The 115,343-nt window shown below is 69.2% G+C and carries 86 protein-coding genes and 1 pseudogene (1 of these 87 running past the window's edge); 59 read left to right on the forward strand and 28 right to left on the reverse strand.

The window, feature by feature from the left end; all coding sequences use genetic code 11:
- The first annotated feature begins 367 nt into the window (after window positions 1–367).
- The 3 genes from AC6CH2_RS21045 (at window position 368) to AC6CH2_RS21055 (ending at window position 5,221) form a co-directional block, all read left to right on the forward strand.
- On the forward strand, window positions 368–2,011 hold the full coding sequence (locus AC6CH2_RS21045; protein WP_498270917.1) for a multicopper oxidase family protein: 1,644 nt from the start codon (window positions 368–370) through the stop codon (window positions 2,009–2,011).
- Window positions 2,012–2,064: 53 nt separating this feature from the next.
- Entirely contained in the window at window positions 2,065–2,844 is a 780-nt protein-coding gene (locus tag AC6CH2_RS21050) for an FKBP-type peptidyl-prolyl cis-trans isomerase (protein WP_498270918.1), read from the forward strand.
- A gap of 646 nt (window positions 2,845–3,490) precedes the next feature.
- Window positions 3,491–5,221 (forward strand): DNRLRE domain-containing protein, encoded by a 1,731-nt coding sequence (locus AC6CH2_RS21055; RefSeq protein WP_498271030.1) that lies wholly within the window; start codon window positions 3,491–3,493, stop codon window positions 5,219–5,221.
- Window positions 5,222–5,405: 184 nt separating this feature from the next.
- On the opposite strand, the gene AC6CH2_RS21060 is transcribed toward AC6CH2_RS21055, so the two are convergent.
- Window positions 5,406–5,861 (reverse strand): hypothetical protein, encoded by a 456-nt coding sequence (locus tag AC6CH2_RS21060; protein WP_498270919.1) that lies wholly within the window; start codon window positions 5,859–5,861, stop codon window positions 5,406–5,408.
- Between the two features lie 276 nt (window positions 5,862–6,137).
- The gene (locus AC6CH2_RS21065; RefSeq protein ID WP_498270920.1) at window positions 6,138–7,595 is read right to left on the reverse strand and encodes an alpha-L-fucosidase; all 1,458 of its coding nucleotides are present in this window, start codon (window positions 7,593–7,595) and stop codon (window positions 6,138–6,140) included.
- A gap of 287 nt (window positions 7,596–7,882) precedes the next feature.
- Between AC6CH2_RS21065 and AC6CH2_RS21070 the strand changes: the two genes are divergently transcribed.
- From AC6CH2_RS21070 to AC6CH2_RS21085, 4 genes are all read left to right on the forward strand, one after another.
- A complete protein-coding gene (locus tag AC6CH2_RS21070; protein ID WP_498270921.1) occupies window positions 7,883–9,346 on the forward strand; it encodes an alpha-L-fucosidase in 1,464 nt (487 codons plus the stop codon).
- A 304-nt stretch (window positions 9,347–9,650) separates the two neighbouring features.
- Window positions 9,651–10,637 (forward strand): TerC family protein, encoded by a 987-nt coding sequence (locus AC6CH2_RS21075; protein WP_498270922.1) that lies wholly within the window; start codon window positions 9,651–9,653, stop codon window positions 10,635–10,637.
- Window positions 10,638–10,723: 86 nt separating this feature from the next.
- Window positions 10,724–11,548, forward strand: a complete 825-nt coding sequence (locus AC6CH2_RS21080; protein ID WP_498270923.1) for a DNA alkylation repair protein — start codon at window positions 10,724–10,726, stop codon at window positions 11,546–11,548.
- Between the two features lie 198 nt (window positions 11,549–11,746).
- Window positions 11,747–14,383 carry a LysM peptidoglycan-binding domain-containing protein gene (locus tag AC6CH2_RS21085; protein ID WP_498270924.1) on the forward strand — a complete coding sequence of 879 codons (2,637 nt, stop codon included), beginning with the start codon at window positions 11,747–11,749 and terminating at the stop codon, window positions 14,381–14,383.
- 64 nt (window positions 14,384–14,447) lie between these two features.
- Here AC6CH2_RS21085 and AC6CH2_RS21090 read toward each other — a convergent pair whose 3' ends face one another.
- The gene (locus AC6CH2_RS21090; RefSeq protein ID WP_498270925.1) at window positions 14,448–15,506 is read right to left on the reverse strand and encodes an isoaspartyl peptidase/L-asparaginase family protein; all 1,059 of its coding nucleotides are present in this window, start codon (window positions 15,504–15,506) and stop codon (window positions 14,448–14,450) included.
- A 37-nt stretch (window positions 15,507–15,543) separates the two neighbouring features.
- On the reverse strand, window positions 15,544–16,608 hold the full coding sequence (locus AC6CH2_RS21095; RefSeq protein ID WP_498270926.1) for a cyanophycinase: 1,065 nt from the start codon (window positions 16,606–16,608) through the stop codon (window positions 15,544–15,546).
- Between the two features lie 151 nt (window positions 16,609–16,759).
- On the opposite strand from AC6CH2_RS21095, the gene AC6CH2_RS21100 reads away from it, so the two are divergent.
- From AC6CH2_RS21100 to AC6CH2_RS21110, 3 genes are all read left to right on the forward strand, one after another.
- The gene (locus AC6CH2_RS21100; protein WP_498270927.1) at window positions 16,760–17,344 is read left to right on the forward strand and encodes an RNA polymerase sigma factor; all 585 of its coding nucleotides are present in this window, start codon (window positions 16,760–16,762) and stop codon (window positions 17,342–17,344) included.
- On the forward strand, window positions 17,322–18,416 hold the full coding sequence (locus tag AC6CH2_RS21105) for a FecR family protein (RefSeq protein WP_498270928.1): 1,095 nt from the start codon (window positions 17,322–17,324) through the stop codon (window positions 18,414–18,416). The genes AC6CH2_RS21100 and AC6CH2_RS21105 overlap by 23 nt, the downstream gene beginning before the upstream one ends.
- A gap of 388 nt (window positions 18,417–18,804) precedes the next feature.
- A complete protein-coding gene (locus AC6CH2_RS21110) occupies window positions 18,805–21,597 on the forward strand; it encodes a TonB-dependent receptor (RefSeq protein WP_498271031.1) in 2,793 nt (930 codons plus the stop codon).
- A gap of 80 nt (window positions 21,598–21,677) precedes the next feature.
- Here AC6CH2_RS21110 and AC6CH2_RS21115 read toward each other — a convergent pair whose 3' ends face one another.
- Together AC6CH2_RS21115 and AC6CH2_RS21120 are read right to left on the reverse strand one after the other, a co-directional pair.
- A complete protein-coding gene (locus AC6CH2_RS21115; protein WP_498270929.1) occupies window positions 21,678–22,448 on the reverse strand; it encodes a trans-aconitate 2-methyltransferase in 771 nt (256 codons plus the stop codon).
- Between the two features lie 39 nt (window positions 22,449–22,487).
- Entirely contained in the window at window positions 22,488–22,757 is a 270-nt protein-coding gene (locus AC6CH2_RS21120) for a hypothetical protein (RefSeq protein WP_498270930.1), read from the reverse strand.
- Here AC6CH2_RS21120 and AC6CH2_RS21125 point away from each other — a divergent pair.
- Window positions 22,756–23,094, forward strand: coding sequence for a hypothetical protein (locus tag AC6CH2_RS21125; RefSeq protein WP_498270931.1), 339 nt, complete (start codon window positions 22,756–22,758; stop codon window positions 23,092–23,094). The genes AC6CH2_RS21120 and AC6CH2_RS21125 overlap by 2 nt on opposite strands.
- Window positions 23,095–23,341: 247 nt before the next feature.
- On the opposite strand, the gene AC6CH2_RS21130 is transcribed toward AC6CH2_RS21125, so the two are convergent.
- Window positions 23,342–23,704 (reverse strand): ArsR/SmtB family transcription factor, encoded by a 363-nt coding sequence (locus tag AC6CH2_RS21130; protein ID WP_498270932.1) that lies wholly within the window; start codon window positions 23,702–23,704, stop codon window positions 23,342–23,344.
- 45 nt (window positions 23,705–23,749) lie between these two features.
- Here AC6CH2_RS21130 and arsH point away from each other — a divergent pair, with 45 nt between their 5' ends.
- The 6 genes from arsH (at window position 23,750) to AC6CH2_RS21160 (ending at window position 30,988) form a co-directional block, all read left to right on the forward strand.
- Window positions 23,750–24,598 (forward strand): arsenical resistance protein ArsH, encoded by an 849-nt coding sequence (gene arsH, locus AC6CH2_RS21135; protein ID WP_498270933.1) that lies wholly within the window; start codon window positions 23,750–23,752, stop codon window positions 24,596–24,598.
- Between the two features lie 4 nt (window positions 24,599–24,602).
- Window positions 24,603–25,022 (forward strand): arsenate reductase (glutaredoxin), encoded by a 420-nt coding sequence (gene arsC / locus AC6CH2_RS21140; protein WP_498270934.1) that lies wholly within the window; start codon window positions 24,603–24,605, stop codon window positions 25,020–25,022.
- 57 nt (window positions 25,023–25,079) lie between these two features.
- A complete protein-coding gene (arsN2, locus tag AC6CH2_RS21145) occupies window positions 25,080–25,547 on the forward strand; it encodes an arsenic resistance N-acetyltransferase ArsN2 (RefSeq protein ID WP_498270935.1) in 468 nt (155 codons plus the stop codon).
- A 116-nt stretch (window positions 25,548–25,663) separates the two neighbouring features.
- Window positions 25,664–26,332, forward strand: a complete 669-nt coding sequence (locus tag AC6CH2_RS21150; protein ID WP_498270936.1) for an ECF-type sigma factor — start codon at window positions 25,664–25,666, stop codon at window positions 26,330–26,332.
- A gap of 58 nt (window positions 26,333–26,390) precedes the next feature.
- Complete coding sequence (locus AC6CH2_RS21155) at window positions 26,391–28,907, forward strand: serine/threonine-protein kinase (RefSeq protein WP_498270937.1); 2,517 nt, start codon at window positions 26,391–26,393, stop codon at window positions 28,905–28,907.
- 296 nt (window positions 28,908–29,203) lie between these two features.
- The gene (locus AC6CH2_RS21160; protein WP_498270938.1) at window positions 29,204–30,988 is read left to right on the forward strand and encodes a hypothetical protein; all 1,785 of its coding nucleotides are present in this window, start codon (window positions 29,204–29,206) and stop codon (window positions 30,986–30,988) included.
- Window positions 30,989–31,074: 86 nt separating this feature from the next.
- Here AC6CH2_RS21160 and AC6CH2_RS21165 read toward each other — a convergent pair whose 3' ends face one another.
- Together AC6CH2_RS21165 and AC6CH2_RS21170 are read right to left on the reverse strand one after the other, a co-directional pair.
- Entirely contained in the window at window positions 31,075–31,488 is a 414-nt protein-coding gene (locus tag AC6CH2_RS21165; RefSeq protein ID WP_498270939.1) for an MmcQ/YjbR family DNA-binding protein, read from the reverse strand.
- A 68-nt stretch (window positions 31,489–31,556) separates the two neighbouring features.
- A complete protein-coding gene (locus tag AC6CH2_RS21170) occupies window positions 31,557–32,375 on the reverse strand; it encodes a hypothetical protein (protein ID WP_498270940.1) in 819 nt (272 codons plus the stop codon).
- A gap of 322 nt (window positions 32,376–32,697) precedes the next feature.
- Here AC6CH2_RS21170 and AC6CH2_RS21175 point away from each other — a divergent pair, with 322 nt between their 5' ends.
- From AC6CH2_RS21175 to AC6CH2_RS21190, 4 genes are all read left to right on the forward strand, one after another.
- Window positions 32,698–33,753: a two-component system sensor histidine kinase NtrB gene (locus tag AC6CH2_RS21175; protein ID WP_498270941.1), complete on the forward strand. Its 1,056-nt coding sequence runs from the start codon at window positions 32,698–32,700 to the stop codon at window positions 33,751–33,753.
- Window positions 33,750–35,153, forward strand: a complete 1,404-nt coding sequence (gene ntrC, locus AC6CH2_RS21180) for a nitrogen regulation protein NR(I) (RefSeq protein ID WP_498270942.1) — start codon at window positions 33,750–33,752, stop codon at window positions 35,151–35,153. The genes AC6CH2_RS21175 and ntrC overlap by 4 nt, the downstream gene beginning before the upstream one ends.
- A 240-nt stretch (window positions 35,154–35,393) precedes the next feature.
- Entirely contained in the window at window positions 35,394–35,969 is a 576-nt protein-coding gene (locus AC6CH2_RS21185) for a superoxide dismutase family protein (protein ID WP_498270943.1), read from the forward strand.
- Between the two features lie 88 nt (window positions 35,970–36,057).
- Window positions 36,058–36,540 (forward strand): GNAT family N-acetyltransferase, encoded by a 483-nt coding sequence (locus tag AC6CH2_RS21190; RefSeq protein ID WP_498270944.1) that lies wholly within the window; start codon window positions 36,058–36,060, stop codon window positions 36,538–36,540.
- A gap of 250 nt (window positions 36,541–36,790) precedes the next feature.
- Here AC6CH2_RS21190 and AC6CH2_RS21195 read toward each other — a convergent pair whose 3' ends face one another.
- Complete coding sequence (locus AC6CH2_RS21195) at window positions 36,791–37,708, reverse strand: hypothetical protein (RefSeq protein WP_498270945.1); 918 nt, start codon at window positions 37,706–37,708, stop codon at window positions 36,791–36,793.
- 114 nt (window positions 37,709–37,822) lie between these two features.
- Between AC6CH2_RS21195 and AC6CH2_RS21200 the strand changes: the two genes are divergently transcribed.
- Both AC6CH2_RS21200 and AC6CH2_RS21205 read left to right on the forward strand, forming a co-directional pair.
- Window positions 37,823–39,100: an acetyl-CoA C-acetyltransferase gene (locus AC6CH2_RS21200; RefSeq protein ID WP_435396592.1), complete on the forward strand. Its 1,278-nt coding sequence runs from the start codon at window positions 37,823–37,825 to the stop codon at window positions 39,098–39,100.
- 205 nt (window positions 39,101–39,305) lie between these two features.
- On the forward strand, window positions 39,306–39,512 hold the full coding sequence (locus AC6CH2_RS21205; protein ID WP_498270946.1) for a hypothetical protein: 207 nt from the start codon (window positions 39,306–39,308) through the stop codon (window positions 39,510–39,512).
- Window positions 39,513–40,504: 992 nt separating this feature from the next.
- Here the strand turns inward: AC6CH2_RS21205 and AC6CH2_RS21210 are convergent.
- Complete coding sequence (locus AC6CH2_RS21210; RefSeq protein ID WP_498270947.1) at window positions 40,505–42,007, reverse strand: sulfatase family protein; 1,503 nt, start codon at window positions 42,005–42,007, stop codon at window positions 40,505–40,507.
- Window positions 42,008–42,311: 304 nt separating this feature from the next.
- Here AC6CH2_RS21210 and AC6CH2_RS21215 point away from each other — a divergent pair, with 304 nt between their 5' ends.
- Together AC6CH2_RS21215 and AC6CH2_RS21220 are read left to right on the forward strand one after the other, a co-directional pair.
- Complete coding sequence (locus AC6CH2_RS21215) at window positions 42,312–43,892, forward strand: CocE/NonD family hydrolase (RefSeq protein WP_498270948.1); 1,581 nt, start codon at window positions 42,312–42,314, stop codon at window positions 43,890–43,892.
- Between the two features lie 185 nt (window positions 43,893–44,077).
- Window positions 44,078–44,656 (forward strand): hypothetical protein, encoded by a 579-nt coding sequence (locus AC6CH2_RS21220; protein WP_498270949.1) that lies wholly within the window; start codon window positions 44,078–44,080, stop codon window positions 44,654–44,656.
- A gap of 95 nt (window positions 44,657–44,751) precedes the next feature.
- Here the strand turns inward: AC6CH2_RS21220 and AC6CH2_RS21225 are convergent, their stop codons facing one another.
- The 3 genes from AC6CH2_RS21225 to AC6CH2_RS21235 are packed head-to-tail and all read right to left on the reverse strand — an operon-like array spanning window position 44,752 to window position 47,934.
- Complete coding sequence (locus AC6CH2_RS21225; RefSeq protein WP_498270950.1) at window positions 44,752–46,017, reverse strand: heme biosynthesis HemY N-terminal domain-containing protein; 1,266 nt, start codon at window positions 46,015–46,017, stop codon at window positions 44,752–44,754.
- 57 nt (window positions 46,018–46,074) lie between these two features.
- Window positions 46,075–47,085: a uroporphyrinogen-III C-methyltransferase gene (locus AC6CH2_RS21230; protein ID WP_498270951.1), complete on the reverse strand. Its 1,011-nt coding sequence runs from the start codon at window positions 47,083–47,085 to the stop codon at window positions 46,075–46,077.
- Window positions 47,086–47,133: 48 nt separating this feature from the next.
- A complete protein-coding gene (locus tag AC6CH2_RS21235) occupies window positions 47,134–47,934 on the reverse strand; it encodes a uroporphyrinogen-III synthase (RefSeq protein WP_498270952.1) in 801 nt (266 codons plus the stop codon).
- Window positions 47,935–48,031: 97 nt separating this feature from the next.
- Here AC6CH2_RS21235 and AC6CH2_RS21240 point away from each other — a divergent pair, with 97 nt between their 5' ends.
- From AC6CH2_RS21240 to AC6CH2_RS21265, 6 genes are all read left to right on the forward strand, one after another.
- Window positions 48,032–48,490: a YiiD C-terminal domain-containing protein gene (locus AC6CH2_RS21240; RefSeq protein WP_435395200.1), complete on the forward strand. Its 459-nt coding sequence runs from the start codon at window positions 48,032–48,034 to the stop codon at window positions 48,488–48,490.
- 48 nt (window positions 48,491–48,538) lie between these two features.
- Window positions 48,539–48,988, forward strand: a complete 450-nt coding sequence (locus AC6CH2_RS21245) for a hypothetical protein (RefSeq protein WP_498270953.1) — start codon at window positions 48,539–48,541, stop codon at window positions 48,986–48,988.
- Between the two features lie 166 nt (window positions 48,989–49,154).
- A complete protein-coding gene (locus AC6CH2_RS21250) occupies window positions 49,155–49,592 on the forward strand; it encodes a rhodanese-like domain-containing protein (protein WP_498270954.1) in 438 nt (145 codons plus the stop codon).
- Between the two features lie 173 nt (window positions 49,593–49,765).
- Window positions 49,766–50,281 (forward strand): protein-export chaperone SecB, encoded by a 516-nt coding sequence (secB, locus tag AC6CH2_RS21255; protein ID WP_435395197.1) that lies wholly within the window; start codon window positions 49,766–49,768, stop codon window positions 50,279–50,281.
- 19 nt (window positions 50,282–50,300) lie between these two features.
- Window positions 50,301–51,347: an NAD(P)H-dependent glycerol-3-phosphate dehydrogenase gene (locus AC6CH2_RS21260; protein ID WP_498270955.1), complete on the forward strand. Its 1,047-nt coding sequence runs from the start codon at window positions 50,301–50,303 to the stop codon at window positions 51,345–51,347.
- Window positions 51,348–51,453: 106 nt separating this feature from the next.
- Complete coding sequence (locus AC6CH2_RS21265) at window positions 51,454–52,995, forward strand: hypothetical protein (protein WP_498270956.1); 1,542 nt, start codon at window positions 51,454–51,456, stop codon at window positions 52,993–52,995.
- 197 nt (window positions 52,996–53,192) lie between these two features.
- On the opposite strand, the gene AC6CH2_RS21270 is transcribed toward AC6CH2_RS21265, so the two are convergent.
- The gene (locus AC6CH2_RS21270) at window positions 53,193–53,810 is read right to left on the reverse strand and encodes a porin (RefSeq protein ID WP_498270957.1); all 618 of its coding nucleotides are present in this window, start codon (window positions 53,808–53,810) and stop codon (window positions 53,193–53,195) included.
- A gap of 366 nt (window positions 53,811–54,176) precedes the next feature.
- Between AC6CH2_RS21270 and AC6CH2_RS21275 the strand changes: the two genes are divergently transcribed.
- From AC6CH2_RS21275 to AC6CH2_RS21330, 12 genes are all read left to right on the forward strand, one after another.
- Window positions 54,177–54,935 (forward strand): 2OG-Fe(II) oxygenase, encoded by a 759-nt coding sequence (locus AC6CH2_RS21275; protein ID WP_498270958.1) that lies wholly within the window; start codon window positions 54,177–54,179, stop codon window positions 54,933–54,935.
- A 211-nt stretch (window positions 54,936–55,146) separates the two neighbouring features.
- Complete coding sequence (locus AC6CH2_RS21280; protein WP_498270959.1) at window positions 55,147–55,926, forward strand: peptidoglycan-binding domain-containing protein; 780 nt, start codon at window positions 55,147–55,149, stop codon at window positions 55,924–55,926.
- A gap of 216 nt (window positions 55,927–56,142) precedes the next feature.
- Window positions 56,143–58,386 carry a TonB-dependent receptor gene (locus tag AC6CH2_RS21285; protein ID WP_498270960.1) on the forward strand — a complete coding sequence of 748 codons (2,244 nt, stop codon included), beginning with the start codon at window positions 56,143–56,145 and terminating at the stop codon, window positions 58,384–58,386.
- Window positions 58,383–59,111, forward strand: coding sequence for an ABC transporter ATP-binding protein (locus tag AC6CH2_RS21290; protein ID WP_498270961.1), 729 nt, complete (start codon window positions 58,383–58,385; stop codon window positions 59,109–59,111). Before AC6CH2_RS21285 ends, AC6CH2_RS21290 begins: the two co-directional genes overlap by 4 nt.
- Entirely contained in the window at window positions 59,108–60,511 is a 1,404-nt protein-coding gene (locus AC6CH2_RS21295) for an ABC transporter permease subunit (RefSeq protein ID WP_498270962.1), read from the forward strand. Before AC6CH2_RS21290 ends, AC6CH2_RS21295 begins: the two co-directional genes overlap by 4 nt.
- A complete protein-coding gene (locus AC6CH2_RS21300) occupies window positions 60,508–62,004 on the forward strand; it encodes a DUF3526 domain-containing protein (protein WP_498270963.1) in 1,497 nt (498 codons plus the stop codon). The genes AC6CH2_RS21295 and AC6CH2_RS21300 overlap by 4 nt, the downstream gene beginning before the upstream one ends.
- Before the next feature lie 3 nt (window positions 62,005–62,007).
- Entirely contained in the window at window positions 62,008–63,945 is a 1,938-nt protein-coding gene (locus AC6CH2_RS21305; protein ID WP_498270964.1) for a TonB-dependent siderophore receptor, read from the forward strand.
- Window positions 63,946–63,997: 52 nt separating this feature from the next.
- Window positions 63,998–64,954 (forward strand): GHMP family kinase ATP-binding protein, encoded by a 957-nt coding sequence (locus AC6CH2_RS21310; RefSeq protein ID WP_498270965.1) that lies wholly within the window; start codon window positions 63,998–64,000, stop codon window positions 64,952–64,954.
- A complete protein-coding gene (locus tag AC6CH2_RS21315; protein WP_498270966.1) occupies window positions 64,954–66,021 on the forward strand; it encodes a pyridoxal-phosphate dependent enzyme in 1,068 nt (355 codons plus the stop codon). The genes AC6CH2_RS21310 and AC6CH2_RS21315 overlap by 1 nt, the downstream gene beginning before the upstream one ends.
- A gap of 24 nt (window positions 66,022–66,045) precedes the next feature.
- A complete protein-coding gene (locus AC6CH2_RS21320) occupies window positions 66,046–67,386 on the forward strand; it encodes an ATP-grasp domain-containing protein (protein ID WP_498270967.1) in 1,341 nt (446 codons plus the stop codon).
- A gap of 172 nt (window positions 67,387–67,558) precedes the next feature.
- Complete coding sequence (locus AC6CH2_RS21325; RefSeq protein ID WP_498270968.1) at window positions 67,559–68,443, forward strand: Rossmann-like domain-containing protein; 885 nt, start codon at window positions 67,559–67,561, stop codon at window positions 68,441–68,443.
- A 9-nt stretch (window positions 68,444–68,452) separates the two neighbouring features.
- Window positions 68,453–69,682 carry an MFS transporter gene (locus tag AC6CH2_RS21330; RefSeq protein ID WP_498270969.1) on the forward strand — a complete coding sequence of 410 codons (1,230 nt, stop codon included), beginning with the start codon at window positions 68,453–68,455 and terminating at the stop codon, window positions 69,680–69,682.
- Between the two features lie 136 nt (window positions 69,683–69,818).
- On the opposite strand, the gene trmL is transcribed toward AC6CH2_RS21330, so the two are convergent.
- Window positions 69,819–70,283, reverse strand: coding sequence for a tRNA (uridine(34)/cytosine(34)/5-carboxymethylaminomethyluridine(34)-2'-O)-methyltransferase TrmL (gene trmL, locus AC6CH2_RS21335; RefSeq protein ID WP_498270970.1), 465 nt, complete (start codon window positions 70,281–70,283; stop codon window positions 69,819–69,821).
- A gap of 152 nt (window positions 70,284–70,435) precedes the next feature.
- Here trmL and AC6CH2_RS21340 point away from each other — a divergent pair, with 152 nt between their 5' ends.
- From AC6CH2_RS21340 to AC6CH2_RS21385, 10 genes and pseudogenes are all read left to right on the forward strand, one after another.
- Entirely contained in the window at window positions 70,436–73,333 is a 2,898-nt protein-coding gene (locus AC6CH2_RS21340; RefSeq protein ID WP_498270971.1) for a M16 family metallopeptidase, read from the forward strand.
- Window positions 73,334–73,687: 354 nt separating this feature from the next.
- Window positions 73,688–74,011: pseudogene (locus tag AC6CH2_RS21345) on the forward strand (DUF4156 domain-containing protein); the annotation flags it as partial.
- A 251-nt stretch (window positions 74,012–74,262) separates the two neighbouring features.
- Window positions 74,263–75,285, forward strand: a complete 1,023-nt coding sequence (locus AC6CH2_RS21350) for a 3-oxoacyl-ACP synthase III (protein ID WP_435395179.1) — start codon at window positions 74,263–74,265, stop codon at window positions 75,283–75,285.
- Window positions 75,286–76,573: 1,288 nt separating this feature from the next.
- Window positions 76,574–76,819, forward strand: coding sequence for a hypothetical protein (locus tag AC6CH2_RS21355; RefSeq protein ID WP_498270972.1), 246 nt, complete (start codon window positions 76,574–76,576; stop codon window positions 76,817–76,819).
- Window positions 76,820–77,376: 557 nt separating this feature from the next.
- Window positions 77,377–78,000 (forward strand): biofilm formation regulator BacA, encoded by a 624-nt coding sequence (bacA, locus tag AC6CH2_RS21360; RefSeq protein WP_498270973.1) that lies wholly within the window; start codon window positions 77,377–77,379, stop codon window positions 77,998–78,000.
- Complete coding sequence (locus tag AC6CH2_RS21365; protein ID WP_498270974.1) at window positions 78,000–78,707, forward strand: PspA/IM30 family protein; 708 nt, start codon at window positions 78,000–78,002, stop codon at window positions 78,705–78,707. Before bacA ends, AC6CH2_RS21365 begins: the two co-directional genes overlap by 1 nt.
- Before the next feature lie 52 nt (window positions 78,708–78,759).
- Complete coding sequence (locus tag AC6CH2_RS21370) at window positions 78,760–79,455, forward strand: hypothetical protein (RefSeq protein ID WP_498270975.1); 696 nt, start codon at window positions 78,760–78,762, stop codon at window positions 79,453–79,455.
- Window positions 79,456–79,509: 54 nt separating this feature from the next.
- On the forward strand, window positions 79,510–81,561 hold the full coding sequence (locus AC6CH2_RS21375) for a flotillin family protein (RefSeq protein ID WP_498270976.1): 2,052 nt from the start codon (window positions 79,510–79,512) through the stop codon (window positions 81,559–81,561).
- A gap of 119 nt (window positions 81,562–81,680) precedes the next feature.
- Window positions 81,681–87,062 carry a DNA repair ATPase gene (locus AC6CH2_RS21380; protein ID WP_498270977.1) on the forward strand — a complete coding sequence of 1,794 codons (5,382 nt, stop codon included), beginning with the start codon at window positions 81,681–81,683 and terminating at the stop codon, window positions 87,060–87,062.
- 13 nt (window positions 87,063–87,075) lie between these two features.
- Window positions 87,076–87,780: a phospholipase D-like domain-containing protein gene (locus tag AC6CH2_RS21385; RefSeq protein WP_498270978.1), complete on the forward strand. Its 705-nt coding sequence runs from the start codon at window positions 87,076–87,078 to the stop codon at window positions 87,778–87,780.
- Between the two features lie 39 nt (window positions 87,781–87,819).
- Here AC6CH2_RS21385 and AC6CH2_RS21390 read toward each other — a convergent pair whose 3' ends face one another.
- The 9 genes from AC6CH2_RS21390 to AC6CH2_RS21430 all read right to left on the reverse strand — a co-directional run bounded on the left by AC6CH2_RS21390 (window position 87,820) and on the right by AC6CH2_RS21430 (window position 102,672).
- Window positions 87,820–89,031 (reverse strand): CaiB/BaiF CoA transferase family protein, encoded by a 1,212-nt coding sequence (locus tag AC6CH2_RS21390; protein WP_498270979.1) that lies wholly within the window; start codon window positions 89,029–89,031, stop codon window positions 87,820–87,822.
- Between the two features lie 141 nt (window positions 89,032–89,172).
- On the reverse strand, window positions 89,173–91,098 hold the full coding sequence (locus tag AC6CH2_RS21395; RefSeq protein ID WP_498270980.1) for a glycoside hydrolase family 127 protein: 1,926 nt from the start codon (window positions 91,096–91,098) through the stop codon (window positions 89,173–89,175).
- The gene (locus AC6CH2_RS21400; RefSeq protein ID WP_498270981.1) at window positions 91,095–93,293 is read right to left on the reverse strand and encodes an SUMF1/EgtB/PvdO family nonheme iron enzyme; all 2,199 of its coding nucleotides are present in this window, start codon (window positions 93,291–93,293) and stop codon (window positions 91,095–91,097) included. The genes AC6CH2_RS21395 and AC6CH2_RS21400 overlap by 4 nt, the downstream gene beginning before the upstream one ends.
- 10 nt (window positions 93,294–93,303) lie before the next feature.
- Window positions 93,304–94,266: a ribokinase gene (locus AC6CH2_RS21405; RefSeq protein WP_498270982.1), complete on the reverse strand. Its 963-nt coding sequence runs from the start codon at window positions 94,264–94,266 to the stop codon at window positions 93,304–93,306.
- Window positions 94,263–95,546, reverse strand: a complete 1,284-nt coding sequence (locus tag AC6CH2_RS21410; protein ID WP_498270983.1) for a serine hydrolase domain-containing protein — start codon at window positions 95,544–95,546, stop codon at window positions 94,263–94,265. The genes AC6CH2_RS21405 and AC6CH2_RS21410 overlap by 4 nt, the downstream gene beginning before the upstream one ends.
- A gap of 194 nt (window positions 95,547–95,740) precedes the next feature.
- Window positions 95,741–98,017 (reverse strand): TonB-dependent receptor, encoded by a 2,277-nt coding sequence (locus AC6CH2_RS21415; protein ID WP_498270984.1) that lies wholly within the window; start codon window positions 98,015–98,017, stop codon window positions 95,741–95,743.
- A gap of 273 nt (window positions 98,018–98,290) precedes the next feature.
- Window positions 98,291–99,169, reverse strand: a complete 879-nt coding sequence (locus AC6CH2_RS21420) for a LysR family transcriptional regulator (RefSeq protein ID WP_435397220.1) — start codon at window positions 99,167–99,169, stop codon at window positions 98,291–98,293.
- An 87-nt stretch (window positions 99,170–99,256) separates the two neighbouring features.
- Window positions 99,257–101,821 (reverse strand): sodium:solute symporter family protein, encoded by a 2,565-nt coding sequence (locus AC6CH2_RS21425; protein ID WP_498270985.1) that lies wholly within the window; start codon window positions 101,819–101,821, stop codon window positions 99,257–99,259.
- Complete coding sequence (locus tag AC6CH2_RS21430; protein ID WP_498270986.1) at window positions 101,818–102,672, reverse strand: HpcH/HpaI aldolase/citrate lyase family protein; 855 nt, start codon at window positions 102,670–102,672, stop codon at window positions 101,818–101,820. Before AC6CH2_RS21430 ends, AC6CH2_RS21425 begins: the two co-directional genes overlap by 4 nt.
- A 370-nt stretch (window positions 102,673–103,042) precedes the next feature.
- On the opposite strand from AC6CH2_RS21430, the gene AC6CH2_RS21435 reads away from it, so the two are divergent.
- The 5 genes from AC6CH2_RS21435 (at window position 103,043) to ubiB (ending at window position 109,385) form a co-directional block, all read left to right on the forward strand.
- The gene (locus tag AC6CH2_RS21435; RefSeq protein ID WP_498270987.1) at window positions 103,043–103,975 is read left to right on the forward strand and encodes an alpha/beta fold hydrolase; all 933 of its coding nucleotides are present in this window, start codon (window positions 103,043–103,045) and stop codon (window positions 103,973–103,975) included.
- Window positions 103,976–103,979: 4 nt separating this feature from the next.
- Entirely contained in the window at window positions 103,980–105,692 is a 1,713-nt protein-coding gene (gene oleC, locus AC6CH2_RS21440; RefSeq protein ID WP_498270988.1) for an olefin beta-lactone synthetase, read from the forward strand.
- Window positions 105,693–105,995: 303 nt separating this feature from the next.
- Window positions 105,996–107,012 carry a 2-alkyl-3-oxoalkanoate reductase gene (oleD, locus tag AC6CH2_RS21445; protein WP_498270989.1) on the forward strand — a complete coding sequence of 339 codons (1,017 nt, stop codon included), beginning with the start codon at window positions 105,996–105,998 and terminating at the stop codon, window positions 107,010–107,012.
- Window positions 107,013–107,046: 34 nt separating this feature from the next.
- Window positions 107,047–107,703 (forward strand): ubiquinone biosynthesis accessory factor UbiJ, encoded by a 657-nt coding sequence (locus tag AC6CH2_RS21450; RefSeq protein WP_498270990.1) that lies wholly within the window; start codon window positions 107,047–107,049, stop codon window positions 107,701–107,703.
- Window positions 107,700–109,385, forward strand: coding sequence for a ubiquinone biosynthesis regulatory protein kinase UbiB (ubiB, locus tag AC6CH2_RS21455; RefSeq protein ID WP_435395941.1), 1,686 nt, complete (start codon window positions 107,700–107,702; stop codon window positions 109,383–109,385). The genes AC6CH2_RS21450 and ubiB overlap by 4 nt, the downstream gene beginning before the upstream one ends.
- A 924-nt stretch (window positions 109,386–110,309) precedes the next feature.
- Here ubiB and AC6CH2_RS21460 read toward each other — a convergent pair.
- A complete protein-coding gene (locus tag AC6CH2_RS21460) occupies window positions 110,310–113,102 on the reverse strand; it encodes a M16 family metallopeptidase (protein WP_498270991.1) in 2,793 nt (930 codons plus the stop codon).
- A 119-nt stretch (window positions 113,103–113,221) separates the two neighbouring features.
- On the opposite strand from AC6CH2_RS21460, the gene AC6CH2_RS21465 reads away from it, so the two are divergent.
- Entirely contained in the window at window positions 113,222–113,983 is a 762-nt protein-coding gene (locus tag AC6CH2_RS21465) for a pseudouridine synthase (RefSeq protein WP_498270992.1), read from the forward strand.
- Window positions 113,984–114,059: 76 nt separating this feature from the next.
- On the opposite strand, the gene AC6CH2_RS21470 is transcribed toward AC6CH2_RS21465, so the two are convergent.
- Together AC6CH2_RS21470 and AC6CH2_RS21475 are read right to left on the reverse strand one after the other, a co-directional pair.
- Window positions 114,060–114,647 (reverse strand): DUF2059 domain-containing protein, encoded by a 588-nt coding sequence (locus AC6CH2_RS21470; RefSeq protein WP_498270993.1) that lies wholly within the window; start codon window positions 114,645–114,647, stop codon window positions 114,060–114,062.
- A gap of 103 nt (window positions 114,648–114,750) precedes the next feature.
- Window positions 114,751–115,343 carry the 3' portion of a hypothetical protein gene (locus AC6CH2_RS21475; RefSeq protein ID WP_498270994.1) on the reverse strand. 43 nt of this gene lie beyond the right edge of the window, so only the last 593 of its 636 coding nucleotides appear in the window; its start codon lies beyond the right edge, outside the window; it ends in the stop codon at window positions 114,751–114,753.

Below are 115,343 nucleotides of genomic sequence, written 5' to 3' on the forward strand. Positions count from 1 at the left end.
GAGACCGCGAACAGTCGCAGGGCAGGGGCGACGCGAGTCGCGACCGCGATGCCCTCAACCTTGCGGCGCTCCTGGCCGTGGCCCTGTAGGAGCGGCGTAAGCCGCGACCATGGAAGGGATCGACGCCGCATCGCCGTCGTCACTGATCGAGACCGCGAACAGACGCAGGGCAGGGGCGACGCAAGACGCGATCGGGCCGTGCCAGGTTGCGACGCATCCCACCGCAACCCCGCCAACCCTAGCCTCGATCCCCGCCGAGTGGTCACCGAATTGATCGCCGTCACAGAAGCGACGCGCGCCTGCAACATCTGCAACATGGGCTGTGGATGATGGCGGATCGCCTGACGCTTCCGGGGATGCCGCACCGATGACCGACCCGCAACGCCGCCGCTTTCTGGTCGGCCTGACCGTGGGCGGCGCTGCAACCGTGGCCGGCCCCCTGGCCCTGTGGCGCTGGACCGGCGGCCACGGTCACAGCCTCGGGTCGGGCCCGGCGCCGAAGTTGTCGGAGCTGGCGCCGGACGCGCGTTTCGTGCAGCCGCTGCGTCTGCCCGGAGCCGAGGGGCTGCTCGCCGAGGTCGATCTGAAGCAGCCGTTGCGTCTGTCGGCACGGACGCTCAGTGTGGGCTTGTTCCCGGGCGCGCCGACGTCGCTGTGGGCCTATACCGGTCGTGTCGGTGCGCACGACGTCGCCAATCCGTTGCTGCATGCGCGCCGCGGCGACACGGTCGAGGTCGAGCTCGACAACCGCCTCGCCGAGGCGACCACGATCCACTGGCACGGCCTCAGCATCGACGAGGCCAACGACGGCAGCGGCCTGCACCCGGTCGAGGCCGGCGCCAGCCGCAGCTACCGTTACCGCGTCGATAACCGCGCCGGCTTGTATTGGTATCACGCCCACCCGCACGGCCGCACCGGCGTGCAGTTGCAGCGCGGCCTCGCCGGCCTGCTATTGGTCGAGGACGCGGAAGAGCGCGCGCTGCGGCAACGCCTCGGCATGCGCTGGGGCGAGCGCGACCTGCCCTTGATGATCGCCGACAAACAGGTCGCCGACGACAACGCCATCGTCTACAAGGACGGCGCCGACGACTGGATCGGCAATCGCGTACTGGTCAACTGGACGCCCGAGCCCTATCTCGACGTGATTCCGACCTGGTATCGCTTCCGCCTCGCCAACGTCGCCAACGCGCGCATGTTGCGGGTCGCTTTCGTGCAAGGCGAGCGGGTGCTGCCGATGCAGCTGATCGGCACCGACGGCGGCCTGCTCGCCCAGGCCTGGCCGGTCGACGACGTGTTTCTCGCCCCGGCGCAGCGCATCGACGTGCTGGTCGATTTCGGCGCGCTTACCCCGGGTCAGCGGGTGATGCTGCGCAGCCTCGACTACGTGGCGATGGAGAACGAGGACGAGTCCGGCGCCTTCCTGCCCGACCCGATGGCCGATCATCCCGGCGCCACGCCGATGGGCGCCGCGCTGGACCTGATGGAACTGCGCCTGATCGAATGCGCCGACGAGCGCCGGCCGGCGGCGCGTTTGCCCGACCTCAGCGCCTTGTCGAAGATCGAGCCGCTGCCCGACACCGCCGGCTGGCCGGTGCGTGCGCTGCGCCTGCGCATGGACGAGGCGGGGCGCTGGTTCATCAACGACTGGAATTTTCACGACGACGGCCACGAGCCGGCGTTCTCGGTGCGCCGCGGCAGCCGCGAGGTCTGGGAAATCCGCAACAGCATGACCAGCATGCCGCACCCGATTCACCTGCACGGTTTCCAGTTCCGCGCGCTCTCGCGCAGCATCAGCCCACCCGACATCCGCGGCCGCCAGGTCGCCGCCGGCGGACTGACCGCGCAGGACCTCGGCTGGAACGACACCATCGTGGTCTGGCCCGGCGAAATCGTGCGCCTGGCCATCGATTTCGCCCAAGCGCTCAGCGGCAGCCAACGCTACATGCTTCATTGCCACAACCTCGAACACGAGGACATGGGCATGATGCTGACCTTCGCGGTGACCGACTGAAGCCGTCTTCCCGAACGATCTCCCTGCATCCGCCCTTGCGCCACGGAGCTACCATGCGTTGTCCGAACCCCCTGCATGCCGCGCTGCTGACCATCGCCGTCTCGACGCTGGCCGCTTGCACGCCGCACGCGCCGGAGGCGGCGAAGAGCGACGCCGCCGGCGAGAACGCCGCGGCCTTGAGCGCGGCCGACCTTGCCGACCAGAAGGCCCGCATCAGCTACATCGTCGGCCGCGACTTCGCCCGCAGCATCGAACCCATCCGCGGCGAGCTGGACCAGCGCATCGTGCTGCGCGCGATCCGCGACGCCCAGGCCGGCGCGCCGCTGTTGTTCGACGAGGCGCAGAGCAAGCAGATCCGCGAAGGCTTCAGCGAGCATCTGCGCAACAAGCGCGATGGCGAACTCAAGCAACTCGCGGTGCGCAACCTCGAAGCCGGGGAGGCCTTCCTGAAGAAGAACGCGAAGGTCGCCGGCGTGGTCAGCACCCCGTCGGGCTTGCAATACCAGATGCTGCGCGCGGGCAGGGGCCCGCACCCGAAAGCCACCGACACCGTCCGCGTGAACTACGTCGGCCGACTGCTCGACGGCAGCAAGTTCGAAAGCACCTACGACACCGACCACCCGGCCGAATTCGTGCTCGCCCAGGTCATGCCGGGCTGGACCGAAGCGGTGCAGCTGATGACCCCCGGCAGCCAATACCGATTCTGGATCCCCGCCAAGCTCGCTTATGGCGAGCAGGGCGTGCCCGGCCAGATCGAGCCCAATGCGACCTTGGCGTTCGAGATCGAGTTGCTGGAGATCGCGGGGCAGGGGACGCCGACGCAGGGCGAGTGATGGGGTCGTTGGGCCACGAGCAGCGCAAAAGCGGCAACGCCGGTGGTCTTCATCGAAGCCGCGTAGTTTCGCGAGGGTAGGAGAGACGCAAATCGCGACCGCGGCGTCTCCGGTTGCGGCTTTACCGGGCGCAGTGCGGTGGCCTGCTTGCGCACGGCCCGCATCCCTACGGCCGCACTACGGGTCTTGCGTTGGCGGGCAAGCAGAAGATCAAGATCCACGCAGCGCAATTGCGATCTGATCACTCTAGCAGCGGCGTAAGCCACGACCACGCAACCACGATTGCCTACGCCGCCGGCCGCAGGTTCGCGGTCGCGGCTTGCGCCGCTCCTACCTTGGCGTGTGGCGCGCCGCTTCGATCGGCTACATCGGCCTCGCTATTTCGGCGCGTCCCATTGTCGCGACTCACGTCGCTCCTACAGGGGGCACGCCCTTACAAAGAACCGACACAAAGCACATTGTTTGCGTGCCATCCGGCGACCGTCCGTCGGCGGGATGCCGATCTGTGACGACCGGCGCAGGCGCCGTCGCATCCGGCGCGGCATCCGTCGCAATCGTGTAGTCGTTTAGCCGCCACACTCCGCAACGTTCGTGTCCGCCCGGACCGCACCCGCCATCACCGTTTCGGAGACAGCCAGTGAACCCCATGCTCAAGGGCCTGCCCGCCCAGGGCGCGATCGCCTCGTTGTTGATCGCCGCCGTACTCGCGCCCGCATCGGCCAGCCAGCGCACGCTGCAGCTGTCCGAGGACGACACCATCAGCAAGCCGGTGCCGGCGCCCAAGGCGACGCCGCTGGCCAAGGCCGTCGCACTCGACCGCGTCTGCGAAGGCGGGGCCAAGTGGATGCGGCTGGGGTTCAAGCAACTCAAGCTCAGCGGTTACGACTCGCTGGTGTTGACCAGCAACGGCGGCGACCGCCAGGTGTACGAGGGCAAGCACTGGAACGAGCGCAGTTTCCACACCCGCGCGCTGCGCGGCGACTGCATCGACATCAAGCCGTATTTCAGTCAGCCCGACAGCGCCTTCCAGCTCGACCGCTACGAGTACAGTGCGACCGCGCTGGAACTGGCGAGCGTGGTGGTCGCCGGCGCCGGCGACATCTGCGACACCAGCGGCAGCGCCTGCCAGGGCACTTCCGACCTGATCGTCGCGATCAACCCGACCGCGGTGTTCACCGCCGGCGATAACGCCTACAACAGCGGCACCTTGAGCGAGTTCAACAATCGCTACGCACCGACCTGGGGTCGCTTCAAGGCGCTGACCAGCCCGTCGCCGGGCAACCACGAGTACTACACCAGCGGCGCCAGCGGCTACTTCGATTACTTCAACGGCGTCGGCAACGCCGACGGCCCGGCCGGCAATCGCAGCAAGGGCTATTACAGCTGGGACGTGGGCGACTGGCATTTCATCGCCTTGAACACCATGACCGGCGGCACCGTGTCCTCGACCCAGATCACCTGGCTCAAGAACGATCTCGCCGCCAACACCAAGCCCTGCACCGCGGCTTACTTCCATCACCCGCTGGTGAGCCGCGGCAGCTATAGCGGCTACAGCCAGGTCAAGCCGTTCTGGGATGCGCTTTATGCGGCGAAGGCCGACCTGGTGCTGGTCGGCCACGACCACAACTACCAGCGCTACGGCAAGATGAATCCGAGCCAGGCCGCGGCCAGCGACGGTATCCGCCAGGTGCTGATCGGTACCGGCGGCCGCGCGTTCTATGGCATCGACGGCAGCCATGCCTCGCTCGAGGCGAGCAACGACAACACCCACGGTGTGCTCAAGCTGACCCTGACCGCGACCGGCTACACCGGCGAGTTCGTGCCGCGCGCCGGCAGCAGCTACACCGACCACTTCAGCGGCACCTGCAACAAGGGCGGCAGCCCCTCGCAGTCGCTGACCCTCAACGCAGTGCGCGACGTCACCGTCAAGTCCGGCGGCACCCGGGTCAACTCGACCGTGCTGTACGCCGACGGCAGCGACGGCGGCCAGCAACTGCGCGGCCTGATGGGCTGGAACGTCAGCAGCGCGGCGGGGCTCAACCTGACCTCGGCGCAGGTGAAGTTACAGGTCAGCGACCGTTCGACCGGCGTCTACGATCTGTACCAGGTGACGACGAGCTGGACCGAGAGCAACGCGACCTACAGCGGCGCCAGTCTGGGCACCAAGCTCGGCTCGGTCACGCCGAGCGCGACCGGTGCGCAGTACGTCAGCCTCAACGCCGCCGGCCTGCAACTGGTGAAGAACTGGGCCGCGGGCACGGTCGCCAACAACGGCGTGATCCTGGTGCCGGCCTCCGGCGTCACCGACGGCGTCGACTGGTCCTCGCGCGAAGGCGCGAACGCGCCGCAGCTGCTGCTGAGCTACACCACGCCCTGACCGCGCCGCTGCGACGCTTACGGCGCGTGGCGCCGAGGCGATGCAGTCTCCAGCACCCGCAGCAAGTCTGCGGGTGCTGGATCCCAGGCGCTCACCGCATCGGTGCCGCTGCGGGCGGCGCTGAAGACGTCGCGTTGCGTTGAAGCGCGCATCGGTTGGAGGCGCGCATGGCAGATGAGCGCGATCAGCTCATCGCCTGCAGCTGCGTGCGCGATCCGACGCCGGCGCCGATCATGAGCTTGACCGATTCCTTGATCCGGTCCGCGCCGCCGAGCTTGACCGCGGCGATCAGGCGTTCGCCGATGGTCTTGCTTTCGTCGGTCGAATGCGCCTGCGCGCCGAGCACCGCGAACCCTTTCTCGGTCAGGCGATAGCGCAAGGCCATGTGGACGAAGGCCACGCCGTTCAAGGACTCTTTCACGCACGCGGTGCTGCGCAGATAACCCTCGTCGAGCAACCATTCGAAGGTGGCGCCGCACGCCAGCACCGCGGCCGCCATGTCTTCGCGATTGGCCGGGTCCAGGCCTGGGATATGCCGCGCCGATTCTTCGGCGTTGAAGCGGGCTACGACGGGATGCTGTTCGAGCGCGGCTGCACAGATGCGCGCAGTGGCAATGCTGAAAACTTCGATATTTTTCATGGATGACGCCCCCTGACGTCCTTGCTATTTACGAGGGGGCTGCGTCAACGGCGCGTGATGGAAAAAGCCGCTAACTATCGGAATATCAAGGTGTTTGTTTGATGTCCGTCTCGTTGGATCTGTGATGGCCGATGTGCGGGCGTCGATAGTCTGACCCACCGCGGCAGATGCGCGCCCGCAGCGACAGCCGCGCTGGCAAAGCGCGTCACCCGCGCCAGGCCAAGCGCACAAAACGGCACAACTCCGCCGCAGTCCGGGACGTGACGGGGCGGGGCTTTACGACTCCGCCGGCAGCAGCTCGATCACGGTGTCGGTCGCGTCGGGCAGCGGCTTGGGCAATTCGACGATCAGGTGCCGGCCTTCGCGACGCGTCGTCAGCGCGGCGCCGCCATCGAGCAGTCGCGCGCGCCGCGCACCGTCGATCTCCAGACGCAGACGGCCGTCGGCCGGGCGCTCGAACACATGCAGGTAGATGCGGTCGGGCTTCGCGGTGATGCGTCCCCAGGCGACGGCATCGAACGGGCTGGCCTGAGTGGCATAGACCGACTCGCCGTTGCGGCGCAGCCAGGCGCCGATCTGCTCGAGCCGGGTCGCGCTGGCCTGGGGCACGCTGCCGTCGGCCTGCGGCCCGATGTTGAGCAGGAAGTTGCCCCCCTTGCTGGCGGTGTCGACGAGGTTGCGGACCAACTCGCGAGTCGACTTCCATTGCTCGTCGAGCGCGCTATAGCCCCAGGTGCCGTTCATGGTCATGCAGGCTTCCCAGTCGACCCCGGGCATGCCCTGCGCCGGGATCGCCTGCTCGGGCGTGGTGAAGTCGCCGTGCGCACGATCGAACCAGCGCAGGCTGCCTTGCGGATCGTCGTAGCCGAGCGAGCGGTACAAACGATTGTTCATGACGATGCCGGGTTGCGCGGCGCGCACCATGGTCATCAACTCGCTCGCGCGCCAGGTTTCGCCTTCGGCGCCTGGATTGGAATAGTCCCACCACAGCACGTCGATCGGGCCGTAGTGCTCGACCAGCTCGCGCACCTGCGCCTGCAGGAAATCCTGATAGCCCTTGAGGTCGGCGCGCTGCGGGTAACCGGGGTCGTCCCGCTCGGTCGCCTTTTCCAGCGGATGCGGAAGCGGGTGTTCCAGGCGGGCGAAATCGCGGTAAGGGTAGGCCGGATGATGCCAATCGATCACCGAGTGATACAGGCCGACCTTGAGGCCTTCGGCGCGTGCGGCGTCGACGATTTCGCGGACCAGGTCGCGGCCGACCGCGTCCTGGGCGTCGAAGCGGCTGACCGCGCTGTCGTGCAGGGCGAAGCCTTCGTGGTGTTTGCTGGTGAACACCAGGTACTTCGCGCCGGCGTCCTTGGCCAACCTGGCCCACTCGCGGGCGAAGCCGGGCTTGGGCTTGAACAACGGCAGCATCTGCCGCGCGTACTCGTCGGTCGGCACGTGCGCATTGCGCTGGATCCATTCGGCCGAACCCTTGACCGGCTCGCCGTTCCAACGTCCGGCCGCGCCCGAGTACAGGCCCCAGTGCACGAACAGGCCGAAGCGCGCCTCGCGCCACCAGCGCATGCGCGCATCGAACGCGGCTTGGCTCTCGCTCGGCGCGGCGACCGCCGGCTTCGGCGCGTCGGCGGCCGGCGTCGTCGCCGTCGCGAGCCCGCAGCCCGACCACACGGTGGCGAGCAGCACGGCGTAAAAACGTGCTCGATGAAAGGGGCGAGGTGCGGACGACATGCTCTTGCTCCAGCGGTGGCGAATCGCAGGCATCGAAACAGACCGGTGCCGATGCGGTCAACCGCTGCGGCGCACGACCTATCTCTGGCATTCGCTTTTTCTAATGCGACGGAGTATCTCCAAAAAATTCCAATGCGAGTCCAGCCATGCATAAGCATCGCGAAGATTCGAATATGCAGGCGGATACATCGCCGCATGTCTGTGAGCCAGTCGCGACTGCGACTAGACTCGGATCATCGAAACCTGCCGCGGTCCGCATCGGTCGCGGGCGTATTGCGAGGAGCTACATGGATCGACGTCGTTTCCTGATCGCCGGCGGCGCCGGCGCGGTGGCCTTGAGCGCCGCACCCGCGGTTTCCGCACAGGGCGCCACATCGCAGGCCCCATCCGAGGCCTCCTCGCGGCCGCGGCCGACGCCGCAGCAGTTGGCCTGGCAACGCGAAGAGCTGGCGCTGTTCGTGCATTTCACCGTCAACACCTTCACCGACCGCGAATGGGGCGAGGGCGACGAAGACCCGCAGGCGTTCGCGCCGACCCGGCTCGATGCCGGGCAGTGGGCGCGCGCGGCCAAGGCCGGCGGTTTCCGCAGCCTGATCCTGACCGCCAAGCATCACGATGGATTCTGCCTGTGGCCGACCGCGACCACCGCGCACAGCGTGCGCAGCAGTCCGTGGCGCGACGGCCGCGGCGACCTGGTGCGCGAATTCGTCGACGTCTGCCGCGCCGAAGGCCTCGGCGTGGGGTTCTATCTGTCGCCGTGGGACCGGCACGAGCCGCGTTACGGCAGCGGAAAGGCCTACGACGATTTCTACATCGCGCAGCTGACCGAGCTGTCGAGCGGCTATGGCCCGGTGGTGGAAGTCTGGTTCGACGGCGCCAACGGCGAGGGCCCGAACGGCAAGCGCCAGGCTTACGACTGGCCGCGCATCCACCGCACCGTGCGCGAGCTGCAACCCGATGCGATCGTGTTCTCCGATGCCGGCCCCGACGTGCGCTGGATCGGCAACGAGCGCGGCGTGGCCGGCAGTACCTGCTGGTCTTCGGTCGATCCGGCGCGCGTGCCCCATGCCGGGTTCGACCGGCCCTGGGTCGGCGAAGCCCTGCAGCAGGGCGATCCTTACGGTTCGGTCTGGCGCCCCGGCGAAACCGACGTGTCGATCCGACCCGGCTGGTTCTGGCATGCGGCCGAAGACGCGAAGGTGCGCAGCCCGCAACAACTGATCGACCTGTATTGCAGCTCGGTCGGGCGCAACAGCAAGCTGCTGCTCAACGTGCCGCCGACCCGCGAAGGCCTTTTCCACGCGATCGATGCGGCCAATCTGGCCGCGTTCGGACAGCGCCGCCGGGCGATGTTCGCCGGCGGCAATCTGCTCGCGCCGGCCCGGGTGCGTGCGAGCGCCAGCGCCGACGGCCATGCGCCCGCGCGCGTGCTCGACGGCGAGGCCGAGTCGTATTGGTCGCCGGCCGCCGATGCGCGCAACGGCTGGATCGAGTTCGAACTCGATCGCGAGATCGAATTCGATCTGCTGTGCCTGCAGGAAGCGATCGCTCACGGCCAGCACATCGCCAATCACCGCGTCGAGTATTGGCACGATGGCGGTTGGCGGCCGTTCGCCTGGGGCACGACCATCGGCTACAAGCGCCTGGAGCGTTTCGACCCGGTGCGCGCCCGGCGCGTGCGCGTGAGCATCGAGTACGCCTACGACACGCCGCGGCTGGCCACCGTGGCGCTGTACCGCAGTCCGGGGTGATCGCCGAGGCGAATGCGGACGCTCCTGCCCAAGATCGCCGCAGAAGCTGAACTGAAATTCAGCCGCACCCGTGCTAAGGTGCGCCCCAGAAGGGGAGTAGCTCCCGCTGTCGTATCGTCATTACGGGCTGACCGCCCCGGTGCGACAGGCGTGTCGGCCATGGATCGAACGATCCGGCCGTACGCGGGCAAGACCTTCGCCGCCAGCGGCGAAGCTCCGTCCTCCCCGACTCCTTCGGATGAATGACGCCTCGCGGCTGCGGTCACGCAGTTCGCCGCCAGCTTTTCATCTCCGGGAGAACCACATGCAAACCATCGGAAGTCCGATGCTCTGGGGCGCGTTCGTCGCCTTCGTCGTCGTCGCTTTGCTCGTCGATCTGGTGCTGATGCGCCATGGCGGGCCGCACAAGGTGACCTTCAAGGAAGCGGCCTGGTGGAGCGTCGGCTGGATCGGCCTGGCCTTGCTGTTCAACGCCGGCCTGTGGTGGTGGGTGACCCAGCAGTCCGGCGCCGAGATCGGCAACCGCATCGGCCTGGAGTTCCTGACCGGCTACCTGGTCGAGAAATCGCTTGCGGTCGACAACATCTTCGTGTTCCTGATGCTGTTCTCCTATTTCGCCATGCCCGAGGAGCAGCGCCAGCGCGTGCTGGTGATCGGCGTGCTCGGCGCGATCGCCCTGCGCGCGATCCTGATCTTCGCCGGCGCCCTGTTGCTCGCCAAGTTCCACTGGATCCTGTATGTGTTCGGCGTGTTCCTGGTGGTGACCGGCATCAAGATGCTGCTCGCCGCCGGCAAGGCGCCCGACCTCGACCGCAACCCGTTGCTGAAGTGGATGCGCAGCCACCTGCGCCTGACCGACGGTTACCACGGCGCGGCGATCTCGATCCAGCGCGACGGCCAGCGCTGGTACACGCCGCTGTTCGTGGTGATCGTGCTGATCGGCGTCACCGACGTGATCTTCGCGGTCGACTCGATCCCGGCGATCTTCGCGATCACCGAAGACCCCTTCATCGTGTTGACCTCGAACGTGTTCGCGGTGCTCGGCCTGCGCGCGATGTTTTTCCTGCTGCAGGGCATGGCCGATCGCTTCCATCTGCTGCCCTACGGCCTGGCCCTGGTGCTGGTGTTCATCGGCGCCAAGATGCTGCTGATCGACGTGTACAAGGTGCCGATCCTGATCTCGCTGCTCGGCGTCGCCGCGATCATCGGCGGCGCGATCGCCCTCAGCCTGTTGCGTCCGGCGCCGGCCAAGCACGGCGCGGCCGGCTCGAGCGACTCGACCGAGGTCTGATGCGGCCGGCCCGGTCGCAGGATCGGGACATGGCGGACGGTGGCGCCGATGGGTACATTGGCGTCGCCGTTCCGCGAGGGTAAGACATGGCCCGCACCGCCGCCGCACAGGCCGCCCACCAGCCGTTCGCGCGCAAGCGGACGGCGCCGGTGTCGCCTGCACTGCCGCCGCCGCTCGAGCAACGCCTGGCCGACGCCCTGGCGCGACTGCGCGCCGCCTCCAGTGCGAGCCATCGCGAGGGCCTGGCGCGTTACGCGATCCCGACCGAGCGCGCCTTCGGCGTGCCGATGGCCTCGATCCAGGCCATCGCCAAGGACTTCGGCCGCGACCGCGAACTCGCTCAGGCGCTGTGGGACAGTGGCTGGTACGAAGCGCGCCTGCTCGCGTCCTACCTCGAGGACCCGGACGAAGTCAGCGCCGCGCAGATGGATCGCTGGGGTCGCGAGTTCGACAACTGGGCGGTGTGCGACACCGTCTGCTTCGCCTTGTTCGATCGCAGCCCGCATGCCTGGCGCAAGATCGAGCAATGGGCCGGGCGCCGCGACGAATATCTCAAGCGCGCGGCGTTCGCCCTGCTCGCCAGCAAGACCGTGCACGACAAGGCGGCGCCGGACGCGGCCTTCCTGCACGGCCTGGAACTGATCGAGGCCGCGGCCGGCGACGAGCGCAACTTCGTCAAGAAAGCGATCAACTGGGCGCTGCGTTCGATCGGCAAGCGCAATGCCGCGCTGCATGCCGCCGCGCTCGCGGTGGCCCAGCGTCTGGCCGCCTCCGCCGACGCTGCGCCGCGCTGGGTCGGCAAGGATGCGCTGCGCGAACTCGGCAGCGCCGCAGTCGTGGCGCGCATTGCGGCCAAGGCAGCCCGCGCGCCGGTGCGCAAGGCCGCGAAAGCGCCGCGCCAGCGCACCTGAGCCGACCGAGCGGCCGCGTTCGCCGATCCGCGCGGGCATCTCTTGCGCTGCGTTGCGAGGCCTTGCAGGCCCGGTGCCCGGCGCGCGTGCCGCAGCGGCCGAACACCCTCCTAGGGGCCGCCCTAGCGTTCGCCGGCGCAGCGGCGATGTTACGTTTTCCGCCAAACGACTTTCGCCCGAACCCGAGCGGCCCCCATCATGAGCTTCATCAATTTCCTCGATTCCGTTTCCCGCGCGGTGCAGCAACTGGCGACCCAGCCGGCCGCGCCGGTGCACGTGGTCCAGCGCCACGAGACCCTGCCCGAAATCGCCGCGCAGCACCGCGGCACGGTGCCGCAGGAGGTCTACGAACAAGGCATCAAGGACGCCAACCCGCAGGTGGTGAACTGGGAAGCGCTGTATCCGGACACGCAGCTGCAGTTGCCGCCCGCGCACGACGGCCAGGCCGATCCGGTGGTCTACGCCGCCGCGCCGGCCCAGGCCGACAAGCCGGCGCTGTCGCCGCAAGCGCAGCGCGTCGATACCGCGCTCAAGGCCGACAGCCAGCAGTCCACGCCGCAGACCCGGGCCGAGTTGAAGTCGGCGATCCAGGCCGAGATGCAGGCGCGTTTCCAGGTCGAGCTCGATGCGCGCCCGACCGGCGCGGTTTACGACACCAAGGCGATCGCGTCGTACGGCGACAGCATCGCCGCGCGCTACGCCGACGATCCGGCCGCGCAGGCGAGCATCAAGGCCACGGTCAAGGACATCAGCATCGACCACGAAGTCGACTTCGCGCTGATGGTGTCCGGCGGCGGCGACGCCAAGTCGACGATGTCGATCCTGAAGTCGCAGTGGGCCTCGATGTCGCCGGAAGCGCAGGCGCGCCTGGCGACCAGCCCGGAGCTGGGCCGGTTGCTCAACGACAAGGTCGAGCCTTATGTCTCGGCGCCGTACGCGGACTTCAACAGCGACGATCCGCGCGAGCAGCGCGTGCCGGCCGACGAGGCGGCCAAGCGCCTGGCCGAGCTGGTCGATGGCCTGCCGCCCGAGCTCGCCAATGCGGTGGTGACGCAGAACATCGATACGGTCATGCGCATCGTCCAGGTCAAGCCGATGTACGCCGGCGAGAAGTTCGGCGGCAGTTCCTACGCCGACATGGCGCGGGTAGTCGGCGCGCTCGGCGACGGCGAGGACGGCAAGCGCATGCGCGCCGACATCGCCACCATGTACCTGGCCAATCCCGAGGCGCTGCGCGGGCAGTGGGTGCCGTTCTCGGAAAACATCTCCAATGCGATCCGCGACGGCGCCAGCCCGGCGCTCGCGCTGGAGATGGCCCAGCAGCTCAAGAGCCAGGGCCTGAACGAGCAGGCTGGGGTGTTCCTGCGCGGCATCAGCCACGGCGCCGAGTTGCTGCAGGGCAAGATCGATGCCGACCTGAAGGAATACCAGTCGATGATGGGCGAGCTAGGCCGCCTGTTGAAGTATTCCGAAGGCCTGCCGCCGGAAGCGATCTCGCAGGCGGTCGACAAATACCTGGCCGACAAGGGCAAGACCGATCCGGGCTGGCTGGAGAAATTCCACGGCCTCGAAGACCGCCTGACCGCGAACGCGAACGTGCTCAAGGACACCCTGGGCGGCTTGAATGCCTTGCCCGAGAACCTCAAGGCGACGTACCCGGATCTCGGAAAGGAACTGCAGGACATCGCCAATAGCGATTCGGTGCTGCAGGCTTTCGGCCTGGCCGCCGCGCGCGACCGCGATTTCCTGATCGGCGCCGAAGCCGATTCGGCGACCAAGCTGTTCGACGTCACCAAGGTGTCGAAGGAAGGCGCCGAGTATCTCAAGCGCCTGGCCAACGACGGCATCCAGCAGGCGGCGCTGAAGGTCTTCTCCGATCTCGATTCGGCCGACCCGGCCAGCATCGCCAACGCCAAGACCCAGCTCGAATCGCTGAGCACGCGCTATGCCGGCCTGCTCGGCAAGGATTCGGAGCAATACCGCGAAGCGATCCGCGCGCTCGAAGGCCTGACCTCGGTGCCGGCCGGCGACACCGCGGCGATGGAGGCCCAGCTCAAGCAGTTCAACCAGGCGCTCGCCGGCATCGACGGCTTCAACGCCGACCAGCCGGCCGGTGTGACCTTCCGTTCGCTCGGAGTGGCCGCGGCCGGTCTGGCCTTCGCCAAGTCGAGCAGCGACCTGATCAGCGACCCGGGCTGGGCCAATGCGGTCGGCGCCTTCGCCGACGCCGCGGGCCTGACCAAGGACGTGCGCGATCTGATGCATCGCCCGGGCAGCATCCCGATCGACGCCGATTCGGCGCTGGTCGACAGCCACGCCCGCGCCGGCGTGCGCTTCGAGAACTGGAACCGCGCGCTGGGCCTGCTTTCGGCCACCGGCGACATCGCCAAGATGGCCGACGCCCTGCTGTCCGACCGCCCCTACAAGGAAGCCGAAGCGGCGCTGTACGGCTTGGGCGCGACCGGCACCGTGGTGATGACCCTGACCAGCGGACCGGTCGGCGCGATCGTCGGCGCGGTGATGATCGGCGTGTCGGTGTTCGGCCAGTCGGCCCTGGCCGACACTCGCGACAAGGACGCCAAGATCAAGGGCTCGCAGGAGTTCCTGCAGAACGCCGGCTTCGACGCCGACGCGGCGCGGATCATGGGCGACCTCGGCGAGGACGAACATTACCAGTCGATCCCGGTGGTGCCGCTGATGATGGAATACGGCAAGCGCGACGGCCTGGGCACCGGCAAGCCGATGACGCCGGAAGAGACCATCAAGGCGATCAACGACATGCCGCCGGATCAGCTGCAGGTCATGGTCAATCAATTGCGCATCGCTGCGCGCTGAGTCCGGCGGGCGGGCCGCGACGGCCGCCAAGGCCGTCGCGTTCGATCGAAACCGGGCGCCGCGATCAGGGCGTCTGCGCGGGTTCCGCCAGGGTTTCGTCCTGGTAGATCGCCACGTGCGGCACGCCGTCGGCGCCGATCCAGCCGCGGTACATGCCTTCGGTGTTGAAGGGCAGGGCGAAGCGGCCGTCCGCGCCGAGCGCGATCGCGCCGCCGTCGCCGCCGGCCTTCGGGATCGCCTCGTTGATCACCGCCTTGGCGGCCTCGCCGATGCTCTGCCCGGCGTACTGCACGCGCGCACAGATGTCGTAGGCGGCGACCGCGCGGATGTAGTACTCGCCCCAGCCGGTGCCGGACACTGCGCAGCGCGCGTTCGCATAGGTGCCGGCGCCGATGATCGGCGAATCGCCGACCCGGCCGTAGCGCTTGTTGGTCATGCCGCCGGTCGAGGTGCCCGCGGCGAGGCGGCCGTCGGCATCGAGCGCGACCGCGCCGACCGTGCCGAAATGCTTGGCGGTTTCCAGGTCGGCGTGGGCCTGGCCGGCGGCTTCTTCCTTGAGCGCCTTCTGCAATTGCTGCCAGCGCTTCTCGGTGCGGAAATACGACGGGTCGACCAGGGGCACGCCCTGTTCGCGGGCGAAAGCTTCGGCGCCGTCGCCGACCATCATCACGTGCTTGGACTCCTCCATCACCGTGCGCGCCAGCAGGATCGGGTTCTTGACCCGGTGCACCCCGGCGATCGCGCCGGCGCGCAGGCTGGCGCCGTCCATCACCGCCGAGTCGAGTTCGTTCCGGCCATCGTGATTGAATACCGCGCCGCGCCCGGCGTTGAACATCGGCGCGTCCTCGAGCACGGTGATCGCGGCGGTGACCGCGTCCAGCGCCGGCTTGCCGGCCTTCAACTGCGCATGGCCGGCGCGCAAGGCTTCCTCGAGCGCGGCGCGCGCGGCGCTTTCGTCGTCGGCGCTCATGCCGGCGCGCACCACGCCGGCGCCGCCGTGGATCACCAGCACCGGTTTGGCCGCCTTGGGCTTCGCCGCCGGCGGCGCGTCGGCGGCGTGCGCGAGCGACGCCGAGCCGAGCAACAGCCAGGCGAAACAGGTGTGACGCAAAGGGGTCTTCATGTTCGGCTCCGGGCGGCCACGACGAGGGCGGGAAGGATCACGGAGAGGCCGTCGGCGCTATGTTCGCATCGCGTCGGATCAGGCGCCCCGCCTCGACATCATAAAGCGCGGAGAAGGCCGGGCGCTCGACGCGGAAATCCGACAGATGCAGCACGCTGCCGGCGCCGATGCCGCGCACCGGCACCGCGCGCAGGCTCAAGGGCCGGCCCGCGGCATAGACCTCGGCCGCCGGCTGCGGGCCCACCACCCAGGCGTGGCCGCCGTTGCCGCTGAAGACCCGGCCGATGCCGTCGCCGTCGATGCACAGCGCGGTGTACTCGTCGACGCCGATGCCGACCAGATCGTCGCGGCCGCGCTCCTGCGCCAGCCGCGCCAGCATCGCGATCAGCCGGCCGAGCCGCTCACGCTTGCCGAAATGGCTGTCGGTGAGGACGCGTTCGAGATAGGGCAGGTGGAGGAAATCGTCGACAACGGTCAGCTGCGGTCCTGCGGGATCGTTCAAGGCGTCGGCCGAGGTCAGGCTGCCCCCGTCCATCGCGCCATAGGCATGCGCGCCGAGAATCGCCAGGCCGGCGCTGGTGCCGCCGATCGGCTTGCCGGCGCGCACGTGCGCGTCGAGCGCACGGTTGAGCGGCGTGCCCCGCCAATAGCGCACGTAGTTGGACTGATCGCCGCCGGCGAGGAAGATGCCGTCGGCCTGGCGCACGATCTCCAGCACCCGCGGGTCGCTGGCGGCGCGGCGATCCTCGAACACCAGGGTTTGCGCCGCGGTGATGCCGCCGATGTCGTTGAAGAACTCGTCCTGCGCCTCGATGCCGCCGGACGCGCGCAGGATCACGATCCGGCCGTGGCCGGCGCGTTCGATCAGCCAGCGGAACGCCGGATACGGCCAATCGCCGCCGCCGACCAGCATCGCGCCCGGTCGGGTCGGCGCCGGCCGCGGCGCGGCGAGGTCGCCGATCTGGTAGTAGCGATAACCGTCGCGGCGCGAGTCGTCGTCGGCGGCGGCGAGGGCGCCGGTGCCGGCAACGGCCAGGATCGCGCCGAGCAGGCCTCGGCACAGCGTTCGAGTCAGCACGGACCCGCGGGACCACAGACGCATCGTTCGACTCCGGCCGGGTATGAGGAGCCAAGACGAAGCAACACACGCTTTCCCCCATGCCGGGTCGTCGAATCGCGCCAGCGCACGCAATCCGCACACCGGCCGCCGCGACCGCTACGGAATGGCCGGCGGAATCGGCTAAGGTCGGCGCATGAACGCCGCCCTCGACGCCTGGTTCGCCCGCGAGATCCTCGTGCACGAGGAGGCGCTGGTGCATGTGCTGCGGCGTTACTGGCCGCACCGCGACGAACTGCACGACCTGCGCCAGGAGGTCTACGTCCGCGTCTACGAGGCCGCCGGCAAGGCTTTGCCGAGCCAGCCCAAGTCGTTCCTGTTCGCGACCGCGCGCCACCTGATGACCGACCGCCTGCGCCGCGGCAAGGTGGTGTCGATCGAGCCGGTGGGTGATTTCGAGGCCCTGAACGTCTTGATAGACGAGGTCAGTCCGGAGCGCCGGCTCGGCGCGCGGCAGATCCTCAAACGTCTCGCCGAAGCCTTCGACCGCCTGCCCGATCGCTGCCGCGAAGTGGTGTGGTTGCGCCGGGTCGACGAGTTGTCGCAGAAGGAAGTGGCCGAGCGCCTGGGCATCAGCGAGAAGACCGTGGAGAAGCAGATGGCCAAGGGGGTGCGCCTGATCGCCGAGTATTTCTACGGCGGCGAGCCCTCGCGCACCGAGCTGTCGCGCGCGCCGCGGGCCGACAAGGAGCCGGGACATGGCAAGCAGCAGACAGATTGAGCGCCACGCCGCGCAATGGCTGGTCCGGCGCGACCGCGACGACTGGTCGGCCGAGGACCAGGCCGGGCTCGACGTCTGGCTCGCGGCTTCGACCGCGCACCGGGTCGCGTTCCTGCGCCTGGATGCGGCCTGGGCGCAGAGCGGCCGGCTCAAGGCGCTCGGCGCCGGCGCCGTTTCCGACGGCGCGCCGGCGCGCGGGCAATGGCGCCATTCCAGCTTCGATCTGCTGGCTTCGCGCGCCGAGGCCACGGCAGAACCGTCGCCGCCCCAGGCCGCGACCGCACGAGAGGCCGACGCGCTGGTGTTCGCGCCGCGCCGCGCGACAGCGCGCGGCGGCCGCGGCTGGCGCTATGCCGCCGCGGCGATGGTCGCGCTGCTCGGCATCGCATCGTGGTGGGGCTGGCAGCGGTATGCGGTGGTCGAGCAAGCCTCGTACCGCACCGCGATGGGCGACCTCAGCGACGTGGCTCTGGCCGACGGTTCGCAGGCCACTTTGAGCAGCGACAGCCGCATCGAGGTGGCCTTGTCGCGCCTCGAGCGCCAGGTCGAACTGCAGCAGGGCGAGGTTTTTTTCGATGTGGCCAAGGATGCGCGGCGGCCGTTCGCGGTGGTGGCCGGCGGGCGCCGGGTGATCGCGGTCGGCACCCGCTTCTCGGTACGCCGCGAGGGCGGCGACCTGCGCGTCGTAGTCACCGAGGGCACGGTGCGGCTCGAATCCGAACCGGTCGGCGGCCGCCGCCAGCCGACCAGCGTATTGCCGGCCGGCAGCACCGCCTTCGCCAGCCGCAGCGGCGTGCTGGTGCGGATCGGTTCGGTTGAGGACGCCGAGCGCCAGGTCGATTGGCGTCGCGGCTATCTGGTGTTCCGCGACACGCCCTTGAGCGCGGCCGCGGTCGAGTTCAACCGCTATAACGCGCGCAAGATCGTGATCGGCGATGCCGCCGCGGGCGAGTTGCGGGTCGGCGGCAACTTCCGCTGGTCCAACACCGAAGTGTTCGTGCGCCTGCTCGAACAAGTCACGCCGGTCCGGGTCGAGCACCAGCCGGACCGGATCGTCCTGCACAGCCGCTAGCCGGCGCCGTACCGGCGCGCCGCGCGTGCGGGATTTGCCGGCTTCGTTCGTCCTGATATCCCGATGGGCGCCGCAAGGCGTCGATGGGGAGGGGAACCCGATGCCGCGAAGTGCGCGCGTGTGGTGGTTGAGTCTGGCCTGTACGGCCGCGTTGTGCGCGCAGGCGCAGGTCGCGGCGAAGCGGGAGGCGATCGACATTCCGGCTGGGGAGCTGGTGTCGGCGCTGGATGTGTTGGCGAGGCAGTCGGGAGTGCAGTTCGTCTATCGGGCCGATCGTTTGAAGGGGCTGCGCACGCGCGGTGTGCGGGGGGCGATGACCGCCGAGGCGGCGCTCGACCGTCTGCTGCTCGGCAGCGGCCACGTGGCGCGCCGCGATGCGTCGGGGGCGATGGTCATCGTCAAGGACCCGACGCCGCCGCCGAAGCCGCGCGACAAATCCTCGCTGGCGCCGATGGGGGGCGGCGCCGATATCGTCGAGGCCACGGCGGCGACCGAGCTGGCGGGTGTGCAGGTGACCGGCTCGCGTATCCCGCGCAGCCATATCGAGGGTCCGGCGCCGATCACGGTGATGACCGCGCAGGAGATCCAGGCCAACGGTTTCACCACCGTGCCCGACGTACTGCGGGCGATGACCCAGAACGGTGGCGAGACCCAGAGCCAGCAGTCGGCCAGCGCCGCCGACTTCTCGCCGGGCGCACAGCAGGTCGACCTGCGCGGGCTCGGCCCGAACCACACCCTGGTGCTGGTCAACGGCCGCCGCATCGCCGACTTCCCGATGCCGTTCAAGGGCCGCAGCAACTTCACCGACATCTCCAACATTCCGCTCGGCATGGTCGACCGGATCGAGATCCTGACCGGCAGCGCCTCGGCGATCTACGGTTCGGACGCGATCTCCGGCGTGGTCAACTTCATTCTCAAGAAGCACGCCGACGGCACCACCGTCGATGTCCGCCTCGGCGACAGCACCCGCGGCGGCAGCGAGTCGTTCAACCTCAGTGTCTCCAGCGGTTACAGCCGCGAGCGCTTCGACGCGGTCTACGGCTTCGAGTTGCAGGTGCAGAACCCGCTGTGGGCCTACGAGCGCTCGATCCAGGACTCGACCCGGGACGCGCCGACCGCGAGCACCCGCGCCGCGCGCCGCGCGTTCCTGCGCACCAATTGGTACGACGAATACCTCGACCCCGGCGCCGCCTGCGAGCCGCTGGCTTCGCTCAACGCAGGCACGACCTACCGCGCCTCGCGGCCGGGCTGGGGGCCGGACGGCGAAACCGGCCATTACTGCGGCAGCGACGCGTCGATCGGTTACGGCACCATGATCAACCAGCGCGAAGGCCTCAACGCCTATGCCTCGTTGAGCTATGCCTTCGGCGACCACAGCGAGTGGTTCGCCGATGTGCAGTTGGGCTATCACGAGCTGTCGATGTACCGCGACGTCACCGAATGGAGTTACCAGGCGCCCGACGGCAACGAGGCCGGTTACTTCCACAACCGCGCCACCGACCAGCTCGAGTACTGGCAGCGCCAGTTCTCGCCCGAGGAAATGGGCGGGCTGGACCGCGGCATGATCCGCAACCGCCAGCGAACTTTCAGCCTCGCCACCGGGTTCAAGGGCCGCTTCGGCGAGGCCTGGGACTGGGAAGCTGCGCTGAGCCATTCGCAATACCGATCGACGATCAGCTGGCCGCAGATCGTCGCCTCGCGCGCCAACGAGCTGTTTCTCGGCCCGCAGCTCGGGGTCGACGATGACGGTTTCGCGATCTTCGACGCCGACCCCGAGCGCCTGTACCGGCCATTGGGCCGGCAGGAGTACGAGGCGATCGGCGCGCGTTCGACTTATCGGCCGAAGTCGCGCACCGACGCGCTGTCGCTGACCGTGACCAACACCGAGCTGTTCGCCCTGCCGGCCGGCGCGGTCGGTTTCGCCGGCGCGCTCGAACTCGGCAACCAGAGCTACGACTTGCGCCCCGACCCGCTCGCGACCGGCTACCACTATTACAGCTGGCGCGATTCCGACGGCCACGGCAGCCGCGACCGCTGGGCGGCGGCGGGCGAATTGCGCTTGCCCTTGCACGATCGCCTGAACCTCAGCGTCGCCGGCCGTTACGACCAATACCGCTACGGCGGCCACGACATCGACAAATTCACCTACAGCGCCGGCCTGGAGTGGCGGCCATTCGACGCACTGCTGCTGCGCGGCTCCTACGGCACCGCGTTCCGCGCGCCCGACCTGCATTACGTGTTCGCCGGCGAAGGCAATCTGGAGGCGAGCGGCATCGACCATTACCGCTGCCGCAGCGAAGAGCCCGACAGCGACCTCAACGATTGCTCCTACGGCGACGAGAACGTGATCGTCACCCGCAGCGGCAACCGCAAGCTGGAGCCGGAAACCAGCGCCTCGTGGACCGCCGGCGTGGTCTGGTCGCCGCGCCCGAACCTGGATTTCTCGGTCGACTACTTCGACATCGACCTGAGCGACCAGGTCCAGGACCTGCGCATCGACGACGTGCTGCGCGACGAGGCCGGCTGCCGCCTCGGCAGCCGCGCCGACGGCAGCGCGGTCGATACGGGCTCGCCGACCTGCGCCGATGCGCTGACGCGGGTCCGGCGCTCCGGCGACGGCAAGCTGTACGGCGTCTACGTCAACCCGATCAACATCGCCCGCGAACGCACCAGCGGCGTCGATTTCAGCACTCATTACCGTCTCGACACCGGCCTGGGCGCCTTTCGCCTGGGCGGCAGCTACACCTGGGTGCGCGAACACGACAGCCAGCAATACGCCGGCGACCGCGTCGAAGACCAGTTCGCGGTCAACAGCGGCTTCGACATTCCGCGCACCAAGGCCAGCGCCAGCGTGAGCTGGGAGAAGGATCGCTGGGCGGCGACCGTGCACGGCGAACGCCTGGGCCGGTTGCCGAGCGGGGATTCCTACAACGAGGTCTACGAGCCCGGCGGCGAGGCCGGCGCCTGGATCGGCGCGACCTACCGCTACAACGCCTCGCTGCGCTACCGCTTCAGCGACCACGCCCAGGTGTCGCTGGCGGTGACCAACGTGTTCGACAAGCTGCCGCCGAAAGACCCGACCTACAGCAGCTACCCGTATTACGACGTGTCCTGGTTCGATGCCGTCGGCCGCCAGGTCTTTCTGCAATACACCCACAAATTTGGCGGCCGAGCTTTATAGGCCAACCCCGCGTCCCGCGGCAAGGATGGCCGCGGGGCGATTTTCCATCGGCCGACGCAGGCTGTTGCAGGCCGGCGAGATCAACGCTGCGCGGTGCGCGCGACCACGAAGATGCGGCGGAATTCGAACCAGGTGCTGCCGTCGCCGCGCGGCGGATAGGCGCGGTCGAGCCGCGGCGCGAGCTCGGCGCGAAAGCGCTGCCAGTCGGCGCCGTCGAGCGCGGCACGGATCGGCCGCAGTGCGGTGCCGCTGATCCATTCCAGCACCGCGTCCGGGCCGGACAGCCGTTGCACGTAGGTGGTCTCCCAGGCGTCGACCTCGCAGTCCTGCGCCGCCAACAGTTCGGCATAGGCGCACGGCGAGTCGACCGAGTCGCCTTCGCGCAGTCCCACCGCGCCCAGCAGCGGCGCCCACGCCGTGTTGGCCGCCAGCTCGCGCACCAGCCTATGCGAGGGCGCATCGAAATTGCCCGGCACCTGGATCGCGATCCATGCGCCGGCGGGCAGTTCGCGCGTCCAACGGCGCAACAGTTCGCGGTGCCCGGGCACCCATTGCAGGACCGCATTGGAGACCACCACGTCGGTGTCCGGTCGCGGCACCCAATCGCGCACATCGCGCAATTCGGCTGCGATGCCGGCCGCTTGCGCCGCCTGCACCATCTCCGGCGAGTTGTCGCTGGCTTCGAGTGCGGCCTCAGGCCAACGTGCGGCGAGCGCGCGGGTCAGATTGCCCGGGCCGCAGCCGAGGTCGGCCACGCGCCGCGGACGTTCGACGCGTACGCGTGCGATCAGATCGAAGAACGGCCGGCCGCGCAGATCGGCGAAGTCGAGGTACTTGTCGGGGTCCCACATGGCGAGCTCCGCGAACCGGGGCGGCGGGCTGTCTGTCGGCTATCCGTCGGCCGCTGTCATGGATGATCCGTTCGCGTGCAGCCGCGACGCTGCGATCGACAGGCGCGTTGCGGAGTCCAGCGTTGCAGTCACGCTCAGCATTTCATCGGCGGCGTTAACGCGATGTTGAAGCGTGTGGCCGATCACAATCGGAGCGTGCGCGACTAAGGTCTTCGGCAAGCCTATGAACGAACGGTCATAAACTTCGGCGCCGCATCGATTATCGTGCCGCGCACAGGGGGCTTCGACCTGACCGGAGCCTTGCACCATGACCAAGAAACCTTCCGTGGACGCTACGACACTGCCGTTGAGCTACTGGGCGTTGAACTATCGTCACGCGGCGTTTTACCGCGATGGCACCCGGTTCGAGGATTACGCACCGGCGATCTATCTCGGCATTACCGCGCAGATCGAGAATCCGGGCCTCGTCTTCGACGACGTGGTGCCCGAACTGGAAGCGCGCTATCAGCAGATCTGTTCCGGCTCGACGCTGTCGTGGCCGCAGGCCGCGTCCGCGGCGGAAGCAGCGTGGACGCGTGCCCGGATGATTTCCGGCGCGGCGCGCGCCGCGTTCGAATCCGAACTCGCCCGGCGTCGCGCCGCCTGAGGCGGATGCGCGCCCGCGGCCATCATCGGCCCGGGCGCGCAGGCGGTTCCGTGTTCACGCGCGCCTGCGGCTCAGGCGCGCGCTTCGCACCAGCCCACTCCCGGGTAGACCAGCTCGCTCGTGTCGCGGCCTGTCGCCCGGCACCGCCGTCATCGCGACGATCGCCGTGTGGTTCCGGCGGTTCGATCTGAGCGGTTCGATTTGAAGAGCCGCGTCAGCTGCCATCGGAAATGTCGCGGTCGCTAGTTCAGCCGAGCAGCGCCTGGGTCGGATTCGCACGCCCTCCCGCCCGCGCATCGCAGGCGGACGGCGCGCACTGCTGCGGCTCGCCGCCGCAGCAGTTGCGGGTGAGGAATTCGATCAGGCCGTTCATGGCGCCGAAGTCGGCGCGGTAACAAATGCAGCGGCCCTGCGGCTCGCCCCGGACCAGCCCGGCGGCGCTGAGCTCCTTGAGGTGGAACGACAGGGTCGCGCCCGGCAGCGCCAGGGCCTCGGCGATCTCGCCGGCCATGCGCCCGGCCGGCCCGGCCTCGACCAGCAGGCGGAAGATCGCCAGGCGGGTGGGCTGGCCAAGAGCGGCCAGAGCGCTGGTGGCTTGATTGATTTCCATAATTCCAGAATAGTAGAAGAATATCTCGACCTCAAGCTGCCCCCCATGACCCAACTGCCCAACCTCGTCAGCGCCGCCGTTGACCTGCCCGACCTCGGCAAACTCGCGCTCAGCGGGGCGACCCACCCGCCGCGGATCCTGATCCTGTACGGCTCGCTGCGGCCGCAATCTTTCAGCCGCAAGGCCGCGCTCGAGGCCGAGCGGATCCTGCGCCACTTCGGTGCCGAGACCCGGGTGTTCGATCCGCACGAACTGCCGATCCTAGACAGCGTCAGCGCCGACCACCCTAAGGTGCGGCAGCTGCGCGAGTGGTCGCTGTGGTCCGAGGGCCAGGTCTGGGTCAGTCCGGAGCGCCACGGCAGCCCGACCGCGGTGTTCAAGAACCAGATCGACTGGTTGCCGCTGGAAGAGGGCAGCGTGCGCCCGACCCAGGGCCGCACCCTCGCGGTCATGCAGGTCTGCGGCGGCTCGCAGTCGTTCAACGTCGTCAACGCGCTGCGCGTGCTCGGCCGCTGGATGCGCATGATCACCATCCCGAACCAGTCCTCGGTGCCGAAGGCCTGGCAGGAATTCGACGAGCACGGGCGCATGAAGCCCTCGCCGTACTACGACCGCATCGTCGACGTGATGGAAGAGCTGTTCAAGTTCACCTTGCTGGTGCGCGACCGCAGCGACTATCTCGGCAGCCGTTACAGCGAGCGCAAGGGCGACCTCGCCGCGCAAGCGCTGGCCTTGGCTTCCGGCGCGGCGACGCCGCCGGCAGCCGCCGCGGCCGAGCGCGCAGCGAACGATGCAGAGTCCGACAACGATACCGACACCTCCAACAACATCGCTGTCGATCTCTCCCCGCCGTCCGCGTGCTGCGGCAGCGCCTGCGCATCCAACGAGAGCTGAGCCCATGGACGTCACCATCTACCACAACCCTGCCTGCGGCACCTCGCGCAACACCCTGGCCCTGATCCGCCACGCCGGCATCGAGCCGACCGTGATCGAATACCTGCAGGACCCGCCTTCGCGCGCGGCCCTGGTCGAGCTGATCGCCGCCGCCGGCCTCGGTGTGCGCGAGGCCATGCGCCAGAACGTACCGCCTTATGTCGAGCGCGGCCTCGACGATACCACGCTGTCGGACGATGCCCTGATTGAAGCGATGCTGCGCGAGCCGATCCTGATCAACCGCCCCTTCGTGGTCAGCCCGCTGGGCGTGCGCCTGTGTCGCCCCTCCGAACTCGTGCTCGACCTGCTGCCGCCGATCACCCGGCCTTTCAGCAAGGAAGACGGCAAAGTCGTGATCGACGCCGAAGGACGCCGGGTGTCGTGAAGCCGGCCGGGCGATCGGCGAAGATACGCAGGCCCCTGCGCCTGCGAAGAGCCCACGATGACGACGATACGTAGCCTCGCCCCCGGCGAAACCGCCGCCGTGCGCGCCTTGCTGATCGCCGCCGGCCTGCCGGTCGACGACCTCGACAGCGCTGCGGTCGAGTTCCGCATCGCCGTCGACGGCGACGGGGCGATGCTCGGCGCGGTCGGCATCGAGGTCTTCGAGGAAGCCGGCCTGTTGCGCTCCCTGGCGGTCGTGCCGCAGGCGCGCCATCGCGGCATCGGTCACGCCCTGGCCGGCTCGCTGGAAACCGACGCGCGAGCGCGCGGCCTGCATCAACTGGTGTTGCTGACCCAGACCGCCGAAGCCTTCTTCGCCCGCCGGGGCTACGCCGTCATCGACCGCGCCGCCGCCCCGGCCAGCGTCCAGCGCAGCGCCGAATTCCGCTCGCTGTGCCCGGCATCGGCGGTGTGCATGCGTTTGCGGCTGGCGCCGGCAGCGCAAGCTCGATCATCAGACCCTTGAACATACACCGCCACACCGTCGCTGCTCGTTATTGCCAATGATCGATCCGCTCCGCGTCCTCATCCGGCCGCGGACTGCGTTAGTCGTAGGGGGCAGGACAGAGATGGACCTCGGCTATGGCGGGTTTGGAGTTGTTGGAGTCGCCGCGAATAGCGGTGGCGAACGGGGTCGCGGTCGACGCGGCCGGGTTGGCCCCGCCTAGCGATGAGGGGACGACGTTTGGCTCGCAACAGGGCGATATTACCGAGTTGCTGCAGCGTTGGGGCGCGGGCGATGCCAAGGCGCTCGATGCCTTGCTGCCCTTGGTCTATGCCGATCTGCGCGGCATCGCGCGGCGCGAGCTGTACGGCCATCGCGGGCACGACACTCTGCAGCCGACGGCGTTGGTCAACGATGTGTTCGTGCGTCTGCTCGGTAGCGATCGGCCGCAGTGCCTGGGCAGCCGCGCGCATCTGTTCAATACCGCGGCGCGAATCATGCGGCAGTTGTTGGTCGACCGCGCGCGGCGCGCGGCCTGCGACAAGCACGGCGGCGCCTGGCGGCGCGACGATTTCGCCTGCGCGCTCGACCTGCCGATTCCGGAGCGCACCTTGTTGCCGGAACTCGACGCGGCGCTGGACGAGTTGGCCCGGCTCGACGAACGCATGGCCCAGGTGGTCGAACTGCGCTATTTCACCGGGCTGAGCGTGGCCGAGGTCGCGCGCTTGCTCGAGGTGGAGGAGCGCACGGTCTATCGCGACTGGGCCGCGGCGCGCGCCTGGCTGCGCGATCGTTTGTCCGAGTGATGGCAGGTCGCGGCGGCGCTTCGCGTTGTCTTCTGCGCCCCCACGCCAGAGCTTCCGTATGACCTCCGACGACTCATCGCTCGATCGCCGCGCCCTGCAGCTGTTCCGCAGAATTCTCGACGCCGCTCCGGCGCAACGCGAGCGCTTGCTTGCGCAGGCCTGCGCAGGCGACGAGGCGCTGCTCGTGCGAGTCCGAGCGCTGCTGGCCCAGGTCGAGGAATCGCAAGCCGATTTCGATCCGACTGCGGCATCGCCGCAAGGCGAGGCGACCGGAGCGCAGATCGGTCCCTATCGGCTGATCGAACGGATCGGCCGCGGCGGCATGGGCGAGGTGTTCCGTGCCGAACGCTGCGATGGCGCGTTCGAGCGCGAGGTCGCGCTGAAACGCATCTGGAACAATTTCGTGCCCTTGACCGAGCGCTTCCTGCGCGAGCGCCAGGTGCTCGCTCGCTTGCAGCACGCCGGCATCGCCCAGCTGTACGACGGCGGGGTGACCGAGGCGGGCCAGCCCTGGTTAGCGATGGAGCTGGTACGCGGCGAGCCGATCACTCGCTGGTGCGCGGCGCGGTCGGCGACGATCGAGCAACGCGTCGCGCTAGTGCGACAGGTTTGCGCCGCGGTCGACTTCGCCCATCGCGCCCTGATCGTGCATCGCGATCTCAAGCCGGCCAACGTCCTGGTCGACGAGGCCGGCCAGGCCAAGCTGCTCGACTTCGGTATCGCCAAACTGCTCGACGAGGCCGACCCCGAGCAGGCCCAGACCCTGGCGATGACCCCGGCCTGGGCGGCGCCGGAACAGCGCGACGGGCGCCCGGTCACCACCGCGACCGACGTCTATCAGCTCGGCATGCTGCTGCGGGTGCTGTTGTGCGACGACTTGCCCGCGCCCGGGGCGTCGCCGATGCGGCTTGCCCAGGCCTTCGACGCGCTGCGCGGGCGCGATGCCGCGGCGGCGCAGGCGGTCGCAGGCGAGCGGGCGACCACGCCGGAGCGCCTGGCGGCGCGCCTGCGCGGCGACCTCGACTGCATCGTCGCCCAGGCCACCGCGCAGGCGCCGCAGCAGCGCTATCGCAGCGCGGCGGCCCTGGCCGAGGACCTGCAGCGTTGGTCGGAGCAGCGGCCGGTGCAGGCGCGCGGCGACGATCGGGCCTACCGCTGGCGGCGGGCGCTGCGCCGGCATTGGCCGGCTCTGGCCGCCACGGCGGCGATGCTGCTGCTCGCCAGCGGCATGGCCATCTATCATGTCGCCCGGCTCGGCGACGAGCTCGAGCGCACCCGCATCGCCCGCGACCAGGCCGCGGCCGCGCAAGCCAGGGCCGAGTCGCAGCGCGAGCAAGCGGCGGCGACCGCGGAATACTTCGTCGATCTGTTCAAGCAGGCCCGGCCGCGCGAGACCACCAGCGGCGAAGTCTCGGCGCGGGCGTTGATGGCGGGCAGCCTCGAAGAACTGATGGCCGACCGCAAGCGCGACCCGCTGGTGCGCGCATCGCTGTTGGCCGCGAACGCGCGCGCATCGAGTTACCTCGGTCGCGAGCCGGACGCCGAGCGCGCCGCGGCCGCGGCCATCGCGCTGTGGCAGGCGCATCCGGAAGCGGATCGCGAAACCCTGGTCAAGACCCGCTGGCGGCGCGTCGGCTACCTGCACCACCTGCAGCGCGACGCGGACGCCGAGCGCGAGTTGCGGACCGCCATCGCCGAAGCGGCGCGGATCGTGCCGCGCGATCCCGACCTGCGGACCAATCTCGAACTGGCGCGCGCCAACCTGGCCAGCGGCCGCGAGGACACCGGCGCGGCGCGCAGCGCTTACGCCGAAGTGCTGCGCCTGACCGCGCCTGCGCTGCGGCGCCCGCCGGCCTGCCGCGCGCATTACGGCGCGCTGGCCAACCTGGCGATGCTGGACATCGACGAGCACCGGCCGGTCGAAGCGGAGCGGCGTTTGCGCCGCGCCTTCGCGATGATCGGCCCCTGCGGCATCCGCGACCGCGCCGACGGGCTGATCCTGCGTCGCGTGATCGCGGTGGCGCTGATCGACCAGGCGCGGCTGGCGGAAGCGCGCAGCCTGATGAACGAGGTGCTGCGCGAATCGCGCGAGCATTTCGGCCCGACCGATTCGTTCCTGGCCCATGCCGTATTCGTGCAGGCTTTGCTTGAGGTGATCGAACGCCAGCCGCAGGCGGCGCAGCCGTTGTTCGCCGAGTTGTCCCGCATCGACGAGGCGACCCTGCCGCCGTCCAGCCCCAGGCGCCACGCCGGCGCCGGACTGCGTGCGCTCGCCCTGGTCGCCGACGCCGACCGCAGGCCAGCCGGCGACGAGGCGACGGCCGGAGCCCTGCACGAGGCGGTGCGCACCCTGCAAGCCATCGTCCGCCACGACACCGCTGCGACGCGGAAGTTTTCCGCGAACGAACGCGCCAGCCTGCGCTTCCATGCCCTTGCGCTGGCCTACGCGCAGTGCCGGCTCGACCCCTCGCCGCCGGCGCGTGCGAACTTCGCCGCGGCGCGAACCGCCGCCGGCGTCATGCGGCCCTGGCGCACCCGCCTCGGCGAGGAGTGGGATCGGCGCTGCGGCGGCTGATCGGGTCGCCCCGATCTCCCCTGACATCCGGCGGGCGTTCGCTTGCCTATCGCATCCGGCCGCTGCCCGGCCGCTGGCGGCCGGCCTGTCCCACTGGGGCGACGCGGCCAGACGCTGCCGAAGCCTCCGATCCGAGCGACCGCGCCGGCCATGTCAGGTTCCGCGGCCTCCTCTCGTACCCCTGTATGCCACCGACGTGGCATCCCTCGCTCAGGTATCGGGTCGTAACGGACTGCGACGACGCAACGGCAACGCATTCGCATCGAACACCGCTGCCTTCCATCAGGAGTTTTCTCATGCAGCTCACCTTTCATCGCAAACCGCGGCGGCGCCCGCCGCTGCTGTCGATCGCGCTCGGCGCGCTCTCGCTCGCCTTCGCCGCGAACGCGGCCCCGGCCACGGCTACGGCCGCGATCGACCCCGCGTCGGTCGTGCAAGGCCGCACCAACACGCTCGCTTCGTTCAGCCCGACCCTGTACTCGGACGGCCTGCAACGCCAGTACCTGGTCAAGAACGGCCGCGTCTACAAGCGCACCGAACCCAACTGGAACACCTGGGAAAACATCACCGCAGCCTTCAACACCGTCCAGGAGGGCATCGGCGAGATCACCGCGTTCGACGTCGAGCTGTACCGCGATGGCTTGCACCGGCAGTTCCTGACCCGAGGCGGCCATGTCTATCGGCGCATCCAGACCGGCATCGACCAGTGGGGCGCCTGGGAAAACATCGATGCGGCGTTCCCGGGTACGGGCAGCGAGCCGATCAGCTCGTTCTCGGTGGCGGTGTACGCCGATGGCCTGCAGCGCCAGTTCGTGGTGCGCGGCGGGCAGGTGTACCGCCGCACCCAGACCGCGAGCGGCGGCTGGCCGGCGTGGGAAGACATCACCTCGGTGTTCTCGGGCGCGGGCAGTTCCGAGTCGACCATCACCGCTTTTCACGTCGCACTCTACAGCGACGGCAAGCTGCGCCAGTTCCTGACCCGCGGCGACCAGGTCTATCGCCGCACCGAGCCGAACTGGAACACCTGGGAAGACATCTCGTTCCTGTTCGACGGGGTCGGCCGCTCCAGCGACCCGCGCGTCGACGAGCCCATCCACAAGCGGGTGATGGTGATCGAGTTCAATCCGACCATCCGCAGCATGAACAACCAGCGCCTGAGCCGGGCGAAAGGTTGGTACGACCCGCGAGTGCTGGAGCAGCAGTACATCCAGTTTCTCGAACAGGCCAGCAGCCAGGTGGTGCAGTACTCCATCGCCGAGCACGTGTTCGTCGATGCGTTTACGCCGCGCACGCAGAACCCGATCTATACCGAAGCTACCTATCTGAAGTGTCTCGCCGATCACCCCGACACCTGCCCGCTGCAGAACGACTTCGACTACGTCAGCGTGCTGCGCCAGTACGGCGTGTGCGAGAGGGCCAATGCCGGCGAAATCGACGAACTGTGGCTGTGGGGCGGGCCGTACTTCGGCTACTTCGAAGCCAATATGGCCGGGCCCGGCGCGTTTCCGACCAATGGCGATCCGATTCCGGCCGAACTCACCACCTGTCAGGTCAAGCTCAACATCATGGGCTTCAACTACGAGCGCGAGCCGGAACGGATGCTGGAGGACATGGGGCATCGCGTCGAAGGCACCATGAGGCACCGCTTCGGCCGTTGGGCGAACAGTCCGCCGGCGCCGCCGCCGGCGATGTTTCCGCCCGACGCCAACCTGTTCGAACGTTTCACCGCGCGCGGCTTCGATGCCACCACCGCGGCCTGCGGCAACATCCACGGCAGCCTCAACAGCCCTCGGTACGATCCGGCCAACCGCTGGGGCTATGACTTCACCAACGGCCATTACGAGTACAACACCTGCGACGACTGGGAGAACTATCCGAACCTGAGCCCCGGCGCGACCACGCTCAACAACTGCACCAAGTGGGGCGGGCCGCGCTGCACCTTCCCGGACGGTCGTCCGGCGGCCGATCGCGGCTGGCATCTGTACTGGCTCGGCAAGGTGCCGAACTTCGTCGGCCGCCATCTCAACGTGCAGAACAACTGGTGGTGGTACGTGATGGATTGGGACGTGGTGGCGCCGTAAGCACCGCATCCGGGCGCGACACTCCGGCGAACGGGCGGGGCGCAAGCTCCGCCCGTTCGCCGTTCGCCGTTCGCCGTTCGCGCCGCTCAATCCGCCGGCCGATCGACCAAGGCGACCAGCTTCTTCGGCGCCAGCACGCAATAGCTCTCGGTCAACAGGTCGGCGACCTCGTCCCAATCGGGGGCGCCGCCGAGGCTCATGCCGACGATGTTGGGAAACCACACCGGGCGGAAGAACGGTGGGCGCTTGAAGCGCGGCGCATCCGCACGCGGCAAGGGCAGGCGAAAGGTCAACAGCGTCGCCGGCCCTTGCGTGGCCGCGGCCTGTGCGTAGGCCGGCGGCCAGCCCGCGGCGACCGTCAGCACATGGGCGAAGTTCTTCTTGCCGATCATCCAGCGCGTGCCGACCCAGGCGCGCTCTTCATGAGCCTCGGGCAAGCCGAGGCAGATCGACGACAGTCGGGCGACGATCTCGGCGGCGACATCGGGGTGGTCGGCCATGGCTCGGTCTCGGCAGCGGGGCGAAGCGAATACTGCCAGCTCCGCCCCGAATGCGGCCACGGCCCCCTTCAGCCGTAAACGATCGCGACGATCCCGTTGGGGCTGGAGACCTGCTCCACCATCACCCCGGTGACGCCCCCTTCGTAGAACACCTCGCGCAGCGGTGCGTGATTGCGGTCGTCGAAACCGGAGGCAATGCCGCGGTCCTGGGCGTAGTACTGGCAGTACATGGGCGGCGGATCGTCTCTTTTGCGCTGCGCGGTCACGGCGATGTAGAAGCCTTCCAGCGATTGGTAACCGACGCCGCCGAACAAGGTGAAACCCACACAGTCGTAGTTCTTCTTGTCGACCGGGTTCATGATGGACTTGGGCGCCGGTATCGTGGCCGACAGCGGCAGGACGTTGGGAATGCCGTTCGGGCCGAAACGGAAATCGATGTTCTCCAGGTCGGTGGAAGCGGTGTTGAACAGCATGCCCTGGAGATGCAGTTTGATATCGAACAGTTCGATCAAATCCATCGCCAGTGCGTACAGGCTGATGCCGATACCGATCTCGGTCATCGCCGCGCCGGCGATGCCTTCGATCAGGTCGGTGATGAAATCGTTGCCGGGGCCGCCGGAATTGCCGGGGATGTCGGGCAGGGTGAATTCCCGGGTCGAGACGATGCCGGTCGCATTCTGGTAAGCCTTCAGCAGCGCCATCATGTCCACGTTCGGATGCAGGCCTTCCTTGAACGCCTCATGCGCTGCGGTCATGTTGGTCAGGAAGGTCGTCACCGCGCCGGGCGCGGTATGCGGATTCCTCAGGCCCGCGATGAGCGCCTTGAAGGCTGCGCTGTCCTTTCTGACCCAGGTGACGTGCGAGTACTGGCGATCCGGGTAGCTCATGGTCGTGTCCTTGCGGGCAATGGGACGAGGCGAAGCGCTCGGGCGCGTTGCGCGCGAGCGCGGCTGTGGCGGGAGTCGTGTCTGATTCTGGTTGCGGCGCGAGACGGGTGTTCTCGCCCTGGCTCGGCGTTACTCGCCCGGTAAACGTTCCTCGACGTTTCGGGAGCGGGCGGCCCGGCTTCGTGCGTGTTAACGGGGCGGGCCAGGGCCAGCGGCCATTCGCAGCGCCATGCCCTGGCCGGATGCACCGGAATGGGCCGGCGTTTCCAGGCCCGCTGCAGCCCTCGCCGACGCCGCCGGCGCTTTGCACTAGTATGGTGCAATGCCCTCCGATCCCCTGCCCGCGCCGGACCTCGGCCTCGACAGCCTGACCACGCCGATGGCCTGGAGCGACGCGGCCGGGGCGATCCTGGGCTGCAATCTCGCGTTTTCGCGCTGGTTCGGGATCGGCGCGCGGCGCCTGCTGGGCTGGACCCTGGCCGGGCTCGACGCCGGCGACGGGCGCCTGGCCCTGGCCCTGACCCGCCAGGGCGGCGACGAGGCGCCGCTGCGGATGCGGCGGATGCGCCTGCGTTATGCCAACGGCGAGGACCGCTTCGCCGACCTGTGGCTGAGCCGTCGCGACGACGGCGGCTGGCTGCTGGAGGCGCATCCGGTCGACGAATTTCCCGGCGACGACCCGGCCTTGCTGTTGCCGTCGGCGCTGTCGGCCTCGTTGAAGGGGCTGGCGCACGAGCTGCGCAATCCTCTGGCCGGGCTCAAGGGCGCTTCGCAGCTGCTGGCGCGCCGGGCCGAGGACGCCGAGTCGCGCGAGTTGATCGAGCTGATCGACAGCGAGGTCGAGCGCCTGACCGAACTGGTCGACCGCCTGTTGAACCCGTCGCCGCCGCGGCCGCATGCCTTGCTCAACATCCATGCCGTGCTCGAACGCGTGCTGCGCCTGGCCGAGGCCGATGCCGGCTGGGCGGTGCGGCTGGTGCGCGACTACGACCCCAGCCTGCCCGAATTCGCCGGCGACGCCGACCGGCTGATGCAGGCGGTGTGGAACCTGGTGCGCAACGCGATCGAGGCCAGGGCCACTCACGTCAACCTGCGCACGCGCATCGAGCGCGGCGTGCGCATCGCCGACACCGTGCATCCGATCGCGCTGCGCCTGGAGATCATCGACGACGGCCACGGCGTGCCGGACGAACTGGCCGAGCAGTTGTTCCTGCCGCTGGTGTCGGGCCGCGCCGAAGGCAGCGGCCTGGGCCTGGCCCTGGCCCAGCAGGTCTCGCGCGAGCATCGCGGCTCGCTGGCCTATCGCTCGCGGCCCGGCCACACCGTATTCACCCTGTTGCTGCCGATGCAGATCGAAGCCGAAGAGGACGCGACATGAGCGCTGCACGCATCTGGGTCGTCGACGACGACCGTTCGGTCCGTTTCGTGCTGTCGACGGCGCTGCGCCAGGCCGGCTACGACGTCGACGGGTTCGAAAACGCCGGCGATGCGCTCGAAGCCCTGGAGCAGCGCGGCGTGCCGGACCTGTTGTTCACCGACGTGCGCATGCCCGGCGACGGCGGCCTGGTGCTGCTGGAGAAACTCAAGGCGCGCGCCCCGTCGCTGCCGGTCGTGGTCATGAGCGCCTACACCGACGTCGCCAGCACCGCCGGCGCGTTTCGCGGCGGCGCCCAGGAATTCCTGTCCAAGCCCTTCGATCTCGACGATGCGGTGGCCCTGGCCGCGCGCACCCTGGCGGCGAGCGAACCGCAGGAGCAGGCGAGCGCGGTCGCCGACGGCGGCGCCGAGGACAGCCTGATCGGCGACACCCCGGCGATGCTGACCCTGTTCCGCGCGATCGGCCGCCTGGCCCAGGCGCCGTTGTCGGTGCTGATCACCGGCGAAACCGGCACCGGCAAGGAGCTCGTCGCGCGCGCGCTGCATCGCGAGTCGCCGCGCGCCTCGCGCCCGTTCGTCGCGCTCAACACCGCGGCGATTCCGGCCGAGCTGCTGGAAAGCGAATTGTTCGGCCACGAGGCCGGTGCCTTCACCGGCGCGCAGCGGCGCCATGTCGGACGTTTCGAGCAGGCGCACGGCGGCAGCCTGTTTCTCGACGAAATCGGCGACATGCCGCTGCCGTTGCAGACGCGCTTGCTGCGGGTGCTGGCCGAAGGCGAGTTTTTCCGGGTCGGCGGCCGCGAACTGATCCGCGTCGACGTACGGGTGATCGCCGCCACCCATCAGGACCTGGAAACCCTGGTCGCGCAGGGCCGGTTCCGCGCCGACCTGCTGCATCGCCTCGACGTGGTGCGACTGCGCTTGCCGCCGCTGCGCGAGCGCCGCGCCGACGTGCCGCAACTGGCCGAACGCTTCCTGGCCTCGGCTGCGCTGCGTTTCGCCGCCCCGGCCAAGCGGCTGTCCAAGCCGGCGCTCGAACGCTTGATGGCGCACGACTGGCCCGGCAACGTGCGCGAACTCGAGAACGTGTGCTGGCGCCTGGCGGCGCTGGCGCCGGGCGAGACCATCACCCGCCAGGACATGGACGACGTGCTCGGCGTCGCGATCCAGGCCGCGGCCAGCGCCTCCGAGTGGGAAGCGCAGCTGTCGAGCTGGGCGCGCGCGCAGCTCGCCGAGGGGCGCGCCAATCTGCACGCCGATGCACGCGAGCGCTTCGATCGCGCGCTGCTGGAAGCCGCGCTCGAACACACCGGCGGGCGCCGCACCGAAGCGGCGACGCGGCTCGGCCTGGGGCGCAATACCTTGACCCGCAAGCTGGGGCCCGGGCGGCGCGGGGGTTAGCGCATCCGCGGTTCGATCGCGGGTGCGACCGCAGTCGCCGCGGTATCGTCGCGAACATGCCGCGGTTGGCGGAATGCCGCCGGCGAACGCGCGAGGCCGGTATTCGTGCCCATAATCGCCGATGCCCGTTGCGATGCCGACGGTGCGGCGGCGCGTTTCACTCGCGCTGAACCTGCGCCGGGCTAGCGTCGAATCACCTTCTACCGTGCGCCTGTCCGGCGCCGACGACAGGAGTTCCGCATGAATCCGATCCTTCGCCTCTCCATCGCCGCGGCGGTGCTCGCGCTCGCCGCATGCGGCGGCCAGACCACGCGTCCGACCCCGCCGGCCCCGCCCGCCGGTCCCAAGCCGGTGTCGACGGCCCAGGCCGGCCAGGTCGTGCTCGCTTCGGCCTCCGGCAGCCTGGTCAGCGGCAAGCTGGCGCTGCGGCCGATGGGCGACGGCGTGCATTTCACCGGCGAGATCGGCGGCCTGACCCCGAACAGCTCGCATGCGATCCACGTGCACGAAAAAGGCGACTGCAGTGCGGCCGATGCCAGCAGTGCCGGCGGCCATTTCAACCCGGTCGGCCAGCCGCACGGGCAGGTCGGTCGCGGCCCGCACCATGCCGGCGACATGAACAACATCGTTGCCGACGCCGAAGGCGTGGCCAAGGTCGACGTGCACGCCAGCGGCGTGACGCTCGGCGGCAATGCGATGAACGATGTCGGCGGCCGCGCAGTGATCGTGCATGCCTCGGCCGACGACTACCGCAGCCAGCCGGCCGGCAATGCCGGTGCGCGCCTGGCCTGCGGAGTGATCAAGATCCTGCGCTGAGCCGGGTCCGGTAACGCGGTGCCGGCGGCGGCGCCCGGTGCGGGCGCTGTCGCCTTATCCTGTCCGCTCTCCATTCGCGAACTCCGCCATGACCCGCCTGCGCATCCGCGACGCCGTTCCGACCGACCGCGACCTGATCGCCGATTGGATGATCGCGATGGCCTGGGAAACCGAGCACAAGCGCCTCGACCCCGACACCGTGCGGGCCGGCGTCGCCGCCGGCCTGGCCGATGCGGCCAGGGCGCGTTACTTCGTCGCCATGCGCGAAGCCGATGTCGGCGGCCACGAGACCATCGCGGTGCCGGCCGGCACCGCGATGCTGACCCACGAATGGAGCGACTGGCGCAACGGCGACTGGTGGTGGATCCAGAGCGTGTACGTAGCCGAAGACCACCGCCGCCAGGGCGTCTACCACGCCTTGCACAGTCACGTCGCCGCGCTCGCGCAGGCGACCCCGGGCGTGGTCGGCCTGCGCCTGTACGTCGAACGCGCCAACGCGAATGCGAAGCAGACCTACGCCGCGATGGGCATGGCCGATGCGGGCTACGACATCTACGAGCAGCTCACCTGATGCGGCGACGGCGACGGCGACGGCGCCGGGCAGCGGCCGCGTAGCGGTTCTGCGATAACCGACGCTCGGAAAGTCGTGTTGATGGAGCGTCGACGGTGCGCTTACCGGTCGCGGCTTGCGCCGCTCCTGTCTGGGTGCTCGGCGATATCGGCAGCAAAGGCGTAGCGGCGCAAGCCGCGACCGCGTGCGGGCACGTGCGAACGACGCTGCATGGCCTCGATGCGTTATGCGGCGATGGCTCGCCGCCGGGTCAAAGCTGGCCGGCTTCGCTCTCGCCGTCGCAATGCACGAACGTCACCGGCACCGCGTGGGCGCCCAGCACGGCCGAGATCTGCCTCAGGCGGGCCTCGAAGTGCTGGTAGCGGCGATTGAGCTTGTCGCGGCATTCGTCGGTGTTGCACGGCGCTTCGGGCGCGTAGCGGGCATGCCAGGCGGCCGGCGAGAACAGCGCGATGCGGGCCTCGCCTTCGCTGTAGTGGATCAGCGGTTCGGGGCGCGCATCCAGCCATTCCTCGCCGTCGGGCTGCAGCAGGGCGGTTTCGAGCAGCGGCCACAGCGGGCCGAGGCCGGCGTGTTCGTACTGCATCGCCATCATCGCGGCGAGGTCGTGCACGGTCAGGTAGCGGGCGTGCTCGACCTGCAGGCCGAACGCGGCCTGGGCCGCCAGCGCGGTGCCGGCGCCGGCCATGCCGCGTTCGAGCAGGCTCGATTCGAGGATCTCGCCGACGCGGGCGACGACTTCGGCCTCGCCGCTGAGCACGAACGGCACCAGCCGCAACGGGCCGCCGGCGAAGTCGGGCGAGGGCGCCAGCGCGCCGGGCAGGCGTTCGTCGTGGGCGCCGAAGGCGATCACCCGGGCGGCCGAGGCGGCGGCGCGGTCGCGCGGCGCGTTGGCGGCCAGTTCGTCGAGCTCGCGGTGCAACGGCCAGCCCGGGCGCAGCAGCTCGACCGGGTCGTAATGCGCGCCGACGGTGATCAGGTCCAGGCCGCCGGCCTCGGCAGCGAAGCTGGCCAGGTCGCGCGCGATCTTCTCCGACAGCGCCCCGGCATCCTGGAGCGGCAAGGCGGTGCGGTCGACCGCGGCGTCGCCCTTGAGCTCCAGCGCGAGCGCGCCGAGGACATGCAGGGGCGCCGGGGGAGCGCTGGCGGGAGGGCTGGCTGAGGTCATGATCACCGAGGATACGCTGGCGTTTGGTAGAGCGCGTGTGCAGCGCTACACTGGGCGCCATTATGCCCGCTCCGCCGCGGCGGGTCGGTTCGAAACTCCCTGTGAGGTGTACCGATGCGTCAAAACCGTCCCGTCGCCGTGCTCGGTGGCGTGCGTATTCCGTTCTGTCGCCAGAACACCGCCTATGCGGACGTCGGCAACCTCGGCATGTCGGTGCGCACGCTCGGCGCGTTGGTCGAAAAGTTCGGCCTGCACGGGCAACAGCTCGGCGAAGTGGCGATGGGCGCGGTGATCAAGCACAGCAGCGACTGGAACCTAGGTCGCGAGGCGGCGCTGTCGTCGGGGCTGTCGCCGCTGACCCCCGGCATCACCCTGCAGCGCGCCTGCGGCACCTCGCTGGACTCGATCATCACCGTGGCCAACAAGATCGCCCTCGGCCAGATCGACGTGGGCATCGGCGGCGGTTCGGACACCACCTCGGACGTGCCGATCGTGTACGGCAAGAGCCTGCGCCGGCGCTTGCTGGAAGCGGCGCGCGCGCGCGGCACCAAGGAAAAGCTGGCCGCGTTCAAGGGCTTCAGCCTGCGCGAGCTCAAGCCCGAGTTCCCCGGCGTGGCCGAGCCGCGCACCGGCAAGAGCATGGGCGAGCACTGCGAGGACATGGCCAAGCAGTGGAACATCTCGCGCGATTCGCAGGACGAGTGGGCGCTGTCTTCGCACCAGAAGCTCGCCGCCGCCTACGAGCGCGGTTTCTTCGAAGACCTGGTGGTGAGCTTCCGCGGCGTCTCGCGCGACAACAACCTGCGCGCCGACAGCAGCCTGGAAAAGCTCGCGACCCTGAAGCCGGCGTTCGACAAGACCTCCGGCCGCGGCACCCTGACCGCGGCCAATTCCACGCCGCTGACCGACGGCGCGGCGGCCTGCCTGCTGGCTTCGGAAGAATGGGCCCAGGCGCATAACCACGAAGTGCTGTGCTATTTGCGCGATGCGCAGGTCGCCGCGGTCGATTTCGTCCACGGCGAGGGCCTGCTGATGGCGCCGACCGTGGCCGTGCCGGAGATGCTCAAGCGCAACGGCCTGACCCTGCAGGATTTCGACCTGTACGAGATCCACGAAGCCTTCGCCGCCCAGGTGCTGTGCACTCTGCGCGCCTGGGAGAGCGAGGACTACTGCAAGACCCGACTCGGCCTGGACGCGCCGATGGGCCGGATCGACCCGGCCAAGATCAACCCGAACGGTTCCTCCCTGGCGGCGGGCCATCCCTTCGCCGCGACCGGCGCGCGCGTGGTCGCCACCGCCGCCAAGGAGCTCAAGCAGCGCGGCGGCGGCCGTTGCCTGGTGTCGATCTGCACCGCCGGCGGCATGGGCGTGGTGGCGATTCTGGAGCGTTGATGGGTGGGGCGTTGCCTGCGCCCCTTACTCGTCTTTGCAGGTCGTCGGCGGTAGCTGGCGGAGGAGCTGTGATCCGCTTCACTGCTCACTGCTCACTGCTCACTGCTCACTGCTCACTGCTCACTGCTCACTGCTCACTGCTCACTGCCGTGCCGCTCTGCCGGTCAAATATAGACCCGTAGGGCGGCCCGCAGGGATGCGGGCCGTGCGCAAGCAGGCCATGGATGGCCTGTCTGGAGCATCCCTGCGTCGGCATCGCGCTTGCGGGCTCTTGATCCGAAACAGAAGGCACTTTTCTTTGGTTACTTTCTTTTGTTGCTTCAGACAAAAGAAAGTGACCCGCCGCTTTAGTGGCGGAAGCTTTGATCTTGATCTTGATCCCGATCCCGATCCCGATCCCGATCCCGATTGATTGGATGATCCGCCGCAAGATCGTTGCAGCGCGGTCGCGGCTTGCGCCGCTCCTACCCTGGCGACAGCGTGCCGCTTCGGCGGATGACGATGGCCTCGTCGCCTCTGCGCGTTCCGCGGTCGCGACTCACGTCGCTCCTACAGAGGTGAGTCCGTGCGACGCAGTGACGCGAACCGATCCCTTGTAGGAGCGGCGTAAGCCGCGACCACGGGACGGATAGAAACCGCATCGCCGTCGCCATCGATCGAGGCCACGCCCCGTCGCGAGGGTAGGAGCGACGCAAGTCGCGACCACGGGACGGATAGAATCGCATCGCCGTCGCCCTTGATCGAAGCCACGCCCCGTCGCGAGGGTAGGGTCGACGCAAGCCGCGACCACGGAACGGATAGAAACCGCATCGCCGTCGCCATTGATCGAAGCCACGCCCCGTCGCAGGGTAGGAGCGACGCAAGTCGCGACCGCGCCGTCTCCGGTTGCGGCGCTTCTTGCCGCAGGGCGGTGAAGCAAGATCAACAGCAAAGCTTCCGCCCCCTAAAGGGTGCGGGTAACTTTCTCGTCCAAAGCAACAAAAGAAAGTCACCGAAGAAAAGTGCTTCTTCCTGCTAGGACATCAGCCCGCACGATCGAAGCCGACGCAGGGATGCTCCAGACAGGCCATCCCTGGCCTGCCTGCGCACGGCCCGCCTCCCTGCGGGCCGTCCTACGGGTCTGCTTTTGACCGGCAAAGCGACAAATCAAAATCTCCGCAACCGCAACCGCAACCGCAACCGCAACCGCAACAACAACAGCAACAGCAACAGCAACAACAACGCATCGGCGCCGAACCTTCTGTGCGTCAGCGACTGCGGTGCAGTCGCCGCAACGCCCTTTCGATCGTTCCCGAACGCTTCCTTCTCCCGCTTGCGGGAGAAGGTGGCCCGAAGGGCCGGACGAGGGCGACATCCGATCGATCGCCCTCATCCCAACGGCGGAAGCGCGAGACGCTTCAGGCCTCAGGCCGGCGGCGCGCCGCGGCTGGTGCCGGGGAGGTATTGCGGCGGCCACACCGAGCTCGGCGGGGCGGTGCCCTTGGCCCGCATCTGCGCCTGCAGTTCGGCATCGAGTACGAGTTGCTGCATCGCGAAGGCCGGGTTGCCGGCGAGGTTCGTGTTCTGCTGCGGGTCGGCGACCAGGTCGTACATCTCCCAATCGCCGCCCTGGCTCGGGTCGGTCGCCGATCCGTACACCGCGTACGTCCACTGCGATGAGCGAATCGCGCGGATCAGGCTCGGGCCGTCGCCGGCGATGTCGTCGTAGGTGTAGTGCACGTAGTCCTGCACCGAGCTGCTGCTGCCGTCGAGCACCATGCTGAGGTCGGTGCCGACCAAGTCGGGGAATTGCCCGCTCACCCCGAGCAGGCTGGCCAGGGTCGGCAACAGGTCGACCGAACTCGCCAGGGCCTGGGTGGTCTGCGGTTGCGGCCAGGCGATCGGGTTGGAGAACAGCAGCGGTACATGAATGGCTTCGTCGTAGGCGTTGACGAATTTCTCGACCATGCCGTGCGAGAGGCCGAGTTCGCCGTGGTCGGCGAAGCGCACGATCAGGCTCTGCCGGATCAGTTCGCTGCCCATCGCGTCGAGCACCTGCTGGATCTGCGAATCGACGTACTCGACGAGATACGCATAGAAGTCGACGAAATCCTGCTGGCTGGCCTGGCCTTCGCTCATCTGGCTCCAGGTGAAGCTCGATTGCGCGCGCGGCTTGGTCGCCAGGTCTTCGCCGGCATTGGCCGGGATCGGCGCATCGCTGAGGCTGTAGACATTTTGGTCGTAGAAGGTCGCGGCCTCGTTCAAGTAGCCCAGGTGCGCGTCGTGCGGATTGACCAGCGACACCACCAGACAGAACGGCCCGGCCGGCGGTGCCTGCAGGAAGGCGCGGGCGTCGGCGACGTAGCGCTGGTCGTTCTGGTTCGGTTGCGCAGGCTGGCCGGGTGGTTGCAACGGCTGCAGGGGGATCAGGGTGCCGCCGCCGAGGTAGGTGGTGCCGAGGTTGAGGCCGGCGTCGTTCGGGTCCCAGCTCTGGAAGCCCCAGGGCTGCAGGTCGCTGCTCAGGGTGCCGGGTTCTTCGCCGCCGAGCAGGTGCCACTTGCCGATCCAGTAGCAGTCGTAGCCGGCGGCCTTGAGCACGGTGGCGAGGTTGGGCACGCCGTCGGGGAAGTACGGTGGCAGCGGCACGTCCGGCAGCGGCAGGGCCCGTCCGCCGGTGGTGGTGCAGCCGGTGCGCGCCGGGTACTGGCTGGTCAGGAAGGTCGCGCGGCTCGGCGAGCACATGCAGGCGCCGGTGAAAGCGTTGGCGAATTCGATGCCGTTGGCGGCGAGTTGGCGCATCGCCGGCATCTTCGCCGCGAGCGTGGGCTGATAGGCCGCCGGCCATTGCAGCAGGCTGCGTTCCTGGTCGGTGACGATCAGGATCAGATTGGGCTTGGTGCCGTTCGCAAACAGATCGCTCAGGGCCATGACGGTCGCTCCGTGAAGTCCAAGCTCAAACGGGCGATGCCGCGCGCTCAGGCCGGGACATGCGGCGGCGCGACGCCGAGCCGTGATCGCGGTCACGCATGACGGTGCGCGAGGCCGGGGGCGGCTCGATCGCCCTGCTGACGCCCGGTCGTTCGGACGTTCCGTGACCGGCGTCGCCCGGGTTCACGAAAGTCGGGTTGCGGGCGCTGAGCCCTCGTCCATGCGCGGTGGTACGGTCGTTGCGCAACAACCATACGCAAACGTATCCAATCGTGCCGATCAATCCTTGGGAGGGGATGAACTCATGCGCAGAATCTGGTCGTGGTTCGTGTCGTGTCTGGCTTTGTTCGTCGTCGCGCTGCCAGCGGCGGCGGGCGGCTTCACAGGCAGTTACCAGCGCATTCCGGGCTGGGATGGGGCCGAAATGGGCGCCTTCGTCATGGTGCCCAAGGACCAGGGACCGGGTCCGTTCCCGCTCATGGTGATGCCGGCCAGCTGGGCCGTGCCGAACCTGGAATACGTCGGCCGCGGCGGTATCCTCGCCAGCCAGGGCTATGTGGTGGTCAGCTACACCTCGCGCGGGTTCTGGGACTCGGCCGGGCAGATCGACATCGCCGGGCCGGGCACCGTCGAGGACGTCAGCTCGGTGATCGATTGGGCGCTCGCGCACACGCCGTCGAACCCGGCGCGGATCGGCGCCAGCGGCATTTCCTACGGCGCCGGCATCAGCCTGCTCGCGGCCGAGCGCGACCCGCGCATCAAGGCGGTCGCGGCGCTGAGCGGCTGGGCCGACCTGGAAGCCTCGCTGTACGCCAACCGCACCGTCAGCCAGCAGGGCGCAGCCTTGCTGGTGGTGGCCGGCAACCTCACCGGCCGGCCCGGCCCGGAGTTGGCCCAGGCCAGCGCACGCATGGCCTTCGGCGACTTCGACGGCGCCGTCGCCGGCCTGCTGCCGGTGATTCCGCAGCGCAGCCCGGTCACCGAGGCGGCGGCGCTGAACCGCAACGGCACCGCGGTGCTGCTCGCCAACGCCTTCAACGACAGCCTGTTCACCCCGGGCCAATACATCGACTTCTACAACGGCCTCAGCGGTCCGAAACAATTGCTGTTCACTCATGGCGACCACGCCACGGTCGAAGCGCCCGGCGCGCTCGGCCTGCCGAACGAGATCTACGACGCGGTCGGCCGTTGGTTCGACCATCACCTCAAGGGCGCGGCCAACGGCGTCGATCGCGAATCGCCGGTGCGGCTGAAGTCGCAGGACGGCGACTGGCGCGGCTATGCCGACTGGAACGCGGTGCAGCGCGGCGCGACCGTGTATGCATTGAGCCGGCCGACCGGGCTGCTGGCGCCGACCGGCGAGTTGTCGAGTTCGCCGAGCACCGGCTGGAACCATTCGATCCTGACCGGCTTGCCGACCGTCGCCGATTCCGGCGTGGCCATGATCAGCGGCTTCCTGCAGTCGTTGCAGGTCGCGCCGCAAGCCTCGATCCCGCTGGTGCTGCGAGCCGGCGCCGCGGTGTGGTCGTCGCCGACCTATTGGACCGGCAAGCAGCTCAGCGGCATGCCGCAGTTGCGCGTCACGGTCACGCCGACGCAGTCCGATGTCACCTTGTTCGCGTACCTGTACAGCGTCGACCTGCTCGGCAACGGTTCGCTGCTGAGCCATAAGCCGTACTCGCTGCGCGGGGCGACGCCGGGTGTGGCGAAGACGATCGACCTGCGCATGGAAGCCACCAGTTGGGACATCCCGGCCGGCCGCAAGCTGGTGCTGGTGGTCGACACCATGGACCCGCGCTACACCGCGGCGACGCGCATCGGCGGCTCGGTCGGCTTCAGTTCGCCGGCGTCGAACCCCTCGACCCTGACGGTGCCGTTGCGCTGAGGCTTCGCGCTCGCGCAGCCCGCGACAACGGCGCCCCGGGGCGCCGTCGTCGCATCGGCGCCGCGCTTGCGCTGCCTTCGCCGCCCGCTAGGATGAGCTCGAAGGAACGCGAGCAAGGCGCAGGCGCGCAATGGCGATCCGCGCCGTCGCGCCGTCGACGCACCAGGCGAGCGAAAGGGAAGGCGATGCCGAGCTTCAATCCGTACGAAGCGCCGAAGAGTGCGCTGATTCATCCGTTCCGGGACGCCGCCGGGCGCGCCGGTGAACAGGCCGGTCCGTGGCGAGACGGCAAGGACCTGGTGGCGCAGCGCCACGGCGAGCTGCCGGCGCGTTGCGTCAAATGCAATGCCGAGGCGAAAGCGCCGAAGCTGCAACAACGCTATTACTGGCATCACCGCGGCTGGCACCTGCTGATCCTGTTCAACCTGGTGATCTACGTGATCGTGCGGGTCGCGATCAGGAAGAGCGCGCGGCTCGACGTCGGGGTCTGCGCCGAACATGCGCGCAAGCGTCGGGTGGCGATGTGGGCGGTGGCCTTGCTGCTGTCGGCCAGCGTAGCGACCTTGCTGGTCGCGATGAACCAGCGGCTCGGCGGCGTGGCCTATTTGTCGAGCCTGGCCCTGCTGCTCGCGGCGATCGCGGTCGGCCTGTTCAAGGCCCGGTTGCTGTATCCCAAACGGATCGACGAGCGCTATGCGCGCTACGCCGGGTGCGGCGAAGAGTTCCTCGCCACCCTGCCGAGTTTCGGCGACAACGATCGCTGAGTGTCGGCGCCGGCCGGAGCGCATTCGGCCAGAAAAACGGCCGCTGCGAAGGCGGCCGTTTTCGTGGTGAACCATCGGCCCGCCGAGCTCGCGGCTCAACCGCGCAAACGCGGCATGCCGTGCTCGTCGCGTTCTTCGATCACCGCCTCGTCGAAAATTTTCTGCCGCAGGTCGCGGCCGGGCAGTTCGGTGGCGGCTTCGCCGCGCGCGGCGCGCAGGGCGTTGACGTAACTCAGGCGGGCGCGGTTCTCGTCGCCGGCCTGGGCGTAGCCATGGCCGAGTTCCTCCCAGGCCTCGCTGTTCGCGCCCTGGGCGAGCGCGCGATGCAGGTAGGCCTCGGCCTGCGGCCATTGGCCCTGAGCGCGGGCGATCCGGGCCAGGCTGACCAGCAGCCCGGGGCTGCCCGAGTGCGCCTGCAGCCAACGCTCGGCATGGGCGCGGCGCGCGTCGAGGCGGCCGATCGGCAGGCGGCCGTACAGCGCCGCCAGCGATTCGTCCCATCGCGTGTCGAGCGCCTGTTCGAGGCTCTTGGCGGCGGCTTCTTCCCAGCGCAGCGCAGCGGCGCGCTCGGCGTAGGCGGCGACCGCGGCGGGCTCGCTCTTCAGCGGCTTCGGCAGGGTTTCCCAGTGGTCGGCCAGCACGTTGGCGTCGGCGGCTTCGCGCAGCGCGGCCTCGGCCCAGGCCGCTTCCAACCGGGCGAGGCGTTCGGCCGGCCACACGCCGTGCTGGCGCAGCGCGCCGAGCAGGCCGTAGGCCTCGCCGGCGCGGCCGAGCGCGGCCAGGGCCTGCGCGCGCAAGGCCAGGCCGCGCGGCGGCAGTGGTTGCACGTTGGCGGCGTCGAGCGCGGCCAGCGCATCGGCGGCGCCGCCGTCGGCCAGGGTGGAGTCGGCCAGGGCGAGGTCGGCGACGGCGAGCGCACGCGCGACCGGGTAATCGGCGGCGAGCGCATCCAGGTGGCGGCCTGCGGCGGCGGCATCGCCGCGCGCGTGGGCCGAGCGCGCGGCGGCGACTTCGGCGATCGCCGCCACATCGCGGCTGCGCGCGGCCTGGGCGAGCGATTTCTCGGCGCGCGCCCAGTGGCCCTGGTGCAAAGCGTCCAGGCCGTCGATCAATCGCGCGCGCGCCTGCTTCTTGCGATGGCGGCGCATCGCCACGAACGGCAGGCTGATCACCTTCCACACCAGCCACAGCGCGAGCAGGCCGCCGATCAGGGTCAGCAAGGCCTTCGGCAGATTGGTGACGTAGTCGATGCCGCCGTAGGTGACCACGACTTGGCCGGGGTCCTGCACCAGCAGTTGGGCGACGAGCGCGCCGGCCAGGGCCAGGACGATCCAGAACAACAGATTGCGGAACAGATTCATGTGCGGCAGCTCCTTATCGCGCCAGCGTCCGGATCGGGTGTCGGCGGCCCGGCCGGTTCATTGGGCCGTGCGCAACTGGCGCAGCTGTTGCAGGGTCGTGCCCAGGGTCGGCACCGACAGCGAAAGCGGCAGCGCGGCCAGTTCGCGCAGTTGCGCGAGTTGGCGGTCCTGGGCCGGCGAGGGCGGCGACAGGCGCCGCACCCAGCTTTCGGCGCGCTTGAGCGCGGTGCGGTAGCCGTCGGCGTCGCGCCGTTCGGCCGCGGCGCGGGCCAGCGAGATTTCCAGTTGCAGGCCGGCCAGCGCGGCGGCGCGGTCGCTGGGGTGGGTGGCGACGGTGCGGTCGACCGGGCGGGTCTCGATCAGGGTGCCGAAGGCGCGGCGCCACCACGGCGCCAGCGCCGGCGCGGCCGTGCTGGGGCGCTCCGGCGGCAGGCTCAGGGTCTGCGCCAGCGCGTCGAGCTTGGCCATCGCCTGCACCCGCGGTTCGATGCCGAGCTCCTTGAGCGCGGCGGTTTCCTGCAGCAGGGTCTGGCGCAGGCTCAGGTAGGCGGGGTCGTCGACGCCGTCGAGGACGCCGCCGGCCAGCGCGTAGGCGCGGCGCGCGCCTTCCAGGTCGCCGGCGATCTGCAGGCGCTGCTGGCCGAGGGTCAGCAGCAATTCGGTCTCGTCCAGGCGCATGGCCTGGGCGCCGTGGCGGTCGGGGTCGGCGAGCTTGGAGACGCTGTCCTCGATCAGCGCCGCGCGCTGGCCGATGCCGTGCAACTCGTCGCGCAGAACCCGGTTGGTGGTGTCGGCCTGGGCGATGCGGCGGTTCTGCGCGTCCTGGTTGGTGCGGATCGTGTCCAGGCGCTCGCTCAGCGCTTCCAGGCGCTGGCCGGCGTCGGCCTCCGCGGCGCGGTCCCGGGCCTGCCGGTTCTGCCATTGCTGCCAGCCGTACCAGGCGCCGCCGCCGGCGATCAGCAGCACGATGAGCAGCCAGAGCCAGCCGCTGGAACCGCGGCGCGGCGTCGGCGAGGCGGAAGCGGGAGATGCGGGAGTCGTGGACACGGTATCGAGGGGGGCGTTCATGGCCCGGCCATGCTACCGGATCGGTGCATCAAGACTGCCTTGACGCGCTCAGGACGCCGGCGGCGGCCGCTCCGGGATCTCGCCGCCGGCGAGCGCGGCGCAGCCGGCCAGCAAGTCCTGCGCGCGCGGCCCGGCGGCCAGCTCGACCTCGCCGAAGCCGAGGCTGCGCGCGAGTTCGGCCAGGCGCGCGCTGGCCGCGCTGACGTGCGCCCGGCGCAGGCGCGCGACCGCTTCGTCGGGCAATTGGGCGAGTACGCGTTGCAGCGCTTCGCCGCTCGACAGCGGCAACCACAGCGGACCGTCGGCACCGAGCAGGCGCGCGATCTCGAATCGCGACAACGCGCCCGGCTCGCGCACGTAGATGTCGGCGCGCAGCACGCGCGCGCCGCGCGCTTGCAACGCCGGCGTAAGCACGCCGCGTCCGCCCGCCGCAGTCAGCAAACCGAACGCTTCGTCGTCGAAATGTTGCAGTTCCGCCAATGCGAGCAGGCCTTCGCTGTCCATGCGCTGCGGCCACCGCACCTCGTCGATGCCGAGCTCGCGTAAAGCCGCGGCGGTGCCCGCGCCGACCGCGTACCAGCGCTGGCCGGCGCGCGCCGTCAGCGACGGTTGCAGATCGCGCAACGCGCGCGCCGCGGCGGGGCTGGTGACGAGGACGTGCGGCGCCGCCAATGCTTCCGATAACGCACGCCGGGAGGCCGAATCGTTCTGCGTGCGTACCGACCATGGCGAAAGCTCGATCAATCCGCCGCCGTACTGTGCGGAGATACGACGAAGTTCTTCGTGATCGCCGCTCGGACGCAGTGAGATCACGTACCATCCCGGCGGTTGTCGCAGCTCGCGGCTCATGCGAACAGCTTCGCACAGCACCGCCGATCGCTGCACTCGCCGGTGGCCGCCGTCTCCGACGCGACACTCAATACTCCCCCGAACTGCAATGCCTTCGATGACTTCCGACGCCGCTCTGCAACGCCTTCATCAACACTACCAATCGATGCCGCCGGTCGCGGCCATGCAGGTCAACATCGCCGGTTACGACGGCTCGCGCCTGCGCCTGCACGCCCCGCTGTCGCAACACGTCAACGACAAGGGCTGCGCCTTTGGCGGCAGCCTGGCCTCGATGATGACCCTGGCTTCCTGGGGCGTGATGTCGCTCGGCATCGAGCAGGCCGGCCTCAAGGCCGAGGTGTTCGTCGCCGACAGCCAGACCCGCTACCTCGCGCCGCTGTTCGCCGACCTGGACGTGCACGCCGAGCTCGCCCCGGGAGCCGACTGGGACAGCTTCCTGACCACCCTGCGCGAGCGCCGCCGGGCCCGCACCTCGCTGATCGCGCGCGCGCTGCTGCCCGAAGGCGGGATCGCGACCGAGTTCACGGCGCGCTACGTGGCCATCGCTAAGCCCTGACGCGGACGGTAGGATGCACGCCGAACGTCCTTTCCGCCGGAGTCCGCGATGCGCCCGCTTTCGAACAGCTCGCTCCTGATGCGCTTGCTGCAGCTCGCCCTGGTGTTGTCGTGGGTGGCCGCGCTCAGCGGCTGCCAGACCACCGGCACCCAGAACAACAAGATCAGCGAGACCCAGTACGCCTACTCGGCGGCGATCCGCTGGGGCGACTTCGAGGGCGCGGTCAACCTGATCGAGCCCAAGCTGCGCAAGCAGCAGGCGCCGACGCCGATGCAACTGGAGCGCTACAAGCAGATTCAGGTCTCCTCCTACCGCGACGTCGGCACCGAAATGGATAAGGAAAAGGGCACCGCGGTGCGCCTGATCGACATCGGCGTGATCAACCGCCACACCCTGGCCGAGCGCACCGTGCGCTACACCGAGGCCTGGACCTGGGACCCGGAAGCCAAGACCTGGTGGCTGGTCAGCGGCCTGCCGGACTTCTGGGCCGGCCAGTAAGGGCGCGCCCGGCCGCCCGCTCCGGGCGACCCGTTCGGGCCTCGCTTTTGCGCCGCCGCGCGCGCTGGGCGACAATCGCCGCCCGTTCGGGCCTGCGCGAGTCCGATTTCGCCCGCCCGACTCTGTGAGCCCGAACCTGTGAGCCCGACCCTGTGAGCATGTCCCCGTGAGTCTTGAAGAACTGCTGGCGTTCGCCGGCCGCCACCTGTACCTGTCGCTGGGCTTCGCCGGCCTGACCGTGGCCATCGTCTACACCGAGATCGCGCGCCTGTTTCGCGGCTACAAGGCCCTGCGCCCGGCCGAACTGACTGCGCTGATCAACCGCGACAACGCCCTGGTAGTCGACCTGTCGGCCAGCACCGAGTTCGAGAAGGGCCACATCCCGGGCAGCCGTTCGGTCCAGCCGAGCCAGTTCGACCCGGAAAGCAAGCTGCTCGCCAACGCCAAGGCGCTGCCGGTGGTGGCGGTCTGCCGCACCGGCCAGGCCTCCGCCGACGCCGCCAAGCGCCTGAAGAAGGCCGGCTTCGAGCAGGTCTACTGGCTCGACGGCGGCATCCAGGCCTGGCAGCAGGCCGACCTGCCGCTGATCAAGGGCCGCGGCTGAGCCCTGCCGCGGCGGAGCGAACCTGTCGCGCCAGCGCCACGGGCGTGGCCTAGACTGCGCCCCATCCACCCTCGATAGCCGCTGTGCGTGATCCCGGTCCGGGGGTTTGGTCCCGGTCCGCGCGAGCGGGCATAATCGACCTCTTTTCTGAATTCCGCTGGGGAGTCACCCGAATGTCCGAAGAAAACGTCAACGGCGCCGTCGCGCCGGCCGAAGCCGCAACCGGCCCCGCGTTCACCGTCGAGAAGATCTACGTCAAGGACGTCTCCTTCGAGGTGCCCGGCGCTCCGGCCGTGTTCGCCGAAGCCGCGCAGCCGCAGCTGCAGCTGAACCTGTCGCAGAACGTGCAGCGCGTCGGCGAGAACGCCTTCGAAGTCGTGCTCGGCGTCACCCTGACCTGCAGCGCCAACGACAAGCCGATGTACCTGGCCGAAGTGAAGCAGGCCGGCGTGTTCGGCCTGATCGGCTTCGACGCGGCGACTCTCGACGCGATGCTCGGCACGCACTGCCCGAACGTGCTGTACCCGTACGCGCGCCAGCTGGTCAGCGACCTGATCCAGGCCGGCGGCTTCCCGCCGTTCTTCCTGCAGCCGATCAACTTCGACGCCCTGTACGCCGAAGGCGTGCGTCAGCGCGGCGCCCAGTCCGAAGGCGGCCTGGCCGACGCGGAAACCGCGGGCAACGCCTGAGCGCCGGCTCGCTTCGCGCATGAGTCAGGATCCGTCGCCGGCGGTTGCGCCGAAGCCACGCGTGGCGGTGCTCGGTGCCGGTTCCTGGGGCACCGCGCTCGCCGCACTGATCGCCCGGCACGGTCATCCGACCGTGCTGTGGGGCCGCGACGCCGAGGGCGCCGCGGCCATCGACACGCGGCATGAAAACCCGCGTTATCTGCCCGGCATCGCCTTGCCGGACTCGCTGCGCGCGACCACCGACCTGGCTCTCGCCCTGCGCGAGGCCGATCTGGTCCTGGTGGTGGTGCCCTCGCACGCCTTCGCCGAAACCCTGCGCCTGCTTGCGCCGCACCGTCCCGCTCGCGCCGGGGTGGCCTGGGCGACCAAGGGTTTCGAGCCCGGCAGCGGCCGTTTCCTGCACGAAGTCGCTACCGAAGTGCTCGGCGACGAGGTCCCGCTGGCGGTGGTGACCGGTCCTTCGTTCGCGAAGGAAGTCGCGCAAGGCCTGCCGACCGCATTGACCGTGCACTCCGACGACGCCGGCTTCGCCCAGAGCGTCGCCGACGCCCTGCACGGGCCGGCCTTCCGCGCCTACACCGGCGACGACATGCTCGGCGCGGAACTCGGCGGGGCGATGAAGAACGTGCTCGCGGTCGCCACCGGCGTCGCCGACGGCATGCAGCTCGGCCTCAACGCGCGCGCCGGCCTGATCACTCGCGGCCTCAACGAAATGCTGCGCCTCAACCAGGCCATCGGCGGCCAGCCCGAAACGCTGATGGGCCTGGCCGGCCTCGGCGACCTGGTGCTGACCTGCACCGGCGATCTGTCGCGCAACCGCCGCCTGGGCCTCGCCCTCGGCCGCGGCCAGTCGATCGAGGACGCGGTGCGCGAGATCGGCCAGGTGGTCGAATCGGTGCAGACCGCCGATGAGGTGATGCGCCAGGCCGAACGCCACGGCGTCGAACTGCCGATCTCCAGCGCGGTGCGCGCGGTGCTGCACGGCGAGATCACCCCGGCCGACGGTCTGCGCAAGCTGCTTTCGCGCGAACAGAAGCCCGAATACCCGACCGACCTGTTCGGTTGAGTCGCAACGCCTGCGCGGTCGCCGGCGTCGCCGCCTTCACTGTTGCATCCGCCGCGCCGAGCGCGCGGCGCCCCACTGCCTCGAACCCTCCGGGAAAGGAACTCCTATGCCTCGTATGCGGGCCGTCTGGCCGCTCGTGTTGTCCCTGTTGTCGCTCCCGGCCTTCGCCGCCGCGCCGCCTTGCGGCAGCTATGCGACCGACGATTCCAGCGATCGCCTGATCTTCGAGGGCAGCCGCGTCGAGCTGCGCGACCAGGACGGCTTCCTCTCGGATTTCTCGCCCTACGGCTACCGGGTCGAAGGCGACACCCTGTGGCTGCGCTCCGGCGACAGCAACCTGCTCAAGACCTACCGCATCGAGAGCGACGGCCGCCTGGTCCAGCAAGCCGATCGTTTCGACAGCGGCGGCGCGGTCTACAAGCAAGTCGCCAAGGGCCAGTGCCAGCCGGCGAGCACGCCGGTCGTGGCGGTCGCGCCGCTCGAAGGCAAGGAACGCGGCGACGACCAACGCGATTGCGCGCTCGGCGACGTCCAGTCCTGCGTCGCGGCGATCGAGTACGACCACCGCCTCGCACCGGCGCAACGCGCGGCGAAACTGGAACCGCATTGCCGCCGCGACCGCAGCGCCTACGCCTGCAAGCAATGGGTCAAGGCGCTGAGCGCCGGACAGGACGGCGACCCGGTCTACATGTTCCGCACCGAGCGCGTACCCGAGGCCGGCCTGGCCGTATTGCGCCTGTCCTGCCGCGAGATCGGCAACGGCGAGGCCTGCGCCGCCCTGGCCGATCAGCAATGGCTGGCCGGGCGCTATGCCGATGCGCGCGACAGCTTCGCCTTCGCCTGCGACGGCAAGCGGTCCAAGGACGCCTGCAAGCGCGTGCGGGAGTTGAACGGACTGGCCCTGAGCAACGACCCGCCGCGCCAGTCGCCGCGCCAGCCCTGCGGCAGCTACGCCTCCGCCGACAGCGAATCGAGCCTGTTCGGCCTGTTCCGGTTCGGCGACGGCCAGGGTGCGAGCGTCTCGGAAGAAGGCGAGTTCGATCTGCGTTATCGCCTGCGCGGAGACGAAGTGCTGGTGCGCCACGACAAGGGCGACGATTTCGTGCTGCGCTGGCTCGACGCCGACACTCTGGTCGGCATGGACGACTGGACCCGCTACAAGTCCTACCGGCGCAGCGAGCCGGCGCAGTGCGAGGCCATCGCGATGCCGGTGGCCGGCAAGCCGCTCAGGGAAACCCCGTACCGGGTCGACCACTGCGCCTTGACCGATCCCGGCGGCGCCGCAGCTTGTTGCGCGAAGGGCTCGATGTCGGCCTGCATGAGCGAAGGCCATATGGCCGCGCTCGCCAACGACTGGGCCAAGGCCGCGCGGTCCTACGACAAGGTCTGCGCGATGCACGTGCGCGAAGGCTGCGGCAACCTCGTCGCCGCTTACCACGATACCGGCGACGACACGCTGCTCGCCGGCATCCGCAAGGTCTGCGCCGACACGCCCGATTCGGTGGCCTGCGAAGAACTGCAACTGGCCAGCCCGCAGCAGGTCGAACAAAAACGCCTGGAGCGCGAGATGGCCCGGGAACTGCAAAAGATGCTGCAGGAAGGCGAGAAGGACGACGAGGCGCCGCCGGCGCCCGAGGGCGAGCGCTGAGTACGGGTCCGGTGCGTTGCGATCGGCAGCGAACGGGCTTCGCGGCAGGCGGGCGCTGACGCGTCGCGGCAGCGATGCGGCCGCTGACGGCGCGGCAAAAAAAGAGCCCGGCCTTTCGGCCGGGCTCGATCGCGACGTTTCGGGGGAGAGAGAGACGGATCGCGGTGTTGCGGAATACTTATCGGTAGCGCTTTCTATCAGAAGCTGAAGCGCGGGCCGATGAAGAATTCCTTCTCGCCGCCGTCGATGAACTTGGCGTCGGCGGTGATGCCCCAGTTCTGGTTGAACTTCACCAGGGTGCCGATACGGCCGTAGAACTTGCCGTCGTAGTGCTTGTCGTAGTCCTGGTAGCCGGCGAAGGCATAGCCTTCCCAGTTCGGCGCCAGGGTGCCGTTGACGCCGGCTTCGACGCTGCCGCCCTTGAGCTTGTACTCGCCGAACGAATCGAAGTCGGCCTTGTTGTTCTCGTAGGCGATGCGGGTCACCAGGTCGACGCGCTTGCTCAGCTCGTGGTTGTAGCCCACGCCCAGGCGCCAATGATCGACATCGTGGCCGGGAATGCGGACGTTGCCGAACACCGCATCGTTCCAGTTGTACGAATCGGTCTTCTGTTGGTTGTAGCTGCCGAACACATGGAAGTTCGGGTGGAACGCATACGAACCGCCGATGGCCCAGCCGTCGGCGTCGGAGAACCTGTTCTCGCCGTCGGTCTTGGCATAACCGGCTTCGGCGTAGGTGTAGGACACGCCTTCGGCCGCGGAAGCTGCGAACGGCAGGGCGGCGGCGAGGGTCAGGGCAAGCAATGCACGCTTCATAAGGTCTAAGCCTCTTTATTGGTTTTATTCCGAAGCCTCGCGCCTCGGTATGAGGCGTCCGTGTGGATTCGGTGTGCGCAGTATCGGCATCGCGCATCAATCGAACCTGAATTTTGCGTGCCTTTTTACAGGAACTAAACGTTCTGCTTACGGTACTTGGACATTCTCCTAGGCCGTAAGTCACGGATTTTTTCGCTTGGTTCAGCTCGCGGCGACGCAATCTGGCTCGCGCCTGAATGTTTTGTTCCGCCGCATTCGGCAAAGCCGCGGTGTCGCATCGGCGCGCGGTGCAAGAAACGGATATCGCCGCGCGCGATCGCGAGCCGAGAATGCGATCGACCCGACTGCCCGGCGCAAGCCACGACCATGACGTTTGTCATCGATCGCCCCACACGTCCGGCGCCGCCGGACGAACCTTCCGCCCTTGACGAACGCATCGGCGGCCTGGACTGGACGGCCATCGCCGCCGATCTGGACGCCGGCGGCCATGCGTTGCTGCGCTCGTTGTTGAGCCGCGAGCAATGCGAGGCCATCGCCGCCGGCTACGAGGACGAAGCGCGTTATCGCAGCCGCGTGATCATGGCCCGGCACGGTTTCGGCCGCGGCGAATACCGTTACTTCCGTTATCCCTTGCCCGGGTTGGTGGAAGGTTTGCGCCAGGCTTGCTACCCGCGGCTGGCGCCGATCGCGCAGCGCTGGAACGAGGCGATGGGGATCGGGGTGGCGTATCCGCCGCGGCTCGACGACTTCCTCGCGCGCTGCCATGGCGCCGGCCAGACCCGGCCGACGCCGCTGCTGCTGCGGTACGCGAGCGGCGATTACAACTGCCTGCATCAGGACCTTTACGGCGAACACGTGTTTCCCTTGCAGGTCGCGATCCTGTTGTCGCAACCGGAGCGCGATTTCGAGGGCGGCGAGTTCGTGTTGACCGAACAGCGCCCGCGCATGCAGTCGCGGGTCGAGGTGGTGCCGCTGCGGCAGGGCGACGCGGTGGTGTTCGCGGTCAACCAGCGGCCGGTGCGCGGCGCACGCGGCCATTACCGGGTGGCGATGCGGCACGGGGTCAGCCGCCTGCATTCCGGCCGGCGGCATACGTTGGGGCTGATCTTCCACGACGCGCACTGAGCGCGAGCCGCGGCGATCGCGCGTGCGGTGTTGCAGGAATGAACGACCCCGGCGTGACCGTGTTCGCACGGTGGCGGCGTTGGCTAGGACATCGCGGCCCATGCGCCGCGACGACGCGACGATGACCGCTCGCGGTGCGCGCCCGGAGGCGCGCGCCGACGCCGGAGGCTTCGCGCGTCCATGGACGTAGTCGCCGTCAGGGAGTCAGCTCATGGCATTGCACGAACAAGCGTATATCCGTCGCGAACTGGAGTTTCCCGGGCCCCTGAGCAGTGGGGCGAGCGGAGTCGGCGCGCGGCGCATCCAGGAATGGCTGGGGTTTCACGGCAACGGCACGCCGATCGACGGCAAGTTCGGCCCGGCCACCAACCGTGCCGTCGGGGCTTTCGCCGAGCGCAAGCGCCTGAACTATGCCGGCAGCCTGACTCAGGAGGTCTGGGCGGCGTTGACCGAACCGATGGCGCGGGTGGTCGGTTTGCCGGCGAGGGCGCCGAACAAGAGCTATCCGCAGCTCGTGCGCTGGTTCGCCGAGCAGCACCTGGCCGAGCATCCGGTCGAGCTCGGCGGCGCCAATCGCGGGCCGTGGGTGCGCATGTACATGAAGGGCGGCGAAGGTGAGGCGATGCTGTGGTGCGCCGGCTTCGTCAGCTTCGTCATGCAGCAGGCCGCCGAGAAGGCCGGCCGCGCCGCGCCGATCGCCGGCAGCTTCGGTTGCGACGAACTCGCCCGCCAGGCGAAGGCGGCCGGGCGCTTCGTCGCCGGCAAGAACGTCGCCCACAACGGCGGCTTCGGCGCGCTCGGCGCCTGCGGCATCTTCCTGGTGCGCAAGACCGCCAGCGACTGGGTCCACACCGGTTTCGCCTTCGACGGCGGCGAGGAGAGTTTCCTCAGCATCGAGGGCAACACCGACCACAAGGGTTCGGCCAACGGTTTCGAAGTCGCGCGCCGCACCCGCCGCACCGCCGCCAACGATTTCATCCGCCTGGCCTGATCGCGGCGATACCTCGCCGCGCTGCGCATCGCGATCCACGACCCCGCCTGCGCTCCGCCGGCCAGACCGGCGGAGCGGCTTCGCTGCGTCCACGCCGATCCGCCAGACGAAATCCCGACGGGGCGTATTGACGCGCCCTCGACCCCGATTTACATTGCCGCGTAGATGAAATGATATATCGTTTCATTTCACATTCGGCATGGGGCGAGGATCACAGTGAGCGCAGGCAAGCAGGGCAGCCGGGCAGGTGCGGCGTACTTCGGGCGGATGACGCTCGCATCGGCTTTGGCATCGGTGGCGTTGGCGCCGCCGGCGGCGGCACAGGAGGCCGCCGGCGGCGCGGCGGCGACCCTGCTCGACACGGTCACCGTCGAAGGCCGGGGTGCTGCGGTCGCGCCGCTCGACACCCCCAACGCCACCGGCTCGCGGCTCGGCCTGACCGCGCGCGAAACCCCGGCGATGATCGAGGTGCTGGGCCAGGACACGATCCAGGCGCGCGGCCTGCGCGGCAGCGTCGACGCGCTCAATGCCGCACCCGGCGTGCTGGCCGGACAGTTGCCGTCGTCGCCGGGCATGACCTCGATGCGCGGCTTCACCGGCGGCGCCATCGCCCTGCTCTACGACGGCGTGCGCCAGACCGCGGCGCCGTTGGTGACGCGCGACTTCGACAGCTGGAGCTTCGAGCGCATCGAGGTGCTCAAGGGCCCGGCCTCGGTGCTGTACGGCGAGGGCGCGCTGGCCGGCGCGATCAACCTGGTGCCGAAGCGGCCGCAGCTTGGCGACAGCGCTGTGGACGCCCGCGCCTTCGAGGCCATGGCCGGCTGGGGCCGCTTCGGCAGCCAGCGGTACGCGGTCGACGCGAACTTCCCGGTCGGCGACCGCTTCGCCCTGCGCACGGTGGCCAGCCACCGCCGCGGCGACGGTTACCTCGACGACACCGCCAGCGAGGCGACGTCGGCGACGCTGGCCGCGCGTTGGCGCCCGAGCGAGGCGCTCGACATCGATCTGGCCCTCGATCACTACGAAGACGACTACGACACCGCCTACTGGGGCACGCCGCTGGTGCCCCGCGCGCTCGCCCGCGATCCGAGCGGGCTGGTGCGCAGCGGCAACGATTACGTGCTCGACCGCTCCCTGCGCAAGCGCAACTACAACGTCGACAACGGCGTCCAGGACGCGCGCAGCGACTGGCTGCGCTCGCGGGTCCACTGGCGGATCGGCGACGGCCTGCGCTTCAGCAACGAGTTCAGCTACTACGACGCCAAGCGGCGCTGGATGAATTCCGAGACCTACACCTATAACCGCCGTAGTGGCCTGCTCGATCGCGGCATCACCCGGATCGAACACGAGCACCGCTTCTGGGTCGAGCGCGCGACCCTGTTCTCGGAGCACCTGCTGGCCGGGCGGCGCAACCGCGCCTCGGTCGGAGTGGAGTTCAGCGACGGCGACTTCTTCGTGATGCGGCGCTTCGGCACGACCGGCGCGGTCGATCCGTTCGCGCCGGCCCGCGGCCGGTTCTCGTTCGAGGACGACGCGCGCAACTTTCCCGGCGCCGGCAACCGCGTCGACTTCGACTCGACCACCCGCGTCGCCTCGGTGTTCGCCGAAGACGCGCTCAACCTGACCCCGCGCTGGCTGTTGCTGGCGGGGCTGCGTTACGACCGGATCGAACTCGAGCGCAGCATCCGCGACCTCAACACCGCCGCGCTGACCCGCTTCGAGCGGCGATACGAGCCGCTGTCGTGGCGGCTCGGTACGGTGTTCGACCTGAGCCCGAAGGCCCAGCTGTTCGCCCAGTACAGCGAGGCGGTCGCGCCGGTCGGCAGCCTGCCGCTGCTGTCGCTGGCCAACTCGCGCTTCGAGCTGACCCACGGCCGCGCCGTCGACGCCGGGATCAAGAGCAGCTTCTGGCAGGACCGCGTGGACCTGAGCCTGGGCGGCTACTGGATCGAACAGGACGACATCGTCACCCGCGACCCGGCCAACGCGAATCTGTCGGTGCAGGGCGGGCGCCAATCCTCGCGCGGCATCGAGCTGTCGGCGTCGGCGAAGTTGAGCCGCGGCCTGCGCCTGGACGCCGGCTTCGCCGCGCTCGATGCGCGCTTCGACGAACTGCGCGAAGCCGGCGGCGTCGACCGCGCCGGCAAGGTTCCGCCGAACGTGCCCGAACGCGTCGCCAACCTGTATGCGAGCTATCGCTTCGAAGCCATCCCGCTGACCCTCGGCGGCGGCGTGCGCCACGTCGGCGCGTTCTACACCAACAACGCCAACAGCATCCGCGTCGCCGGCCACGAGGTCTGGGACGCCTCGCTCGCCTACCGCCTGCCGTTCGGCGAGATCGCCCTGCACGGGCGCAACCTCGGCGACGCCTTCTACGCCGACTGGTCCGGCGGCGCCGCCGACCAACTGGTGATCGCGGCGCCGCGCAGCGTCGAACTGACCTTCCGGGTGACCCTATGAGCCTGCTCGAAACCCGCAGCGATGCGCTGCGCCTGCATGCGGTGCGCAAGGACTTCGGCGCGCGCCATGCGCTCGAGGCCTTGTCGCTGGCGATCGCGCCGGGCGAGGTGTATGCCCTGCTCGGGCCGAACGGCGCCGGCAAGACCACCACCTTGAACCTGATCCTCGGCTTCCTGAGCCCGGAGTCGGGCCATATCGACGTCGCCGGCGTCCGCGTCGACCGCGATCCGCTCGCGGCGCGGGCGAAGATCGCCTATCTGCCGGAAACGGTGATGCTGCACCCGAGCCTCGACGCGATCGAGAACCTGAGCTATTTCGCGCTGCTCGGCGGGCGCCGGCTCGACGAGGCGCAAGCGCAGGCGCTGCTGACCGAAGCGGGCTTGCAGGAAGAAGCGCACAGGCGCCGCGCCGCCGGTTTCTCCAAGGGCATGCGGCAGAAGGTCGGGCTGGCGATCGCGCTGGCCAAGAATGCGCAACTGTTATTGCTCGACGAACCCACCTCGGGGCTCGACGCCAGCGCCGCCAACGATTTGTCGCAAGGCGTGCGCGCCGCGGCCAGGCGCGGCATCGCGGTGTTGATGGCGACCCACGATCTATACCGGGTCAAGGACGTGGCGCATCGGCTCGGCATCCTGCGCGCCGGGCGGCTGCTGGTCGAGCGCCACACCGACGAACTGTCGGCGACCGAGATCGAAGCCCTGTACCTGGAGCAGCTCGCCGCATGAGCGCGTCGCTGACCGGTTACGAATGGACCCTGCTGCGTCGCGACCGCCGCGCCTGGTGGGCCTTGCTGTGCCTCGGCGCGCTGGTGCTGCTGGCGTTCGCGGTCAATCTGGATGCGCTCGCCACGGCCAATGCGGCCAAGAGCGAGATCGCCCGCGCCGAACGCGCGCGCTGGCTCGGCCAGGGCGAGAAAGACCCGCATTCGGCCGCGCACTACAGCATCTACGCGTTCAAGCCGACGCCGGTGCTGGCCGCGCTCGATCCCGGCGTGGAGCCCTTCGTCGGCCAGACGGTCTGGCTCGAAGCGCACGTGCAGAACGACATGCTGTACCGGCCGCAGGGCGAGGCCTCGACCTTGCAGCGAGCCGGCCTGGTCAGCCCGGCCGGCCTGCTGATCGGCTTCGCGCCGCTGGTCGCCTTCCTGCTGGCGTTCACCGCGGTGGCGATGGACCGCGAGCGCGGCACCTTGCGCCTGGCGCTCGGCGCGGCGATCCGGCCGCGCGCGATCGTGATCAGCAAGGCGCTGGCGATCTGGACCGCGCTGGTGCTGGTCCTGCTGCTGCCGGTGACGCTGGTCGCCGCCGCATCGACCTTCGTGCTGGGCGCGTTCGATCTCGACACGGCAACCCGCCTGGCGTTGTGGGCGCTGGCGATGGCGTCGTACCTGGCCTTGCTGACCGCGGTCGGCATCGCCGTGTCGATGCTCGCCGGCAGCGTGCGCGCGGCCCTGGCCGTGTTGTTCGGTCTGTGGATCGTGTTCGGCCTGGCCTTGCCGCGCTGGGCCAACAGCGCGGTCGACAGCGCGCAGCCGCTGCCGTCGACCCAGTCGATCAAGCAGCGCCTGATCGACGAAGCGCCGGCGTTCTGGACCGCCGAGGACGCCAAGGCCAACCAGGCCAAGCTGCTGGCGAAGTACGGCGCGGCCAGCAAGGACGAGCTGCGGGTCGATCTGCGCGGCGCCGAACTCGATCTGAGCGAGCGCCATTCGCATGCGGTGTTCGACCGCGTGCTCGGCGGCTTCTACGATCGGGTCGAGGCCCAGGACCGCAGCTACGCACTGCTCGGCCTGTTGTCGCCGATGGCGGCGATGCAGAGCCTGTCGCCGGCCTTGGCCGGCAGCGACTTCGTCCATCACCGCCGCTTCGTCGACGGTGCCGAGCGCTATCGGCGCGAGCTGGTCAATCGGATGAACCAGGACGTGATGGCGCATCCGCTCGACGGCGAGGGCGCGCGCCATACCAACGATGTGTCGCTGTGGGCGCAGATCCCCGAGTTCCGCCATTCGGTGCCGCGCCTGGCCAGCGCCTGGGGCGTGAGCAGTCCGGCCCTGCTGGCGTTGCTGGCCTGGTGCGCGGCGGCGCTGGCGGCGCTGGCCGTGGCGGCGCGGAGGATGCGCCCATGAGCGCCGCCGTCGATATCGGTTTCGCCGCGCTGTGGCGTTGGGAACTGCGCCACGTCGGCCGCAACCGCTTGCTGTGGATGGTGATCGGCCTGCTCGGCGCGGCGATGCTGTGGGGCGCGCTGAGCGGCGCCGCGCTGCATCGCGGCCAGAACGAGGCGATCGAACGCAGCCGCGCCAGCGACGCGGCCTGGACCGCGCAGATCCGCGAACGCGCGCGCCGGTACGCCGAGCCGGCCGAGAGCGAAGTGCCGTATTGGCAGGACCCGACCGATGCGGCCGGCTTCAGCCGCTATTTCCTGCGCGCGCACAGCTACAAGCCGCACCTGCCGCTGTCTCCGCTCGCGGTCGGGGTCAGCGACCTGATGCCGGGGCGGCTGCCGGTCAAGCTGGAAACGCCGTTCGGGGTCGAGCCGGTGTACGACTTCGAAAACCCGCGCGGGCTCGGGTTGGGACGCTTCGACCTCGGCTTCGTGCTGGTGTACCTGCTGCCGATCGCGGTGGTGCTCTTGGTCGGCCTGCTCGCCACCTTCGAGCGCGACCACGGCATGTTGCGCCTGATCGCCGCGCAACGGGTCGGCCCGCGGACCTGGCTCGGCGCCCGCGTCGCCGCGATCCTCGCCTGGCTCGCGCCGGCGACGGTGCTGCTGGCGACCGTCTCACTCCTGGCCGCAGGCGTCGATCTCGCCGCGGCCTGGCCCGAACTGATCGCGTCGGCGGTACTGGTGGTGGCTTACCTGTCGTTCTGGGCCGCGCTGGGATTCGTCGTGGTTTCGGCCTGGCCCAGCGCCGCCGGCGCGATCAGCCTGATGAGCGCGGTGTGGGCCCTGCTCGCGATCGGCCTGCCGCTGCTCGGCAGCGCGCTGGCGACCCGGCTCGGCGACGCGCCCCCGCCGGTGGCCTATGTGGATGCGCAGCGCCGCACCAACGACGCCATCGCCGAGCAGCGCGATGCGATCGTCGCCGCCGCGTTCCGCCGTTCGCCGACGCTCGCAGCGGCCACCGAACGGGTCGCCAAGATCGACTACGCCACCCGCATGACCTTCCTCGCCCCGGAACTCGAACGACGCCTGCAGCCGCTGCGCGAGCGGCAACATGCCGCGCGCGAGTGGCGCGCCCGGGTCTCGGACTGGGCCGGTTACCTCGCGCCGCCGTTGGGGCTGGAAGCGGCCCTGGCGGTGCTCGCCGGCACCGATGCCGCGCGTCATCAACGTTTCGAACAACAGACCCGCGACTATCAACTGCGCTTGCGCGAATGGTTCTACCCGCGCATCCAAGGCCAGATCGCCGCGCCGACGCCGCGCACGGTGGCGAACAGCTACGGGCGGATGAACTTCGCCGAGTACGACGCAATCCCGGCCTACCGCGGCAGCGAAGCGCCGTCGAGCGCGCGCTTGCTCGCGGTGCTGCCGACGATCGGCTGGCTGTGCCTGCTGGCGGGGCTGCTGACCGCGCTGGCCTGGCGGCGCCTGCGCCGTTGGCCGACGGAGCTCTGAGCGATGAGAGGACACGCACTGGCCTGGACCCTGGGACTGATCGCCGCGACCGCGACGAGCGCGGTGCAGGCGCAGCGCACCGACGACAACGCCGTCACCGCGGCCGAGGACGCGTTCGGCGCCACCCTCGGCAACGAAACCATCGGCCTGTACAGCACCAAGCAGGTGCGCGGCTTCTCGCCGGTCGATGCCGGCAACGTGCGCATGGACGGGGTGTATTTCGATCGTCAGGGCACGGTGCCGCCGCGCCTGGTCGAGGGCTCGACCATCCGCGTCGGCCTGTCGGCGCTGAGCTATCCGTTTCCGGCGCCGACCGGCATCGTCGACTATCGCCTGCAGAAGGCCGGCGACGAGCGGGTGATCAGCGTGGTCGGCGCGCTCAACGCCTACGGCGCGCCGGCCTTGGAACTCGATGCGAAGCTGCCTTTGATCGAGGGCCGGCTCGGCCTCGCTGCTGGCGTCTCGTATGCGCGCGAGGAGTACTACGACGGCGCCGACGCGCGCTATCTGCGCGCCGGCGTGGTGCCGCGCTGGCGGCCGAGCGAGAACGTCGAGATCCTGCCGTTCTGGAGCATCTCGCGCGGCCGCGACGAGGAAGTCGCGCCGACCATCGTCACCGCCGGCAATCATCTGCCGCCGAAGATCAAGCGCCGCCGCCATTTCGGCCAGACCTGGGCGGACAACGAATACGACAGCCGCAACTACGGCGTGCTGGGCAAGGCGCGCTTCGGCGACGACTGGGCCCTGACCGGCGGGGTGTTCCGTTCGATCAACAACATGCCGAGCGGCTTCGCCGAGCTGTTCGTCGACACCGGCCGCGACGGCCTGTCGCGCGAGAAAGTCATCGCCGACCCGCGCCAGCGCTCGGCCTCGACCAGCGGCGAGCTGCGCCTGAGCCGCAGTTTCCGCGAAGGCCCGCGCCTGCACGTGCTGCACGTCGCAGCGCGCGGCCGCCGGCTCGACAGCGAGTACGGCGGTTCGGCGCCGGCCCTGGACTTCGGCGTGCGGCCGCTCGGCGAAGCCTTGCCGATGCCCGAGCCCGCCGCGTTCGCGTTCGGCCCGCGCACCCACGATCAGGTCCGCCAATGGACCGGCGGGCTCGCCTACGAGGGGCGCTGGCGCGAGGTCGGCGAACTCAGTATCGGCATCCAGCGCAGCCGTTACGAGAAAACCGTCGACCAGCCGGGCCTGCCGCGCACCGCCACCCGCGACCAGCCCTGGTTGCCGAACGCCAACGTTTCGGTCTACCTCGGCAAGCGCCTGGCCTTGTATGCCGGCCACACCCGCGGCCTGGAGGAAAGCGGCATCGCCCCCGACGACGCGGCCAACCGCAACGAGGCGTTGCCGGCGATCCGCACCCGGCAGAGCGACGCCGGCCTGCGCTGGGCCTTCGCCGACGGCATGAAACTGGTCGCCGGCGCCTTCGACGTGCGCAAGCCTTACTTCACCACCGACGAGCGCAACGTCTATGGCGCGATCGGCGAGGTGCGCCACCGCGGCGTGGAGCTGAGCCTGAGCGGCCGGCCGACCGATGCGCTGAACCTGGTCGCCGGCGCGGTGTTGATGCGGCCGCGGGTCAGCGGCGAAGCGGTGCGCCTGGGCCGGGTCGGCGACCGCCCGATCGGCCAGACCGAGCGCGTGCTGCGCGCCGATCTCGAATACCGGCCGCCGTCGTGGTCGGGGCTGTCCTTCGACCTGTCGATGAGTCACTACGGCGAACGCATCGCCTCGCGCGACGGCGTCAACCGCGTGCCCGCCTACACCCTGGTCGACGTCGGCGCGCGCTATCGGTTCCGGCTCGGTTCGGCGCCGGCGACCTTGCGCCTGTTGGTCGCCAACGTCGGCGACACCTACACCTGGAACATCTACGGCAACAACAGTTTCGGACTCACCGACGGGCGCCGCTACGTGGCCCAGCTCGCGGTCGATTTCGACGGTTAATTCGACGGTTCACTCGACGTTTCATTCGATGTTTTTGGGGGGGCGTGCGGCCATGCTGAGGCAGGAGCGGTACCGCGACAACGAACACGCGCGCACTGGGGCCCGCGCGCAGGCGCAGGCGCAGGCCACGAGCGAATACGAACCGACGCCGAGGATCTACAGCGGCGTCTGCCACGGCACGCTCGGCGAGCTGTTGCAGGGGCCGTACGCCCAGGACGGCGAGCTGCACATCGGCCTGATCTCCCTGCCGGTGCGCAAATACAGTTGGGTCCACTTCGCCCCCGGCGAAGACGGCGAGATCGCCGTCGACCTGGCCGGCAAGGACAAATGCCGCCAGGCGATCGCGCTGTACCTGCAGGCGCACGGCAAGCGGCTGCCGCGCGGACGCTGGAGCCACGATTCGGAGCTGCCGCTGGGCAAGGGCATGGCCAGTTCGACCGCCGACATCGTCGCGACCATCCGTTGCCTCGACCGGATCTTCGGCCTGGACACGGCGCCGGCGGCGATCGCCGACCTGCTGCGCGGCATCGAGCGTTCCGACAGCGTGTTCCTCGACACGCACGCGCTGTACCTCAGCGGACGCCAGCAGGTCGTGCAGGCTTTCGATACGCCGCTGCGCCTGCATGCCTGCTACATCGACGAAGGCGGCACGGTCGAGACCGAGAAATGCGCGTCTGCGCTGCTGGCCCACTACCGGCGCCACCTCGACGCCTACCAGGACAATCTCGCACGCGCGCTGCAGGCCTTCGCTATGCACGACCTCGCCGGCATCTGCGCCTGCGCGACGCGCAGCGCGGAGCTGGCCCAGGGCGTGATCGCCAAGCGCCATCTCGATGCGTTGATCGAGCGCCGCGGCGAGTTCGCCGCCGACGGCCTCGTCGTCGCTCACACCGGCAGCCTGCTCGGCTATCTGTTCGTCGAGCGGCCCGGCGCCGCGCGCATGGGCGAGCTGTCGGCCTTCTTCCGCGGCCTGGGTCACCAGTGCCGTTTCGCCGAGACGGGGTTCTGATGAGCGTGCACACGCATATCGCCGACGCGATCAAGGCGCCCGACCTGATCCGGCTGGGCGCCAATCTGTACGTCGCGCGCTTCGAGACGATGAAGGTCTACTCGACCCTGGTCGCGGTCGAGCGTCTGCTCGCGAGCGGCCGCATCCGCCGGGGGGCGACCCTGATGGACAGCTCCAGCGGCATCTACGCCTATGCCCTGGCCCTGGCCTGTCACAAGTACGGCCTGCATTGCCACATCGTCGGCTCCAAGACCGTCGACCGCACCCTGATGCTGCAGCTGCGCATCCTCGGCGCGACCATCGAACAGGTGGAGCCGCAGGCGACCCTGAAGATGGACCAGAGCCTGCGGGTGACGCGGATCCGCGAGCTGCTCGACAGCCGCCCCGACGTGCACTGGATGCAGCAGTACCACGACGACATCCACTACGACGGCTACGAGCCGGTCGCGGCGTTGCTGGGCGACAGCCTCGGCGGCGCCGCGCTCAGCGTGGTCGGCGGCGTCGGCTCGGGCTGCTCCACCGGCGGCCTGGCGCGCGCCCTGCGCGCGCACGACGAGACGGTCGAACTGATCGGCGTGCAACCCTTCGGCAGCATGACCTTCGGCTGCCAGCACATCGAAGACCCCGGCATCATCATCGCCGGCATCGGCAGCTCGATTCCGTTCCGCAACGTCCGCCACCGCCTGTACGACCAGATTCACTGGGTCTCATTCGACTACGGCCTGTCGGGTTCGGTGGCGCTGCTGCGCGAGCACGCGGTGTTCGCCGGCCTGTCGACCGGCTGCTGCTACCTGGTCGCCGCGCACGAGGCCGCGCGCCGGCCCGAGCGCAACGTGGTGTTTCTCGCCGCCGACACCGGCCATCGCTACGTCGAGGGCGTGTTCGCCCACTACGAACAGGCGTTGGACCCGCGCGGCCTGGAGCCCAAGCCGATCGCCTCGCTCGACGAACTGGCCCTGCCGTGGTCGGCGATGGCCTGGGACCGCGCCGATTTCGCCGCCGACTCCGCCGAACCCAACGAGCGCGCGGCGTCGTCGCCGCGCGATGCGGCGCTCGCCGCGCACTGAATCCCTTCCCTGGAGCAAGCACCCATGGCGCATTTGTTGATGATCGAAAGCTGGGTCGGCGGCACCGGCCGGATCTTTCCGCCCGCGATCGGCCGGCTCGGCCACCGCTACACCTTCGTCACCCGCAACCGCGGCCACTACCGCGATGCGCGCTCGCAGGAGATCCACCCGGTCATCGACCACGCCGAGCACGTGCTGACCGCCGAGACCAACGACGTGCCGGCGCTGATCGAATTCCTGCGCGCCCAGCACGCGATCCTCAAGTTCGACGGCGTGGTGACGATCTGCGACTACTACATCGACACCGTGGCTCAAGTCGCCCAGGCCCTGGGGCTGCCGCAGGCGTTCTCGGCCAACGTGGTGATGGAACGGCGCAAGGACCAGGTGCGCGAGGCGATCGAACGCGCCGGCCTGCCGAACCCGAAGTTCGCGGTGACCGGATCCTGGGACGAGACCCGGGTCGAGGCGCAGCGGATCGGCTATCCGCTGATCGTCAAGCCGACCGACCTGGCCTCGAGTGCGTTCGTGCGCCTGATCGACGACGAGCAGGAGCTGCGCGCGGCCTTCGATGCGCTCGAGCAGTTTCCGCGCAATTTCCGCGAACAGGCGCGGGTGCCCTTGCTGTTGCTGGAGGAATATCTTAGCGGCGAGGAATTCAGCGTCGAAGCCTGCACCTACCGCGGCCGCACCACGGTCATCGGCATCACCGACAAGAGCCTGACCGGCTTTCCGTATTTCATCGAGGACGGGCACATGTTCCCGGCCCGACTCGAACCTGCCCAGGCCGCGGCGATCGAAGCCCTGGTGCTCGGCGCGCTCGACGCGGTCGGGCACGACCACGGCATCAGCCACACCGAGGTCAAGTTGACCGCGGAAGGGCCGCGCATCGTAGAGATCAATCCGCGCCCGGGCGGCAACTACATCGCTGAGTTGATTCAACGGGTGACCGGCATCGACCTGCTGGATGCGCAGATCGAACTCGCGCTGGGCCGCGAGCCGGACCTGGGGCGCGCCGAAACCGGCATCGCCAGCGCGGCGATCAAGTTCCTGGTGCCGCCGCGCGCCGGCCTTGTGCGGGCGATGGACGGCGCCGAAAGTCTGGAGACCGATCCGAACATCGCGCGTTGGAGCCTGAGCGCGGTGGCCGGCAGCGAGGTCGCCGCGCCGATCGACAACGCCTGTTACCTCGGCCATGTGATCGCGGTCGATCGCGAAGGCGGGCAGGCGCGCGGGTATGCCGAGCGCGCGTTGGGACGGGTCCTACTGCGTTATGCGGATACCGCCGAGGGTCCGGATGCCGCGGCGGATCGCGTAGAGCAGGCTCAGGCTCGCGACGATGCACGAGCGGAGCCGACAGCGGCCTGATCGGCGCCTGGGTACCCATGTCTTCGCTACCTATCCGCGGTTGCCGGGCTGCCCCCCCTTTGATGAGGGAGTAGGGGGATCTGCTTTTCAGTGCGCCCCCCGGCTACAGCACCACAGCAACAGCAACAGCCGCACCGCCCCCCCGACACCACTCTTTCCCGAGATCGACGACATGACTCTTCCCGCCGTAACGGCCATCGATACCGTGCCTTCCTCCGGCCATCACGCGCCCGCCGACGTCGCCGCTCTCATCGAAGCGGTGCTGCGCGGCGACTACGGTCCCGATCCGGCCTCGCTGCACGCGGTCGGTGCGTTCTGGGTGCGCCAGAGCACCCAGTTCCCGGGCACCGAGACCAAGTACCGCAACTACTACCTGGTGCTGCGGGTGGAGTCGGGCTTCGGCGGCTGCTGCGTGGAACGCGACCAACTCGATTCGGCGATCGCCGAGGAACTGTCCGGATGCAGCGTCGCCGAGTTGCTGCGCGATCAGCGCACGCCGGTGCGGGTCGCCGCGCTCGATGCCTACCTGTCGCTGGTGCGACCGCATCGCGAGGCGGCCGAGGCGCAGGTGTTCATGCTGCCGCACGGCACGCCGCTGGAGCGGGCGCGCGCGCGCGACGAGGCCATCGCCGGCCTGCTCAAGATCGAGCCGGGCATGCGCGTGGGCCTGATCGGCGTGGTCAACCCGCTGGTGGCGGCGATCCAGGCCCAGGGCGGCGTGTGCCTGCCCTGCGATTTCAATCTGCAGCGCACCCAGGACGGCACCGAGGTCGTGCGCGACATGCGTCCGGTGCTGGCGCAGGCGGACATGGTCATCGCCACCGGCATGACCCTGAGCAATGGGTCCTTCGACGAGATCCTCGCCAGCGCGCGCGCGCGGGGCATTCCCTTGATCGTCTACGCCCAGACCGGCAGCGCGATCGTGCCGCGCTTTCTCGGCCACGGCGTCGCCGCGGTGTCGGCCGAGCCGTTTCCGTTCTCGCAGTTCAGCGCCGACCCGACCCCGATCCATCTGTATCGCGCCGCGACTGCCGGCGCGGCGCGCGCGGCGGCCTGAGGCGAATCCATGAACGCGAGCCCGCCGCTGCAGGCCGGCCTTCCGCTCAGCGCCGACGCGCGCCGGCGCGGCCTCAACGGGCTGCTGGTCTACACCTTCTTCATGGTGACCGGCTTCGCCATGTTGATGCCGCTGGTCGCGGTGCACTTCGTCAACGACGTCGGCCTGGCCGCGGCGGCGGTCGGCCTGGCCCTGGCGGTGCGGCAGCTGACCCAGCAGGGCCTGGCCCTGGTCGGCGGAGTACTGTCGGACCGCTTCGGCGCGCGCCGGATGATCTGCCTGGGCGTGCTGCTGCGCGCGGCCGGCTTCGCCAGTCTGGCCTTCGCCGACGATCTGCCGCTGCTGCTGGTCGCGATGGCGGTGTCGGCGCTCGGCGGGGCGATGTTCGAAGCGCCCTACCAGGCCTCCATCGCCGCGCTCACCGACGAGCGCACCCGGCCGCGTTACTACGCGATCAGCAACTGGGTCAGCGGCGTGGCGACCACGCTCGGGCCCTTGCTCGGCGTCGCCCTGCTGCGATTCGACTTCCGCGTGGTCTGCCTGGCCGCCGCGGCCTGCTTCGCGCTCAACTTCGTCATCGCGCTGCGGCTGCTGCCGCCGGTAGAGATGCCCGAGCGGCCGCCGCCGCTGCGCCACGGCCTCGACCTGGTCCGCCGCGACCGCGCCTTCCTGAGCCTGGTCGCGTTGATGACGGCGTACTGGTTTCTCGCGGTGCAGATCAACATCAGCCTGCCGTTGCTGGCGCAACGCCTGACCGGCGAGGTCGACAGCGTCGGAGTGATGTTCGCGGTCAGCGCCGGCCTGACGGTGTTGCTGCAATACGGCCTGGTGCGCTGGCTGGAGCGACGCCTCAGCACTGCCCAGGTGCTGGTGCTCGGGGTGGTGCTGATGTCGCTGGCGATCGGCGCGATCGGTTTCAGCGGCGGCTTCGCCGGCTTCCTGGTGTGCATCGGCGTCTTCGCGGTCGGCGCGGTGATGACCCGACCGACCCAGCAGACCCTGATCGCCGGCATGGCCGATCCGCGCGCGCTCGGCACCTTTCTCGGGGTCAGTTCGCTGAGCCTCGCGATCGGCGGCGGCCTGGGCAATGTCGCCGGCGGTTGGCTGGTCGACCTGGCGACCGCGCGCCACTGGCCGTGGCTGCCGTGGACGGTGTTCTGCGCGATCGGTCTGCTCAACGCCTTCGGCTTGTCGCTGTTGCTGCGCGCGCCGCGCGCGCAGGCTCTGCCGGCCGCGTGAGCGGCGTCGAGGTTCGCGGACTTTGCTCCCTCTCCCGCACCCGAAGGGCAGGGGGAGTCTTTTTCTTGCAGCGGCAAGTTCTTCAGTGGCGGCGCCTCCCGCCGGACCCGGCGCGCCTGGCGCCTGCTTGCAAGGCTCAGGCGCCGCCGGCGAAGTCGTGCTGGCGCCAGGCCTCGAACACCACCACCGCGACCGCGTTGGACAGGTTGAGGCTGCGGTTGTCCGGACGCATCGGCAGGCGCAGGCGGTGCTCGGCCGGGATCCGGTCGAGCACGTCCTCGGGCAGGCCGCGGGTCTCCGGGCCGAACACGAAGGCGTCGCCGGCGGCGTAGCGGGGCTGGTCGTGGCGCACCCGGCCGCGCGTGCTCAATGCGAACAAGCGCGGCGGCGCGATCGCCTCCAGCGCCGCGGCCAGGCTGTCGTGCACGCGCACCGCGGCGTACTCGTGATAGTCGAGCCCGGCCCGGCGCAGTTGCTTGTCTTCGAGGGTGAAGCCCAGCGGCGCCACCAGGTGCAGGCGGGCGCCGGTGTTCGCGCACAGGCGGATCGCGTTGCCGGTGTTGGGCGGGATCTCGGGCTGGTAGAGGATGACGTCGAACATCCGCGCATTATGCGGGCCGCGGCCGCCGCTCGCAGCCGCAACGCAGGCAGGGCGTCACACCCCACATGACCGCCGGCCTAGTGCCTGGGCGGGCCGACCCGCCTAGGATGGCGGTTTCGTCCGTGCGCGGACGACCCCAGCCAGGAGTGCCCATGTCGCCGAAATTCCCGTTGTTCCCGAACGCGCCGCGCGCCGCCCGTCCGCGCGCCGCCGCGCTCGCCCTGGCGCTGGCGACCGTGCTGGCCGGCACGGTCTGCGCGCCGGCGCTGGCCGCGAGCGCCGATGCCGGCGCGAAGGCCGAGGTCTCGATTCCGTATGAAGAGTTCACCCTGCCCAACGGCCTGCGCGTGATCGTTCACACCGATCGCAAGGCGCCGATCGTCGCGGTCAACGTCTGGTACCACGTCGGCAGCAAGAACGAGCAGGCCGGGCGCACCGGCTTCGCGCATCTGTTCGAGCACCTGATGTTCCAGGGTTCCGAGAACCACAAGGGCGAGTTCTTCGCACCGTTCGAACTGGTCGGCGTGACCGACCAGAACGGCACCACCAACCAGGACCGCACCAACTACTTCCAGAACGTGCCGACCACCGCGCTCGACATGGCGTTGTGGATGGAATCCGACCGCATGGGCCATCTGCTCGGCGCGATCGACCAGAAGACCCTCGACGAACAGCGCGGCGTGGTCCAGAACGAAAAGCGCCAGGGCGAGAACCAGCCTTACGGCCGCCGCATCAGCGCCAAGCTCTACGAAGCGCTGTACCCGGCCGATCATCCCTACAGCTGGCAGACCATCGGCTCGATGGCCGACCTCGACGCGGCCTCGCTCGACGACGTCAAGACCTGGTTCCGCAGCTGGTACGGCCCCAACAACGCGGTGCTGGTGCTCGCCGGCGACATCGACCTGGCCACCGCCAAAGACAAGGCGCTGCGCTACTTCGGCGACATCCCGGCCAGCGCGACCCTGCCCGACATGGCCGCGCGCGTGCCCAGGCGCGAGCGCGACACCGAGGAAACCGTGCCCGACCGCGTGCCGCAGGCGCGCGTCTACCGCGCCTGGCCGGTCGCCGAATTCGGCAGCGCCGACGGCACCGAGCTGGCGCTGTTCGCGCAGGTCCTCGGCGGCAGCGCCGCCTCGCGCCTGGACGCGCGCCTGGTCCACGCAGACCGCATCGCCGACAGCGCCAGCGTGTCGATCAACGATGCCGAGATCAGCGGCACCCTGGTGGTGGTCGCCAACGTCAAGCAGGGCGTCGACCCGGCGAAAGTGCGCGCGGCCATCGACGAAGAAATCCGGCGCCTGATCGAGCAGGGCCCGACCGCGCAGGAGCTCGAACAGGCCAAGACTTCCAGCCGCGCCGACTTCGTCCGCGGGATCGAGCGCATCGGCGGTTTCGGCGGCAAGTCCGACGTGCTCGCGCGCTGCGCGGTGTTGCTCGGCAAGCCCGACTGCTATCGCGACGAACTCAAGGAGCTCGCCGCGGCGACCCCGGCCAGCGTCCAGGCGGCCGGGCGCAAGTGGCTCGGCGTCGGCTCGCACACCCTGATCGTGCTGCCCGGCGACAAGCCGGCCTCGTCGCTGCCGGAGACCGTGCGCGCCGCGCCGGCGACCCGGCCGGCGGCGATCCCGCCGGCCGACCCGCGCTTCAAGACCGTGGCCTCCACGGTCGACCGCAGCGCCGGCGTGCCGGTCACCCAGCGCTTCCCCGACCTCGACTTTCCGACGCCGCAGCGCGCGCGCCTGGGCAACGGCATGGAAGTGGTGCTGATCGAACGCCACGAAACCCCGGTGGTGCAGCTGGCGATGGAATTCCCCGGCGGCTTCAGCGCCGACCTCGGCAAGAAGGTCGGCACCGCCAGCTTCAGCATGGCCATGCTCGACGAAGGCGCCGGCGACTACGGCGCGCTGCAGCTGTCGGCGCGCAAGGAAGCGCTCGGCGTCGAGCTGTCGTCGAACGCCAGCCTCGACAGCGCCAACGTGGCGATGTCGGCGCTGACCGACAAGCTCGAATCCTCGCTGGACCTGTTCGCCGATGTCGTCCGCCGCCCGCGCTACGAGGCCGCCGAAATCGAACGCGTGCGCGCGCAGTGGCTGGCCGGGATCAAGCAGGAGAAGGCGCGACCGCAGACCGCGGCGCTACGGGTGTTGCCGCCGCTGCTGTACGGCGAGGGCCACGCCTATGCGATTCCGTTCACCGGCACCGGCACCGAGGCCTCGATCGCCTCGCTGAGCCGCGACGACCTGGTCGCCTTCCATCGCGATTGGCTGCAGCCCGACCGTGCGCGCGTGTTCGTGGTCGGCGACACCACCCTGGCGCAGATCGTGCCCCAGCTGGAGCGCCGCTTCGGCGACTGGAAGGCCGGCGCCGACGCACCGGCCCTGCCGTCGCTCGCCACGGTGGCGCGACCGAAGGCGCCGCGGGTGTTCCTGGTGGACCAGCCCGGCGCGATCCAGTCCAACCTCTACGTCGGCGAACTGATCGCGCCGACCGGCGACCCCCGCACGATCGATTTCGATTTCGCCAACGGCGTGCTCGGCGGCGAATTCAGCTCGCGCCTCAACATGAACCTGCGCGAGGACAAGCACTGGGCCTACGGTTCCTACAGCGGTTCGGGCAACGCCAAGGGCCAGCGGCCGTGGATCGCCCAGGCCGCGGTGCAGTCGGACAAGACGGTCGAGTCCTTGACCGAGCTCAAGCGCGAGATCGAAGCCTTCGCCAGCGGCAGCGCCCCGATCAGCGCCGCCGAGGTCGCCAAGATCCGCGCCTCGAACACCCTGAGCCTGCCGGGCGCTTACGAAACCACCGACGCCCTGATGGCACAGGTCAGCGCCGATCAACGCTATGGCCGTCCCGCCGACTACATCCTCGAGTACAAGGCGCGTAACGAAGCGATGACCCCGGCCCTGGCGCAGGCCGCGGCGAAGACCCTCGATCCGGCCGCGCTGACCTGGGTCGTGGTCGGCGATTTGTCGAAGATCGAGGAGCCGATCCGCGCGCTCAAGCTCGGCGAGGTCAAGGTGATCGACCAGGACGGCAAACCGGTGCGCTGAGCCGGTCGGCTGGCGTCATGCAAAGCGACGGGCCGTCTCTTCGGAGGCGGCCCGTTGTTGTTTGTGGTGCCGTCGCGATGGCCGCAACGGCAAAAAGCTAACTCCCGCGTCCGCTTCGCGGGCGCCGTTGCGTTTTTTAACGCGGGCAGGGTCAGGCCGTTCTGTCGCCAGGCTTGCGGCGGACAGTGAGCCGAGCCGTTCGCATCCATCGCCTCGCCTCCCCAAGATGAATCCCCCCTTTTGCAGAGCGGCGGGGGTGCTTTCGCTTTCGCTCTCTCCGGTCAGCGCCCATTCCTACCGCGCTCAGCCGATTCCGGCGACAATGCGCGCGATCGCTTCCCTAACGAGGTTTCCATGCGCGCGTTGGCCATCGTCTCCGTGGTTTCGACTCTGGCCCTGCTGGGCTCGGCCTGCACCTGGGTGCCGATGGCGCCCGGCGCGCAGGCGATACGCGTGCTCTCGGCCGGCGCGCCGCCGTCGGGTTGCGAGAAGCGCGGCGAAGTCGTCGTCGCGGTCAAGCACAACGTCGCTTTCTACGAACGCAACGCCCTGCGCGTGCGCGAAGAACTCGAGACCCTGGCGCGCAACGAAGCCCCCGGTCTGCAGGCCGACACCATCCAGCCGATCGCGGCGCCGACCGACGGCCAGCAGCGTTTTGCCGCCTACCGCTGCGGCCCCGGCGCGGCCCCGGCTGCGCAATCGGCGCCTTCCGCGGCCGCCCAGACCTATCCGGTAGGCGGCTAAGCCGGGTTCCAAACCCTCGCGTACGGCCTGATTCAGGCCTCCGGCGGCGTCCTAATCCACTGTTTTTAAAGGAATTTAAGGCGCTGTGCCCACGTCGGGCACCGGCCACGGGCCTACCCTGGCTGATGCATAGGGGTCGTGAAGGCGCTAATCTGTCGCACTTTGTCCGCGAAGGGTTTGCGCCCATGCTGTTCCAACACGTCGCTATTGCCGGGCTCGCTCATGTCGATGCTCCGCGCAGGCTGACCTCCGACGAAATCAACGCCCGCCTCAAGCCGACCCTCGATCGCCTCGGCATCAAGGTCAATGTCCTGCAGGACGTGGCCGGCGTGCACGAGCGCCGTCTGTGGGACGGCGAAATGCGCGCATCCGATGCCGCCACCCTGGCCGCGGTCAAGGCGCTCGCCGATGCGGCGGTCGACACCGATCGGATCGGCCTGCTCGTCAACACCTCGGTCAGCCGCGACTACCTGGAGCCGTCCACGGCCAGCATCGTCGCCGGCAATCTGCGCCTGGGCGAGAACTGCCAGAACTTCGACGTCGCCAACGCCTGTCTCGCCTTCCTCAACGGCATGGACATCGCCGGGCGCATGATCGAGCGCGGCGAGATCGACTACGCCCTGGTCGTCGACGGCGAAACCGCCAACCTCGCCTATGAGAAGACCATCGAGCGCCTGAGCAAGGCCGACGTCACCGAGTCGCAGCTGCGCGACGAGATGGCGACCCTGACCCTCGGCAGCGGTGCCGCCGCCATGGTGCTGGCGCGCGCCGAACTCGCGCCGGGCGCTCCGCGTTACCGCGGCGGCGTGACCCGTTCGGCGACCGAGTGGAACCAGCTCTGCCTGGGCGACCTGCATCACGACCGCATGGTGGCCGACGGCCGCATGCTGATGATCGAAGGCCTCAAGCTCGGCCACAAGACCTTCGCCGCGGCCAAGGCCGCGTTGGGTTGGGCGGTCGAGGAACTCGACGAATTCGTCATCCACCAGGTCAGCCGCGCCCACACCCAGGCCTTCCTCAAGGCCTTCGGCATCGACCCGAAGAAAGTCATGACCATCTTCGGCGAGCACGGCAACATCGGCCCGGCCTCGGTGCCGATCGTGCTGAGCAAGCTGCGCGAGATGGGCCGCCTGAAAAAGGGCAACCGCGTCGCTCTGCTCGGCATCGGTTCGGGCCTGAACTGCTCGATGGCCGAAGTGGTCTGGTAACACGCGGCTAAGCGCGGCGCGAGCCGACGCGGTCGAATACGAAAAGCCCGGTGCGCAAGCATCGGGCTTTTTGCTTTGTGCAGTTGAGTGACGGCACGGGGCTGGATGTCTTGTTTTGAGACGACATTTTCGAAGCCCCGAATACGCGCAACCGCCCGTGTTTTCTCTTCGCCCTTGACTTCGCGTTGGCTTGGTTCGAAAGAGATTGGCGCAGCCTCAAACTTGCGATGCGAGAGTAGACCCGGAGGGCGGCGCGCAGGGATGCGCGCCGTTTTTCATCGGGACAGGGAGGTCCCGTATGAAAAAGCCCCGCGTCGGCATCGAACACACGCGCCCTTGATTCAAAGAAAAGCACTTTTCTTTGGTTACCTTTCTTTTGTTGCTTCAGACAAAAGAAAGTAACCCGCCGCTTTAGTGGCGGAAGCTTTGGGTTTGGGCTTGATCTTGATCTGACCCTTACCTTACTTGACAGAGACACCGCAAGACCGTCGCAGCGATGTCGCGGCTTGCGCCGCTCCTACCCTGGCGATGGCTCGCCGCTTCGATGAACAGCGACGGCCCCGTCATCTTTGCGCGTTCCGTGGTCGCGACTTACGTCGCTCCTACAAAAGGGGGGGCTGTAACGCCATGCCGCGAATCCGCGCCCTGTAGGAGCGACGTAAGTCGCGACCGCGACACCTCAATCTCGCGCCGGTGCTGGCGGCAGCCCGTCAGGGTAGGAGCGGCGCAAGCCGCGACCAAGGGGCGCGCAGAGCCCGCAACGCGGGAGCTACCCGTCGAAGCCGTTAACTCTCGCGGGGGTAGGAGCGACGCAAGTCGCGACCGGGCCCTCTCCGGTTGCGACGCTTCTTGCCGCAGCGCGGTGAAGCAAGAGCAAAGCTTCCGCCCCCTAAAGGGTGCGGGTAACTTTCTCGTCCAAAGCAACAAAAGAAAGTCACCAAAGAAAAGTGCTTCTTCCTGCAAGGGCGCCAGCCCGCACGATCGGTGCCGACGCAGGGATGCTCCAGACAGGCCATCCATGGCCTGCTTGCACACGGCCCGCATCCCTGCGGGCCGCCCTCCGGGTCTTCACTTGATCGGCAAAGCAGCAAAGCAGATCAAATCACGGCAACGGCAACGGCAACGGCAACGGCAAAGCACAAGCAGCGCCCGGCAACCGCGACGGGCGCGGGCCGCGCCTCGATGGTCGCTACCGCGCAGCCCGTCCTTGCTATAGTCGATCCCATCACGCGCCCCCGCCCACCGGCGTCGCGTTCAGGACTTCATCCACCGCAACGGAGTTGCCGCCATGGCCCAGCCCAAGAGCCACCTCGAGATCGCCCTCGCCTCGATCCCGGTATTCACCAACGACGGCACGCTCGACGTCGCCGAACTGCAGAAGCTGCTCGACCTGGCGCTGCGCGACCGGATCATCGACGACGACGAAAAGCGCGTGCTCGACAATATCTTCAAGCAGGCCGAACTCGGCACGCTCGACTCCGACGTGAAGCGCCGCATCGACGAGGCGCGCAGGCAGCACGGTATTTCCGCCTGAAACGATCCGCGTCGTGACGCGGTCGGCAACGCCGGGCCGCGCGACGGGGTGCGGGCGATTGACGGCATCATTTGATTGGGGACTCGGGACTCGGGACTCGGGACTCGGGACTCGGGAATCGGGAATCGGGAATCGGGAATCGGGAATCGGGAATCGGGAATCGGGAATCGGGATTCGGGAATCGGGAATCGGGATCGGGGATCGGGGATCGGGGATCGGGGATCGGGGCCGCGTCGGGCGGGACCCGGGCTTGGCGTTGGTTTCGTCGCAATCGGTTTGGCGTGGTCGCGGCTTGTGCGGCTCCTACCCTGGAGCCGAGCCGCTTCCGGGTAGGAGCGCGAGCCGCGACCGCGAACCTTGGGTTGCGGCGCCGCTGTCGGGTCCCGTCGCCTCTGGCCATGCGGGCGGTTGAGCCGCTTCGAGCGGTCTCGCCCTTAGCTCACCGCTAAGTCGTTGAAATAATACGTTTATATCGGCGCTCAGTCCTCCCCGCCGTTCGTCGGTATCTCACATGTCATGCTTGCCAGTGTCACATGTGATGGCTTATCGTGAACGACATGGAACGTCGATCCTCTGCCTACTACCAGCGCAAACATCGCGAGCGCCTGCGCGAGAAGGGGCTGGTCAAGAAGGAGCTGTGGGTGCTGCCGGAATTTTCCGAGGAGCTCATGGCGGTGGAGCGGCGGATGCGGCAGCCGCGCGGTGCCGCGCCGGGGCGAGGACGCGTGGAGAGTTCGATGAGCGACGGCAAGGTCTGGACGGCGGCGGGTCTGTACGACGCGTTGTCGCAGGACGAGGAGTTCGTCTACGGCGATTCGCAGATCGAGCTGATCGACGGGGCCGAGCCGAGCCTGCACCTGGTCATGGCCGAGTACGGCGACCTGCCGCTGTTCGTGGCGGTGGTCGGCGAACAGATCGTGGTCGAGGCGCTGCTGTGGCCGGTCGCGCATGTGCGCGACCCCTCTGCCTTCAACGAGGAAGTGCTGCGCACTCACAAGGTGTTTCCGCTGTCGACGATCGGCATCGAGACCCTCGCCGACGGCGAGGCGGTGTACATGATGTTCGGCGCGCTCAGCGCCGCTTCGTCGCTGTCGAACGTGCTGTACGAAATCGAGACCCTCGCCGACAACGTGATCAAGGCGACCGAGGCCTACGAAGCCCAATTGCTGGAGGTGGCCTGATGCCGGCGTCCGACTCGAACATCTGGAGCAAGCTGCTGACTTCGATCCGCGGCGGCGCGCGCGAACTCGGCGAGGCCTGGGTCGACAGCCAGGCGCTGCGCATCCTCGACCAGGAAATCCGCGACTGCGACCTGGAGCTGCGCCGTTCGCGCGAAGCGCTGGCCGAGTTGATGGCCCGCCATGCGCTGGCGCAAAGGCGGCTGACCGACTCCGCCGACCAGGTCGCCGAATACGAGGGCTATGCGATCAAGGCGCTGGAGTCCGGCGACGAGTCGCTGGCGCGCGAAGTCGCCGACAAGATCGTGCGGCTGGAATCCGGACGCGGCGAAGACGAACGCCAGGTACAGCAGCTCGCGCTCAGCGCGACCGAGTTGCGCAAGGCCATCGCCATGGCCGAAGGCAACATCCGCCGGCTCAAGCAGCAACTGGACACGGTCAAGGCCACCGAAAGCATGCAGCGCGCGCAGGCCGCGGTCGCGCATCGCTACGCCGGGCCGCAGAACCGTTTGCAGACCGCGGTCGATTCGTTGGCGCGGATCAAGCACAAGCAGGCCGAGCGCGGCGCGCGCATGGAGGCGGCGACCGAACTGGCCCGCCAGGACGGCGGCGACGCGCTGGAACGCAAGCTGCGCGAGACCGGCATCATCGCCGACGACGCCGGCGCCGAAGCGGTACTGCTGCGACTGCGACAGAAACTGCCGGGCTGACCGGCTTCATGGAGGCGCCGCAGGGAGCGCGGCACGCGGGGAGGGAGGGGTGATGCTCGAGTTTCTGCAGATCGTGTTTTCGTTTCCAACGGCGTTCTACTCCGTCCTGCTGGGCGTGGTGGTCGGCTATTGGCTGTTGTCGGCGCTCGGCCTGGTCGGCATGGACGTGGCCGACGGCCTGTTCGGCCATGGCCACGGTCATTTCGGCGGCGACGGCCACGGCCATACGTTAGGCGATCAATCGCTGGCCGACGGCGCCCATCACCATCAAAGCGTGTTCGATCCGCTGATGCGCCTGGGCCTCGGCGGGATCCCGGTAACCGTCGTGCTCAGCGTGCTGATCGCCACGGCCTGGGCGCTGACCTACCTGGCCGACCTGTACCTGCTGCGCCTGCTGCCGGGCGGCGGCGTGCGCTTCGTCGCCGACCTGGTCGCGCTGGTGGCCGCCTTCGTTGTGGCGATACCGGTCGCCGCGTTCGCGCTGCGCCCGGTGCGGCGCCTGCTGCGCAAGATGCAGCCCGAGCCGCCGCGGCCGCTGCTGGGCCAGACCGCGGTGATCCGCAGCCCGGCGGTGACCCGGGTCACCGGCACCGCGGCGATCGAAGACGGCGGCGCCGGCCTGATCCTGCAGATCCGCGACGAAGGCGGCGAACGTTTCAAGCGCGGCGACCGCGTGGTGTTGATCGAGTACCTCGCCGACCAGAACGCTTACCGCGTGGTCAGCGAAGAAGAATTTCGCGGCGCCTGACCCTGTCGGGGCGTCGCCGTCCGTATCGAAGTCGAGTCATAGGGAGATGCAAGAATGAATTTTCCGTCGGGTATTTTCATGGTCCTGACCCTGGTGGGCCTGGGCATTCTGGTCGTGTTCGTCCTGCTGATGATGTTCAAGGCCTTTTACATCAAGGTCCCGCAGGGCACCGCGCTGATCGTCAACGACATGTCGGCCATGCCCAAGGTGCATTTCACCGGCGCGCTGGTGTATCCGGTGATCTACAAGAAGGAGTTCATGAAGATCTCCCTGATCACCCTGGAGGTCGACCGCCGCGCCAAGGACGGGCTGATCTGCAAGGACAACATGCGCGCCGACATCACCGTGGCGTTCTACCTGCGGGTCAACGAGACCCAGCAGGACGTGCTCAAGGTCGCCAAGTCGATCGGCGTGGACCGCGCCTCCGACCGCACCGCGGTCAATGAGCTGTTCAATGCCAAGTTCTCCGAAGCGCTGAAGACGGTCGGCAAGCAGATCGAATTCGTCAAGCTGTTCGAGAACCGCCAGGAGTTCCGCGACCGCATCGTCGAGGTGATCGGCAACGACCTCAACGGCTACGTGCTGGAAGACGTCGCGATCGATTACCTGGAGCAGACCCCGAAGTCCTCGCTCGACCCGACCAACATCCTCGACGCCGAGGGCATCCGCAAGATCACCGAGCTGACCGCGGCGCAGAACGTCATCACCAACGAACTCGAACGCAACGAGCAGTTGGCGATCACCAAGAAGAACGTCGAGACCCGCGAAGCCATGCTTGCGCTCGAGCGCCAGCAGGCCGACGCCGAGGCGCGGCAGAAGCGCGAGATCCAGACCATCCAGGCGCGCGAGCAGGCCGAGACCGCCAAGGTCCAGGAAGAAGAGCGGCTGAAGTCCGAGCAGGCGCGCATCTCGGTGCAGGAGCAGCTCGACATCCGCGAGCAGAACCGCCAGCGCGAAGTCGAAGTGGCCCAGCAGAACCGCCAGCGCGCGGTGGTGATCGAGGTCGAGAAGGTCACCCGCGCCAAGGACCTGGAAATCGTCTCGCGCGAGCGCGAGGTCGAGCTGAACCGGATCGAGAAGGAAAAGGCGCTGGAAGAACAGCGCAAGGAAATCGCCAACGTCATCCGCGAGCGCATCGCGGTCGAGAAGACCGTGGCCCAGGAAGAGGAGCGGATCAAGGAAGTGCGTGCGGTGTCCGAGGCCGATCGCGCCAAGCAGGTCACGGTGCTCAACGCGCAGGCCGCGGCCGAGGAAGAGCTGGTGCGGCAGGTCAAACAGGCCGAGGCCAACGAGACCGCGTCCAAGCACCGCGCCGGCGAGATGACGGTGCTGGCGCAGGCCGAGCTGGAAGCGGCCGGTAAGCAGTCCGAAGCCAAGAAGAAGCTGGCCGAGGGCATCGAGGCCGAACGCGCCGCGCCCGGCCTGGCCGATGCGCGGGTACGCGAAGTCACCGCGGCGGCCAGCGAGAAGGAAGGCCTGGCCAAGGCGCGGGTGATCGCCGAAACCCTGACCGCGGAAGCGCGCGGCGAGCAGGAGAAGGGTTTGGCCCAGGCGCGGGTGATCGAGGCGCAGGCCGACGCCAAGCAGAAGCAGGGCCTGTCCGACGCCAAGGTGCTGGAAGAGAACCTGTTCGCGCAGGCGCGCGGCGACGAGCAGCTGGGCGCGGCCAAGGCCAAGGCGACCCGAGACCTGGGCCTGTCGGAAGCCGAAGTGCTGCTGCAGAAGTTCAAGTCCGAGGCCGAGGGCCTGTCGCAGAAGTTCGGCGCGCTGGATTCGCTTAGCGACCAGGCCCGGTCGCACGAAGAATTCCGCATGCAGTTGGAGAAGAACTTCGAGCAGGCGATCGCGTCGATCGAGGCCAACAAGGAAGTCGCCAAGGAACAGGCCGACGTGCTGGCCGCGGCGCTCAGCAAGGCCAACATCGACATCGTCGGCGGCGAAGGCGAGTTCTTCAACTCCTTCGCCAAGGCGCTGTCGGTCGGCAAGGCGATCGAGGGCGTGGCCGGCAAGAGCCCGATCGTGCAGGACGTGCTGCAGCGCTTGCTGGCCAAGTCGGACGGCAAGCCGGACGGCAAGGCCGCCAGCGAGACCGTGCTGGACTCCTGACCGCTCGCGGCCGGGATCAGCAGCATCGACCAAGGAACGCGCCGCCGCCTCGGCGGCGCATGGCAGCACGCCGGCGGCGCGGCTCAGTCCGCGGCCGACAGGATCGTTAGGACGGACACATGGCGGACACCAAGCCGGGCGCGGCCACGGGCGAGAACGCGAACGACGGCGGCGCCAACAGCGCGACCGCGAATCAAGCCGTCGACCAGGCGGTCGCCCAGGGCGGCGCGTACGAGGTATTGAGCAAGCGACTGGCCGAACAGGGCCAGCGCCTGCGCGATATCGCCCAGGGTCTGAACCAGCAGCGCCTCGACGAGTTCGGCAGCAGCCAGATGGCGGTGATCGGGCGTTTCCGCCTGCGCACCGAGAACAACTGCGTCGCCCGCGACATCGTCCAAGTCGGCGACTGCCTGCTGTTCGGCTACAACGTCTTCCTAGGGCTCAAGAAGGAAACCCGGGTCGAGGACGTGTTCGCGCTGTACCAGCTGGTGCAGGGACCGGAGGGCTACGACGTCACCCCGGTCGAACTCAAGGGCAGTTTCCTCGGCATCGACAGCTTCGCCCAGGATTTCCGCGAGCTGTACGCGTATTACAAGAACACCCGCCTGATCCAATTGATCGTGCGCGACGGCAAGTTGCTCGCGGCGTTCCAGATCGGCGAGCGCATCACCGACCTGCGCGTGTTCCGCTGGGCGATCGCGCCCGGCGGCGAGGTGACGTACATCGACAACCGCGGCGAGCGCGACATCGCGCTGCCGGCGCCGTTCGATTTCGAGTGGATCCGCGCGACCCGCGAGATGGTGGTCAACGGCCGCCACCCGCATCTGAACATTCTCGACAGCGTGTTCGTCGAGACCGTCAACGGCGATCTCACGGTCAAGATCGAGAACAACACCGAGGACGGCCAGGGCGTCTACCGCGAGCCGGTCGCCGACAAGACCCAGTCGCTCGACGACGCCCAGGTCGACTACGCCCGCGTCGGCAGCCTGATCCTGCTGAAGATCCTGCCGTACCGCGAAGAGCAATGGCGATACCTGGTCTTCAACACCCTGACCCGCAAGGTGGTGCGCCTGGACGAGATCGGCCTGGCCTGCATCCAGTTGCCGGAAGACCACGGCATCATCTTCCCCGGCGGCTACTACCTGCAGAACGGCGAGCACAAGCGCTTCGACCAGGCCATGGACGGCATGCGCTTCAAGCGTGCCATCCGCTCGCCGAACGGCGAGGACGTGCTGTACCTGTTCTACGAGCCCGAGCAGGGCCGCACCGCGATGTTCACCTACAACATGATCGAGCGGCGCCTGCAGACGCCGATCTTCGGCCATGGCTATGCGCGCCTGGAAGACGGGCGCATGGTGATCTTCGCCACCGAGAGCGACGAGCCGACCCGGGTGCACCCGATGCAGGTCTGGCAGACGCCGTACTACAGCGACGAGTTCGCCGCCAAGCAGCCGGCCGGCAACAGCTTCATGGGCAAGATCGGCAACGCCGAACTGGTCCGCGGCCTGTCGGAACTGATGAGCCTGTCGCGCGAGATCGAGGCCACCGAGGTCTCGGCCCAGCGTTACGGCCTGCTGGCGCAGAACACCCGGCGCCTGTTCGATGCCCACCACTGGCTGTCCGACCCGGCCTGCGGCGGCACCGCGCCGCTGCTGCGCGAGATCGCCGCGACCGCCGAGTCGGTGCTCGACGAATACGAAAAGGTCGAGAGCATCCGCAGCCAGTCCGAGCGCGCGATGGCCGAGGCACGCACGCGCCAGAAGGCCTTGCTCGACGGCCTGCAGCCGGAGAACTGGGAGCGGGTGCAGGAGTTCGTCGACGCCCTCAACGGCCTGACCGCGCAGCGCGGCCATCTGCTGACGATTCGCGACTACCGCTACATCGACGTGGCCGGCATCGATGCGATGGAGCAGGACCTGATCGGCGCGCACGAGCGCACCGCCGCGGCGACCGGCGCCTTCCTCGCCGGCGACAAGGCGCTGGCGCCGCTGGGCGAGCGGCTGCACGCGCTGGAAGCGCAGGCGCAGCAAGCGGTCAGCGTGGCGCAATTGCTCGAGCCGATCGGACAGATGCAGGCGATGTCGGGCGACCTCGACATGCTGTCGGCGCTGATGGCGACCTTGAAGGTCGACGACGCCACCCAACGCACCCGCATCGTCGAGTCGATCTCGGAGATCTACGCCAAGCTCAACCAGGCCAAGGCGCGCGCCGAGCAGCGTCGCAAGGCGCTGGGCTCGAGCGAGTCGGTGGCGCAGTTCGGCGCCCAGTTCACCCTGTTCGGGCAGAGCATCGCCAGCGCGCTGTCGCTGGCCCAGGACCCGGAGCGCGCCGACGAGCAGCTGTCGCGGCTGATGGTGCAACTGGAGGAACTGGAAAGCCAGTTCGGCGAGCACGAGGCCTTCCTCGGCGACATCCTGTCCAAGCGCGAGGAACTGCTCGAAACCTTCGAGGCGCACAAGCAGACCCTGCTCGACGACCGCCAGCGCAAGGCCCAGGCGGTCATGGACGCGGCCACCCGCATCCTCGACGGACTGGGCCGGCGCACCGCGCGCTTCGCCGGCAGCGACGAGCTCAACGCCTTTTTCGCCAGCGACCCGCTGATCCTCAAGCTGCGCGAACTGGCCGAGCGCCTGCGCACGCTCAAGGACAGCGTCAAGGCCGACGACGTCGAGGCGCGCCTGAAGGGCGCACGCGACCAGGCGGTGCGCGCGCTGCGCGACCGCAGCGAACTGTTCGAGGAAGGCGGCAGCGTCATCAAGCTGGGCCCGCGCCACCGCTTCAGCGTCAACACCCAGGAACTCGACCTGACCCTGTTGCCGCGCGGCGACGTGCTCAACCTGCACCTGACCGGCACCGACTTCTTCGAGCCGCTGCGCAACCCCGAACTCGACGCCGCACGCGATTACTGGGGCGTGTCGATGGATTCGGAATCGCCGCAGCTGTACCGCGGCGAGTACCTGGCCGGCCTGGTGCTCGAGGCGGCCGGCGCGAATAGCGACGGGCTCAGCCTGGACCTGCTGCGCCAGCAACTGGCGCAGCCGGAACTGCTGGCGCGCAGCGTGCGCGACTTCGCTGCGCCACGTTATCGCGAAGGCTACGAGAAAGGCATCCACGACCACGATGCCGGCCTGATCCTGCAGGCGCTGCTGCCGTTGCGCGACAGCGCCGGCAGTCTCGGCTTCGAGCCAGCCGCGCGCGCCTGGGCGGCGTTGTTCTGGTCGCGGGTCGCCGAACACGCCGACGCTCGCCAATGGCCGGAACGCGCGCGCACCGCGCGCGACATCCAGCAGTTGTTCGCCAGCGCCGCCGGGCTGGAATCGCTGCGCACCGAAATCGCCGCGGCGATGATCGGGTTCGCCCAGCAGCAGACCCTGGCGATCGACCCGGCGCTGACCCCGCGCGCGGCCGAGTACCTGGTACTGGAGCTGTCGGCCGAGCACCCGCAGTTCGTGTTCAGCAAGTACGCGCAACAACTGCTGCACGCGCTGCGCGACAAACTCACCGCGGCGCGGATGTGGGACGGCTTCGTCCAGGCCCTCGACGGCCTCGGCGACCGCGTTGCCGCACGTTGGGCGTTGGCGATGAACTGGGTCGAGGCGCTGGCGCGTACCCCCGAACTCGCCCCGGTCGCGGCCTATGCCGCCGAAGCGGCGGCCTTGTTGCTGCTCGACGAACGCTTTCCGAAGAAGATCACCGAGGTCGACCTGAGCGCGCCGGTGCAAGGATTGCTCGGCGAGCATCCGCGCATCGTCGAGGGCCGCATGAGCCTGGCGATCGACGACTGGTCGGCGCGCCTGCGTCATCACCGCGAGACCTTCGTTCCCGGCTTCCAGCGCTATCAGGCCCTGCGCCAGGAAATCGTCGGTCGCGAGCGCCACGCCCTGCGCCTGGACGAGTTCAAGCCGCGTCCGCTGACCTCGTTCGTGCGCAACAAGCTCATCAACGACGTCTATCTGTCGGTGATCGGCGACAACCTCGCCAAGCAGATGGGCACGGTCGGCGAGAGCAAGCGCAGCGACCTGATGGGCCTGCTGATGATGATCTCGCCGCCGGGCTACGGCAAAACCACCTTGATGGAATACGTGGCGCACCGGCTCGGCCTGATCTTCATGAAGATCAACGGACCCGCGCTCGGCCATGAAGTGCGTTCCCTCGACCCCGAGCAGGCGCCCGACGCGACCTCGCGCCAGGAGCTCGACAAGCTCAACCTGGCCCTGGAGATGGGCAACAACGTGATGCTGTATGTCGACGACATCCAGCACACCCATCCGGAGTTCCTGCAGAAATTCATCTCGCTGTGCGACGGCACCCGTCGCATCGAGGGCGTGTGGAAGGGCCGTACCCGCACCTACGACATGCGCGGCAAGAAGTTCTGCGTGGTCATGGCCGGCAACCCCTACACCGAGTCCGGCGAGGTCTTCAAGATCCCGGATATGCTCGCCAACCGCGCCGACATCTACAACCTCGGCGACGTGCTCGGCGGCATGGAGGCCTCGTTCGTGCTCAGCTACATCGAGAACAGCCTGACCTCGAACCCGGTGCTGGCGCCGCTGGCGACGCGCGAGATGGCCGACCTGTATCGCTTCGTCGATAAGGCCCAGGGCAAGCCGTTCTCGGCCAACGAACTCAGCCACGCCTACAGCGGGGCGGAGATCAACGAGATCGTCGCCACCCTGGAGCGGCTGGTGAAGGTGCGCGACGTGGTCTACCGGGTCAACCAGCAGTACATCGCCAGCGCCGCCCAGGCCGAGAGCTATCGCACCGAGCCGCCGTTCAAGCTGCAGGGCAGCTATCGCAACATGAACAAGCTTGCCGAGAAGATCTCGCCGGTGATGAACGAGGCCGAGCTGCAACAGCTGATCGGCGACCACTACCTCGGCGAGGCGCAGCTGCTGACCAGCGGCGCCGAGGAAAACCTGCTCAAGCTCGGCGAGATGCGCGGCACCCTCGACGAAGCGCAGGCTGCTCGCTGGGCGCAGATCAAGCGCGATTTCCAGCGCAACAAGGCGATGGGCGCGGGCGACGCGGATGTCGGCACTCGGGTCGTGGCGCAGCTCAACGACCTGGTCGAGAGCGTGCGCTCGCTCGATCAGTCGGCCACTCAGGCTGCGAGCCGTGCCGAGGCACCGCCGCCGTCGGCACCGTGGCCGGAAATCCTCGCGGCGCTGGAACGTGTCGCGCAAGCGCAGGCGCAACCGCCGGCGGTCCCGGCTGGCCCGACGCCGGATCTGGGCAAAGTGCTAAGCGGTCTCGGCTCGTCGCTGCAAACCTCGCTGGTGCCGTCGTTGCAGTCGGCGTTCGATCCGTTGGTCAACCACCTGCAGGACAGCAGCGAGCGCCAGGCCCGGCTCAACGAAGCCCTGGTCGAGATCTTCAAGCGGCTCGGCCAGCGCGACGTCGACGACGCGCCGACGCGCGCGGAGATGACCGAGCAGCAGCGCGAACTGCAGCGCGCGCTCAACGAATTCGCCGACCGCCTCAACGGTCGCATCCAACGCTGAGGCAGGGGCAGGAATGGATTTCGACCGGCTGGACCAGACCTTGCGCGACAGCATCGCCGATCGCACGCTCGATAACGACGAGAAGTTCGAGTTGCGCGAGCTCGGCGCCGGGCTCGGCAGCGAGCGCGTGCGCTATCTGCGCAACCGCGCCTTCGACATGACCCGCGAGCTGATGCTCGGCGAGCCGGTGCATGCCCTCGACGGCCTGCGCTGGCTGGAGCAGGTGATCAAGACTCTCGACGTGGTCGCCGCGCCGGCCACGGTGTCGAGCGCCTACTTCGCCCCCGGCGACGCCTGCCTGCGCAAATTGCGCGAGTTGTGCCGCGGCGCCAGGCGCAGCGTCGACATCTGCGTCTACACGATTTCCGACGACCGCCTCAGCGATGAGATCCTCGCCTGCCACCGGCGCGGCATCGCAGTGCGCCTGATCAGCGACAACGACAAGAAGTTCGACGACGGCAGCGACGTACTGCGGCTGCGCGACGCCGGGGTGCCGGTGCGGATCGACGACAGTCCCTTCCACATGCACCACAAGTTCTCGCTGTTCGACGGCCGGGTGCTGGCCAACGGCAGCTTCAACTGGACCCGCAGCGCGACCACCAGCAACGAAGAGAACCTGGTGGTGACCGACGACGCCAACCTGGTGCGTTGCTTCGCCGGCCAGTTCGAGGAGCTGTGGCAGAAGTTCGCCCTGGATGCGCAGGCCGCACGCTACTAGCGCGGCGTGCCTGCGCCTGGACGGCGGGACGCCCGGCGCTCAGCCTTCGACCGGGCCGCGCCGCCGCCAGCTCAGCGCGCCGCGGTCGGCCAGTTCGTCCTTGATCGCGCGGGTGTCCTGGTCGAGCATCGGCGCGGCGAACGGGGCCGGGCCGGGGGTGCGGCCGAACTTGATCGACTGGGCGACGCCCCGGTAGCGGCCGACCTGCGGGTGCTCGATCGGGCCGACGATGCCCTCGGCGAGCACCTGCGGATGCTCGAACATGTCCTCGATGCGCCGCGCCGCGGCGCAGGGCACCTCGTCGCCGAACAGCGCTTCCCACTCCATCGCGCCGCGCGCCGCCAACGCCTGGTGCAGGCGCGGCACGATCTCGGCCGCCGCCTGCGCGCGCTTGCGCACGCTGTCGTAGCGCGGGTCGTCGGCGAGTTCGGCCAGCCCGGTCTTCTCGCACAGGGCTTTCCAGAAGCGCGCGGTGTTGGCCGAAATATAGATATGGCCGTCGCGGGTGGGGTGGATCCCGGTGACCCCGCCCGAGCGCATGTCGCGGCCGATGTCGAGGCCTTCGCCGTCGGCCCAGATCATCCGCGCCGATTGCATGGTCAGGGCGCTGCGCAACAACGACACCCCAACGAACTGGCCCACGCCGCTGCGTTCGCGTTCGTACAGCGCCGAGGACACGCCGGCGGCGAGCAGGGCGGCGGCGTAGTAGTCGACCACCGAGCCGTAGATGATCTCCGGCGGTCCGCCGCGGCGCCCCTGCAGCGCGCACATCCCGGTCATGGTCTGCAGCACCTGGTCGTAGCCGGCCTTGTCCTTCATCGGGCCGCTCTCGCCGTAGCCGCTGACCGCGCAATAGATCAGGCGCGGATTGATCAGCTGCAGGCGCTCGAAATCGATACCCAGGCGCGGCGGCACGCTCGGGCGGAAGTTGTGCACCAACACGTCGGCCTCGCGCACCAGGCGCAGCAGCACGGCGTGGTCGGCCGGGCGCTTCAGGTCGAGCACGATGCCGCGCTTGCTGCGGTTGACCCCGAGGAAGGCGCGGCTTTCGCTGGCCAGGGTCGAGGGATACTGGCGCAGATTGTCGCCGTCGGGCGGCTCGATCTTGATCACGTCGGCGCCCTGGTCGGCGAGCAGCGTGCAGCCGTAGGGGCCGGCGATGTAGGCGCTGAGGTCGAGCACGCGGATGTCGGCGAGCGGCCCGGCCGGAGCCGTGCGGTCGGAGGTCGGGGCGGGGGAAGTGGAGTCCATGCGGTGCGCGTCCGAAAGCCTGGAACCTGATGCGAGTCGCTGTGCCGGGCCACTGTGCGCCAGTCGCGGCCGCGGAAACACCCTCGCCGCATATGTTCTGGCAGCACAAATTCTTGCTTGGCGCGTGGACTGTGCGGGCAGTCACGTCGCCGGCGGAGGCGAGGGCAGCGGGGTGGGCGCGAGCGACATCCAGGTCAGGCGCCAGGCGCCGTCGATGCGGCCGCCGGCGCAGTAGTAGGGGTGAAACAACAGCGGCGCGCGATAGCCCGGGTCGAGCTCGATGCGCGGCAGCGGCTCGGCCGCATCCGGCCCCGACCATCGCAGCCAGGCGCTCGGCGGCGCCGACGGCAGACGCAGGGTTTCCTCGGTCTTGAAGCCGTCGATCAGGCCGGTCGCATACACCAGCGGCCCGCAGGTCAGCGCGAGGTACTCGTAATGCAGCACTTCCTGCGCCACCGCGCTGCCGTCGGGCGCGCGCGACTCCTGCACGTTGCGGTGGACCGCGGTATGGGCCTGCGGCGTCATCGGGAATTGCAGGTCGATCGCGTCGCCCGCCGACCACCGGCGGTCGATGACGAAGTAATCGCCGGGGACGATCTCGCCCTCGCAGGCCGTGCCGTTGACCGCGATCCGCGCCTGCGCGGCCCAGGACGGAATGCGCAGCTTGAGCCGAAAGCGCGCGGCGCGCTCGGGGTCGATGCGCAGGCGGATCGCGCCGTCGAAGGGATAGGCGGTGTCCTGTTCGATCCTCACCGGCCCGCACGAGGGCAGCTCGATCCGCGCCGAGCCCGCTGCGTACAGATTCACCGCGATCGCCTCGTCGCCGGCGCGCGCATAGGCCACGCCGGGCAGTTCCTCCAGCGCCATCGCGCCGCTGGACTTGCAGCAGCGCCAGTACGTGGTGTGCACGCGACGGCCGTTGGCGAATACGTAATAGCACCAGTCTTCGCCGTCGGGCGCCTGCGCGCCGAGCAGATCGTTGTAGGCCGAACGCTCGATCTCCTCGGCATAACGCGCCTCGCCGCTGACCGCGAGCAGTTCGCGGTTCAACTGCATCCAGGCCAGGGTCGAACAGGTTTCGACATAGGCCTGCGGGCTGAACACCCCGGCCGGGTTGAACACTTCGCGCGAGCGGTGGCCGACGCCGCCGCAGGGGCCGCCGCCGAGGCTGAGATGGTGCGCCTGGATGCTGCCCCAGAGGTTCTCGACCGCGCGGCGGTAATCGGGATGGCCGGTGGCGCGGTGCAGCTTGGCCAGGCCGACCAGGTTCCAGGCCAGCTGATAGGCCTTGCCGGTCGCGATCTGCGCCGCGTCGGTGCCGTCCAGCGCCTGCGACAGCAAGCGCAGTTCGGGGTGGCGCTCGGCCTGCGCGAGCACGAGCTGCGCGAGTTGCAGATACGCCGCTTCGCCGGTGGCGAAATACAGCTCGACCGCCGGGTCGATCAGCACCGTCGCCGACAGGCCGTGGTGGTTGCCGAGCTCGGTGATGTCGATGCCGTCGTCGCCGAGGCTGCGCAGGCAGAGATCGCCGATGCGCCGGGCCGCGTCGAGATAGCGCGGCGCCGGGAAGTGGCGATGCACTTCGAGCAGGCCCAGGATCAGATAGGCATGGGTCCAGATGTCCCAGGTGCGCACGCTCGGCGCGCCGTCCCAGCTCACCGGCTTGGGCGGCTGCCTGCGCATGAAGCGGCGCTCGGGCGCATAGGTGCCGAGGTAGCCGTCGTCTTCCTGGGTCGAGACCAGGAAGTCGGCGACCCGCAACACGCGCGCACGCAGTCCGGCATCGCCGCTGCGCGCGGCGGCCTTGGCCGCGGCGATCAGCCATTTGCCGGCATGCTCGCCGTACCAGTCGCCTTCGCGGTTCTGCCGGCGTTGCTGCGGGGCGAAGATCGCGATCGCCGGACTGGTCTCGTCGACGATGAAGTGCGACAGCCGGCCGTGGCGATTGGCTTCGAGCGCCTCGCCGAGCAGGCCGCCGAGGCGGACGTTCGTTCCATCCCGAGGTCCGCCAGGGCGGACCTCGGCCATGTCGTGCGAACGCTCGCCGTGCGGCATGCCGGTATTCATGCGGCATCCGCCGCGCAGCGGAAGCCTATGCAGCCCGAGCGATCCTTGCTCGGCGCCATCAGCAGGTACTTGCCGTGCTGGTCGAGCCGGTAGGCCTGCGGGAAGTACCAGTGCGAGGTCTGCGGCTGGTAGGCGCTGCCGCCGCGCAGGATCGCCGCGCGGGTGTGTTCGTCGAGATATTCGTCGCTCCATTGCCAGACGTTGCCGACCAGGTCGAGCACGCCGAACGGACTGGCGCCGGCCGGGTGCGCGTCGACATCGGCCGGCGCGCGCAGCCGGCGGCTGCGATTGGGCACCGGCACCGCGTCGTCGCGCCAATCCTCGCCCCAGGGATAACGGCGGCCGTCGCCGCCCTGGGCGGCGTACTGCCATTCCCATTCGCGCGGCAGGCGCTTGCCGGCCCACTGCGCATAGGCGCGCGCGTCTTCGAGCGCGACCCATGTCACCGGCTTGCGTTCCCAGCCCGGGCGCGGCGCGCCGTCGACCCAATCGCGCAGATAATTGTGCCGATCGCGCGGGACGTAGCCGCTGTCGGCGACGAAGCGCTGGTACTCGGCATTGGTCACCGGGGTGCGGTCGATGAAGAAGCGCGGCAGGCGCATGCGCTTGCGGTGATGGCGGCGCGGGCTGTCTTCCCACGGGTATTGCACGTCGACGCCTTCCCAGGTCTGGCCTTCGATCTCGACGCCGCCGACCACGAAATCGAATTCGCCGGCCGGGATTTCGAGCATGCCCGGCGGCGCCGATGCGACCGCCGCGACCGCCTCGATGGGCAGCAGCCGTTGCGGCAGGGCGCGCCACTGGTTCGAGTAACGATGCAGGGGCGTCGCCGACAACGCGTGCATGCGGCCGAGGAACGCATCGAGGCCGTCGATCGCGGCGCCCGGCGCCAGCGCGAGCACGGCGCCGAAACCGCGGCCTTCGAGCACGAAGTCGAGCACCGCGCGGCCGCCGTCGAGGCGCGGCTGCAAGGCGACGCCGTTCCAGACGTCGTAGTAGCGCGTGCCGTCGAGATGATCGACCGCGATCTGCTCGCCGGCGATTTCGTATTCGTTGCGGTTGACCAGGGTCCACACCGTGCTGCCGCCGTGCGGGAAGCGGCTGGCGAACACGCCGGCCTGCAGGGTGCGCGCATACGGGCGCCAGTCGGCGCTGACCATGTGGGCGGGGAACTGCCTCTCGATCGTGGCGATGCGCCGCAAGGTCTCGGCATCGCGCTCGCCGAGCTGGTTCCACAGGCCCCAGACGTTCTCCCAGGCGTTGTAGCCGATGCCGTTGAAGAAGATGTACTGCAGGTCGTGATTGCGCTCGCGGCCCCAGCGATTCTCGTAGTTGATCATGTGGCGAGGTTCCAGCCACTTGAACTTGGCGACCGCCGGCACGACTTCGTTGGGCGCCTTCTTGCCCCAGCTCTGCACGTTCCAGATCAGCGCCTCCTCGGCGCTGATGGTCGACTCGGGCTGCAGCACCACCGGGTGGCCGAGCGCGTCGCAGGCGTCGAAGAACGCGCGCGGCACGCCGTTGTAGGTGTCGCCGTTGACGCCGTCGGCGCCGACCGCTTTCACCAATTGCGCGATCGATTCCCAGTCCGTGCGTCCGCTGTCGCGGGTGCCCTGGTCCCAGGGCATGGTCGGCAGGAACACGCGCACGCCGCGGCGATGGAAATCCGCGATCGCGCCGCGCAGGCCGTCGAGCCCGCCGGGCAGGTCGGCGGCGAGGTCGAACTGGTTGCGGTCGTCGACGCCGATGTTCGGGTACACGTGCCAGATCAGCACGCTGTCGATGCCGCCGTAGCGGCGCTCGAGGTCGTCGAGATAGCGGTCGACCGTGTAGCGGCCGGCGACCGGATCGTAGAAGTAACGGTCCTCGGCCATCATCTGGGCATGGACGAAATTGCGCTGCGCCCACTGCAGTTCGGGGCGGCGGTAATGGGCGTCGTCGTAGCCGATCCGGATCAGGTGTTCGCGGCGCCAATCGCGCAGCTCGGCGATCCAGTCGTCGAGGGTGCCGTCGACATCGATCTTCCAGTGGCCGATCTCGGCGAACGGCCAGCCCGGCGCCTTGCCCGGCAGCGGCAGGTAGCGCTGGGTGGTGACGTGCGAGAACTTGTACTCGGTGCGCACCCGCGGACGTTCGTCCTCGCTGGCGGCGTCGTGGAAATCGGGGGAGTCGGGCGGGCGGGGCGCTGAGGTCATGGGAACGTCGCTAAGCCTGAAGCGGGAAAGACGTGGCGGGCGCCGGCATCGGAGCGGCGGCGGCGAGCCGGCGCTCGACCTCGTCGCAGGCCGGCACGCTGCTCTGCGCGCCGGGGCGGGTGCAGGCCAGGGCCGAGGCGGCGCAGGCGCGGCGCAATGCCCCGGCGAAGGCCTCGCCCTGCGCGAGCGCCGCGACCAGTGTGCCGCAGAACGTGTCGCCGGCGGCGGTGGTGTCGACCGCGGCGACCGCGAACGCGGGTTGTTGCAGATGCGTGCCGCCGATGCGCGCGCGGCAGCCGCGCGCGCCGAGAGTCACCACCACGTCGCAGGCCGGCAGCCGCGCCAGCGCAGTCTCCAGGCGGTCGGCGCCCGCCGAGGCGGCTACGCCGCTGAGCGCGGCCAGTTCGCCTTCGTTGACGATCAGCAGGTCGACCGCTTCGAGCAAGCCGGGCGGCAGCGGTTGGGCCGGCGCTGGCGCCGCGTTCAAGACCACGCACACGCCGGCGGCGCGGGCGCGCCGCGCCCAGGCTTCGACCGCGGCGAGCGGGGATTCGAGTTGCAGCAGCAGATGGCTGACGCCGGCGAGATCCGGCAGGTCCTCGTCGCGCAGCGCCTCGTTGGCGCCGGGCGCGACGGTGATCGCGTTCTCGCCGTCGTCGGACACGCAGACGAAGGCGGTGCCGGTGGCGCGGTCGGCGACGCGCACGATCCGGGTGTCGACCCCGGCCTCGCGCAGCGAGCATTCGATCGGTACGGCGTGCGCGTCGTCGCCGAGCGCCAGCAGCATCCGGGTCGGCGCGCCGCCGGCGCGGGCGCAGGCCACGGCCTGGTTGGCGCCCTTGCCGCCCGGGAACAGCGCGAGTTCGCGCCCGAGCACGGTCTCGCCGGGCGCCGGCACATGGCTGGCGCGGACCACGAAGTCGAGGTTGGCCGAGCCGGCCACCAGGACCCAACCCGGCGACGCGGCGCTCATCGCGTCGTCTCCGGTGCCGAGGCGGCAGGAATTTTCAAGGCGCCAGGAATTTTCAAGGCACGGTAAACCTGTCGATAAAAGTCGTTGCCGATCCGCGGCAGATCCCGCCGAGCCTCGCCGTGCGGCAGGTGCTGCAACAAGGCGATGGCGATCAAGCGCTGTTGCGGGTCGATCGCGTAGGTGGTCGAGGCCGCACCGGACCAGCCGAATTGCCCGAGCGCGCCGGGACGGTCGCGCTTGGCCGGATCGATCACGACATAGCCGCCGAAGCCGAAGCCTTCGCCGTCGCTGTACTGGTTGACCGGCGGATCGAGCATGCCGAGTTGGTTGCGCAGGATCGCGGCGACGGTGTCGGCGCGCAGCAGACGCCCGGAGGCGGTGTCGTCGCCGCAAGCGTCTGTCGCGCTCGGGGTGGGCGCCACCGGAGCTCGCGCTGCGTCGCTCTCGGTGCACAGGCCCGCGACCGGAACGATGCGCCCGCCATCGAGCAGCATCTGCGCGAAGCGGGCGTAGTCGGCGGCGGTCGAGTACAGCCCGCCGGCGCCGCTCGGGTAGGCGTTCAAGCGCGCGCCGGGTTCGCGCGCGCTCGGACCGTCGGCGATCCGCAGTCGGCCGTCTTCATCCATCGCGGTGAGGTCGACCACGCGCCCGCGTTGCGACGGCGGCACCTCGAATCCGGTGTCGCGCATCGCCAGCGGCGCGAACACGCGGTCGCGCAGGAACGCATCGAAGCTCTGTCCGGCGACGACCTCGACCACCCGCGCCAGCACTTCCAGCGCGGCGCCGTCGTAGCCGAAGCGGGTGCCCGGATCGGCGGCGAGCGGTGCGCGGCTGAGGCGCTCGACGAAACCGCGCAGGTCGGCGGCGGCGTGCGGGTCCTGGCGCCGCACCAGCTCGCTCGCGAGTTCGTCGCCGTCGCGCCCGGCGGCGAAACCGGCGGTATGAGTGAGCAAATGGCGCAGGGTGATCTCGCCGGAAGCCGCGCGCAGCCGCGGCGCGGCGAGGTCGCCGCCGGCGACGACCTGGGGCCGCGCGAGTTCGGGCAGATAGCGCGACACCGGGTCGTCGAGGCCGATCCGGCCCTGCTCGACCAGCAGCATCGCCGCGACCGAGGCGACGGTCTTGCTCATCGAATAGATTCGGAAGATCGAATCGCGCCGCATCGGCTCCCGGCGGGCCAGGTCGCGGTGGCCATAGGCCCGCCAATCGACGATGCGGCCGTCGCGCGCGACCAGGGTGACCGCGCCGAGATAGCCGTCGCGGCCGGTGACCGAATGCATGTAGCGGTGCAGCTGCGAGAAGTCTGCAGAAAGCAGGTCCGCCCCGGCGGCTTCGGTGTTCGCCGCGGCCGAGCGCTCGCCCGCGCAGGCCGGGCCGAGGCACAGGCCGAGCGCGGCGACAGCGAAAAGCCACCGCCGCGGGCGCGAGGACCCGGCGGCGGTTCGAGGGAAACCCGGCGATGAGCGCGAACGGTTCAGAACTTGAAGGTATGGGTGAGCGAGAAGGTGCGGCCGCGGCCGGCCCAGTAGTTCTGGAAGCCGCCCGGCGGCTGCGACCAGCTCAGGATGTATTGCTTGTCGAACAGGTTCTCGATGCCTAGCGAAAACTTGCCGTAACGCTCGGTCTCGAAGTTCATGCCCAGGTCGAACAAGGTGTAGCCGCGGGTGTTCTCGCGGAAGTTGAAGCGCGCGCCGTCGAAGGCGCGTACGTCGTTGCCGGACAGGTCGCGCGAGAACAGGGTAGTCGCGCCCAGGCTGACGTCGCCGCGCGGGTGGTATTTCCAGGTCAGGGTCCAGGCGAACTTGTCGGGGTTGATGTCGAGCACGCCCATCGGCTTGTTCATGCCGCCCTCGCCGTAGCGGCCGGCGGCGTCGGCGGCCCAGAACGAGGTCTTGCCGCGGGTGTGCGAATACACCGCGCTGAAGCGCCAGGCCTCGTTGAAGCGCCAGTCGCCGGACAGTTCGTAGCCCTTGATCCGCACCGGCGCGCGCAGCAGCACGAAGTCGTTGGTGGCCGGATCGATCGCCAGCGATTGCCCGTAGTCGGACTTGGAATCGTAGTGCGAGGCGCTCAGCGCGCCGCGCTCGCCGCGCCAGTTGAAGCCGAACTCGGTGTTCTCGACCACGATCGCATTGAGGTCGAGCAGGTCGGCGACGCCGATGCGCGGGTCGTTCGGGCAGCCGTCGGGCTGGGTGTCGCCGGGGTCGTTGGAGCACTGGATGTTGCGCAGCGGAATGCCGACGTTGGCCAGGGTGAAGCCCTCGCCGTAGGAACCGAACACCGACCAGCCGTCGGTGATGCGCCAGACCGCGCCGAAGTTGCTCAGGGTCTCCTGGTAGTCGAGGGTGCCGCCGTCGACGTGGCGGCGGTCGCGGTACCAGGTGGTGGTGTAGCTGTCGACGTGCAGCTCGCCGTCTTCGCGGCGCACGCCGCCGCTCAGGGTGACCGGGCCGATGTCCCACGACAGCTGCGCCCACGGCGCGCGGCTCTTGTACTCCATCGGCGGCACCCACAGCCGGTCGGTCAGCGCCAGGCGCTGCTCGGCGGTGTCTTCGACCAGGTCGAGGCCGACCCGCAGCTCCAGGCCGCTGACCGAGAACAGCGACGGCCGCGCCCAGGAGGTGCGCAGGCCCTTCTTGTCGGTGGCGATTTCGGACTGGTCGTAGATCGAGCCGGGCGGCCCGAGCAGCGGGTCCTGCCGGTCGATGCTGTTCTCCGGCAGATAACGCATCTGCTGGTCGGCCTTGTAGGCGTTGACGGTGAGGGTGCCGCCGAACAGGTCCGAGTGGATGTAGGTGAGTTGATATTGCTTGAAGTCGTTGATCGCGGCCTTGGAGCCGAAGATGCTGCCGCGCTCGGAGGTGTTGGTGCGGGTGGCGCCGCACAGCGCGGCCTCGTCCGGGCGGCAGCCCAGCACCTGCACGTAGTTGGCCTCGCCTTCGATGTTGAAGTGACTGACCGAGCCTTCGATGCGTTGCACACCGTCCTCGCCGAAGGCATAGCCGGCCTTGAGGAACAGGTTGCGCGACTCGGTGTCGGCCAGCGAACCGCTGGTGTTCATGCCGATGCGGCGGCCGTTGCCGTCGTAGGTGATGCCGCGGTCGAGGAAGGACGCGCTGGCGAGCAGGTCGAAGTTGCCGGACTTGCGGGCGAAGTTGAAGCCGAGCTTCCAGCCTTCGCTGTCGTCCTCGAACTGGGTGGTGTAGCGCGAGATCACGGTGAACTCGTTGCCTTCGCGGGTCGGCGCGGCCGAGAGGTAGTTGATGATGCCGCCGGCCGCGCCGATGCCTTCCGAGGCCGAGGGGCCGTTGATGACTTCGATGCGGCCGACGATGCCCATGTCGGTGAAGGTGCCGTTGCGCGTGCCCTCGCGCAGCGGCGAGCCCTGCGGCACGCCGTCGAACAGGCGCAGGGCGACGCGGCCGCGCAGGTTTTCGCCGGTATTGCTCATCGCCTGCGAGGACTCGGCATAGCCCGGCACCGTGCGCGCCAGCACCGCGGTCGCGTCTTCGGTCAGCACCAGGTTGCGCTGCACTTCTTCCTTCGAGACCAGGGTGATCGCGCCGGGAATGCGGTCGACCGCCTTCGGGCTGCGGGTGCCGGTCACCACCACGTTGTCGAGATCGACCGCGGTGCGGTCCGGCGCGTCGTCGCCGTCGTCGCCGGCCGGCGTGTCCTGTGCGCGAGCGGGACCGGCGATGGCCGAAAGCAGCAGGATGCTGCTGATCGCGGCGGTGAGTGGCTTGAGCATGTCGTGTCCCGTCCAGGCTGCGGTTGGCGGCGCGCGCCGAGGCGGCGAACGCATGAACCCCGGCGTCGAGCGACCGCGGCGTGGCCGCGTCCTTGTGGCGACGTCCCCGACATCGCATGTCCCCGGAGTGAGTGCGAGCCTATGCGTTCGACTGCGCGCATAGAACCGCTGCGGACTATGTTCAGAGACTAGGAATTGTTGCTTGAGAATCAGCGATTTATTGCCGCACTGCAGCATGTGCGGCGCATCGCGCCGGCAGCGATGGCGGCGCGCTCAACCCTTGGCTTGCATCGCCTTGCGGCTTTCCTGCAGCAGCACCGTCACCAGCCGCACGCGCACGCTCGAACGCGACCAGACGATGCCGATGCAGCGTTTGGCCGAAGCATCGGGCAAGGCGATGCGCGCGATGTTCAGGCCTTCCGGCCACGGCCTGGCCCAGTCCGGCACCAGCGAGACGCCGAGGCCGCGGTCCACCATCACCGCGATCGCGTTCAGCGCGTTGAGCTCGAAACGTTCGCGCGGCACGATGTTGGCCGCGCGCAGGTATTCGTCGGCCTGGCGGCCGCCCCACTGGTGGCGGTCGTAGCGGATCAGCGGTTCGTTGGCGAGCAGGTCGTGCGGATCGCGCTCGGCCATCGCCGCCGGCGCCAGCACGATCAGCGGCTCCTCGCGCAGCAACTGCCATTCGCAGGTCTTCGGCAGCGGGAACGGCGCCTGCAGCACGATCGCCGCATCCAGGTCGCCCTGCTCGACGGCGTGGTAAAGGTCGGCCGAATAGCCGGGCTTGATGAACACGTTGATCTGCGGAAAGGTCTCGACCATGCGCGCGAGCACGTCGGGCAGCATGCCGGCGAGCGCGGTCGGGCAAGCGCCCAGGCGCAGCTCGCCGGAGATCTCGCTTTCGTTGGCCACGCTGCGCAGGTCGGCGACGCTGCGCAACAGCTCGCGGCTGCGCGGCAGGATCCGCGCGCCCTCCTCGGTCACGCTGACCGTGCGGCCGACGCGGGCGATCAGCGGCGCGCCGATCTCGCGTTCCAGGGTGCGGATCTGCTGCGCCACCGCGGCCGGCGTGATGCCGAGTACGCGCGCCGCCGCGGCCATCGAGCCTTGGTCGACGATGGTCACGAAGGTGTTGAGAAATTGGGTTTCCAAGGGCCCTCTCGCTGAGCTCGCGACGGCGCGGCGATTCGCGGCCGGCCGAGGCAGGCTACACGAGCCCCGCGGGGCCCGCGTATGCCATCAGGGGGAGGCCGGCGCGGCGGCGGCCACGGGATCGCGGTCGCGGTAGATGGTCAGCCCGTCGAGCGAACGCGCCGGCGGCGGGAACAACAGGCTGGCGAGGTAACCGATGACGATGCACAGCAGGATCGAGATCGCCAGATAGAAGTAGGGATGGACCAGGCGGAACGACCAGATCACCAGAGTCAGCACGATGCTCGCGCCGATGCCGATCGCCACGCCGGGCGAGTTGGCGCGGCGGGTGAACATGCCCAGGGTGTAGGCGCCGGCGAACCCGCCGCCGAGCAGGCCGGCCAGTTCGATCGACACGTCGAACAGCGAGTGGATGTCGAAGCGCGACAGCAGCAGCGCCGCGCCGATGCCGACCAGGCCCACCGCGACCGTGGTCAGCTCGGCGACGAACACGCTTTTCTTGGCGCTGCCGCGCTTGCTGAGCTTTTCGTAGAAGTCGACCGAGATCAGCGTCGCCACGCTGTTCATGATGCCCGACAGGGTCGCCATGGCCGCGGCGAAGATGCCGGCGATGATCAGCCCGGTCACGCCGACCGGCAGTTCGGCGGCGATGAACAAAGGGAAGGTGGCGTCGATCGGCAGCAGCGGGTTCATCCGCTCCGGGTGCGACTTGTAATAGACGAACAAGGCGGTGCCGATCATGTAGAACACGAAACCGCCGGGGATCATGATCGCGGCGAAGGCCCAGATCGAACGCCCGGCCTCGCGGTCGGACTTGGTCGACAGGGTGCGCTGCATCAGCACCTGGTCCTTCGGGAAGGTCAGCACCACGTCGAACAGCACCAGGAACACGAAGCCCCACACCGTAGCCTTGGTCATGTCGAAGCTGAAGTCGAACAGATGCATCTTGTCTTCGGCGCGGGCGATGGCGAGGAACTCGCCGAAGCCGCCGTTCAACTGCCAGACGATGAAGCCGATGGCGAACACCGCGCCGCCCATCTTGACGATGACCTGGACGAAGTCGGTCCAGATCACCGCCTTCATCCCGCCCATCGCGGTATAGACGATGGTGAAGCCGCCCATCAGCAGCACGCTCCAGAACACGCTGATGCCGGTGATGGTGGCGATGGCGAGCGCCGGCAGGAACAGGATCACGCTCATGCGGCTGCCGATCTGGGTCAGGATGCACAGCGCGCTGGCGAGCATCCGGATCGCCGGGTGAAAGCGCGTCTCCAGGTAGGAGAACACCGACATCAGGTCGAGCCGGCGCAGCAGCGGCACGATCCAGATCGCCACGAAGATCAGCCCGAGCACCGCGATCAGATTGTTGGTGAGGTATTGCCAGTTGCTCTCGAACGCCTTGGCCGGAATGGCGATGAAGCTGATCGAGCTGGTGTTGGCGGCGTACAGGCTGACGCCGGCGGCCCAGAACGGAATGCTGCGGCCGCCGACGAAGAAATTGGCGGTCGAGTTGCGCTTCTCGCGCAGATAGAAGTACAGGCCGATGCCGATCATGCCGGCCAGGTAGACCACGATCACCAGCCAGTCGAGCCAGTGCAGCAGCAATTTGTTGGCCTGCACCTGGGCGGTGGCGAAACCGGTGCGGCGGCCGTCGGCCGAGGGCTGCGTCCACAACAGGCCGTCGGGCCAGGCGGCGATGAGCGGGGCGCCGGCGGGCTGGGTTCCGGCCTGTTGTAAGTCGGCCTGCTGTGAGTCGACTTGCTGTAAGTCGGCCTGCCGTGCGCCGGGCAGTTGCGCACCCGGCAGCGGCGCCCAGGCCTGGGTGATGGTCTGGTAGGTCATCGGCGTGGCCTGCGCCGCGCCCGGAGCGAGGACCGGAAACAGCACGTGCGCCTGGCCGAGCGCGCGGCCGGAGCCGGCGAGCACCTGCCCCGGCACCGCACCGGCCTGGCGCCAGCCGTGGTCGGCCGACCAGCGCAGCAGACGGTCGGCGCCGCCTTGCGGATCGGGGACGACGACGAACAGCGAACGCGTCTGCACCGCCAGCGCGCGCGGCGCGGCGGCGCCGGGCCAGATCGGCATCGGGGTCCAGGCCGCGGCCGTGTCGGCGAGCCCGCGCTGGAACAGGTGCACGGTGCCGGAGGCGTCGCGCCCGGCGACGAACAGACTGTCCGCCGACAGCGCGCCGCGCGGCTGCGTCAGCGCGGCCGGCAACGGCGGCAACGGTATCTGACGCAGGCCGCGTGGGTCGAGATGCAATTGCGCGACCGCGGTGGCGGCGCTGCCTGCCGCCGATACCGCATAGGCGCGGGTGCCGTCGCCGATCAGCGCGATCATCGCGGTGGTGTCGCCGGCGGGCAGGGCGGCCCAGGCGGCATCGCCGGGGCCCAGGCTCCAGGCGCCGCCGCGGGCGATCGCGACGGTGCGCCCTTCGATCGCCGCCACGCCGAGCAGCGGCGAGGGCGTGTCGAGCGCGGGCAGGCTGGCGCTGCGCAGCGGCGTCAGCGGCTCGGCCTGCAGCGGCGCGGCCAGGAACAGCAGCAGCGCGCAGGCGGCGAGCGAACGCCGCGCGAGGCGCTGCGCCAGCGACAGCCAACCTCGCGGCGACGTGGCCGGGAGGGCGGTGGCATTTTCGATGCGCGGCGGGCTCATGGGCGCTCCGCGGCGGCGACCAGGGCCTGGGCGCGCTTGAGGAAGGGCTGGTCGATCATGCGTCCGTCGACGACGAACACGCCGCGGTCGTCGGCCGGCATCGTGGCGGCCGCCGCGACCACCCGCCGCGCCGCCGCCAACTCGTCGGCGCCGATCGCGAAGGCGGCATGCGCCAGCGCGATCTGGCGCGGATGCACGCAGGTCTTGCCGAGATAACCGAGCCGGTGCGCGGCCTGCGCTTCGGCGCTGAAGCCGGCGTCGTCGTGCAGGTCGGCGTAGGCGCCGTCGAGCGCGAACACGCCGGCTGCGGCCGCGGCCATGCGCACGGCGAACATCGCCGCATGCACGTTGGCCGGATCGCGGCGGTCGATGCCTTCGGCCTCGAACAGATCGCCCAGGCCGAGTTGTAGGCCGGCCACGCGTGGATGCGCGGCGGCGATCTCGGCCGCGTGGCCGAGCGCGCGCGGGGTTTCGATATTGACCAGGACGCGTATCGGCCGGGCGGCGGCATCGCCGGCCTGGGCCTCTTCGATCGCCGCGACGGCCTCGCGCAATGCCTGCGCCGATTCGATCTTGGGCAGGTTGATCATCGCCACGCCGGTGTGCGCCAGCGCGGCGATGTCGGCGGCGAAGTGCGCGCAGGCCGGGTCGTTGACGCGCACGATGACGAGCTTGGCCGAGGCCGCGGCCGGCGCGGACGCGACGAAGGCGGCGACCGCCGCGCGCGCGGCGTCCTTGTCGCGCTGAGCGACGGCGTCTTCCAGATCGAAGGAGAGCGCATCGGCCGCGCCGGCCAGCGCCTTGTCGAACAATTCCGGCCGCGATCCCGGCACGAACAGCTTGCTACGCATGGATCACCGCGGCGGAAGGCGAGTCGTCATGGGGGCTGAGTGTGCGACAAGCGGGCCGCGGCAATCGCACAGGGCCGGCATGTTCAAACGATAGCTTTTGTTTCGATCGGCCAGGCGAGCGGGCCAGGCGAGCGGGCCAGGCGATGGGCAAGCGAGCGGGTCGGCGAGGCGGCGGGCGGCGCTGCCGGCGACGGCTCGCCGGGCCGCGCGCAGTCGCCGGATCGGCACCGATCGGCGGCGAACGGCAGGCGAATTGCCGCCGAATTGCCGTGGATTCTGCGGGAACGTTCCCCATCCGGCCGATGCAGCCGATAATGTCGCCCTGTCCGCCCAGGTCCGCGCCCGTTCGCGTGCCGCCAACGAGCCGCCGATGACGTCCAGCCGCAGTTTCCCCGACTACCCCTTCCAGCCGCAGCGTTTCGAGGTCCGTCCCGGAATCGGGATGAGCTATCTCGACGAAGGCCCGCGCGATGGCGAGGTCGTGGTGATGCTGCACGGCAATCCCTCATGGAGCTATTACTGGCGCAAGCTGGTGCTGGCCTTGCGCGATCCGAATTCGGGCAAGGCCTATCGCTGCATCGTCCCCGATCATGTCGGCATGGGCCTGTCGGACAAGCCTTCCGACGATCCGGCGGCGCGGCCGCATTACGCCTACACCCTGCAGTCGCGGGTCGACGACGTCGAACGCCTGTTGCAGCACCTCGGCGTGACCGGGCCGATGACCCTGGCCGTGCACGACTGGGGCGGCGGCATCGGCTTCGGTTGGGGGCTCAAGCATTCCGAGCAGATCAAGCGCCTGGTCATCACCAACACCGGCGCGTTTCCGCTGCCGGCGGCCAAGCCGCTGCCCAAGCGCCTGCGCCTGGGCCGCGATTCGGCGATCGGCACCGGCCTGATCCGCGGCTTCAACGCCTTCGCCGGCGGCGCCGCGCGCATGGGCGTGGTCAAGCCGATGCCGGCCGAGGTGCGCCGCGCCTACCTGGCGCCGTACGACTCCTGGGCCAACCGCATCGCCACCTCGCGCTTCGTCCAGGACATTCCGCTCGCCGAAGGCGACCCGGCCTGGCCGCTGGTGCAGGCGATGGGCCGCAAGCTGCCCGAGTACGCCGACCGCCCGGCCTTCATCGGCTGGGGCCTGCGCGATTTCGTCTTCGACCATCACTTCCTCAAGGGCTTCACCGATGCGCTGCCGCAGGCGCAGGTGCACGCCTTCGACGATGCCGGCCATTACGTGCTGGAAGACCGGGCCGAGGTGCTGGTGCCGGAAATCCGCGCCTTCCTCGACCGGCATCCGCTGAGCTGAGCCGATGACGACGCCCGACTCGGAAGCCTTCGCCGCAACGGACGCCGTCGACGCAGGCACGGCGGCTGGCCGCAGCGACACCTGCAACATCGCCGCCGCGTTGCCGGCCTGCGCGGCGCAGTCGCCCGAGCGCGTGGCGATGCGTTGCCCGGGCACGCGCCGCGGCGACGGGCTGGCGAGCTACGATATCGAGCTGACCTACGGCGAACTCGACCGCCGCAGCGACGCGATCGCCGCCGGCCTGGCCCGACGCGGCATCGTGCGCGGCACCCGCACCGCGGTGATGGTGCGGCCGTCGCCGGAATTCTTTCTGTTGATGTTCGCCCTGTTCAAGGCCGGCGCGGTGCCGGTGCTGATCGACCCGGGCATCGACAAGCGCGCCTTGCGGCAATGCCTGGACGAAGCCGAGCCGCAGGCCTTCATCGGCATTCCGCTGGCGCATGTCGCCCGCGTCGTGCTCGGCTGGGCGAAGTCGGCGAGCATCCGCATCACCACCGGCAAGCGCGCTTTCCTCGCCGACGACACCCTGGCGCGCGTCGAACGCGACGGCGCCGGCGCGCCCTCGCAACTCGCCGACACCCGTCCCGACGAAGTCGCCGCGATCGTGTTCACCAGCGGCTCGACCGGCGTGCCCAAGGGCGTCGTGTTCCGTCATCGCCACTTCGTCGCCCAGATCGAAATGATGGGCGAGGCCTTCGGCATCGCCCCGGGCGGGGTCGACCTGCCGACCTTCCCGCCGTTCGCCCTGTTCGATCCGGCGCTCGGCCTGACCTCGGTGATCCCCGACATGGACCCGACCCGGCCGGCGCAGGCCGACCCGGTCAAGCTGATCGACGCGATCCATCGGTTCGGCGTCGATCAGCTGTTCGGTTCGCCGGCGTTGATGGCGGTGCTGGCCAAGCATGGCCAGGCCCTGCCGGGGGTGAGGCGGGTGACGTCGGCCGGCGCGCCGGTGCCGCCGGAAACGGTGGCGGCGCTGCGCGAGCTGCTGCCGCGCGACGCCCAGTTCTGGACCCCGTACGGCGCCACCGAATGCCTGCCGGTGGCGGTGATCGAAGGCCGCGAACTGCAGTCCACGCGTGCGGCGACCGAGCAGGGCGCCGGCACCTGCGTGGGCCGCGCGGTCGAGCGCAACGAGGTGCGGATCATCCGCATCGACGATGCCGCGATCGAACATTGGTCCGACGAGTTGGTGCTGCCGGCTGGCGTGGTCGGCGAGATCACCGTCGCCGGCCCGACCGCGACCGACAGCTATTTCCGCCGCGATGCGGCCACCCGGCTGGCCAAGATCCGCGAAGTGCGCGGCGAACTCGACCGCATCGTCCACCGCATGGGCGACCTGGGTTATCTCGATGGCGAAGGCCGGCTGTGGTTCTGCGGACGCAAGAGCCACCGGGTCGAAACTGCGAGCGGTCCGCTCTACACCGAGCAAGTCGAGCCCGTGTTCAACACCCACCCGAAGGTGCGCCGCACCGCCCTGGTCGGTACCGGCGAGCCCGGCGCGCAGTTGCCCTTGCTGTGGGTGGAGCTGCACGAGCCGCGCAGCGCGCGCGCCGAGTGCGAGCGCATCGCCGAAGAATTGCGCGCGATCGGCGCCCAGCATCCGCATACCGCCGGTATCGAACGGATCCGCTTCCACCCCGGGTTTCCGGTCGACATCCGCCACAACGCCAAGATCGGCCGCGAGAATCTGGCGGCGCAGGCGCGTAAGGGCTGAGGCGGGCTGCGTCGGATCGACGCAGACTTGGCGTGGCAGGCAGAGCCGATATTCCGGCCTTGCACGACAGGCCAATTCCCCAGCCCCTTTCAAAGCCAGGAGAGGGCGGGCGCCTCTTGTCGCTCCCGCAGTGGCTTCGCAGCCGCCTTCTGTTGCCCTTCGATAAAGGGAGCGAACGGCCGCGCAGCGGACAGGGGGGGGCTCTTTCTGCGCCGGCGCACGGCGCAGTCCGGCGCGCGCAGCCTATGATGCGCAGGGGTTCCGCGGCCACGCGCTGCGCTCACGACTTAGGGATGGATGACGATGAAGATTCTGGTCACCGGCGGCGGTGGTTTTCTCGGGCAGGCGCTGTGCCGCGGCCTGGTCGCGCGCGGGCATGAGGTGGTCAGCTTCAACCGCGGCCTGTATCCGGCGCTGGAACCGCTCGGGGTGACCCAACTGCGCGGCGACCTCGCCGATCGCCAGGCGGTGATCGATGCGGCGCAGGGCTGCGAGGCGGTGTTCCACAACGCCGCCAAGGCCGGCGCCTGGGGCAGTTACGACAGCTACCACCAGGCCAACGTGGTCGGCACGGAGAACGTGCTCGCGGCCTGCCGCGCCCACGGCATCGGCAAGCTGATCTACACCTCGACCCCGAGCGTGACCCATCGCGCCACCCATCCGGTCGAAGGCGGCACCGCCGAGACCGTGCCCTACGGCGAAGGCTTCAAGGCCGCTTATGCGACCACCAAGACGATCGCCGAGAAGGCCGTGCTCGCCGCCAACGGGCCGCAACTGGCCACAGTCGCGCTGCGCCCGCGCCTGATCTGGGGCGTGGGCGACAACCAATTGCTGCCGCGTCTGGTCGAGCGCGCCAAACAAGGCCGCCTGCGTTTCGTCGGCGACGGCCAAAACCGCATCGACACGACCTATATCGACAACGCCGCCCAGGCTCATTTCGACGCCTTCGAGCACCTGGCCCCGGGCGCGCCCTGCGCCGGCCGCGCCTACTTCATCAGTAACGGCGAGCCGCGCACGGTGCGCGAGACGGTCAACGGCCTGCTCGCCGCGGCCGGTGCGCCGACCGCCGACAAGACCCTGCCGTTCCGCGCCGCCTATGCGATCGGCGCGGTCTGCGAGGCGCTGTGGACCTTGCTGCCGCTCAAGGGCGAGCCGCCGATGACGCGCTTCCTCGCCGAGCAACTGTCGACCACCCACTGGTACGACATGGCGCCGGCCCGGCGCGACTTCGGCTACGTCCCCCAGGTTGGCTTCGACGAAGGCCTGGCGCGGGTGCGCGCCCACCACGCCCAAGGCGGCGCGGCCTCGACATCCTCCTAACAGCCGGCCGGCGCGCGCCGGCTAGAATGGCGGCATGACCGATACCGCCTCGCCCCTGGATGCGCTCAAGCCGATGGCCGGCCGCGCGCTCGAAGCCGCGTTGAACCGCGCGCTCGCGCTCGATCCCGACACCCGCGAGGCGCTGCGCCCGCTCGATGGCCGCAGCGTCGCCCTGCACTTGGCGTCGCCTCCGCTGGCCCTGCGCATCCTGGTGGCCGGCGAACGGCTCGAAGTCGGGCCGGTGCGCGCCAGCGACGAACCCGACCTGTCGGTGCGCAGCACCCTCGGCGCGATCCTGGCGCAGTTGCCGAACCTGCTGGGCGCGGCCGACGAGCGCGCCGCGCCGGTCGGCAAGCTGCGCATCGAGGGCGACGCGGACCTGGCGCGGCGCCTGCAGCGCCTGGCAGAACGCTTCGACCCGGACTGGCAGCAACCCTTCACCGCAGTGTTCGGCGAGGTGATCGGGGTGCAGGTCGCCAACACCCTCGCCGGCGCCCTGCGCCATGCCCGCGACGCCGCCGGCGCGCTGGCCGGCAACCTCGCCGAATACGTCACCGAGGAGTCGCGCGACGTGGTCCCGCGCGACGAACTCAACGCCTTCCACGACGACGTCGACCGCCTGCGCGACGACGTCGAGCGCGCCGCCGCGCGCGTGACGCGCCTGCGCGACCGCGCGAGACGCAGCGCATGAGGTCGGCCGTGCGTGCCTGGCGTATCGGCCGCGTGCTGCTGCGCTATCGCCTCGACGACCTGCTCGACGGCACTCCGGCCGAACGCTGGCTCAAGCTCGCGCGACCGTTCGTGCCGCGCGCCTCCGACGAGATCGCGGCGATGTCGCGCGGCGCGCGTCTGCGCCTGGTGCTGCAGGAGCTCGGGCCGATCTTCGTCAAGTTCGGGCAGATCCTCTCGACCCGCCGCGACCTGGTGCCGCCGGACATCGCGATCGAATTGGCCCTGCTGCAGGACCGGGTCGCGCCGTTCGACGGCGAGACCGCGCGCAAGATCGTCGAGGACGCGCTGGAACGCCGCATCGGCGAGGCGTTCGAGTCGTTCGACATCGAACCGCTGGCCTCGGCTTCGATCGCCCAGGTGCACGCGGCGAGGTTGCCTGCGCAGGACGGCAAGCCGTCGCGCGAAGTCGTGGTCAAGGTGTTGCGCCCCGACATCGAGGGCAAGATCGCCGGCGACATCGCCCTGCTCAAGGCGCTCGCCGCGCTGGTCGACCGCGCCCATCCGAGCGCCGACAAGATCCGCCCGCGCGCGATCGTCGCCGAGATCGAGAGCACCCTCGCCGCCGAGCTGGACCTGCAGCGCGAAGGCGCCAACGCCAGCGTGCTGCGCCGGTTCTGGGCCGACAGCGACGATATGTACGTGCCGGAAGTGATCTGGTCGCACACCGGCGAACGCGCGCTGACCCTCGAGCGCGTATACGGCATTCCCTCCGACGACATCGCCGCGCTCGACGCCGCCGGCATCGACCGGCGCGCGCTCGCCTCCAAGGGTGTGCGGGTGTTCTACACCCAGGTGTTCCGCGACAATTTCTTCCATGCCGACGCCCACGCCGGCAACATCTGGGTCGACAGCGACCCGGCGCGGCGCAGCAACCCGCGCTTCATCGCCCTGGACTTCGGCATCATGGGCCAGCTTTCCGACGAGGATCAGTACTACCTCGCCGAGAATTTTATGGCGATCTTCAACCGCGACTACCGGCGCATCGCCGAGTTGCACGTGCAGGCCGGCTGGATTCCGCCGCACATCCGCATCGACGAACTCGAAGCGGCCACGCGCGCGGTCTGCGAGCCGTACTTCACCCGCCCGCTCAGCGAGATTTCGCTGGCCGAGGTGCTGGTGAAGCTGTTCCGCACCGCGCAGCGCTACGAGCTGACCCTGCAGCCGCAGCTGATCCTGCTGCAGAAGACCCTGCTAAACATCGAAGGCGTCGGGCGCCTGCTCGACCCCAGGCTCGACATCTGGGCGGTGGCGCGGCCGGTGCTGCAGCGCATCCTGCTCGAGCGCTACAGCCCGCAGCGCCTCGCGAGCGAGTTCCGCAAGCGCCTGCCCGAGCTGGTGACGCGCGCGCCGGAAATGCCGCGCCTGCTGCACAGCTGGCTCAACCAGCAGGTGTCGGGCCAGCACGAGCTCAAGATGCGTTCGCAGGACATCACCGAGCTCAACCGCACGATCAAGGACGCAGTGCGGCGCACGGTCGCGGCGATCCTCGGCACCGGCCTGCTGGTGGTCGCGGCGGTGCTGTACGGCATGGAGTCGGGCGGGCCGCGGTTCTGGTCGATCCCGGCCTCGTCGTGGATCGCCGGTCTCGGCGGCCTGTGGGCGTTGCTGGCGGCGTGGCCGCGGAGCAAGAGCTCGGGTTGAGGGGGGGGGTGTCTTGGCTGGTTGCTGCACGAGGCCGAGGCTCTTCTTGGTGGTGCCGGCGCGTGTGGTCGCGTGGTCGCGGTTTGCGCCGCTTCTGTGGGGGATGGATTCGCCGCGTTGCGTTGCAGGCTTCGCCTTTGTAGGAGCGAAGTGAGTCGCGACCGTGGGACGGGGAGGGGCGCTGGAGCTGATGTTGCTCATCGAGGCGGCGGGCTTTCGCGAGGGTAGGAGCGGCGCAAGCCGCGACCGTGAGGTCTCAACTCGCGTCGCATCGGTAAGACCTCTGTAGGAGCGACGTAAGTCGCGACCGCGGACGCGCAGAGGCGCCATGGCTAATGCCATCCATCGAAGCGGCGCACTTTCGCCAGGGGTAGGAGCGGCGCAAGCCGCGACATCGTTGTGACGGTCTTGCGGCGCATCGCTCACTCGAACGAGATCAGGATCAAGATCAAACCCAAAGCTTCCGCCACTAAAGCGGCGGGTTACTTTCTTTTGTCTAAAAAAACAAAAGAAAGGTAACCAAAGAAGTTGCTTTGTTCTGAATCACAGGCCCGCGCGTTCGATGCATACGCGGTGATTTTTCATACGGGACATCCCTGTCCCGATGAAAAACGGCCCGCATCCCTGCGGGCCGCCCTCCGGGTCTTCGTTTGCCTTCGCTAATGCGAATCGGCGCACAGCCACAGCCACAGCCAAGCCAAAGCAGCGGCAATGGCACGGCAACGGCAACGGCAACGGCAAGAAGCTGGGATTCCGCGGCGGCTCGCTTTGCCGTTGCCGGTCTAGCTCGGCTTACGATTCAGGACGATGCTACCGATACGGCAACATCCGCCGTTGCCCCCTTTAAGTGGGGGCTGTGCCTGCGCGGCAGGCCCGGGGGGATTTGCCGTTGCCGTGCTCTTGCTTGCTGGCCGTAGCTCCGCGTTACTTGCTCTCCGGCGGCTTGGCCGACGCGGAGAAATCGCCGGCGGTGTAGACGCTCAGCTGTTCGGGCTTGAGGTGCTTGCGGATCGCGGCGTTGACCGCGTCGACGGTCAGCGCCTTGAACTTCGCGTCGAGATCGGCGGAGAACTGCATGCTGCGGCCATAGAACAGATTGCTGGCGAGCGCTGAGGCGATCGCCGGGTCGGAGGCGCGGGCCTGTTCGCGCTGGGTCAGCAGGCCGGAGACCGCATCGCGCAGTTCGTCGGCGCCGACGCCGTCCTCGATCAGGCGCGCGAGTTCCTCGCGCATCGCACGCTCGACCCGGTCCAGGTTCTGCGGCGCGGCGATCGCTTCGATCGACCAGTTGCCGGCGTCGTCGCGGCCGCTGCGGCTGCTGTCGGCGTCGAGGTCGCTGCCGACCCCGTAGCTCAGGCCGTCCCGCTGGCGGATGCGGTCGCCCAGGCGCGACTTGATGGTGCCGCCGCCGAGGATGTAGTTGGCCGCGACCAGCGCCGGGAAGTCCGGGTCGGTGTCCTTCAGCGACAGGTTGGCGCGCGCCAGCAACACGCCGTTGGGCTTGTCCGGGGTGTCGAAGCGGCGGCGCTCGGCGGCGACCGCGGTGTAGCGGGTGTCGATCGGTACGAACGCGTGCTTCGGGCGCCAGTCGGCGAACAGCTCGCGCAGCTGGTGCTTCAGCGCGGCGGGATCGAAATCGCCGACCACGCTGATCTGGCCTTCGGCGCTGCCGTACAAGTCGCGGTGATAGGCGCGCACGTCGTCGATCTTGAGCGCCTTGAGCGCCGCCAGCGACTCGTCCAGGTCCATCGCATGCAACGGATGCCCGGCCGGCCAGGGATCGAAATGCCGGGCCATGGCGATGCCGGCGACGCTGCCGGGTTCCTGGCGCGAGGCTTCCAGGCCAGTGATCGCCTGCAGGCGGTATTGCTCGAATTCCCGCTCCGGATAGGTCGGTGTACGCAGCACCCTGGCTGCCAGCGCGAGCGCTTCGCCGAGTTGCTCGCGGCGCGTGGTCAGCTCGATGCGCGCCGACTGCAGGCTGCCGCTGATGCGCGCGCTGGTCTTGAGCGCTTCGAAGCGTTCGTCGATCTGCTGGCGGGTCAGGCCTTCGCTGCCGCGCATCAGCAGGGCGCCGGCGATGCTGCCGGCGACTTCGCGGTTCCTGAGTGCGGCGAGGTCGGCGAAATTGAACGAGGCCGAGACGGTGACGGTGCCGCCGCGGGTTTTCTTCGGCAACAGAGCCAGCTTGAGTCCGCTGCCGACGCCGGTGTCGATCGCGATCGTTTCGGTGCGCGCCTGGATGTTGGCCGGGGTCGGGTCGAAGTGTTCGCCGGCTTCGATCGCGGTCTTGCCGGTATAGCCCTGCAGCACCGTGGCGGCGCTCGGCGCGGCCGGAATCTCGACCCGCTGCGGTGCGTCGGTCGGGACGAAGCGGCCGAGGGTGCGGTTGCTTGGGATCAGGTAGCGGCGGGCGACGCGGTTGACGTCGTCGGCGCCGACCTTCTCGAGTGCGTCGCGGTAGTGGAAGTACAAACGCCAGTCGCCGGCGACGACCGCGTCCGACAGGCCCATCGCGACGCCGGAGACGTTGGTGTAGGCCAGTTCGAAGCCATTGCGCAGGCGTTGCTTGGCCGCTTCGACTTCGGCCGCGGTGACCGGCTGGCGTTCGATCTGTTCGAGCTGGGCGAGCAACACCTGCTCGGCCTTGGCCGCATCGCCGTCCTTCGGCACCGCGGCGAGCGCGCTGAACAGACCCGGGTCCCGGCGCTGCTCGCTGCTGCCGCCGACGCTCGCGGCCAGGCCGCTTTCGACCAGGGCCTTGTGCAGACGGCCACCCGGCACGTGGCCGAGCACCTCGTCGAGCACGCCGAGCGCGGCCGCGTCGGCATGAGTGCCGGCGGGCACGTGGTAAGCCGCCATCAGCAGGCGGATGTCGCCGACCCGGCGCACGGTGACCTCGCGCTCGCCGTCCTGGGCCGGGTCGCGGGTGTAGAACTTGCGCATCGGCCCGGATGGCTTGGTCAGCGGACCGAAGTGGCGCGCGACCGCGCTCAAGGTCGCGGCGGGGTCGAGCCGGCCGGCCAGCACCAGGGTGGCGTTGTCGGGCCGGTACCAGGCGCGGTAATAGGCCTGCAGGCGTTCGATCGGCACGTTCTCGACGTCGCTACGCGCGCCGATGGTGCTGTTGCCGTAGTGGTGCCACAGGTAGGCGGTCGAGCGCACGCGCTGCATCAGCGCCGCGACCGGGCTGTTCTCGCCGCTTTCCATCTCGTTGCGGACCACGGTCATTTCGCTGTCGAGGTCTTTGCGGGCGATGTCGGAATGCAGCATGCGGTCGGCTTCCAGGCCGAGCAGCCAGTCCAGGGTGGCGTCGTTGGCCGGGAACGAGGCGAAGTAGTTGGTGCGGTCGAGCGAGGTCTCGGCGTTGAAGCCGATGCCGCGCTTCTTCATTTCGGCCGGGATGTCGCGGTGACGCGGCGTGCCCTTGAACAGCAGGTGTTCGAGGAGGTGGGCCATGCCGGTCTCGCCGTAGTTTTCCTGCAGCGAGCCGACCGCATAGATCAGGTTGACCGTCACCGTGGGCTGGCTGGCGTCGGGAAACAGCAGTACGCGCAGGCCGTTGCTCAGGCGGTACTCGCAGATGCCTTCGACGCAGGGGCCGGCGCTGACTCCGGCCGGCGGCTTCGGCGATTCGGCCCGGGCCGACGGCAGGGCCAGCGTGAGGACGAGGGCGAGCGAGGCGAGCGGGGCGAGGCGGGCGCGGTAGTGGGGCATGTGAGTCCTGAGCTGTTCGATGGCGCTGGGAGTGCTGAATGTTTCATGGGCGCTCTGTGAGCGCCGGGTGCAATAGACGAAGATAGCGGCCGATCACCCTAGCGCCTGCGTGCGGCCCCATGAACCCGACGTTCATTCCGACCCCAGATTCACACGCCGGCCCGAGCGCGGAAACAGCCGCCCCCGGCCTGCCGGTGTTGTACGCCGACGAGACGATCGCAGTCATCGACAAGCCGGCGGGGCTGATGGTTCACGACAGCGCGCTCGCGCGCGGCGAGACCGACTTCGCCGCCGACCGCCTGCGCGAGCAGTTCGGCCGGCCGATCTTCCTGGTTCATCGCCTAGACCGGGCCACCAGCGGCTGCCTGTTGCTGGCCTTCGAACGCGAAGCGGCCTCGACCCTGGGCAAGGTGCTGATGTCGCGCGAGGTCGAGAAGGATTACCTGGCGGTGTGCCGCGGCTGGCCCGCCGAGGACGCGTTCGAGGTCGATCACGAGCTCGACGGCGGCCCCGGCAAGCCGGTCAAGAAGCCGGCGCTGACCCGCTTCCGCTGCCTGGGACGAACCGAGCTGGCCCTGCCGTCGGCGGGCTTCGAGACCTCGCGCTACGCCCTGCTGTTGGCGCAGCCGCAGACCGGGCGTTTCCGCCAGATCCGCCGCCACCTCAAGCATCTGTCGCATCACCTGATCGGCGACACCAGCCACGGCGACGGCCGCCACAACCGCAGCTTCCGCATGCTCGGTATCCATCGCATGTTGCTGCACGCGCAGCGGCTGGCCTTCCTGCATCCGCTCAGCGGCGAACGCATCGTCGCGGTGGCGCCGCCGGACCGGGAGTTCGCCAAGGCGCTGGCGCTGTTCGAGACCCCGCCGGCCGGTTGAGCCGCTAGCCGCCGATGCGCACGCGGTTCCCACCTGGGGACGGCCAGCGGATAAGCCCCCGTCTTATTACAGGCCCTCAACCGCCAGCCGCAGAGCCGCCGCTGCTCGGCGGCGAGGGCGGCGAGGGCGGCGACGGCGGCGCAGGCGGCGCCTTGTCGTCTCCGTCGACGATCTCCTTGACCTCGTCGCGCAGCTCGCGCTGCATGCGTTCGAACATGCCTTTCATCAGCGGCTGCATTTCCTGCATGGTCCGGCCCATCGCCTGCGGCATCTTTTCCATGATGCTGCGCCCGGCCGGGCTGCCGTAGAAATCGATGATCGCCTGCACTTCGGCGGCATCGAAGGTTTCGCCGTAGACCTTGCGGTAGATCGGCGCGACCGCCTTCCAGTCCAGCATCTGTTCGACCACGTTCATCTGCCGGGCCAGGCTGCGCTGGAGCGCTTCGCGTTGCTTGTCGTCGAGCCGGTCGCCGGCTTCGGCCTCGGCCATCATCTCGGCCGATTCGCGCATCTGCTTGAGCATCTCGCCCTTCATGCGCTCGTAGTTCATCGACTGCATGAGCCGGTCGATCTGCGCGTCGCTCGGACGGGCGGCGAAGGCCGGCGCCGCGCACAGCGCGGCGCTCAGCAACACGACGGACAGGCCGCGGGACAGCTGGATCATGGGGTTCTTCCTTGAAGGGGGACGGCATCGTCCGTGGGCGCGCGCCGGCCGTCGGTGCGGCCGGCAGGGTGGATTCGATCGGTTTCGCCCGAACGCAGGGCGATCAGGGGCGGCGCTCGTACTGCCTGTAGACCGGGCGCGCGGCGGCGTTGGAGGCGGCGTTGAGCAGATCCTGCAGGAAGGCGTCGCGCAACACCTGCTTGGGCGTGCCCGAGCCGTTGCCGCCGACCCCGTAACCCTGTTGCCCCATCTGTTGCAGCACGCGGCGGCCTTCCGGGGTGCGCGACAGCTCGGTCAGCGCCTGCAGCTCGGACGCACTGAAGCCGCCGTTGCTCCGCTCGAAACCGTCGCGGTCGTAGACGTTGCCGTAGGCGTCGCGGCCGTAGTGGCTGTCGTCGTAGCGGCGCTCGTCGCGGCCGTCGTCGTGTTGGTTCGCGGCGCCGGCGGCGTTCTGCAACTGCTGCATGAAGCCGCTCTGCACGCCGGCGTACTTGCGCAGGATTTCCTGGTCGGTCGCATTCGCCGGCCGCCCGACCACGGCCTCGGCCATCGCCTGGGCCGACTGCAGGGTCTGCCGTTGCGCGCGCGGCGAGGCGATGGCGTCGACGTTGGCCGGGTCGACGTAGCCGCTTTGCGCCAGGGCCGGCGCGGCGGCGAACATCGCGGCGAACATCAGCGCGGTGAACATCAGCGCGG

This window comes from Lysobacter sp. GQ73, assembly GCF_059758755.1.

Coding starts and splice junctions, on each gene's coding strand:
- AC6CH2_RS21045 (WP_498270917.1), top strand. CDS start 368: ATGACCGACCCGCAACGCCGCCGCTTTCTGGTCGGCCTGACCGTGGGC.
- AC6CH2_RS21050 (WP_498270918.1), top strand. CDS start 2,065: ATGCGTTGTCCGAACCCCCTGCATGCCGCGCTGCTGACCATCGCCGTC.
- AC6CH2_RS21055 (WP_498271030.1), top strand. CDS start 3,491: ATGCTCAAGGGCCTGCCCGCCCAGGGCGCGATCGCCTCGTTGTTGATC.
- AC6CH2_RS21060 (WP_498270919.1), bottom strand. CDS start 5,861: ATGAAAAATATCGAAGTTTTCAGCATTGCCACTGCGCGCATCTGTGCA.
- AC6CH2_RS21065 (WP_498270920.1), bottom strand. CDS start 7,595: ATGTCGTCCGCACCTCGCCCCTTTCATCGAGCACGTTTTTACGCCGTG.
- AC6CH2_RS21070 (WP_498270921.1), top strand. CDS start 7,883: ATGGATCGACGTCGTTTCCTGATCGCCGGCGGCGCCGGCGCGGTGGCC.
- AC6CH2_RS21075 (WP_498270922.1), top strand. CDS start 9,651: ATGCAAACCATCGGAAGTCCGATGCTCTGGGGCGCGTTCGTCGCCTTC.
- AC6CH2_RS21080 (WP_498270923.1), top strand. CDS start 10,724: ATGGCCCGCACCGCCGCCGCACAGGCCGCCCACCAGCCGTTCGCGCGC.
- AC6CH2_RS21085 (WP_498270924.1), top strand. CDS start 11,747: ATGAGCTTCATCAATTTCCTCGATTCCGTTTCCCGCGCGGTGCAGCAA.
- AC6CH2_RS21090 (WP_498270925.1), bottom strand. CDS start 15,506: ATGAAGACCCCTTTGCGTCACACCTGTTTCGCCTGGCTGTTGCTCGGC.
- AC6CH2_RS21095 (WP_498270926.1), bottom strand. CDS start 16,608: ATGCGTCTGTGGTCCCGCGGGTCCGTGCTGACTCGAACGCTGTGCCGA.
- AC6CH2_RS21100 (WP_498270927.1), top strand. CDS start 16,760: ATGAACGCCGCCCTCGACGCCTGGTTCGCCCGCGAGATCCTCGTGCAC.
- AC6CH2_RS21105 (WP_498270928.1), top strand. CDS start 17,322: ATGGCAAGCAGCAGACAGATTGAGCGCCACGCCGCGCAATGGCTGGTC.
- AC6CH2_RS21110 (WP_498271031.1), top strand. CDS start 18,805: ATGGTCATCGTCAAGGACCCGACGCCGCCGCCGAAGCCGCGCGACAAA.
- AC6CH2_RS21115 (WP_498270929.1), bottom strand. CDS start 22,448: ATGTGGGACCCCGACAAGTACCTCGACTTCGCCGATCTGCGCGGCCGG.
- AC6CH2_RS21125 (WP_498270931.1), top strand. CDS start 22,756: ATGACCAAGAAACCTTCCGTGGACGCTACGACACTGCCGTTGAGCTAC.
- AC6CH2_RS21120 (WP_498270930.1), bottom strand. CDS start 22,757: ATGGTGCAAGGCTCCGGTCAGGTCGAAGCCCCCTGTGCGCGGCACGAT.
- AC6CH2_RS21130 (WP_498270932.1), bottom strand. CDS start 23,704: ATGGAAATCAATCAAGCCACCAGCGCTCTGGCCGCTCTTGGCCAGCCC.
- arsH (WP_498270933.1), top strand. CDS start 23,750: ATGACCCAACTGCCCAACCTCGTCAGCGCCGCCGTTGACCTGCCCGAC.
- arsC (WP_498270934.1), top strand. CDS start 24,603: ATGGACGTCACCATCTACCACAACCCTGCCTGCGGCACCTCGCGCAAC.
- arsN2 (WP_498270935.1), top strand. CDS start 25,080: ATGACGACGATACGTAGCCTCGCCCCCGGCGAAACCGCCGCCGTGCGC.
- AC6CH2_RS21150 (WP_498270936.1), top strand. CDS start 25,664: ATGGCGGGTTTGGAGTTGTTGGAGTCGCCGCGAATAGCGGTGGCGAAC.
- AC6CH2_RS21155 (WP_498270937.1), top strand. CDS start 26,391: ATGACCTCCGACGACTCATCGCTCGATCGCCGCGCCCTGCAGCTGTTC.
- AC6CH2_RS21160 (WP_498270938.1), top strand. CDS start 29,204: ATGCAGCTCACCTTTCATCGCAAACCGCGGCGGCGCCCGCCGCTGCTG.
- AC6CH2_RS21165 (WP_498270939.1), bottom strand. CDS start 31,488: ATGGCCGACCACCCCGATGTCGCCGCCGAGATCGTCGCCCGACTGTCG.
- AC6CH2_RS21170 (WP_498270940.1), bottom strand. CDS start 32,375: ATGAGCTACCCGGATCGCCAGTACTCGCACGTCACCTGGGTCAGAAAG.
- AC6CH2_RS21175 (WP_498270941.1), top strand. CDS start 32,698: ATGCCCTCCGATCCCCTGCCCGCGCCGGACCTCGGCCTCGACAGCCTG.
- ntrC (WP_498270942.1), top strand. CDS start 33,750: ATGAGCGCTGCACGCATCTGGGTCGTCGACGACGACCGTTCGGTCCGT.
- AC6CH2_RS21185 (WP_498270943.1), top strand. CDS start 35,394: ATGAATCCGATCCTTCGCCTCTCCATCGCCGCGGCGGTGCTCGCGCTC.
- AC6CH2_RS21190 (WP_498270944.1), top strand. CDS start 36,058: ATGACCCGCCTGCGCATCCGCGACGCCGTTCCGACCGACCGCGACCTG.
- AC6CH2_RS21195 (WP_498270945.1), bottom strand. CDS start 37,708: ATGACCTCAGCCAGCCCTCCCGCCAGCGCTCCCCCGGCGCCCCTGCAT.
- AC6CH2_RS21200 (WP_435396592.1), top strand. CDS start 37,823: ATGCGTCAAAACCGTCCCGTCGCCGTGCTCGGTGGCGTGCGTATTCCG.
- AC6CH2_RS21210 (WP_498270947.1), bottom strand. CDS start 42,007: ATGGCCCTGAGCGATCTGTTTGCGAACGGCACCAAGCCCAATCTGATC.
- AC6CH2_RS21215 (WP_498270948.1), top strand. CDS start 42,312: ATGCGCAGAATCTGGTCGTGGTTCGTGTCGTGTCTGGCTTTGTTCGTC.
- AC6CH2_RS21220 (WP_498270949.1), top strand. CDS start 44,078: ATGCCGAGCTTCAATCCGTACGAAGCGCCGAAGAGTGCGCTGATTCAT.
- AC6CH2_RS21225 (WP_498270950.1), bottom strand. CDS start 46,017: ATGAATCTGTTCCGCAATCTGTTGTTCTGGATCGTCCTGGCCCTGGCC.
- AC6CH2_RS21230 (WP_498270951.1), bottom strand. CDS start 47,085: ATGAACGCCCCCCTCGATACCGTGTCCACGACTCCCGCATCTCCCGCT.
- AC6CH2_RS21235 (WP_498270952.1), bottom strand. CDS start 47,934: ATGAGCCGCGAGCTGCGACAACCGCCGGGATGGTACGTGATCTCACTG.
- AC6CH2_RS21240 (WP_435395200.1), top strand. CDS start 48,032: ATGACTTCCGACGCCGCTCTGCAACGCCTTCATCAACACTACCAATCG.
- AC6CH2_RS21245 (WP_498270953.1), top strand. CDS start 48,539: ATGCGCCCGCTTTCGAACAGCTCGCTCCTGATGCGCTTGCTGCAGCTC.
- secB (WP_435395197.1), top strand. CDS start 49,766: ATGTCCGAAGAAAACGTCAACGGCGCCGTCGCGCCGGCCGAAGCCGCA.
- AC6CH2_RS21260 (WP_498270955.1), top strand. CDS start 50,301: ATGAGTCAGGATCCGTCGCCGGCGGTTGCGCCGAAGCCACGCGTGGCG.
- AC6CH2_RS21265 (WP_498270956.1), top strand. CDS start 51,454: ATGCCTCGTATGCGGGCCGTCTGGCCGCTCGTGTTGTCCCTGTTGTCG.
- AC6CH2_RS21270 (WP_498270957.1), bottom strand. CDS start 53,810: ATGAAGCGTGCATTGCTTGCCCTGACCCTCGCCGCCGCCCTGCCGTTC.
- AC6CH2_RS21275 (WP_498270958.1), top strand. CDS start 54,177: ATGACGTTTGTCATCGATCGCCCCACACGTCCGGCGCCGCCGGACGAA.
- AC6CH2_RS21280 (WP_498270959.1), top strand. CDS start 55,147: ATGGCATTGCACGAACAAGCGTATATCCGTCGCGAACTGGAGTTTCCC.
- AC6CH2_RS21290 (WP_498270961.1), top strand. CDS start 58,383: ATGAGCCTGCTCGAAACCCGCAGCGATGCGCTGCGCCTGCATGCGGTG.
- AC6CH2_RS21295 (WP_498270962.1), top strand. CDS start 59,108: ATGAGCGCGTCGCTGACCGGTTACGAATGGACCCTGCTGCGTCGCGAC.
- AC6CH2_RS21300 (WP_498270963.1), top strand. CDS start 60,508: ATGAGCGCCGCCGTCGATATCGGTTTCGCCGCGCTGTGGCGTTGGGAA.
- AC6CH2_RS21305 (WP_498270964.1), top strand. CDS start 62,008: ATGAGAGGACACGCACTGGCCTGGACCCTGGGACTGATCGCCGCGACC.
- AC6CH2_RS21310 (WP_498270965.1), top strand. CDS start 63,998: ATGCTGAGGCAGGAGCGGTACCGCGACAACGAACACGCGCGCACTGGG.
- AC6CH2_RS21315 (WP_498270966.1), top strand. CDS start 64,954: ATGAGCGTGCACACGCATATCGCCGACGCGATCAAGGCGCCCGACCTG.
- AC6CH2_RS21320 (WP_498270967.1), top strand. CDS start 66,046: ATGGCGCATTTGTTGATGATCGAAAGCTGGGTCGGCGGCACCGGCCGG.
- AC6CH2_RS21325 (WP_498270968.1), top strand. CDS start 67,559: ATGACTCTTCCCGCCGTAACGGCCATCGATACCGTGCCTTCCTCCGGC.
- AC6CH2_RS21330 (WP_498270969.1), top strand. CDS start 68,453: ATGAACGCGAGCCCGCCGCTGCAGGCCGGCCTTCCGCTCAGCGCCGAC.
- trmL (WP_498270970.1), bottom strand. CDS start 70,283: ATGTTCGACGTCATCCTCTACCAGCCCGAGATCCCGCCCAACACCGGC.
- AC6CH2_RS21340 (WP_498270971.1), top strand. CDS start 70,436: ATGTCGCCGAAATTCCCGTTGTTCCCGAACGCGCCGCGCGCCGCCCGT.
- AC6CH2_RS21350 (WP_435395179.1), top strand. CDS start 74,263: ATGCTGTTCCAACACGTCGCTATTGCCGGGCTCGCTCATGTCGATGCT.
- AC6CH2_RS21355 (WP_498270972.1), top strand. CDS start 76,574: ATGGCCCAGCCCAAGAGCCACCTCGAGATCGCCCTCGCCTCGATCCCG.
- bacA (WP_498270973.1), top strand. CDS start 77,377: ATGGAACGTCGATCCTCTGCCTACTACCAGCGCAAACATCGCGAGCGC.
- AC6CH2_RS21365 (WP_498270974.1), top strand. CDS start 78,000: ATGCCGGCGTCCGACTCGAACATCTGGAGCAAGCTGCTGACTTCGATC.
- AC6CH2_RS21370 (WP_498270975.1), top strand. CDS start 78,760: ATGCTCGAGTTTCTGCAGATCGTGTTTTCGTTTCCAACGGCGTTCTAC.
- AC6CH2_RS21375 (WP_498270976.1), top strand. CDS start 79,510: ATGAATTTTCCGTCGGGTATTTTCATGGTCCTGACCCTGGTGGGCCTG.
- AC6CH2_RS21380 (WP_498270977.1), top strand. CDS start 81,681: ATGGCGGACACCAAGCCGGGCGCGGCCACGGGCGAGAACGCGAACGAC.
- AC6CH2_RS21385 (WP_498270978.1), top strand. CDS start 87,076: ATGGATTTCGACCGGCTGGACCAGACCTTGCGCGACAGCATCGCCGAT.
- AC6CH2_RS21390 (WP_498270979.1), bottom strand. CDS start 89,031: ATGGACTCCACTTCCCCCGCCCCGACCTCCGACCGCACGGCTCCGGCC.
- AC6CH2_RS21395 (WP_498270980.1), bottom strand. CDS start 91,098: ATGAATACCGGCATGCCGCACGGCGAGCGTTCGCACGACATGGCCGAG.
- AC6CH2_RS21400 (WP_498270981.1), bottom strand. CDS start 93,293: ATGACCTCAGCGCCCCGCCCGCCCGACTCCCCCGATTTCCACGACGCC.
- AC6CH2_RS21405 (WP_498270982.1), bottom strand. CDS start 94,266: ATGAGCGCCGCGTCGCCGGGTTGGGTCCTGGTGGCCGGCTCGGCCAAC.
- AC6CH2_RS21410 (WP_498270983.1), bottom strand. CDS start 95,546: ATGCATTCGGTCACCGGCCGCGACGGCTATCTCGGCGCGGTCACCCTG.
- AC6CH2_RS21415 (WP_498270984.1), bottom strand. CDS start 98,017: ATGCTCAAGCCACTCACCGCCGCGATCAGCAGCATCCTGCTGCTTTCG.
- AC6CH2_RS21425 (WP_498270985.1), bottom strand. CDS start 101,821: ATGAGCCCGCCGCGCATCGAAAATGCCACCGCCCTCCCGGCCACGTCG.
- AC6CH2_RS21430 (WP_498270986.1), bottom strand. CDS start 102,672: ATGCGTAGCAAGCTGTTCGTGCCGGGATCGCGGCCGGAATTGTTCGAC.
- AC6CH2_RS21435 (WP_498270987.1), top strand. CDS start 103,043: ATGACGTCCAGCCGCAGTTTCCCCGACTACCCCTTCCAGCCGCAGCGT.
- oleC (WP_498270988.1), top strand. CDS start 103,980: ATGACGACGCCCGACTCGGAAGCCTTCGCCGCAACGGACGCCGTCGAC.
- oleD (WP_498270989.1), top strand. CDS start 105,996: ATGAAGATTCTGGTCACCGGCGGCGGTGGTTTTCTCGGGCAGGCGCTG.
- AC6CH2_RS21450 (WP_498270990.1), top strand. CDS start 107,047: ATGACCGATACCGCCTCGCCCCTGGATGCGCTCAAGCCGATGGCCGGC.
- ubiB (WP_435395941.1), top strand. CDS start 107,700: ATGAGGTCGGCCGTGCGTGCCTGGCGTATCGGCCGCGTGCTGCTGCGC.
- AC6CH2_RS21460 (WP_498270991.1), bottom strand. CDS start 113,102: ATGCCCCACTACCGCGCCCGCCTCGCCCCGCTCGCCTCGCTCGCCCTC.
- AC6CH2_RS21465 (WP_498270992.1), top strand. CDS start 113,222: ATGAACCCGACGTTCATTCCGACCCCAGATTCACACGCCGGCCCGAGC.
- AC6CH2_RS21470 (WP_498270993.1), bottom strand. CDS start 114,647: ATGATCCAGCTGTCCCGCGGCCTGTCCGTCGTGTTGCTGAGCGCCGCG.